At 71.5% G+C, this 111,277-nt stretch carries 110 protein-coding genes (1 of these 110 only partly in view); 66 read left to right on the forward strand and 44 right to left on the reverse strand.

Annotated features, from left to right (window positions below):
* The first annotated feature begins 29 nt into the window (after positions 1–29).
* Genes IEY87_RS20775 through IEY87_RS20800 form a run of 6 tightly spaced genes read left to right on the forward strand, consistent with a single transcriptional unit; the run spans position 30 to position 6,106 of the window.
* Entirely contained in the window at positions 30–1,496 is a 1,467-nt protein-coding gene (locus tag IEY87_RS20775) for an FAD/NAD(P)-dependent oxidoreductase (RefSeq protein WP_189140390.1), read from the forward strand.
* Positions 1,493–2,386 (forward strand): dihydrodipicolinate synthase family protein, encoded by an 894-nt coding sequence (locus IEY87_RS20780; protein ID WP_189140391.1) that lies wholly within the window; start codon positions 1,493–1,495, stop codon positions 2,384–2,386. Before IEY87_RS20775 ends, IEY87_RS20780 begins: the two co-directional genes overlap by 4 nt.
* The gene (locus IEY87_RS20785; RefSeq protein WP_189140392.1) at positions 2,383–3,384 is read left to right on the forward strand and encodes a proline racemase family protein; all 1,002 of its coding nucleotides are present in this window, start codon (positions 2,383–2,385) and stop codon (positions 3,382–3,384) included. The genes IEY87_RS20780 and IEY87_RS20785 overlap by 4 nt, the downstream gene beginning before the upstream one ends.
* On the forward strand, positions 3,381–4,355 hold the full coding sequence (locus IEY87_RS20790; protein WP_225277209.1) for a proline racemase family protein: 975 nt from the start codon (positions 3,381–3,383) through the stop codon (positions 4,353–4,355). Before IEY87_RS20785 ends, IEY87_RS20790 begins: the two co-directional genes overlap by 4 nt.
* On the forward strand, positions 4,352–5,419 hold the full coding sequence (locus tag IEY87_RS20795) for an ornithine cyclodeaminase family protein (protein WP_189140393.1): 1,068 nt from the start codon (positions 4,352–4,354) through the stop codon (positions 5,417–5,419). The genes IEY87_RS20790 and IEY87_RS20795 overlap by 4 nt, the downstream gene beginning before the upstream one ends.
* A gap of 15 nt (positions 5,420–5,434) precedes the next feature.
* Positions 5,435–6,106 (forward strand): GntR family transcriptional regulator, encoded by a 672-nt coding sequence (locus tag IEY87_RS20800; protein ID WP_189140394.1) that lies wholly within the window; start codon positions 5,435–5,437, stop codon positions 6,104–6,106.
* Here the strand turns inward: IEY87_RS20800 and IEY87_RS20805 are convergent.
* Positions 6,103–7,017 carry an EamA family transporter gene (locus tag IEY87_RS20805; protein WP_189140395.1) on the reverse strand — a complete coding sequence of 305 codons (915 nt, stop codon included), beginning with the start codon at positions 7,015–7,017 and terminating at the stop codon, positions 6,103–6,105. The two genes, IEY87_RS20800 and IEY87_RS20805, sit on opposite strands and share 4 nt — an antisense overlap.
* Positions 7,018–7,128: 111 nt before the next feature.
* On the opposite strand from IEY87_RS20805, the gene IEY87_RS20810 reads away from it, so the two are divergent.
* A complete protein-coding gene (locus IEY87_RS20810) occupies positions 7,129–8,325 on the forward strand; it encodes an MFS transporter (protein WP_189140396.1) in 1,197 nt (398 codons plus the stop codon).
* Here IEY87_RS20810 and IEY87_RS20815 read toward each other — a convergent pair.
* Together IEY87_RS20815 and IEY87_RS20820 are read right to left on the reverse strand one after the other, a co-directional pair.
* Complete coding sequence (locus IEY87_RS20815) at positions 8,287–9,057, reverse strand: ABC transporter permease (protein WP_189140397.1); 771 nt, start codon at positions 9,055–9,057, stop codon at positions 8,287–8,289. The two genes, IEY87_RS20810 and IEY87_RS20815, sit on opposite strands and share 39 nt — an antisense overlap.
* Entirely contained in the window at positions 9,054–9,986 is a 933-nt protein-coding gene (locus IEY87_RS20820) for an ABC transporter ATP-binding protein (RefSeq protein WP_189140398.1), read from the reverse strand. The genes IEY87_RS20815 and IEY87_RS20820 overlap by 4 nt, the downstream gene beginning before the upstream one ends.
* Before the next feature lie 165 nt (positions 9,987–10,151).
* On the opposite strand from IEY87_RS20820, the gene IEY87_RS20825 reads away from it, so the two are divergent.
* The 16 genes from IEY87_RS20825 to IEY87_RS20900 all read left to right on the forward strand — a co-directional run bounded on the left by IEY87_RS20825 (position 10,152) and on the right by IEY87_RS20900 (position 24,840).
* Positions 10,152–11,369, forward strand: a complete 1,218-nt coding sequence (locus IEY87_RS20825; protein ID WP_189140399.1) for a multidrug effflux MFS transporter — start codon at positions 10,152–10,154, stop codon at positions 11,367–11,369.
* A gap of 180 nt (positions 11,370–11,549) precedes the next feature.
* Positions 11,550–12,257 (forward strand): helix-turn-helix transcriptional regulator, encoded by a 708-nt coding sequence (locus IEY87_RS20830; RefSeq protein WP_189140400.1) that lies wholly within the window; start codon positions 11,550–11,552, stop codon positions 12,255–12,257.
* Positions 12,254–13,666, forward strand: a complete 1,413-nt coding sequence (gene sufB, locus IEY87_RS20835; RefSeq protein WP_189140401.1) for a Fe-S cluster assembly protein SufB — start codon at positions 12,254–12,256, stop codon at positions 13,664–13,666. The genes IEY87_RS20830 and sufB overlap by 4 nt, the downstream gene beginning before the upstream one ends.
* Positions 13,666–14,790: a Fe-S cluster assembly protein SufD gene (sufD, locus tag IEY87_RS20840; protein ID WP_189140402.1), complete on the forward strand. Its 1,125-nt coding sequence runs from the start codon at positions 13,666–13,668 to the stop codon at positions 14,788–14,790. The genes sufB and sufD overlap by 1 nt, the downstream gene beginning before the upstream one ends.
* Complete coding sequence (locus IEY87_RS20845; protein ID WP_189140403.1) at positions 14,787–15,107, forward strand: non-heme iron oxygenase ferredoxin subunit; 321 nt, start codon at positions 14,787–14,789, stop codon at positions 15,105–15,107. Before sufD ends, IEY87_RS20845 begins: the two co-directional genes overlap by 4 nt.
* Positions 15,108–15,112: 5 nt before the next feature.
* The gene (sufC, locus tag IEY87_RS20850; RefSeq protein WP_189140404.1) at positions 15,113–15,859 is read left to right on the forward strand and encodes a Fe-S cluster assembly ATPase SufC; all 747 of its coding nucleotides are present in this window, start codon (positions 15,113–15,115) and stop codon (positions 15,857–15,859) included.
* Entirely contained in the window at positions 15,856–17,118 is a 1,263-nt protein-coding gene (locus IEY87_RS20855; protein ID WP_308112949.1) for a cysteine desulfurase, read from the forward strand. The genes sufC and IEY87_RS20855 overlap by 4 nt, the downstream gene beginning before the upstream one ends.
* A gap of 2 nt (positions 17,119–17,120) precedes the next feature.
* Positions 17,121–17,561 (forward strand): Fe-S cluster assembly sulfur transfer protein SufU, encoded by a 441-nt coding sequence (sufU, locus tag IEY87_RS20860; protein ID WP_189140405.1) that lies wholly within the window; start codon positions 17,121–17,123, stop codon positions 17,559–17,561.
* Positions 17,558–17,917: a metal-sulfur cluster assembly factor gene (locus tag IEY87_RS20865; RefSeq protein ID WP_189140406.1), complete on the forward strand. Its 360-nt coding sequence runs from the start codon at positions 17,558–17,560 to the stop codon at positions 17,915–17,917. Before sufU ends, IEY87_RS20865 begins: the two co-directional genes overlap by 4 nt.
* Positions 17,918–18,236: 319 nt before the next feature.
* Positions 18,237–19,973, forward strand: coding sequence for a DEAD/DEAH box helicase (locus IEY87_RS20870; RefSeq protein WP_225277210.1), 1,737 nt, complete (start codon positions 18,237–18,239; stop codon positions 19,971–19,973).
* 199 nt (positions 19,974–20,172) lie between these two features.
* Positions 20,173–20,436, forward strand: a complete 264-nt coding sequence (locus tag IEY87_RS20875) for a phosphoribosyl-ATP diphosphatase (RefSeq protein WP_189140408.1) — start codon at positions 20,173–20,175, stop codon at positions 20,434–20,436.
* Positions 20,437–20,496: 60 nt separating this feature from the next.
* A complete protein-coding gene (gene hisG / locus IEY87_RS20880; RefSeq protein ID WP_189140409.1) occupies positions 20,497–21,342 on the forward strand; it encodes an ATP phosphoribosyltransferase in 846 nt (281 codons plus the stop codon).
* An 85-nt stretch (positions 21,343–21,427) separates the two neighbouring features.
* On the forward strand, positions 21,428–22,306 hold the full coding sequence (locus IEY87_RS20885) for an ABC transporter ATP-binding protein (RefSeq protein ID WP_189140410.1): 879 nt from the start codon (positions 21,428–21,430) through the stop codon (positions 22,304–22,306).
* The gene (locus IEY87_RS20890; protein ID WP_189140411.1) at positions 22,303–23,040 is read left to right on the forward strand and encodes an ABC transporter permease; all 738 of its coding nucleotides are present in this window, start codon (positions 22,303–22,305) and stop codon (positions 23,038–23,040) included. Before IEY87_RS20885 ends, IEY87_RS20890 begins: the two co-directional genes overlap by 4 nt.
* A gap of 46 nt (positions 23,041–23,086) precedes the next feature.
* Positions 23,087–24,190 carry a sensor histidine kinase gene (locus tag IEY87_RS20895; RefSeq protein ID WP_189140412.1) on the forward strand — a complete coding sequence of 368 codons (1,104 nt, stop codon included), beginning with the start codon at positions 23,087–23,089 and terminating at the stop codon, positions 24,188–24,190.
* Between the two features lie 5 nt (positions 24,191–24,195).
* Positions 24,196–24,840, forward strand: a complete 645-nt coding sequence (locus IEY87_RS20900) for a response regulator transcription factor (protein WP_189140724.1) — start codon at positions 24,196–24,198, stop codon at positions 24,838–24,840.
* Here the strand turns inward: IEY87_RS20900 and IEY87_RS20905 are convergent.
* Positions 24,833–26,128, reverse strand: a complete 1,296-nt coding sequence (locus IEY87_RS20905) for an aminotransferase class V-fold PLP-dependent enzyme (protein ID WP_225277211.1) — start codon at positions 26,126–26,128, stop codon at positions 24,833–24,835. The genes IEY87_RS20900 and IEY87_RS20905 overlap by 8 nt on opposite strands.
* Positions 26,129–26,228: 100 nt before the next feature.
* Positions 26,229–27,263: an EAL domain-containing protein gene (locus IEY87_RS20910; protein ID WP_225277212.1), complete on the reverse strand. Its 1,035-nt coding sequence runs from the start codon at positions 27,261–27,263 to the stop codon at positions 26,229–26,231.
* Between the two features lie 127 nt (positions 27,264–27,390).
* Between IEY87_RS20910 and IEY87_RS20915 the strand changes: the two genes are divergently transcribed.
* The 6 genes from IEY87_RS20915 (at position 27,391) to IEY87_RS20940 (ending at position 34,273) form a co-directional block, all read left to right on the forward strand.
* Positions 27,391–28,044, forward strand: a complete 654-nt coding sequence (locus IEY87_RS20915; RefSeq protein ID WP_189140414.1) for an acVLRF1 family peptidyl-tRNA hydrolase — start codon at positions 27,391–27,393, stop codon at positions 28,042–28,044.
* A gap of 58 nt (positions 28,045–28,102) precedes the next feature.
* The gene (locus tag IEY87_RS20920; protein WP_225277213.1) at positions 28,103–29,122 is read left to right on the forward strand and encodes a LacI family DNA-binding transcriptional regulator; all 1,020 of its coding nucleotides are present in this window, start codon (positions 28,103–28,105) and stop codon (positions 29,120–29,122) included.
* A 302-nt stretch (positions 29,123–29,424) separates the two neighbouring features.
* On the forward strand, positions 29,425–31,023 hold the full coding sequence (locus IEY87_RS20925) for an ABC-F family ATP-binding cassette domain-containing protein (protein ID WP_189140415.1): 1,599 nt from the start codon (positions 29,425–29,427) through the stop codon (positions 31,021–31,023).
* A gap of 113 nt (positions 31,024–31,136) precedes the next feature.
* On the forward strand, positions 31,137–31,352 hold the full coding sequence (locus IEY87_RS20930) for a helix-turn-helix domain-containing protein (protein WP_020547488.1): 216 nt from the start codon (positions 31,137–31,139) through the stop codon (positions 31,350–31,352).
* A gap of 118 nt (positions 31,353–31,470) precedes the next feature.
* Positions 31,471–32,304, forward strand: a complete 834-nt coding sequence (locus tag IEY87_RS20935) for an enoyl-CoA hydratase/isomerase family protein (protein WP_189140416.1) — start codon at positions 31,471–31,473, stop codon at positions 32,302–32,304.
* A 79-nt stretch (positions 32,305–32,383) separates the two neighbouring features.
* Entirely contained in the window at positions 32,384–34,273 is a 1,890-nt protein-coding gene (locus IEY87_RS20940; protein ID WP_189140417.1) for an ABC transporter ATP-binding protein, read from the forward strand.
* Here the strand turns inward: IEY87_RS20940 and IEY87_RS20945 are convergent.
* Positions 34,245–35,129 (reverse strand): sulfotransferase, encoded by an 885-nt coding sequence (locus IEY87_RS20945; RefSeq protein WP_189140418.1) that lies wholly within the window; start codon positions 35,127–35,129, stop codon positions 34,245–34,247. The genes IEY87_RS20940 and IEY87_RS20945 overlap by 29 nt on opposite strands.
* Before the next feature lie 179 nt (positions 35,130–35,308).
* On the opposite strand from IEY87_RS20945, the gene IEY87_RS20950 reads away from it, so the two are divergent.
* Together IEY87_RS20950 and IEY87_RS20955 are read left to right on the forward strand one after the other, a co-directional pair.
* Positions 35,309–36,202, forward strand: coding sequence for a S66 peptidase family protein (locus IEY87_RS20950; RefSeq protein ID WP_189140419.1), 894 nt, complete (start codon positions 35,309–35,311; stop codon positions 36,200–36,202).
* A 41-nt stretch (positions 36,203–36,243) separates the two neighbouring features.
* Positions 36,244–37,110, forward strand: a complete 867-nt coding sequence (locus IEY87_RS20955; RefSeq protein WP_189140420.1) for a hypothetical protein — start codon at positions 36,244–36,246, stop codon at positions 37,108–37,110.
* On the opposite strand, the gene IEY87_RS20960 is transcribed toward IEY87_RS20955, so the two are convergent.
* Positions 37,082–38,869, reverse strand: a complete 1,788-nt coding sequence (locus IEY87_RS20960; protein ID WP_189140421.1) for a glycoside hydrolase family 15 protein — start codon at positions 38,867–38,869, stop codon at positions 37,082–37,084. The two genes, IEY87_RS20955 and IEY87_RS20960, sit on opposite strands and share 29 nt — an antisense overlap.
* Positions 38,870–38,982: 113 nt before the next feature.
* Complete coding sequence (gene yczE, locus IEY87_RS20965) at positions 38,983–39,585, reverse strand: membrane protein YczE (RefSeq protein ID WP_189140422.1); 603 nt, start codon at positions 39,583–39,585, stop codon at positions 38,983–38,985.
* A 62-nt stretch (positions 39,586–39,647) separates the two neighbouring features.
* On the opposite strand from yczE, the gene yczR reads away from it, so the two are divergent.
* Positions 39,648–41,078 (forward strand): MocR-like transcription factor YczR, encoded by a 1,431-nt coding sequence (gene yczR / locus IEY87_RS20970; RefSeq protein ID WP_189140423.1) that lies wholly within the window; start codon positions 39,648–39,650, stop codon positions 41,076–41,078.
* Positions 41,079–41,130: 52 nt separating this feature from the next.
* On the opposite strand, the gene IEY87_RS20975 is transcribed toward yczR, so the two are convergent.
* Together IEY87_RS20975 and IEY87_RS20980 are read right to left on the reverse strand one after the other, a co-directional pair.
* Entirely contained in the window at positions 41,131–41,745 is a 615-nt protein-coding gene (locus IEY87_RS20975) for a trimeric intracellular cation channel family protein (protein WP_189140424.1), read from the reverse strand.
* An 11-nt stretch (positions 41,746–41,756) separates the two neighbouring features.
* Positions 41,757–43,247, reverse strand: coding sequence for a peptide MFS transporter (locus tag IEY87_RS20980; RefSeq protein ID WP_189140425.1), 1,491 nt, complete (start codon positions 43,245–43,247; stop codon positions 41,757–41,759).
* A 138-nt stretch (positions 43,248–43,385) separates the two neighbouring features.
* Here IEY87_RS20980 and IEY87_RS20985 point away from each other — a divergent pair, with 138 nt between their 5' ends.
* From IEY87_RS20985 to IEY87_RS20995, 3 genes are all read left to right on the forward strand, one after another.
* Positions 43,386–45,227 (forward strand): AMP-dependent synthetase/ligase, encoded by a 1,842-nt coding sequence (locus tag IEY87_RS20985; protein ID WP_189140426.1) that lies wholly within the window; start codon positions 43,386–43,388, stop codon positions 45,225–45,227.
* A gap of 146 nt (positions 45,228–45,373) precedes the next feature.
* Complete coding sequence (locus IEY87_RS20990) at positions 45,374–46,642, forward strand: hypothetical protein (RefSeq protein WP_189140427.1); 1,269 nt, start codon at positions 45,374–45,376, stop codon at positions 46,640–46,642.
* A 163-nt stretch (positions 46,643–46,805) separates the two neighbouring features.
* Positions 46,806–47,300, forward strand: coding sequence for a hypothetical protein (locus tag IEY87_RS20995; protein ID WP_189140428.1), 495 nt, complete (start codon positions 46,806–46,808; stop codon positions 47,298–47,300).
* Between the two features lie 147 nt (positions 47,301–47,447).
* Here IEY87_RS20995 and IEY87_RS21000 read toward each other — a convergent pair whose 3' ends face one another.
* Complete coding sequence (locus IEY87_RS21000; protein WP_189140429.1) at positions 47,448–48,587, reverse strand: DUF1648 domain-containing protein; 1,140 nt, start codon at positions 48,585–48,587, stop codon at positions 47,448–47,450.
* Positions 48,584–48,985: a GntR family transcriptional regulator gene (locus tag IEY87_RS21005; protein ID WP_189140430.1), complete on the reverse strand. Its 402-nt coding sequence runs from the start codon at positions 48,983–48,985 to the stop codon at positions 48,584–48,586. The genes IEY87_RS21000 and IEY87_RS21005 overlap by 4 nt, the downstream gene beginning before the upstream one ends.
* A gap of 156 nt (positions 48,986–49,141) precedes the next feature.
* Between IEY87_RS21005 and IEY87_RS21010 the strand changes: the two genes are divergently transcribed.
* Together IEY87_RS21010 and IEY87_RS21015 are read left to right on the forward strand one after the other, a co-directional pair.
* The gene (locus IEY87_RS21010) at positions 49,142–50,026 is read left to right on the forward strand and encodes an ABC transporter ATP-binding protein (RefSeq protein WP_189140431.1); all 885 of its coding nucleotides are present in this window, start codon (positions 49,142–49,144) and stop codon (positions 50,024–50,026) included.
* Positions 50,023–50,817 (forward strand): ABC transporter permease, encoded by a 795-nt coding sequence (locus tag IEY87_RS21015; RefSeq protein ID WP_189140432.1) that lies wholly within the window; start codon positions 50,023–50,025, stop codon positions 50,815–50,817. Before IEY87_RS21010 ends, IEY87_RS21015 begins: the two co-directional genes overlap by 4 nt.
* Here IEY87_RS21015 and IEY87_RS21020 read toward each other — a convergent pair.
* Complete coding sequence (locus tag IEY87_RS21020) at positions 50,810–52,375, reverse strand: OmpA family protein (RefSeq protein ID WP_189140433.1); 1,566 nt, start codon at positions 52,373–52,375, stop codon at positions 50,810–50,812. The genes IEY87_RS21015 and IEY87_RS21020 overlap by 8 nt on opposite strands.
* A 98-nt stretch (positions 52,376–52,473) precedes the next feature.
* Here IEY87_RS21020 and IEY87_RS21025 point away from each other — a divergent pair, with 98 nt between their 5' ends.
* The 4 genes from IEY87_RS21025 to IEY87_RS21040 all read left to right on the forward strand — a co-directional run bounded on the left by IEY87_RS21025 (position 52,474) and on the right by IEY87_RS21040 (position 55,954).
* On the forward strand, positions 52,474–53,499 hold the full coding sequence (locus tag IEY87_RS21025) for a LacI family DNA-binding transcriptional regulator (protein ID WP_189140434.1): 1,026 nt from the start codon (positions 52,474–52,476) through the stop codon (positions 53,497–53,499).
* 102 nt (positions 53,500–53,601) lie between these two features.
* Entirely contained in the window at positions 53,602–54,711 is a 1,110-nt protein-coding gene (locus IEY87_RS21030) for a pyridoxal phosphate-dependent aminotransferase (protein WP_189140435.1), read from the forward strand.
* Positions 54,712–54,799: 88 nt separating this feature from the next.
* A complete protein-coding gene (locus IEY87_RS21035; protein ID WP_189140436.1) occupies positions 54,800–55,543 on the forward strand; it encodes a hypothetical protein in 744 nt (247 codons plus the stop codon).
* A 75-nt stretch (positions 55,544–55,618) separates the two neighbouring features.
* Positions 55,619–55,954, forward strand: coding sequence for an Atu4866 domain-containing protein (locus IEY87_RS21040; RefSeq protein ID WP_189140437.1), 336 nt, complete (start codon positions 55,619–55,621; stop codon positions 55,952–55,954).
* Positions 55,955–56,130: 176 nt separating this feature from the next.
* Here the strand turns inward: IEY87_RS21040 and IEY87_RS21045 are convergent, their stop codons facing one another.
* The 3 genes from IEY87_RS21045 to xylA all read right to left on the reverse strand — a co-directional run bounded on the left by IEY87_RS21045 (position 56,131) and on the right by xylA (position 58,967).
* A complete protein-coding gene (locus IEY87_RS21045; protein ID WP_189140438.1) occupies positions 56,131–57,057 on the reverse strand; it encodes a CAP domain-containing protein in 927 nt (308 codons plus the stop codon).
* Positions 57,058–57,241: 184 nt separating this feature from the next.
* Positions 57,242–57,553 (reverse strand): STAS domain-containing protein, encoded by a 312-nt coding sequence (locus IEY87_RS21050; RefSeq protein ID WP_189140439.1) that lies wholly within the window; start codon positions 57,551–57,553, stop codon positions 57,242–57,244.
* Between the two features lie 238 nt (positions 57,554–57,791).
* Positions 57,792–58,967, reverse strand: coding sequence for a xylose isomerase (xylA, locus tag IEY87_RS21055; RefSeq protein WP_189140440.1), 1,176 nt, complete (start codon positions 58,965–58,967; stop codon positions 57,792–57,794).
* A gap of 89 nt (positions 58,968–59,056) precedes the next feature.
* Between xylA and xylB the strand changes: the two genes are divergently transcribed.
* Positions 59,057–60,469, forward strand: coding sequence for a xylulokinase (gene xylB, locus IEY87_RS21060; protein ID WP_189140441.1), 1,413 nt, complete (start codon positions 59,057–59,059; stop codon positions 60,467–60,469).
* A 290-nt stretch (positions 60,470–60,759) separates the two neighbouring features.
* Positions 60,760–62,064 (forward strand): ROK family transcriptional regulator, encoded by a 1,305-nt coding sequence (locus tag IEY87_RS21065; protein ID WP_189140442.1) that lies wholly within the window; start codon positions 60,760–60,762, stop codon positions 62,062–62,064.
* Between the two features lie 121 nt (positions 62,065–62,185).
* On the opposite strand, the gene IEY87_RS21070 is transcribed toward IEY87_RS21065, so the two are convergent.
* On the reverse strand, positions 62,186–63,157 hold the full coding sequence (locus tag IEY87_RS21070; RefSeq protein ID WP_225277214.1) for a lytic polysaccharide monooxygenase auxiliary activity family 9 protein: 972 nt from the start codon (positions 63,155–63,157) through the stop codon (positions 62,186–62,188).
* 241 nt (positions 63,158–63,398) lie between these two features.
* Between IEY87_RS21070 and IEY87_RS21075 the strand changes: the two genes are divergently transcribed.
* Positions 63,399–64,541 carry an acyltransferase family protein gene (locus IEY87_RS21075; RefSeq protein ID WP_189140443.1) on the forward strand — a complete coding sequence of 381 codons (1,143 nt, stop codon included), beginning with the start codon at positions 63,399–63,401 and terminating at the stop codon, positions 64,539–64,541.
* Here the strand turns inward: IEY87_RS21075 and IEY87_RS21080 are convergent.
* A complete protein-coding gene (locus IEY87_RS21080; RefSeq protein ID WP_189140444.1) occupies positions 64,447–66,507 on the reverse strand; it encodes an ATP-binding protein in 2,061 nt (686 codons plus the stop codon). The genes IEY87_RS21075 and IEY87_RS21080 overlap by 95 nt on opposite strands.
* Positions 66,508–66,830: 323 nt before the next feature.
* Here IEY87_RS21080 and IEY87_RS21085 point away from each other — a divergent pair, with 323 nt between their 5' ends.
* On the forward strand, positions 66,831–67,034 hold the full coding sequence (locus IEY87_RS21085; RefSeq protein ID WP_189140445.1) for a cold-shock protein: 204 nt from the start codon (positions 66,831–66,833) through the stop codon (positions 67,032–67,034).
* A gap of 61 nt (positions 67,035–67,095) precedes the next feature.
* Here IEY87_RS21085 and IEY87_RS21090 read toward each other — a convergent pair whose 3' ends face one another.
* Together IEY87_RS21090 and rfaE2 are read right to left on the reverse strand one after the other, a co-directional pair.
* A complete protein-coding gene (locus IEY87_RS21090; RefSeq protein ID WP_189140446.1) occupies positions 67,096–68,151 on the reverse strand; it encodes a glycosyltransferase family 9 protein in 1,056 nt (351 codons plus the stop codon).
* Between the two features lie 47 nt (positions 68,152–68,198).
* Positions 68,199–69,674 (reverse strand): D-glycero-beta-D-manno-heptose 1-phosphate adenylyltransferase, encoded by a 1,476-nt coding sequence (rfaE2, locus tag IEY87_RS21095; protein WP_225277215.1) that lies wholly within the window; start codon positions 69,672–69,674, stop codon positions 68,199–68,201.
* Between the two features lie 175 nt (positions 69,675–69,849).
* On the opposite strand from rfaE2, the gene IEY87_RS21100 reads away from it, so the two are divergent.
* Entirely contained in the window at positions 69,850–70,191 is a 342-nt protein-coding gene (locus tag IEY87_RS21100) for a YciI family protein (RefSeq protein WP_189140729.1), read from the forward strand.
* 87 nt (positions 70,192–70,278) lie between these two features.
* Here IEY87_RS21100 and IEY87_RS21105 read toward each other — a convergent pair whose 3' ends face one another.
* The 7 genes from IEY87_RS21105 to IEY87_RS21135 form a co-directional block, all read right to left on the reverse strand.
* Positions 70,279–71,859, reverse strand: coding sequence for a fused response regulator/phosphatase (locus IEY87_RS21105; RefSeq protein ID WP_189140447.1), 1,581 nt, complete (start codon positions 71,857–71,859; stop codon positions 70,279–70,281).
* Entirely contained in the window at positions 71,852–73,507 is a 1,656-nt protein-coding gene (locus IEY87_RS21110; protein ID WP_189140448.1) for an ATP-binding protein, read from the reverse strand. The genes IEY87_RS21105 and IEY87_RS21110 overlap by 8 nt, the downstream gene beginning before the upstream one ends.
* The gene (locus tag IEY87_RS21115; protein ID WP_189140449.1) at positions 73,504–74,505 is read right to left on the reverse strand and encodes an ATP-binding protein; all 1,002 of its coding nucleotides are present in this window, start codon (positions 74,503–74,505) and stop codon (positions 73,504–73,506) included. Before IEY87_RS21115 ends, IEY87_RS21110 begins: the two co-directional genes overlap by 4 nt.
* Positions 74,506–74,907 carry an anti-sigma regulatory factor gene (locus IEY87_RS21120; protein ID WP_189140450.1) on the reverse strand — a complete coding sequence of 134 codons (402 nt, stop codon included), beginning with the start codon at positions 74,905–74,907 and terminating at the stop codon, positions 74,506–74,508.
* Entirely contained in the window at positions 74,904–75,269 is a 366-nt protein-coding gene (locus tag IEY87_RS21125; RefSeq protein WP_225277272.1) for an STAS domain-containing protein, read from the reverse strand. Before IEY87_RS21125 ends, IEY87_RS21120 begins: the two co-directional genes overlap by 4 nt.
* Positions 75,269–76,102, reverse strand: coding sequence for an STAS domain-containing protein (locus tag IEY87_RS21130; RefSeq protein ID WP_225277216.1), 834 nt, complete (start codon positions 76,100–76,102; stop codon positions 75,269–75,271). Before IEY87_RS21130 ends, IEY87_RS21125 begins: the two co-directional genes overlap by 1 nt.
* A gap of 233 nt (positions 76,103–76,335) precedes the next feature.
* Positions 76,336–76,911: a TetR family transcriptional regulator gene (locus IEY87_RS21135; RefSeq protein WP_189140453.1), complete on the reverse strand. Its 576-nt coding sequence runs from the start codon at positions 76,909–76,911 to the stop codon at positions 76,336–76,338.
* A gap of 110 nt (positions 76,912–77,021) precedes the next feature.
* Here IEY87_RS21135 and IEY87_RS21140 point away from each other — a divergent pair, with 110 nt between their 5' ends.
* Entirely contained in the window at positions 77,022–78,593 is a 1,572-nt protein-coding gene (locus IEY87_RS21140; RefSeq protein WP_504822935.1) for an MFS transporter, read from the forward strand.
* Positions 78,594–78,601: 8 nt separating this feature from the next.
* Here IEY87_RS21140 and IEY87_RS21145 read toward each other — a convergent pair whose 3' ends face one another.
* Genes IEY87_RS21145 through IEY87_RS21170 form a run of 6 tightly spaced genes read right to left on the reverse strand, consistent with a single transcriptional unit; the run spans position 78,602 to position 84,664 of the window.
* Complete coding sequence (locus tag IEY87_RS21145) at positions 78,602–80,377, reverse strand: ABC transporter substrate-binding protein (RefSeq protein ID WP_189140454.1); 1,776 nt, start codon at positions 80,375–80,377, stop codon at positions 78,602–78,604.
* A gap of 14 nt (positions 80,378–80,391) precedes the next feature.
* A complete protein-coding gene (locus IEY87_RS21150) occupies positions 80,392–80,676 on the reverse strand; it encodes a DUF2160 domain-containing protein (protein WP_225277217.1) in 285 nt (94 codons plus the stop codon).
* Between the two features lie 2 nt (positions 80,677–80,678).
* Positions 80,679–81,491, reverse strand: a complete 813-nt coding sequence (locus IEY87_RS21155) for a carbohydrate ABC transporter permease (RefSeq protein WP_189140455.1) — start codon at positions 81,489–81,491, stop codon at positions 80,679–80,681.
* A 5-nt stretch (positions 81,492–81,496) separates the two neighbouring features.
* Positions 81,497–82,489 (reverse strand): carbohydrate ABC transporter permease, encoded by a 993-nt coding sequence (locus IEY87_RS46710; RefSeq protein WP_189140456.1) that lies wholly within the window; start codon positions 82,487–82,489, stop codon positions 81,497–81,499.
* Positions 82,486–83,580, reverse strand: a complete 1,095-nt coding sequence (locus tag IEY87_RS21165; protein ID WP_189140457.1) for an ABC transporter ATP-binding protein — start codon at positions 83,578–83,580, stop codon at positions 82,486–82,488. Before IEY87_RS21165 ends, IEY87_RS46710 begins: the two co-directional genes overlap by 4 nt.
* The gene (locus IEY87_RS21170) at positions 83,573–84,664 is read right to left on the reverse strand and encodes an ABC transporter ATP-binding protein (RefSeq protein ID WP_225277218.1); all 1,092 of its coding nucleotides are present in this window, start codon (positions 84,662–84,664) and stop codon (positions 83,573–83,575) included. Before IEY87_RS21170 ends, IEY87_RS21165 begins: the two co-directional genes overlap by 8 nt.
* Positions 84,665–84,894: 230 nt before the next feature.
* Between IEY87_RS21170 and IEY87_RS21175 the strand changes: the two genes are divergently transcribed.
* The 7 genes from IEY87_RS21175 to IEY87_RS21205 all read left to right on the forward strand — a co-directional run bounded on the left by IEY87_RS21175 (position 84,895) and on the right by IEY87_RS21205 (position 91,017).
* The gene (locus tag IEY87_RS21175; RefSeq protein WP_189140459.1) at positions 84,895–85,101 is read left to right on the forward strand and encodes a hypothetical protein; all 207 of its coding nucleotides are present in this window, start codon (positions 84,895–84,897) and stop codon (positions 85,099–85,101) included.
* 128 nt (positions 85,102–85,229) lie between these two features.
* Entirely contained in the window at positions 85,230–85,376 is a 147-nt protein-coding gene (locus IEY87_RS21180; RefSeq protein ID WP_189140460.1) for a hypothetical protein, read from the forward strand.
* Positions 85,377–85,394: 18 nt separating this feature from the next.
* Positions 85,395–85,994, forward strand: a complete 600-nt coding sequence (locus tag IEY87_RS21185) for a TIGR00645 family protein (protein ID WP_225277219.1) — start codon at positions 85,395–85,397, stop codon at positions 85,992–85,994.
* A gap of 101 nt (positions 85,995–86,095) precedes the next feature.
* Positions 86,096–86,374 carry a hypothetical protein gene (locus IEY87_RS21190; protein ID WP_189140462.1) on the forward strand — a complete coding sequence of 93 codons (279 nt, stop codon included), beginning with the start codon at positions 86,096–86,098 and terminating at the stop codon, positions 86,372–86,374.
* A gap of 265 nt (positions 86,375–86,639) precedes the next feature.
* Positions 86,640–88,340 carry an endo-1,4-beta-xylanase gene (locus IEY87_RS21195; protein WP_225277220.1) on the forward strand — a complete coding sequence of 567 codons (1,701 nt, stop codon included), beginning with the start codon at positions 86,640–86,642 and terminating at the stop codon, positions 88,338–88,340.
* A gap of 118 nt (positions 88,341–88,458) precedes the next feature.
* Complete coding sequence (locus IEY87_RS21200) at positions 88,459–89,676, forward strand: type III PLP-dependent enzyme domain-containing protein (protein ID WP_189140733.1); 1,218 nt, start codon at positions 88,459–88,461, stop codon at positions 89,674–89,676.
* Between the two features lie 63 nt (positions 89,677–89,739).
* Positions 89,740–91,017, forward strand: coding sequence for a ferric iron reductase (locus IEY87_RS21205; protein WP_189140463.1), 1,278 nt, complete (start codon positions 89,740–89,742; stop codon positions 91,015–91,017).
* On the opposite strand, the gene aroQ is transcribed toward IEY87_RS21205, so the two are convergent.
* Positions 91,004–91,459 (reverse strand): type II 3-dehydroquinate dehydratase, encoded by a 456-nt coding sequence (aroQ, locus tag IEY87_RS21210; protein WP_189140464.1) that lies wholly within the window; start codon positions 91,457–91,459, stop codon positions 91,004–91,006. The genes IEY87_RS21205 and aroQ overlap by 14 nt on opposite strands.
* A gap of 47 nt (positions 91,460–91,506) precedes the next feature.
* Positions 91,507–92,661: an RtcB family protein gene (locus tag IEY87_RS21215; RefSeq protein WP_189140465.1), complete on the reverse strand. Its 1,155-nt coding sequence runs from the start codon at positions 92,659–92,661 to the stop codon at positions 91,507–91,509.
* A 105-nt stretch (positions 92,662–92,766) separates the two neighbouring features.
* Between IEY87_RS21215 and IEY87_RS21220 the strand changes: the two genes are divergently transcribed.
* From IEY87_RS21220 to IEY87_RS21230, 3 genes are all read left to right on the forward strand, one after another.
* Entirely contained in the window at positions 92,767–93,561 is a 795-nt protein-coding gene (locus IEY87_RS21220; protein ID WP_189140466.1) for a phosphotransferase, read from the forward strand.
* Positions 93,562–93,648: 87 nt separating this feature from the next.
* Positions 93,649–94,638 carry a GTP 3',8-cyclase MoaA gene (gene moaA, locus IEY87_RS21225; RefSeq protein ID WP_189140467.1) on the forward strand — a complete coding sequence of 330 codons (990 nt, stop codon included), beginning with the start codon at positions 93,649–93,651 and terminating at the stop codon, positions 94,636–94,638.
* Between the two features lie 86 nt (positions 94,639–94,724).
* The gene (locus IEY87_RS21230; RefSeq protein ID WP_189140468.1) at positions 94,725–94,982 is read left to right on the forward strand and encodes a DUF6457 domain-containing protein; all 258 of its coding nucleotides are present in this window, start codon (positions 94,725–94,727) and stop codon (positions 94,980–94,982) included.
* Positions 94,983–95,295: 313 nt separating this feature from the next.
* Here the strand turns inward: IEY87_RS21230 and IEY87_RS21235 are convergent, their stop codons facing one another.
* Positions 95,296–95,610, reverse strand: coding sequence for a DUF3099 domain-containing protein (locus tag IEY87_RS21235; RefSeq protein WP_189140469.1), 315 nt, complete (start codon positions 95,608–95,610; stop codon positions 95,296–95,298).
* A 99-nt stretch (positions 95,611–95,709) separates the two neighbouring features.
* Between IEY87_RS21235 and IEY87_RS21240 the strand changes: the two genes are divergently transcribed.
* Both IEY87_RS21240 and IEY87_RS21245 read left to right on the forward strand, forming a co-directional pair.
* A complete protein-coding gene (locus IEY87_RS21240; RefSeq protein ID WP_189140470.1) occupies positions 95,710–95,922 on the forward strand; it encodes a dodecin in 213 nt (70 codons plus the stop codon).
* Positions 95,923–95,975: 53 nt separating this feature from the next.
* Complete coding sequence (locus IEY87_RS21245; protein ID WP_225277221.1) at positions 95,976–96,986, forward strand: linear amide C-N hydrolase; 1,011 nt, start codon at positions 95,976–95,978, stop codon at positions 96,984–96,986.
* A gap of 186 nt (positions 96,987–97,172) precedes the next feature.
* Here IEY87_RS21245 and IEY87_RS21250 read toward each other — a convergent pair whose 3' ends face one another.
* Positions 97,173–98,543, reverse strand: a complete 1,371-nt coding sequence (locus tag IEY87_RS21250) for a metallopeptidase TldD-related protein (RefSeq protein WP_189140471.1) — start codon at positions 98,541–98,543, stop codon at positions 97,173–97,175.
* Positions 98,543–100,036 carry a TldD/PmbA family protein gene (locus IEY87_RS21255; protein ID WP_189140472.1) on the reverse strand — a complete coding sequence of 498 codons (1,494 nt, stop codon included), beginning with the start codon at positions 100,034–100,036 and terminating at the stop codon, positions 98,543–98,545. The genes IEY87_RS21250 and IEY87_RS21255 overlap by 1 nt, the downstream gene beginning before the upstream one ends.
* A 77-nt stretch (positions 100,037–100,113) precedes the next feature.
* On the opposite strand from IEY87_RS21255, the gene fabG reads away from it, so the two are divergent.
* Complete coding sequence (fabG, locus tag IEY87_RS21260; protein WP_189140473.1) at positions 100,114–100,809, forward strand: 3-oxoacyl-ACP reductase FabG; 696 nt, start codon at positions 100,114–100,116, stop codon at positions 100,807–100,809.
* 1 nt (position 100,810) lies between these two features.
* A complete protein-coding gene (fabI, locus tag IEY87_RS21265) occupies positions 100,811–101,575 on the forward strand; it encodes an enoyl-ACP reductase FabI (RefSeq protein ID WP_189140474.1) in 765 nt (254 codons plus the stop codon).
* Between the two features lie 8 nt (positions 101,576–101,583).
* On the opposite strand, the gene IEY87_RS21270 is transcribed toward fabI, so the two are convergent.
* Both IEY87_RS21270 and IEY87_RS21275 read right to left on the reverse strand, forming a co-directional pair.
* Positions 101,584–102,444, reverse strand: coding sequence for a hypothetical protein (locus IEY87_RS21270; RefSeq protein ID WP_189140475.1), 861 nt, complete (start codon positions 102,442–102,444; stop codon positions 101,584–101,586).
* Positions 102,445–102,570: 126 nt separating this feature from the next.
* Positions 102,571–103,518 (reverse strand): aldo/keto reductase, encoded by a 948-nt coding sequence (locus IEY87_RS21275; protein WP_189140476.1) that lies wholly within the window; start codon positions 103,516–103,518, stop codon positions 102,571–102,573.
* Positions 103,519–103,582: 64 nt separating this feature from the next.
* Here IEY87_RS21275 and IEY87_RS21280 point away from each other — a divergent pair, with 64 nt between their 5' ends.
* Genes IEY87_RS21280 through mshC form a run of 5 tightly spaced genes read left to right on the forward strand, consistent with a single transcriptional unit; the run spans position 103,583 to position 107,496 of the window.
* Positions 103,583–104,269 (forward strand): MSMEG_4193 family putative phosphomutase, encoded by a 687-nt coding sequence (locus IEY87_RS21280; RefSeq protein WP_189140477.1) that lies wholly within the window; start codon positions 103,583–103,585, stop codon positions 104,267–104,269.
* A gap of 9 nt (positions 104,270–104,278) precedes the next feature.
* Complete coding sequence (locus IEY87_RS21285; RefSeq protein WP_189140478.1) at positions 104,279–104,827, forward strand: DUF3090 domain-containing protein; 549 nt, start codon at positions 104,279–104,281, stop codon at positions 104,825–104,827.
* Entirely contained in the window at positions 104,824–105,588 is a 765-nt protein-coding gene (locus tag IEY87_RS21290) for an SCO1664 family protein (protein WP_189140479.1), read from the forward strand. The genes IEY87_RS21285 and IEY87_RS21290 overlap by 4 nt, the downstream gene beginning before the upstream one ends.
* A gap of 23 nt (positions 105,589–105,611) precedes the next feature.
* On the forward strand, positions 105,612–106,262 hold the full coding sequence (locus IEY87_RS21295) for an NRDE family protein (RefSeq protein ID WP_189140480.1): 651 nt from the start codon (positions 105,612–105,614) through the stop codon (positions 106,260–106,262).
* 10 nt (positions 106,263–106,272) lie between these two features.
* Positions 106,273–107,496, forward strand: a complete 1,224-nt coding sequence (gene mshC, locus IEY87_RS21300) for a cysteine--1-D-myo-inosityl 2-amino-2-deoxy-alpha-D-glucopyranoside ligase (RefSeq protein WP_189140481.1) — start codon at positions 106,273–106,275, stop codon at positions 107,494–107,496.
* A gap of 206 nt (positions 107,497–107,702) precedes the next feature.
* On the opposite strand, the gene IEY87_RS21305 is transcribed toward mshC, so the two are convergent.
* The 4 genes in view from IEY87_RS21305 to IEY87_RS21320 are tightly spaced (each overlapping or abutting the next) and all read right to left on the reverse strand, a layout consistent with a single transcriptional unit that may run on beyond the window.
* Positions 107,703–108,665 carry a UDP-glucuronic acid decarboxylase family protein gene (locus IEY87_RS21305; protein ID WP_189140482.1) on the reverse strand — a complete coding sequence of 321 codons (963 nt, stop codon included), beginning with the start codon at positions 108,663–108,665 and terminating at the stop codon, positions 107,703–107,705.
* The gene (locus IEY87_RS21310; RefSeq protein WP_189140483.1) at positions 108,662–109,534 is read right to left on the reverse strand and encodes a glycosyltransferase family 9 protein; all 873 of its coding nucleotides are present in this window, start codon (positions 109,532–109,534) and stop codon (positions 108,662–108,664) included. Before IEY87_RS21310 ends, IEY87_RS21305 begins: the two co-directional genes overlap by 4 nt.
* A complete protein-coding gene (locus IEY87_RS21315) occupies positions 109,525–110,199 on the reverse strand; it encodes an SDR family oxidoreductase (RefSeq protein WP_189140484.1) in 675 nt (224 codons plus the stop codon). The genes IEY87_RS21310 and IEY87_RS21315 overlap by 10 nt, the downstream gene beginning before the upstream one ends.
* Positions 110,196–111,277, reverse strand: the 3' portion of a protein-coding gene (locus tag IEY87_RS21320; protein WP_308112950.1) for a PfkB family carbohydrate kinase. 316 nt of this gene lie beyond the right edge of the window; only the last 1,082 of its 1,398 coding nucleotides appear in the window; the start codon falls outside the window, past its right edge; the stop codon is at positions 110,196–110,198. The genes IEY87_RS21315 and IEY87_RS21320 overlap by 4 nt, the downstream gene beginning before the upstream one ends.

Here is a 111,277-nt window from a genome sequence, read left to right on the forward strand (position 1 = left end):
ACGCGGCTCATGGGTTCGGAGCGGGCCCGGTGCTTCTGGGTGACTGGGATCTGGTGGTGATCGGCGGGGGGCCCGCCGGGGTGGCGGGGGCGTTGACGGCGGCCCTTCACGGGCTGCGGGTCGCGGTGGTGGACGCGGGGGCGCGGCTCGGCGGGCAGTACTTCCGCCATCGTGCCGCGCCGCCGCACTCCTCGACGCCGGGGTTCGGCCGCTTCCTCGGCCAGGTGCGGGCGCTGCGGGAGCGGGCCGAGGTGCTGACCGAGCATCAGGTCTGGAGTGTGACCAGGCAGGTGGACGGCCGGCTCACCGTTCACTGTGCGGCGCGCGACGGCGGGCGGGAGCGTCCGGTGGCTCTCGGGTGCCGCCGGCTGCTGATCGCCACCGGCGCGCATGACCGGGTGCTGCCGTTCCCCGGCTGGGACCTGCCCGGCGTGCTCACCGCCGGCGGCGCGCAGGCGCTGCTCAAGGGGCACGGCGTCGTGGCCGGGAGCCGGGTCGTCGTGGCCGGGACCGGGCCGTTCCTGCTGCCCGTCGCCGTGGGGCTGGCCGAGGCCGGGGCACGGGTGGCGGGTGTGTACGAGGCCGGCGGAGGTCTGGGGCTGGCCCGGCACCCGCTGCGGGCCCTGGGCAAGGCGGGCGAGGCGGCCGGTTACGGGGTGGCGCTGGCTCGGCATGGAGTGCCGTACCGGACGAGACGGGCGGTGATCGCCGCGCACGGCGAGCACGAGCTGGAGGCTGTCACGGTGGCCCGCCTCGACCGGGACTGGCGCGTGCTCGGCACGCGCCGGGTCACCTGCGACACCCTGGCCACCGGCTACGGGTTCATCCCGCAGATCGAGCTCGGCGTCCAACTCGGCTGCGACACCCGCCACGACGCCGACGGCAGCCCGATCCTGGCGGTGGACCACGGCCAGCGCACCAGCGTGCCCGGCGTCTGGGCGGCGGGCGAGCCCACCGGCGTGGGCGGCTGGCGCCTGGCAGAACTCGAAGGCCGCCTCGCCGGCCTCTCCATCGCCGCCGCTGCCGCTGCTGTCGCCGCTACGGCCCCCGCTGTCGCCGCCGCCGCTGCCGTCCCCACCGCCGCGAACGCCCCCGTCCCCGTCCCCGTCCCCGTCCCCAGCGTGCTGCTCAGGCGGCGGCGGTCGGCGCGGGCGTTCGCGGCGGCGCTGCTGGAGGCGTACCCGGTCAGGTCCGGCTGGCAGGGGTGGCTGCGTGACGACACGCTGGTGTGCCGGTGCGAGGAGGTGCCGCTGGCGCGCGTACGGGAGGCGCAGGAGCTCGGCGCCACCGATGCCCGCTCGATCAAGCTGCTGGCCCGGGCGGGCATGGGCTGGTGCCAGGGCCGCATCTGTGGCTACCCCGTCGCCTGCCTGGCGGGCGAGCCGCCCGCGCCACCCAGAAGACCTGTCGCCCAGCCCATCTCCCTGGCCGCTCTCGCCGCGTTCGACGAGGACGGCACCCGAACGGAACCACACACAACGGAGGACCCGGCATGACCGATCGCAGCAAGCCCTGGCACGGAGTCATGGTCGCCACCGCGCTGCCCCTGCGCGAAGATCTGACGGTGGACTACGACGGCTACGCCGACCACTGCCGCTGGCTGGTGGACAACGGCTGTGACGGCGTGGTGCCCAACGGCTCGCTGGGCGAGTATCAGACGCTCACCGCCGACGAGCGGGCCCGGGTGATCCGGACCGCCGTCGAGGCGGTGGGCGGGGACCGGGTGATGGCGGGCGCGGGGGCGTACGGCGCGGCCGAGTCGCGGCGCTGGGCCGAGCAGGCGGCCGAGGCGGGCTGCGGCTCGGTGCTGCTGCTGCCGCCGAACACCTACCGGGCCGACGAGCGCGCGGTGTCCGGCCACTACCGCGAGGTCGCCGAGGCCGGTGTCCCGGTGGTCGCCTACAACAACCCGTACGACACCAAGGTGGACCTCGTCCCGGCCCTGCTGGCCAGGCTGCACGAGGAGGGCCTGATCGTGGCGGTCAAGGAGTTCACCGGCGATCCCCGCCGCGCCTACGAGCTCGCCGAGCTGGCCCCGGAGCTCGACCTGCTGATCGGCTCCGACGACGTGCTGCTGGAGCTGGCGCTGGCCGGGGCGGTGGGCTGGATCGCCGGCTACCCGAACGCGCTGCCCGTCGCCGGCGTCGCCCTCTACCGGGCGGCGCTCGCCGGGGACCTCGACACCGCGCTGCCCCTCTACCGGGCGCTGCACCCGCTGCTGCGCTGGGACTCCAAGACGGAGTTCGTCCAGGCCATCAAGCTGTCCATGGACCTGGCGGGCCGCCACGGCGGGCCGTGCAGGCCGCCGCGGCAGCCGCTGACGGACGAGCAGGCGGCGGTGGTCAGGTCCGCCACGGAGAAGGCGCTCGCGGAGGGGCTGCGATGAGGACCAAGCGCGTCTTCCACGCCGTCGACTCGCACACCGAGGGCATGCCCACCCGCGTCATCACCGGCGGTGTGGGCGTGATCCCCGGGGCGAGCATGGCCGAGCGCCGGGTCTACTTCCGCGACCATCTCGACCACATCCGCAGGCTGCTGATGAACGAGCCGCGCGGCCACGCCGCCATGAGCGGCGCCATCCTGCAGCCGCCGACCCGGCCGGACGCCGACTGGGGAGTGCTGTTCATCGAGGTGTCGGGCCTGCTGCCGATGTGCGGCCACGGCACCATCGGCGTGGCCACCGTGCTGGTCGAGACCGGCATGGTGGAGGTGGTCGAGCCGGTCACCACCGTGCGGCTGGAGGTGCCGGCCGGGCTGGTGGTGGTGGACGTGGCCGTACAGGACGGGATGGCCATGTCGGTGACGCTGCGCAACGTGCCCTCCTACGCCGACCGGCTGGACGCCCGCGTCGTCGTGCCCGGCCACGGCGAGATCCGCTACGACCTGGCCTACGGCGGCAACTTCTACGCCATCGTGGACCTCGACGCCTACGGGCTGCCGTTCGACCGCAAGGCCAAGAACGAGATCCTCGACGCGGGCCTGGCCACCATGCGGGCGATCAACGCCGCCGACGAGCCGGTGCACCCCGAGGACGACCGCATCCGCGGCTGCCACCACGTCTACTTCACCGCCGCCGGCTCCGACGCCCACCACTCGCGGCACGCGATGGCCATCCACCCGGGCTGGTTCGACCGCTCGCCGTGCGGCACCGGCACCAGCGCCCGGATGGCCCAGCTGCACGCCAGGGGCGAGCTGCCGCTGGGCCGGGACTTCGTCAACGGGTCCTTCATCGGCACCCGCTTCGTCGGCAGGCTCCTGGAGGAGACGGCCGTGGGCGGCAGGCGGGCGGTGGTGCCCTCGATCACCGGCCGCGCCTGGGTCACCGGCACCGCCCAGTACTTCCTGGACCCTCGCGACCCCTTCCCCGAAGGATTCGAGCTGTGACCGTCACCACCGTCGACTACCACACCGCCGGGGAGCCGTTCCGGATCGTGACCGGCGGCGTCCCCGCGATCCCCGGCGCCACCGTGCTCGAACGCCGCGCCAACGCCGCGCGGGCCGAGGACGCCGAACAGGTGCGGCGGCTGCTGTGCCACGAGCCGCGCGGCCACGCCGACATGTACGGCTGCTTCCTCGTCCCGCCCGACGACCCCGGCGCCCACCTCGGCGTGCTGTTCTGGCACAAGGACGGCTACTCCACCGCGTGCGGCCACGGCACCATCGCGCTCGGCGTGCACGCCGTACGGGAAGGGCTGGTCACGGCCGACCCCGACGGCGAGACCGACGTGGTCGTGGATGTGCCGTCCGGCCGCGTCACCGCCCGCGTCCGCTGCGCGGGCGGCCGCATCACGGCCGTGACCTTCGTCAACGTCCCCTCGTACGTCATCGCGCGCGACGTCCCGGCGGCCGGGGTGACGGTCGACGTCGCCTACGGCGGGGCCATCTACGCCTGCGTGCCCGCCAAGGCGCTCGGCCTGGCGGTCGAGCCGGCCCGGCTGAGCGAGCTCATCGCCCACGGCCGCCGGATCAAGGCCGCACTGGCTGGCCACCCCGCCTCCCGGCACCCTGCCGACGACCGGCTGTCCGGCGTGTACGGCGTCATCTTCTACGACGAGCTCGACGGCGGTCCGGAGCACGCCCGCCAGCGCAACGTCACGGTGTTCGCCGACGGCGAGGTGGACCGCTCGCCCTGCGGCTCCGGCACCGCCGCCAGGCTCGCCCTGCTGCACGAGGAGGGGCTGCGCGGCACGCTCGTGCACGAGAGCATCGTCGGCACCGAGTTCCGTGCCCGCGTCGCGAGCCTGGCCGGGGATGGGGTCGTCCCGGAGATCGAAGGCATGGCCTATCGCATCGGCAGGCACGCCTTCGAGCTCGATCCGGACGACCCGATCGGCACCGGGTTCACGCTGCGATGAACGGGCTGCCCTACCTCGACGCCGCCACCGTCGCACGACTGGTGCCCGTGGCGGATGCCGTACGGATTGTGGAGGACGCGCTGAAGGCCGGGCTCGATCCGGAGCGGACGCCGCAGCGGCCGGTGGTCGAGCTGCCCGCGGGGCAGCTCCTGCTCATGCCCGCCGCGGCCGGACGCTACGCCGGGGTGAAGGCGGCCACCGTCGCGCCCGCCAACCCCGGACGCGGGCTGCCCCGCATCCAGGGCACGTACCTGCTGCTCGACGGCGACACCCTCAGCCCGCTCGCCGTCATGGACGGTATCGCGCTGACGTCCCTGCGCACGCCCGCCGTCTCCGCGCTCGCCGTCCGCCACCTGGCCGAGCCCGACGCCCGCGAGCTGGTGGTGTTCGGGTCGGGACCGCAGGCGTGGGGGCATGTCCTGGCCCTGCGCGAGGTCCGGCCGCTGACCGGCGTCACGATCGTCGGCCGCGATCAGGGCCGCGCCGAGGCCCTCGCCACCCGCTGCCGCACCCACGGCCTACGAGCCCAGGCCCTGTACGACGAGCGGCCGGCTCCGGAGACACGAACCCAGGCCCTGTACGACGAGCGGCCGGCTCCGGAGACACGAACCCAGGCCGCGTACGGCGAGCGTCCGGCTCCGGGGGAACCTCAGGGCGTGCAGGGGCGGGAGGTCGCCGAGGCGGTGGCGCGGGCCGATCTCATCGCCTGCTGCACCACCGCCAGGCAGCCGCTCTTCCCCGGTGAGCTGGTCCGCGACGGCGTCACCGTCGTCGCGGTCGGCTCGCACGAGCCGGACGCCCGGGAGCTCGACGGCGGCCTGGTGGCCCGCGCCACGCTGGTCGTCGAGGCCCGGTCGGCGGCCCTGGCCGAGGCGGGGGACGTGATCCAGCCGATCCGTCACGGTACGATCACCACTCACCATCTCGCCGGAAACCTCGCGGATCTCGTCGCGGGCCGGGTGACGGTCGGCGCCGGGCCGCGGGTGTTCAAGGGGACCGGCATGGCGTGGGAGGACCTGGTGGTCGCGGCCGCCGCGTATGAGGCGTGGTCGCGGACGACATAGGGAGGGGATGGGTGGATGGCTGCCGAATACCGGCTCGACCTGCCGATGGTGGGGGAGCGGCAGAGCCTGCGTGAGCAGGTGGCGCACGCGCTCAGGGCCGCGCTGATCACCGGGGAGATGCGCTCGGGAGTGGTGTATTCGGCGCCCGTGCTGGCCGCGCAGTTCGGTGTCTCGGCCACGCCGGTGCGTGAGGCCATGCTCGACCTGGCCAAGGAGGGCCTGGTCGAGGCCGTGCGCAACAAGGGCTTCCGGGTGACCGAGCTGTCCGATCGTGACCTGGACGAGCTCACCGAGATCCGCAGGCTCATCGAGGTGCCCACCGTGGCGCGGCTCGCCGACTCCGGCCGGGCGGCCGACTTCGAGCGGCTCAGGCCGGTCGCCGAGGAGATCGTGGCCGCCGCCGAGGCCGGTGACCTGCTCGCCTACGTGGCCGCCGACCTGCGCTTCCACCTGGAGCTGCTCAGCCTGTCGGGCAACGCCCACCTGGTGGAGGTCGTCAGGGACCTGCGCACCAGGGCGCGCCTCTACGGCCTGTCACAGCTCTCGCGGCATGGCATGCTGGCCGACTCGGCCCGCGAGCATCTGGCGCTGCTCGACGCGCTCAAGGGCGGCGACGAAAGCGCGGCGGGCCTCATCATGGGCGAGCACATCGAGCATGTCCGGGGCATCTGGGCAAGCGACGCCTAGCCGCGGCGCATCCGGGTGGAGCCGAGGCTGGCGGCCACGATGCAGATGATGGCCGCCCACTGCTGCGCGTGCAGCAGCTCGCTCAGCACCAGCACGCCGATCAGCGCGGCCGCCGCCGGCTCCATGCTCATCAGGATGCCGAACACCTGCTTGGGCATCCGGCGCAGCGCCTGCAGCTCCAGCGAGTAGGGGATCACCGAGGACAGCAACCCCACGCCGAGACCGATCAGCAGCAGCTCCGGCTGCAGCAGGTCGACCCCGCCGGTGGTGATGCCCACGGGCGCGACCAGCACAGCCGACACGATCATCGCGAACGACAGCCCGGTGGCGCCGGGGAAGCGGCCGCCGACCGCCGCCGACAGCAGGATGTAGGCCGCCCAGCAGGCTCCGGCCACCATCGCGAAGCCGATGCCGATCCAGCTGACCGTCTCGGACTGACCCCACGGCGCGAGCAGCAGCACCCCGGCCCCGGCCAGGGCCACCCACAGCAGGTCCAGCCTGCGCCGGGAGGCCGCCACGGCCACGCCGAGCGGGCCCAGGAACTCGATGGCCACCGCGATGCCCAGCGGCAGCCGGGCCAGCGCCTCGTAGAAGGTCAGGTTCATCACCGCGAGCGTCACGCCGAAGCCGAGCGCGACCGCCCAGTCCCGCCGGGACAGCCCGCGCAGTCTGGGCCGGGCCACCACAGCCATGACCACCGCGCCCATGGCGATGCGCAGGAACACCACCGCGCTCGGCGGCAGCGCCGTGAACAGCTCCTTGGCGAAGCCCGCGCCCAGCTGCACCGAGAAGATCCCCAGCAGCACCAGCCCCGACGGCGGGATCGAGTCCGCGGCCGTGCGCAGCAGCCGGCCGGGCCGGGGCAGGCCGGGTCCTCGCTCCAGCGGGTCGTCGAGGGCGAACGCGGTCACGGGGAACTCCTCAGGTCAGGGCAACCCCGAGAGCTTACCGGCCCCCTCCGACATCGCTGTGGCCACGCTGGTATTTACTGTCAGATAACCGACGAATCTGGCATAGGACCTATGACGCAAACCGTCCCCCCGGCCACGCTCGCCAAGCCGCCGCTCGCGATGACCGTGTCCTGTTTCGTCAGCAGCTTCGACCGCTTCGCCGTGACCCCCATGCTGGTGCTCATCGCGGTGGAGCTCGACGTTCCGCTGGCCGCGGCGGTCGCCGTGGCGAGCGGCTACTACCTCGCCTACGGGCTGTCGCAGCCGCTGTGGGGCGTGCTGTCCGACCGGTTCGGCCGGCTGCGGGTGATGCGGGTGGCCCTGCTGGGCGCGGCGCTGGCGGGCCTGGTCTCGGCGCTGGTGCCGGAGCTCGGCACGCTGGTGGCGGCCAGGATCGTGGCGGGCGCCTGCTTCGGCGGCGTGGTCCCCACCTCGCTCACCTACGTGGGCGACACGGTCGGGGTCGCGCTGCGCCAGCGCGCCCTGTCCAGTCTGATGGGCGTGATGGCGGTGGGCACCGCCATGGCCACCGGCGTCGGCGGCCTGCTCGGCGACCTGGCGGGCTGGCGGCTGGTCTTCACCGTGCCCGCGCTCTGCGCGCTGGCGTGCGTGCTGGCGCTGCGCACGGTGCCGGAGCCGCCGCGCGCCGAGATCGCCGGCCTGGGCAGGCACATCCGCACGGTGCTGAGCAGGCCGTGGGCGCTGCTGGTGTTCTCGCTGGCGTTCGTGGAGGGCGCCGTCCTGCTCGGCACGATGGCGTTCCTGGCGACCGCGCTGCAGCACCAGGGGATCTCCACCACGGTGGCCGGTCTCGGCACCGCCGCCTACGGGATCGGCGTGGGGCTGTCCTCCCGGCTGGTCATGCGGCTGTCGCGGGGCCGGCCGGTGTGGCTGCTGATGGCCCTTGGCGGGGCACAGCTGTGCGTGGCGTACACGATCGTCGCCGTCAGCGTGAGCGTGGCCACGGTGACGGTCAGCTCGCTGGTGCTGGGCGGCGGCTGGTCGTTCATGCACTCCTCGCTGCAGACCTGGGCCACCTCCGTCGTCCCCGAGGCCAGGGGGACGACGGTGGCCTTCTTCGCGTCCTCGCTCTTCGTGGGCGGCGCCTTTTCGTCGTGGGCGGCGGGGCCGCTGGCCGAGAACGGCGCGTACCCGCTGCTGTTCGGGCTCACGGCGGCCGTCGCCGTCCCGCTGACCGTGGTGGCGACGCTCAGCAGGCGCCGCTACGGCCTACTCCCACCTGAAGGTGCGAGCGGCCAGCCCCAGTGACACGACCGCCCACCCGGCCAGCACCGCGACCGCGCCCAGAGGCAGCGCCGCGCCGCCGGTGAGCACCGCGCGCAGGCCCCCGGTCAGCGCCGAGATGGGCAGCAGCTCCAGGATCGGCCGCACCGAGTCCGGGAACTTCGACAGCGGGAAGACCACCCCGCCGGCCGCCAGCAGCAGCAGATAGACGAGGTTGGCGGCGGCCAGCGTCGCCTCGGCCCGCAGCAGCCCCGCCATGAGCAGGCCCAGCCCGCTGAACGCGGCCGTGCCGAGCAGGATGAGCAGGAGCGCGGCCGCCGCCGAGCCCTGCGGCCGCCAGCCGAGCGCCAGCGCCACCAGGACGAGCACCGCGACCTGCACGGCCTCCACCGCGATGACCGCGAGGGTCTTGGCCAGCATGAGCCCGGTCCTGGACAGCGGGGTCGCGCCGAGCCGCTTGAGCACGCCGTAGCGCCGCTCGAAGCCCGTCGCGATGGCCTGGCCGGTGAAGGCGGTGGACATGACGGCCAGCGCCAGCACGCCGGGGGTCAGGAAGCCGACCCGGCTGCCGCCGCCGACGTCGATCAGCGGCGCCACCGAGAAGCCGACCAGCAGCAGCACCGGGATGATCAGGGTGAGCAGGAGCTGCTCGCCGTTGCGCAGCATGGCCCGGACCTCGGCGCCCGTCTGCGCCAGCACCATCCGGGGCAGCGGCGCCGGCCCCGGGGCGGGGGTGAAGTCCAGCGCGGAGGTCATCGCAGCTCCCTGCCCGTCAGCTCCAGGAACACGTCTTCGAGCGTGCGGCGCTCGATGCTCAGGTCGTCGGCCATGACGCCCTCGGCCGCGCACCACGCCGTCGCGGTGGCCAGCAGCTCGGGCCCCACCTGGCCCTCGATGATGTAGTGGCCGGCGGGTGACTCCTTGGCGGCGCTGCCGGCGGGCAGCGCGTTGAGCAGCTCCTCCAGAGCCAGCCCCGGCCGGGCGCGGAAGCGGAGCTGCCGCTCGGCCCCGGTCAGCGCGGCGGGGCTGCCCTCGGCGACCACCCGGCCGCGATCGATGATCACCACCTGGTCGGCCAGCCGCTCGGCCTCGTCCATGTGGTGGGTGGTCAGCACCACCGAGACGCCGGCGCTTCTGAGCTCGCCGACGAGCTCCCAGCAGGCGTGCCTGGCCTGCGGGTCCAGGCCCGCCGTCGGCTCGTCGAGAAAGACCAGCTCCGGCCTGCCGATCACGGCCGCGGCCAGCGAGAGCCGCTGCTGCTGACCGCCCGACAGCCTGCGGTACGGGGTCCGTACGTGATCGGAGAGCCCCAGCCGCGTCAGCAGGGTGCCCGCGTCCAGCGGACGGGCGTAGAAGCGGGCGACGAGGCGCAGCCACTCGCCGCAGCGCATGGCGGGCGGCACGCCGCCGGACTGCAGCATGACGCCCACCTTGGGGCGCAGCGCCGGGGCGTCGGGGGGCAGCCCCAGCACCCGCACGGTGCCGGCGTCGGCCTTGCGGAACCCCTCGCAGATCTCCACCGTGGACGTCTTGCCCGCGCCGTTGGGGCCGAGCACGGCCGTGACCGCGCCACGGCCGGCGCGCAGGGTGAGGCCGTCGATCGCGGTGGCGCCGCCGTAGCGCTTGACCAGCTCGATGATCTCAACCGCCGGCTCGGCCGCCGGCTCGACGGCTGGGGATTCCATGGCCACGAGTCTAGGGACAGGCCGTGCCGGTCGGGGCCACAGGTCGGCCCGAAAGAAATATCCTCCTATGGAGGATTTGGGGCAAAATTGGGAATTTGGGGGACCGAATGCTGGTTTGTTCCCTCGGCCCTCATGGGTCACACCTATGAGGGAGAGGGGTTCCGCATGTCCGTGGCACAGGCCACGCTTCCGGTCGCCAAGGAGGACCGCCGAGGACTGCTGCTCCTGATCCTGGGGGCGCTGTCGGCGATCGGGCCGCTGGCCATCGACATGTACCTGCCCGCGCTGCCCGCCATCAGCGGCGAGATGGTCAGCGCGCCCGCCCAGGTCCAGCTCACCCTCACCGCCTGCCTCATCGGTGTCTCCGTCGGCCAGGTCGTCGCCGGGCCGGTGAGCGACGTGCGCGGCAGGAGGATGCCGCTCCTCGTGGGCGTGGCGGGATTCACCGTCACCTCGCTGCTGTGCGCGTTCGCGCCCTCCGTGCCCGTGCTCATCGTGCTGCGCCTGCTGCAGGGCGTGCTGGGCGGCGCGGCGCTGGTCATCGTCCGCGCCGTGGTCCGCGACCTCTACGACGGCGCGGCCATCGCCCGCATCTTCGCCACCCTCATGCTGGTCAGCGGCCTGGCACCGATCCTGGCCCCGATCGCCGGGGCCCAGTTGCTGGAGTTCACCTCCTGGCGCGGCGTGTTCGTCGCCCTCAGCCTGATGGGCCTGGTCCTGCTCGTGGCGGTGCTCTTCGGCGTACGCGAGACGCTGCCCGCGGGCGAGCGGGCGGGTGGCGGGCTCGGGCAGACCCTGCGCACGTTCTGGCACCTGCTGCGCGACCGCTCCTTCATGGGGTACGCGCTCACCGCCGGGCTCTCCTTCGCCGCGATGTTCACCTACATCTCCGGCTCGCCGTTCGTCCTGCAAGAGGTGTACGACGCCACGCCCGCGCAGTACTCGTTGATCTTCGGCGCGAACGCCCTCGGTCTGGTCCTGATGGCCCAGGTCGGCGGGCGGCTGTCGGGCCGCGTCCCGCCGGCCACGCTGGTCGTCGTCGGACTGTTCGTCGCGCTGGCCGGTGGCGGGCTGATGCTGGCCGGCGCCGCGACGGGCCTCGGACTGCCCGCGATCATCGCCGGCCTGTTCGTCATCATGTGCGGCCAGGGCCTGGTCCTGCCGGGTACCGGCGCGCTGTCCCTGGCCGAGCAGCCCCAGCAGATCGCCGGATCGGCCTCGGCGCTGCTCGGCGTGATGCAGTTCGCGATGGGCGCCGGCGCGGCCCCGCTGGTCGGCCTCTTCGGGTCGGACTCGGCCCTGCCGATGGCCGTCACCATGCTCGTCCTTCTGGCCCTCTCGGTCCTGACTTTCATGGTGCTGGGGCGGCAGAGGAAAAGTTAGGTAAGGCTACCCTGCGTGAGAAATTGCATTGAGCCGGTAACCGGATCCGTTTGAGAACGGGGAAGGAATTACGGCACACTGATGTTGTCAAAACAAGAAGCGAGTCCGATCCGCTGAGCAGAACGGGCGGCGCCGCAAGGCGATCTCCCCGCGCGACGAACCAGGAGTGGTGAGCGACCGATGAAGCCCGTGCCCACCATCGAGCCAGGCAGCGAGCGCAGCACCCGTGCGCGCGTGGCCCGGCTCATCCTGGAGCACGGACCCATCGCCGCCGTGGCGCTGGGCGAGCGGCTCGGGCTCACGCCCGCCGCCGTCCGCCGTCACCTCGACGCGCTGCTGACGGATGGAATGATAGAGCCTCGTACGGTGCGTCCGCGCGGTGAGCGCGGGCGGGGGCGACCGGCCAAGCTGTTCGCCATCACCGACGCGGGGCGCAGTGCTTTCGAGCACGCCTATGACGACCTCGCCGGGAGCGCGCTGCGTTTCCTGGCCGAGCGCATGGGTGCGGGAGCAGTGGCCGACTTCGCCCGCTCGCAGGTGTCCGGCCTGCTGACGCGGCTGGAGCCGGTCATGCGGACAGTGCCGGCTGACCAGCGTGTGCAAGTGCTGGCGCAGGCGCTGTCGGCGGAGGGCTACGCCGCCTCGGCCAGCAAGGCCAAGTCGGGTGGCGACCAACTCTGTCAGCATCACTGCCCGGTGGCCCACGTGGCGGCGGAGTTCCCGCAGCTGTGTGAGGCCGAGACGGAGGCGTTCGCGCAACTGCTCGGCACACCGGTGCAGCGCCTGGCCACCATCGCGCACGGCGACGGGGTCTGCACCACGCACGTGAGCCCGCAATCGCTGGGCGAGACCGCACATAGAGACAAGAGCAAGGAGACCGGAAGGTGACTGTCACCGACCGCCCGGAGCTTGAAGGCCTCGGGAATTACAAGTTCGGCTGGTCCGACTCGGATGCCGCGGGGGCGACGGCCAAGCGCGGCCTGTCCGAGGAGGTCGTCCGCAACATCTCCGCGCTGAAGAACGAGCCGGAGTGGATGCTCGACCTTCGCCTGAAGGGGCTCCGCCTGTTCCACAAGAAGCCGCTGCCGACGTGGGGCTCCGACCTCACGACCATCGACTTCGAGAACATCAAATACTTCGTGCGCTCGACCGAGAAGCAGGCCGCTTCCTGGGAGGAGCTGCCCGCCGACATCAAGAACACCTACGACAGGCTCGGCATCCCCGAGGCGGAGAAGCAGCGCCTGGTCGCCGGCGTCGCCGCCCAGTACGAGTCCGAGGTCGTCTATCACAAGATCCGTGAGGACCTCGAGGAGAAGGGTGTCATCTTCGTCGACACCGACACGGGCCTGAAGGAGCACGAGGAGCTCTTCAAGGAATACTTCGGCACCATCATCCCGGTGGGCGACAACAAGTTCGCCGCGCTCAACACCTCGGTGTGGTCCGGTGGCTCGTTCATCTACGTGCCGCCGAACGTCGAGGTCGAGATCCCGCTGCAGGCCTACTTCCGGATCAACACCGAGAACATGGGCCAGTTCGAGCGGACCCTGATCATCGTAGACGAGAACAGCTACGTCCACTACGTCGAGGGCTGCACCGCGCCGATCTACTCCTCCGACTCGCTGCACTCCGCGGTCGTCGAGATCGTCGTGAAGAAGAACGCCCGCTGCCGTTACACGACCATCCAGAACTGGTCGAACAACGTCTACAACCTGGTCACCAAGCGCGCCGTCGCCTACGAGGGCGCGACCATGGAGTGGATCGACGGCAACATCGGCTCCAAGGTCACGATGAAGTACCCGGCCGTCTACCTGATGGGCGAGCACGCCAGGGGCGAGACGCTGAGCGTCGCGTTCGCCGGCGAGGGCCAGCACCAGGACGCCGGCTCCAAGATGGTGCACCTGGCACCGCACACCAGCTCCAGCGTCATCTCCAAGTCGGTGGCGCGCGGTGGCGGCCGTACCTCCTACCGCGGTCTCGTGCAGATCGAGGAGGGCGCGCACGGCAGCGCCAGCACCGTCAAGTGCGACGCGCTGCTGGTCGACCAGATCAGCCGCTCCGACACCTACCCCTACGTCGACGTCCGCGAGGACGACGTCTCGATGGGGCATGAGGCCACGGTCTCCAAGGTCAGCGAGGACCAGCTGTTCTACCTCATGAGCCGCGGGCTCGAGGAGGACGAGGCGATGGCGATGATCGTGCGCGGCTTCGTCGAGCCGATCGCCCGTGAGCTGCCCATGGAATACGCGCTCGAGCTCAACCGGCTGATCGAGCTGCAGATGGAAGGAGCCGTCGGCTGATGGGCCTGAACGAGAAGCCCCTGTCGACCCTGCACGAGAAGGCGTCCTACGACCTGGACGACTTCGAGGTGCCGACGGGGCGTGAGGAGGCCTGGCGCTTCACGCCGCTGGCCCGCCTGCGCGGCCTGCACAACGGCACGGCCGAGGTCACCGGCCAGGTGCTCACCCAGGCCTACACCCCGGCCGGCGTGAGCTCCGAATGGGTGGGCCGCGACGACGCCCGCATCGGCCGCGCCTACGTGCCGGCCGACCGCATCAGCGCGCAGGCCTACAACGCCTTCGAGAAGGCGCTCGTGGTGACCGTGCCCAAGGAGGCCGTGCTCGCCGAGCCCATCCGCGTCGAGGTGCGGGGCGGCGGCGTCGACGGCGCGTCCTACGGCCACATCGTGGTCGTGGTCGAGCCGCTCGCCGAGGCCATCGTCGTCATCGAGCACCAGGGCAGCGCCGTCTACGCCAGCAACGTCGAGTTCGTCGTCGGCGACGGCGCCACGCTGCGGGTCGTCAGCCTGCAGGACTGGCAGGACGACGCCGTGCACGTCTCCCACCACCACGCCCAGCTCGCCAAGGACGCCACCTTCCGCAGCTTCGTGGTGACCCTGGGCGGCGACCTCGTACGCCTGTCGCCGAGCGTGTCCTACACCGGCCCCGGCGGCGACGCCGACCTGGCCGGCGTCTACTTCGTCGACGCGGGCCAGCACCTGGAGCACCGCCTCCTGGTCGACCACTCCCGGCCCGACTGCCGGAGCAACGTCGACTACCGAGGCGCGCTGCAGGGCGAGGGCGCGCACGCCGTCTGGATCGGCGACGTGATCATCAGGGTCGAGGCCGAGGGCACCGACACCTACGAGCTCAACCGCAACCTGATCCTCACCGACGGCGCTCGCGCCGACTCGGTCCCCAACCTGGAGATCCTCACCGGCGAGGTCGCCGGCGCGGGCCACGCCTCCACCTCGGGCCGGCTCGACGACGAGCACATCTTCTACCTCCAGGCCCGTGGCATCCCCTTCGACGAGGCTCGCCGCCTGGTCATCCGGGGCTTCCTCGGCCAGCTCATCGAGAAGATCCAGATCGATGAGATCCGCGACCGCGTGATGAGCGCGGTGGAGGCGGAGCTCGCCCGATGAGTGATTTCGCGAAGGTGTGCAAGGTGAGCGACATCCCCGACGAGGGGGTGATCGGCGTCGAGGTGGGGGAGACCCCCGTGGCGCTGGTGCGCAAGGGCGACGAGGTGTTCGCCCTGCACGACGTCTGCTCACACGCCGAGGTGAAGCTCAGTGAGGGCGACGTCTACGACGGCACGCTGGAGTGCTGGCTGCACGGCTCGTGCTTCGACATCCACTCGGGCAAGCCCACCGGCCCGCCCGCGACCAAGCCCGTGAACGTCTACACAGTCAAGATCGACGGCGATGACGTGCTCGTCTCGCTCTCGAAGGAGTCATAAAACACATGTCCACCCTTGAGATCCGTGACCTTCAGGTCGCCGTCGGGGACAAGCAGATCCTGAACGGCGTCAACCTCACCGTGAAGTCGGGCGAGACCCACGCCATCATGGGCCCCAACGGCTCCGGCAAGTCCACCCTGGCCTACGCCATCGCGGGCCACCCCAAGTACACGATCACCGGCGGCCAGGTGCTGCTCGACGGCGTCGACATGCTGGAGCTGTCGGTCGACGAGCGCGCCCGCGCCGGCCTGTTCCTCGCCATGCAGTACCCGGTCGAGGTCCCCGGCGTGTCGGTGTCCAACTTCCTGCGCTCGGCCGTCACCGCCGTCCACGGCGAGGCGCCCAAGCTGCGCCAGTTCGCCAAGGACCTCAAGGCCGGCATGGACGCCCTGCACATCGACGCGGCCTTCGCCCAGCGCAACCTGAACGAGGGCTTCTCCGGCGGCGAGAAGAAGCGCCACGAGATCCTCCAGCTGGAGCTGCTCAAGCCGAAGATCGCGATCCTCGACGAGACCGACTCCGGCCTCGACGTCGACGCGCTGCGCGTGGTGTCGGAAGGCGTCAACCGCTTCCGCGAGACCGGTGAGACGGGCGTGCTGCTGATCACGCACTACACCCGCATCCTGCGGTACGTGAAACCCGACTTCGTGCACGTCTTCGCGGCCGGCAAGGTCGTCGAGGAGGGCGGGCCGGAGCTGGCCGACAAGCTCGAGGCCGAGGGCTACGAGCAGTACACGAGGGCGTCTGCATGACTTCCACCAGCTTGGACGTGGAGAGGATCAGGAAGGACTTCCCGGTTCTCTCCCGCGAGCTGCCCGGCGGGCGTCCGCTCGTCTACCTCGACTCGGGCAACTCCTCACAGAAGCCCACCCAGGTCATCGAGACCATGCGTGAGCACCTGGCGATGCACTACAGCAACGTCGGGCGCGCCATGCACGTGCTGGGCTCGGAGTCGACCGAGGCGTACGAAAGCGCGCGCGACAAGCTCGCCGCGTTCGTCGGCGCCCCGTCGCGCGACGAGGTGATCTTCACCAAGAACGCCTCCGAGGCCCTCAACCTGGTCGCCTACTCCTTCGGCAACCGGGCCAACACCGATCCCCGCTTCACGCTCGGCCCCGGTGACGAGATCGTCATCTCCGAGATGGAGCACCACTCCAACATCGTGCCGTGGCAGATGCTCGTGCAGCGCACCGGCGCGACGCTCAAGTGGTTCGGCGTCACCGACGAGGGCCGCCTCGACCTGTCCGGGCTGCCGGAGCTGGTCACCGAGCGGACGAAGATCGTCTCGATCGCGCACCAGTCCAACGTGCTCGGCACCGTCAACCCGGTCGCCGAGGTGCTCGCGCGGGCTCGTGAGGTCGGCGCGCTGGTGATGCTCGACGCCTCCCAGTCGGTGCCGCACCACCCCGTGAACGTCGCCGAGCTGGACGTCGACTTCGTGGCCTTCACCGGTCACAAGATGGTCGGCCCTTCGGGCATCGGCGTGCTGTGGGGCCGGGGTGAGCTGCTGGAGGCGATGCCTCCGTTCCTCGGCGGCGGCGAGATGATCGAGGCGGTCTGGATGGACCACTCGACCTACGCGCCGGTGCCGCACAAGTTCGAGGCGGGCACGCCGCCCATTGTCGAGGCCATCGGCCTCGGCGCCGCGGTCGACTACCTGACCGGGATCGGCATGGACGCCGTGGAGGCGCACGAGCGGGAGCTGACGGCCTACGCGCTGGACGCCCTGCGCGAGGTGCCCTCACTGCACCTGATCGGCCCCGACTCGCTCGACCTGCGGGGCGGCACGCTGTCGTTCACGCTGGCGGGCATCCACCCGCACGACGTGGGGCAGATCCTCGACGACCGGTTCGGCATCGCGGTGCGCGTCGGGCACCACTGCGCGCGCCCGCTGCACCTGCGGTTCGGAATACCGGCGACCACCCGGGCGTCTTTCTACCTGTACAACACCACGGCGGAGATCGACGCCCTGGTGCGCGGCCTCCACCACGTTCAGAAGGTGTTCGCATAGCCATGATCGGCGAGTCGATGTACCAGGAACTCATCCTGGAGCACTACAAGCACCCGCAGGGGCGGGGGCTCCGCGAGCCGTACGACGCCGAGGTTCACCACGTGAACCCGACCTGCGGCGACGAGATCACCCTGCGCGTCAAGATGGGCGACGCGGGCAAGATCGAGGACGTCTCCTACGACGGGCAGGGCTGTTCGATCAGCCAGGCCGCCGCCTCGGTGCTGCACGAGCTCACCACCGGCTCGACGGTCGAGGAGTCGCTCTCCGTGGTCGCCGAGTTCACCCGTCTGATGCAGGGCAGGGGACAGGTGGAGGCCGACGAGGACGTGCTCGGCGACGCGGTCGCGTTCGCCGGGGTGGCCAAGTTCCCGGCGCGGGTCAAGTGCGCGCTGCTTTCCTGGATGGCCTACAAGGACGCTGTTGTGAGGAGTGCTGCAGGATGAGCAAACCGGTCGAGACCCCGATCGACCTCGACGGTGAGGCCACCGTCGAGGAGGTGATGGAGGCGCTCAAGGACGTCGTGGACCCCGAGCTCGGCATCAACGTCGTGGACCTGGGGCTCATCTACGGCCTCAACCTCGATCCCGCCGACGGCGCCAAGCCCGTCGCCACCATCGACATGACGCTGACCAGCGCCGCCTGTCCGCTCACCGACGTGATCGAGGACCAGGCGCACTCCGCGCTCGAAGGCATGGTCTCCGACGTCAAGATCAACTGGGTCTGGCTGCCGCCATGGGGCCCGGACAAGATCACCGATGAGGGGCGCGAGCAGCTTCGTATGCTAGGATTCAACGTCTGATCTTTTCAGGCTGTACGGCTGGCGCACTGCGTCAGCCGCTTCAGCGTGCCGGGGGCCTAGGATTTCCCAAGTCCCCACATGGGGAATACTCTTGATCTGCCCCGTGTTGGCACCTTAGGACACCTGACGCCTCATCGCGCGTCCCGCGCCGCCTGCGGCCGGCGCCCCAGGTGCGCCTTCCCCTCGCTCCGCCCCCGCGGCGGGCGCACTGCAATGTGTACGGCAAAGATCGCCGTACGACCCTGGCTCGTCCTTTCGCAGAAGTGACGTGCCACTTCGACTGAAAGGCACGAATTTCGTGACCATGCTTGACGCTGTCATGCCCGAAACGACCCCCGCTGCGGCATCTGGCCCTTCCGAGTTCGAGCTGCTTGGCCTGCCCAAGCCCCTCGTGACCGGCCTGGCCAAGCAGGGCATCGACAGCCCGTTCCCCATCCAGAGCGCGACGATCCCCGACGTGCTCGCCGGCGCCGACGTCCTCGGACGCGGCCAGACCGGCTCCGGTAAGACCCTCGCCTTCGGCCTGCCCACCATGGCGCGGCTGGCAGGCGTCCGGCCGACCCCCGGCCGCCCCCGTGCGATGATCCTCGTGCCCACCCGTGAGCTCGCGCTCCAGGTGCACGACGCCATCGAGCCGCTCGGCCGTGGCCTCGGCCTGCGGATGAAGGTCATCGTCGGCGGCATGTCCATGGGCAAGCAGATCGAGGCGCTGCGCCGCGGCGTCGACATCGTCATCGCCACGCCGGGCCGGCTCGGCGACCTCATCCGCCAGGGTGAGTGCTCCCTGGCCGACGTCCGGGTCAGCATCCTCGACGAGGCCGACCACATGTGCGACCTCGGCTTCTTCCCCGTCGTCACGGAGCTGCTCGCGCAGACCCCCACCGACGGGCAGCGGCTGCTGTTCTCCGCGACGCTCGACGGCGACGTGGACAAGCTCGTGCGGCGCTTCCTCAGAAACCCGATCACGCACTCCGTCGCCCCCGCGACCTCCCCGGTCGACACTATGGAGCACCACGTGGTGCAGGTCAGCCGCGACGACAAGTTCGACGTCACGGCCGAGATCGCCAACCGCGAAGGCCGTACGATCATCTTCGTCAAGACCCAGCACGGCGTGGACCGCCTGTGCAAGCAGCTCGCCCGGGTCGGCGTCAAGGCCGGCGGACTGCACGGCGGCAAGCGCCAGAACCAGCGCACCCGCATCCTGGCCGAGTTCCGTGAGGGCTCCGTCAACGTGCTCGTCTGCACCGACGTCGCCGCCCGCGGCATCCACGTCGACAACATCAGCCTCGTGCTGCACGTCGACCCGCCGCAGGACAGCAAGAGCTACCTGCACCGCGGCGGCCGTACGGCGCGGGCCGGCGAGAAGGGCACCGTCGTCACCCTGGTGCTGCCGAACGAGCGCCGTTCCACCGACGCGCTGACCAAGCGGGCGGGCATCCAGCCGTTCCGGCTCAAGGCCGCTCCCGGTCACCCGCGCCTGGCGGAGGTCGCCGGGGCACGCACGCCCAGTGGCGAGTCGATCCCCGTCTGGGAGCCCGACGCCCGCAAGCCGCTGCGCGGCGCCCGTCGCGAGGGTGGCGGCCACGGCGGTTCGGACCGTCGCAGCCGTCGTCCCCGCCGCGAGTTCGACGGTGGCGAGCGTCGCCCCCGTCGCCATGACGGTGGTGAGCGCCCTTTCGCGGGAGCGTCGGCTGACGACCGGCGCCCTCGACGTCACGACAACGGCGACCGTCCGGCTGGGGCCGCGCCTGGTGAGGACCGGGGCTTCCGCCGGGACGACCGTGGCGCCAGGGGCGGCTTCCGCTCCGACGACCGTGGCGGTGCCCGTGAGGCGGACCGTGGCGGTTCCCGTGAGGGTGGCTACCGGTCCGACGACCGCAGCCGCCCGGCCGGTGACCGTTCGCGGCCGTTCTCGGCCGACCACGGCGTCCGCTCCGACGACCGGCCGCGTGACGGTTACCGCTCCGGCGGACCCCGTCAGGACGACCGTGGCGCCAGGGGCGGCTTCCGCTCCGACGACCGCCGCGCCTCGGGTGGCCGCCGCTTCGAGCGCTGATCCGCTGCGTTGATCTGCGGCGTCGCCCGCCGTACCCCCTCCGGGGTGCGGCGGGCGGCGCCGTTTCGTCATGTCGGTATGGGGCGCGTCAAGATCGGCATATGAGTCTGCCCGGTCTCGTCAGGCGGACGCGCGGCATCGCCACGTGCCCGCGCAGACTAGGCTTGACTCGCACGTCAGCCGACCGACGAGAGAGATCATGAAGACCTTCGAAGAGCTGTTCGCCGAGCTGTCCGAGAAGGCGCTGACCCGGCCCGCGGGTTCGGGCACCGTGGCCGCGCTCGACGCCGGCGTCCATGCCATCGGCAAGAAGGTCGTGGAGGAGGCCGCCGAGAGCTGGATGGCGGCCGAGCACGAGTCCAACGACCGGGCCGCCGAGGAGATCTCGCAGCTTCTCTACCACGTGCAGGTGCTCATGGTCGCGAAAGGGATCGGGCTGGACGAGGTGTACAAGCATCTCTAGGGCGCCCCGCGCCCACCTCCGGCCCACACCCGCGAACAGTGAGAACACCGAGGAACAGACATGCTACGTCTGGCCGTACCGAACAAGGGCGCGCTCAGTGAGGCCGCCCAGATCATGCTCAAAGAGGCCGGCTACCGGTCGCGCAGGGACAGCAAGGAGCTCGTCGTCGTCGACGAGGACAACGGCTGCGAGCTGTTCTTCCTGCGCCCGCGCGACATCGCCGTCTACGTCGGCGAGGGCACCCTCGACGTCGGCATCACCGGCAGGGACATGCTCATCGACTCCGGCGCGCCCGTCGAGGAGATCATGTCGCTCGGCTTCGGCGGATCGACCTTCCGCCTGGCCTGCAACGCCGGCACGATGACCTCCGTCAAGGACCTGCAGGGCCTGCGCGTGGCCACCTCCTACGCCGGCCTGCTCGACAAATACCTCTCCGAGGAGGGTGTCGACGCGCGCGTCATCAAGCTCGACGGCGCCGTCGAGACCGCTATCAGGCTCGGCGTCGCCGACGCGGTGGCGGACGTGGTGGAGACCGGCACGACCCTGCGCAACGTCGGGCTCGAAGTGTTCGGCGAGCCGATCATGCGCTCGGAGGCCGTGCTCATCAAGCGCCACAGCGCGCCCGAGACGCAGGCGGCCGAGCAGCTCGTCCGCCGCTTCCAGGGGGTCGTGCACGCCCGCGACTTCGTCATGATGGACTACGACATCCGCGCCGAGCGGATCGAGGAGGCCATCGCGCTCACGCCCGGCATGGAGGGGCCGACGGTCTCGCCGCTGCACCGTGAGGGCTGGGTGGCGGTGCGCGCGATGGTCCGCCGCAAGGGCCACCAGCAGGTCATGGACCAGCTCTGGGACCTCGGCGGGCGGGCCATCCTGGTCACCGACATCTACGCCTGCCGCCTCTGACGCCTGCCGCCTCTGACAAATGTCACCGCCGATCCCGGACGGAGCTCACTGACCGGGCGGGATCGGCGAGCCTAGCGTTACCCGCATGAACGCCATCGTGTTCGACCACGTCAGCAAGCGCTTCGGGGACGTGCTCGCCGTCGACGAGCTGTCCCTGACCATCGCCGCCGGCGCCACCGTGGCCCTGCTGGGTCCCAACGGCGCCGGCAAGTCCACCTCCATCGGCATGCTGCTCGCCCTGTCCCGGCCCACCCGGGGCACGATCGCCGTGCACGGCCGCACCCCTGAGCGGGCCGTCCTGGCCGGCGAGGTGGGGGCCATGCTCCAGCAGGGCGAGCTCATCCCCGAGCTGTCCGTACGCGAGCTCGTCGAGCTGGTCCGCAGGCTCTATCCCGCGCCGCTCGGGCTGGCGGAGGTGCTGGAGCTCGCCGGCCTCACCGAGCTGGCCAGGCGGCGGGCGGGCGGGCTGTCGGGAGGCCAGGCGCAGCGGGTCAGATTCGCCCTCGCTCTGGCCGGAGCCCCCAGGCTGCTGCTGCTCGACGAGCCCACCGCCGCCATGGACGTGGAGTCCAGGCGGCGGTTCTGGGACAGCATGCGCGCCTACGCGGCGGGCGGCAGGACCGTGCTGTTCGCCAGCCACTACCTGGCCGAGGCCGAGGAGCACGCCGACCGGGTGATCGTCATCGCCGGCGGCAGGGTGGTGGCCGACGGCACGGCCGCCCAGATCAAGGCGGGCGCGGGCGGGCAGGTGGTGCGCTTCGCCCTCGGCGAGCAGCCCGCCGCCGGGCTCGACCGGCTGCCCGGCGTCACCGCCGTGGAGGTCGGCGCGGGGATCGCCACGCTGCGCACCCGCGACACCGACGCCACGCTCGCCGCCCTCTACCGCGACACCGCGCTCGACGTACGCGACCTCGAACTGTCCGGCCTCGACGAGGCCTTCCTCGCGCTCACCGGGAGGTCATGATGCTCTACTACGCCTGGACCGAGGCGCTGCGCACGCTGCGCAACCGGCGTTACACCATCTTCGTCGTGCTCTTCCCCGTGGCCCTCTACCTGATCAACGCCGGCATCTACGGCGACCAGCCCGGCGCGGCCGGCGTCCGGCAGTCCGTCTACCTGATGGTGCAGATGGCGGGCTACGGTGCGCTCGGCGCGTCGATGATGAGCTCGGCCGTGCCGTGGGCGCAGGAACGCCGCTCGGGCTGGCTGAGTCACCTGCGGATCACCCCGCTCCCCGGCTGGGCGATCGTGGTCACCAAGCTCGCCATCGCGATGCTGCTCGTGCTGCCGTCGCTGGTGCTGGTGTTCGCGGTGGCGGTGCTCCAGCAGGGCGTGAGCATGCCGCTGGGCAGGTGGGCGGCGCTGGCGGCGGTGATGTGGCTCGGCGCGATCCCGTTCGTCGCGCTCGGCCTGGCCATCGGCTCGCTGCTGTCACCGGAGGCGGCCCAGCCCGCCGCCGTCCTGCTCGTGTTCGCGCTGTCGCTGCTGGGCGGCCTGTGGTTTCCTGTGGAGGTGATGGGCGGCACGTTCCAGGCGATCGCCGAGCTGACCCCCTCCTATCACTATGCCGGTCTCGGCTGGAGCGTCGTCGCGAGCGGCGGCCTGGCCCTGGGCGACGTGCTCACCGTGACGGGCTGGGGGATCGCGCTGGGCGGGGCGGCGGCCTACCTCTACCGCAGGGCCACGGTCCGGGCATGAGCATGAGCGCGGCGGTCTGCCTCTACCGCAGGGCCACGGTCCGGGCATGAGCGCGGCGGCCTACGACGTGCCGTCCCGGGGCAGGCGGCTGGCGGGACTCGCGTTCGGGCTGATCTATCTGGTCCTGCCCGCCAGGGAGATCGTGACCGGGGGCATCCCCGGCGCCGGCGTCCCGTGGGCGTGGGCCATGCTGCTCGCCTTCGGCATCTCCTACGTCGCCACCGCGCTCAGCCCGCGCACCTTCGCCGAGCAGGTGCCGTGGACCTACCCCCTGCTCTGGCTCACCACGCTGCTGGGCGTCGTGCCGCCGCTGCTCTTCGGCGGCGCCTGGCTCGGCCTGCCCGTCTTCACCGTGGTGCTGCACGCGATGATCCTGCCGCCCCGGCCGGCCGCCGTGAGCCTCGGCGGCATGCTCGTCGTCGTCGCCGGGGGCGGGCTGCTCGTCGGCGCCGACCCGGCCGCCATCGCGATCTACGGGCTGCAGGCGGTCACGCTGGGCCTGCTGTTCATGGGCGTGCGCCGATCCAGGCTGCTGACCCAGCAACTGCGCGCGGCCGAGGGCGAGATGGCCAGGCTCGCTGCCACCGAGGAGCGGCTGCGCATCGCCCGCGACCTGCACGACCTGCTCGGCCACAGCATGTCGCTGATCGTGCTGAAGGCCGAGCTGGCCGGGCGGCTGGCGGAGCGGTCGCCGCAGGCTCAGCGCGAGATCAGGGACATCGAGGCCGTCGCGCGCAAGGCGCTGCGGGAGGTGCGTCAGGCCGTCACCGGCTACCGGCGGCTCAGCCTGCCCGAGGAGCTCGACAGCGCCACCGCCGTGCTGCGCGCCGCAGGCGTGGAGGTGCGCACCCGCCGGTCCGGCCTGCCGCTGCCCGCCCCGCTCGACGGGCTGCTCGCCTGGGCGGTGCGCGAGGGGACCACCAACGTCGTACGGCACGCGGCCGCACGTCGCTGCGACCTCGACGTGACGTACGACGGCGAGCAGGCCATGCTGGTCATCGTGGACGACGGGCGGGGTGCGGAGCCGTACGAGCCGGGAAGTGGACTGAAGGGCCTCGGCGAGCGGGTGCGCGCGGCAGGCGGCGAGCTGGCGGCGGGACCCGAGCCGGCGGGCGGCTTCGGGGTGCGCGCCCGCGTCCCCGCGCCGTGACCGGGCTGATCCGCGTGCTGCTCGCGGAGGACCAGGGCATGGTACGCGGCGCGCTCGCCTCGCTGCTGGGGCTGGAGCCGGACATCGAGGTCGTGGGCGAGGCGGGCGACGGCGAGGAGGCCGTCGCCGTGGCCGTCCGCGAACGACCGGACATCGCGCTGCTCGACATCGAGATGCCGGTCATGGACGGCATCGCCGCGGCGGCCGGGATCCGCGCCCGGGTGCCCGGCTGTCAGGTGATGATCCTCACCACCTTCGGCAGACCCGGCTACCTGCGGGCGGCCATGGAGGCGGGCGCGGTGGCGTTCCTGGTCAAGGACAGCCCGGCGCGTGAGCTGGCCGCCGCCGTCCGCCGGGTGCGCGCGGGGGAGCGGGTCATCGACCCCGGCCTGGCCGCCGCGGCACTCAGCGCGGGCCCCAACCCGCTGTCGCCCCGCGAGCGGGACGTCCTGGTCGCCGCCGCCGACGGCGCGTCGATCGGCGACATCGCCGGGCGGCTGCACCTGTCGGAGGGCACCGTGCGCAACTATCTGTCCTCGGCGATCCAGAAGACGCACGCGCGCAACCGCATCGAGGCCGTCCGCCGCGCCCAGGCGCACGGCTGGCTGCCCGGACGACTGCCCGGCCGGCCGGACGGCGGCGTCACCTGAGCTCCCGCACCGCCGCGATGGCCAGGTCCACCTTGCCGGGGTCGGTGACGATGCTGGTGCCGAAGCGCAGCAGCGGCGGGAAATAGGGGGTGGTGCTGGTGACCACCTTCTGATCGTGCAGCCGGCTCACCGCCTCCTCGGGCTGGAGACCGTCGATCGTGCAGCACACCAGGCCCGCCGACAGGTCGGGGGAGTCGGGGGTGGTCAGCCGGACGTGCGGGATGTCGCGCAGGCCCGCCTTGAGCCGGGTGGCCAGCTCCTGGGTGCGTCGCTGGATGCGGTCCTTGCCGATCGCCTGCTGGAAGTTGAACGCCTGCGTCATCGCCCACCGGTGCTCGAACGCCTTGTAGCCGCCCGGCGTCGCCAGCTGCGCCGTGGTGTCGAGCGGCCCCTCACGTCGCTGCCAGGCCACGAACGAGGCCCGGCCGAACCCCGGGATGACCGGCGCGACCGCGTCCCACGCGCGTCCCCACAGGAAACCGGTGCCGCGCGGCCCGAACAGCCACTTGTGCGTGCCGGTCGCCAGGAAGTCGCAGCCCAGGTCGTCGACCCCGTCGGCGATCGCGCCGAAGCCGTGCACCCCGTCCACGCACAGCAGCGCCCGGTCCTGCTCGTCGCGGCCCTGGTTGGCCTCGGCCAGCATGTCGGCGATGGCCCGGATCGGCAGCCGCACCCCGGTGCTGGAGTGCACCCAGGTGAGCGCCACCACCCGGGTGCGGGGCCGCAGGCCCTCCTTGATCGCGCTCACGATCCGGTCCGCCGACGCGCCCGCGGGATCGTCGTACAGCCTGATCCTGCGCACCTTCGCCCCCGTCCGGTCGGCGAGCAGCCGCACGCCCTCGTGGGTGGCGAGGAAGTCGTGCTCGGTGGTGAGCACGTCCTGGCCGGGCCGCAGCTTGAGGCCGGAGTAGAGCAGGCCCAGGCCCATCGTGGTGCTGTCGGTCAGGGCGATGTCGCGGGAGTCGGCGCCGATGAAGCGGGCGGCGGTCCCCAAGACGGAGCCGTCCGGGTCGGCGTTGCCGCCGGGCAGGTAGTGCGGGTCGGCGTCGAGGCCGTCACGGTGCCGCCTGATCGCCTCCCGGACGGTGGCGGGCGCGGGTGCCAGGACGAACGCCGCGAACTGCCCGTACGCCGGATCGAGCGCGAACTGCGCCCGGACCGACTCCCAGTCGTCCGGGTCGAAGGACGGCGATCCGTCGGGGAGGGGGGTGGGCGTGGCGGTGCACGCGGCCACCCCGGCCAGCATTCCCGCGCCGAGCAGGGCCCGTCTGTTCAGCTGCCGAGTCACGTCTCCTTTCCTACCCTGCCCCGGCTCCCCGTGCCCAGGGCGCGCGCACAGTCGTTACGCGCGCCCCGGCTCCCCGTCCCCAGGGCGCGCGCACAGCCGTTTACGCGCTCTGCGTCACCTGGCGGATCAGATCCGAGACCCGGACGATCCCCAGGCAGCGATTGAGCTCGTCGGTGACCACCAGATCGTCGTAGACGCGCCCCCCGTCGCGACCCGCCACCCGCATCGCCGCGACGGCCGGGGTGGTCTTCGGCACCGTGCGCGGCGCGTCGGCCAGCCGCCGGGCCGGCTTCGAGCCGTGCAGGGCGTGCCCGTAGCGGGAGGCGATCGACAGCAGGAACCGGCCGCGGTCCAGGCTGCCCTCCGGCCGCTGGTACTCGTCCACCAGGATCACGCTGGTGATCGTCGGCTCATGCCCGAACGCCGCCACCACTTCCTCGGCCTTCGCCGCGGCGGGCAGCGTCACCGCGGGCATCAGCAGCTCCTGCACCCGTGGGCCGAGCGCGACCATGGCGGGCGACTCGGCGGGCGACTCGGCGGGGGACGGCAGCGGCACCCGGATCCGCCCGTCCGGCCCCGGCGCCAGCAGCGGGCCGTGCGCCAGCCGGGCCCCCTGCGCGCGGGCCGCCGCGAGCTCCGCCTCGGTCGTGACGCCCGGCGCCAGCACGTGCGCGCCGACGCCCTGCGCCAGGGAGGCCACCGCGCGCAGCACCGCCGTCGCCCGATGGTCGAGCGGCGCCCGCGCGACCACGTCGGGCGCCAGCCCCACGAGGTACGGCGCGGCGTCGGCGATCAGGTCGAGCGGTGCGCTCTGGCCGCCGGCGCCGCCGAAGCCCACCAGGTAACCGTGGTTGCGCAGGGCGTCGAGCACCACCCGGAGCACCGGCCGGTCGCTCTCGGCGCACGGGCCGTGCAACAGCAGGATGGCCTCGCGGGGATGGCGTCCGGCGCGGCGCAGCGCGTCGTGCAGGGGCGCCATCGCGCCGGCGCCGGCCAGGGCGACGCGCATGGGCAGGTCCAGCAGCATGGGCAAGGGGGCCGCCCGGAGGCGACCGGAGGCGTCCAGCGCCGCTGGGTAAGCGATGACGGCCCCGGTGTCGAGATCCACGACGGGGCCCGTGAGCAGGGAGGACACGTAGTGATGATGGGGGTGGGTGGCCCCTGTCGGCACCCTGGCGCGATGAAGTTCACCGACATTTTCCGCATATTCCATACTTCGTTGGCGGAGATGCGGACGGGGCGGCATGGGCTAGCCTTCCGGCATGGGCGCGCGACCGGCTAAGGGCGGCGGCCGGTGGGTCTCGGTGCCGCCGGAGCGGGTGCACCCATGGATCGACGGGTTCGCCGGGCGGCACGGGGCGTTCGAGGCCTCCGGTGACGAGCGCATGGTGCGGCTGGTGGCCGCCGACGGCGGCGTGGCCGAGTTGCACGTGCCCTTCCCGCCCATGCGCCCCGGGCCGCCGCACGTCACCAGGCTGGTCGAGCACGCGCGGGCCGAGCGGCGGGTGGGCGTGGTGCTGGTCCGGCTCGGCGGCTACGCGGCGGGCGTCTTCCACGGCGGCACGCTGGTGGCCTCCAAGGTGGGCTCGCGCCTGGTCCAGGGGCGGACGGCGGCGGGCGGCTGGTCGCAGCAGCGCTTCGCCAGACGCAGGGACAACCAGGCGAGCAAGGTCTTCGAGGTGGCGGCGGAGACGGCGCTGCGGGTGCTGTCACCCCACCTGGGGGAGCTCGACGCGGTGGTGCTCGGCGGTGACCGCAAGGCGGTGGACGCGCTGCGCGCCGACCGCCGGCTGGCCCCGCTGCTGGCGCTGGAGGCCGAGCCGTTCCTGGTGGTGCCGGACCCGAGGCTGGCGGTCCTGCGGGACACCCCGCCGCTGTTCCGCGCGGTCAGGATCCGGGTGCTGGATCCGGCTTGAGACGATTCAACGCGGCTATGATGGGCGCGTTCACGCCGGCACGGCTCATGGGGATCACTTGGCGACCAGGAGCATCAAGGAGGTCGCGCGGCTCGCGCGCGTCTCGGTCGGCACGGTCAGCAACGTGCTCAACCGTCCCGAGGTCGTCTCGCCCGCCACCCGTGACCGGGTCCTCAAGGCGATCCACGAGCTGGGCTTCGTCCGCAACGAGGTGGCCCGCCACCTGCGGGCGGGACGCAGCCGCACGGTCGGGCTGGTCGTCCTCGACGTGTCCAACCCCTTCTTCGCCGATGTCGCGAAGGGCGCCGAGGCGCTCGCCGACGAGCACCGCACGATGCTGGTGCTCTGCAACAGCGCCGCCGACCCCGCCCGGGAGCGCCGCCACCTCGACCAGCTCGAACAGCAGCGGGTCCTCGGCATCCTGATCACCCCGGTCGACGCCGCCGGCCCGCACCTGGCCGAGCTCGCCGCCAGGGGCACGCCGCTGGTGCTGGTCGACAGCCCGGCGGCGGGCCCGCAGTGCTCGGTGGCGGTCGACGACCGGCTCGGCGGCCGCGCGGCCGGGGCGCACCTGATCGAGCGGGGGCACCGGCGGATCGCGTTCATCGGCGGGCCGCTGTCGATCAAGCAGGTGGCCGACCGCCACGCGGGCATCCGCGACGCCGTCCACGCGGCCGGCGACGGCGTCGAGCTGACCGACTGCCGCACGCCCACGCTGAGCGTCGCCGAGGGGCGGGCCGCCGGTGAGCGCCTGGCGGCGCTGCCGGACGGCGCGCGGCCCACGGCCGCCCTCTGCGCCAACGACCTGCTGGCCCTGGGGTTCCTGCAGGCCATGGCGGTGTGCGGGCTGCGGGTGCCCGAGGACATGGCCATCGTCGGCTACGACGACATCGACTTCGCCGCCGCCGCGGCGATCCCGCTGTCGTCGGTGCGCCAGCCGCGCGAGCTGCTCGGCCGCACCGCCATCGAGCTGCTGCTGGAAGAGGTGACCACCCCGGAGACGCACCGGCACCGGCAGGTCATCTTCCAGCCGGACCTGGTCGTACGCGCGTCGAGCGAAGCCCGCAGGAGCGGCTGAGACGGAGAGGCGGGAGGGCCGGGCCGAGCGGGTGAATCGTTACAAAACGCCGGGGCCGGACCTCCGGGCCCTCGCCGGGGAGTGCCGCAGGAAATCAGAAGCCCTCCGCGGGCGTTGTACCAGGAGCGCTGTCAGGGGCCTGACCAGCGAGGCCCGGTGACCTCCGCCGGGCCTCGGGGGACGTAGAAAGCAGAGGTGGGGCTCCCGATCAGGGGCCTACACTGAATGGTATGCACACTCCCGATTGACCGGCGCCGCGCGCCCAATCCCTCGTTTCCTACCTCGGGAGTGTTTCCTTCGCCATGATCATTGCCACTGATATCGAACTGCGTGCGGGCTCGCGGTTGCTCATCGAGAGCGCCTCCTTCCGCGTCAACCCCGGAGACAAGATAGGGCTCGTCGGCCGCAACGGCGCGGGCAAGACGACCCTGACCAAGGTGCTCGCGGGCGAGGCCCTGCCCGCCGCGGGCACGGTGACCACCGCCGGCGCCGTCGGCTACCTCCCCCAGGACCCGCGCACCGGCGACCTGGAGGTGCTCGCGCGCGACCGCATCCTGTCGGCGCGCGGTCTCGACGAGGTGCTGCGCAAGCTGCGCGCGGCCGAGCTCGGCATGTCCTCGGCCGACGAGCGCACCCAGGAGAAGGCCGTCAGGCGGTACGGCCGCCTCGAGGACCAGATGCACGTCCTGGGCGGCTACTCGGCGGAGTCGGAGGCCGCCTCCATCGCCTCCAGCCTGGGGCTCGCGGACCGGGTCCTGGGGCAGCCGCTGAAAACGCTTTCTGGCGGCCAGCGCAGGCGGGTCGAATTGGCGCGCATTCTTTTCAGCGGAGCGGAAACTCTCCTTCTGGACGAGCCGACAAACCACCTAGATGCTGACTCAATCGGGTGGCTTCGTGATTTTTTGCGCTCTCATCAGGGCGGCTTGGTGATCATCAGCCATGACGTCCAGCTTCTTGAAGCCACGGTCAACAAGGTCCTCCACCTCGACGCCAACCGGTCCTCCGTCGACCACTACAACGTCGGCTGGAAGACCTATCTGGCGCAGCGCGAGACCGACGAGAAGCGCCGCAAGCGCGAGCGGGCCAACGCCGAGAAGCAGGCGGGCGCGCTGCTCGCGCAGGCCGACAAGATGCGCGCCAAGGCCACCAAGGCCAAGGCGGCCCAGGACATGATGCGCCGCGCCAACCGGCTGCTGTCCGGCACGGAGGAGGTGCGCCAGGGCGACAAGGTCGCCAAGCTGCGCTTCCCCGACCCCCAGCCGTGCGGGCGCACCCCGCTGATGGCGGAGGGCCTGTCGAAGTCCTACGGCTCCCTGGAGGTCTTCACCGACGTCGACGTGGCCATCGATCGAGGTCACAGGGTCGTCATCCTCGGCCTCAACGGCGCCGGCAAGACCACGCTGCTGCGGTTGCTCGGCGGGGTCGAGCAGCCCGACACCGGCGCGATCAGGCCCGGCCACGGCCTGAAGGTCGGCTATTACGCCCAGGAGCACGAGACGCTGGACAGCGGCAGGACCCTGCTGGAGAACATGCGCTCGGCGGGCGGCACGTTCACTGACACCGAGTTGCGCAAGGTCCTCGGTTCCTTCCTGTTCACCGGCGACGACGTCGACAAGCCCGCCGGAGTGCTCTCCGGCGGCGAGAAAACCCGTCTGGCGCTGGCCATGCTGGTGCTCTCCAGCGCCAACGTGCTGCTGCTCGACGAGCCCACGAACAACCTCGATCCGGTCAGCCGGGAGCAGGTTCTCACCGCTCTGAGGTCATATTCAGGATCAATCGTCCTGGTTACCCACGACGAGGGTGCCGTTGACGCCCTTTCACCGGATAGGGTGATCTTGCTGCCAGACGGAACTGAAGACGCGTGGAGCGAGGAATTTTCCGATCTTGTGGCACTTGCCTGATCTTAATTTGGGTGGGTACGGATCTTTTCCCGTGGAGTAGGTAGCCGATCCCGCTGAAATGACTGATCATGGCGGAGTAACGCTGCGGAAGTCCGGCACTACAGGAGGTACTCGTGGCCGAGACACTGAAGAAGGGCACCCGGGTCACCGGGGCCGATCGAGAGAAGCTGGCCGGAGATCTTAAGAAGCGCTATGCCGCGGGTGAGAGCATCCGCGCCCTGGCCGCTTCAACCGGTCGGTCCTACGGGTTCATCCACCGCATCCTGAGCGAGTCCGGAGTGACTCTGCGCGGGCGCGGCGGGGCGACCCGAGGTAAGTCCAAGCGCTGACGGCCGTCTCGGAACGTGCGACCGCAGCCGCTCGTCCCTAGCCTGCCACCGTCGCGCCCGAGCCAGAATCATATTCTGTAAGCTCGGGCGCGACGGACAGTGGACGAGGGAGCGGGCGATGTCGGAAGCAAAGGCGCCACATCAGCGCGGGGGGTACACGGAGGACGTCTTCGCCGAAGAACTGGCGGAGATCGGACTGCGCTTCGAGGTGGACGGTGAGATCGCGACGATCACACTGGACCGGCCGGACAAGCGAAACGCTCAGACGTTCGCTACCTGGTCGGCCCTGGCCCGCATCGGCGACATTCTGCCGGAGCAGGTTCGCGTGGTCGTGGTGAACGGTGAGGGACCGTCCTTCTCGGCAGGGATCGACCTGCGCATGTTCACACCTGAGGGGGTGCCCGGCCAGGGCTCGTTCAGCTCCGCGGCGCGGCTCGACAACGCGTCGTTCGAGAAGCTGCTCGAGCAGGCTCAGCAGGGATTCCTGTGGCTACGCCGCCCAGAGATCGTTTCCATCGCGGCCGTGCGGGGACACGCGGTCGGCGCGGGATTTCAGCTCGCGCTCGCCTGTGACCTGCGCATCGTGGCCGACGATGTCAAGTTCTGTATGAAAGAGCCCGCACTGGGGCTGGTGCCCGATCTGACCGGCACAAAGCCGCTGGTCGACCTGGTCGGCCTGGCCAAGGCGATCGACATCTGCCTGACGGCCAGGGTCGTGGAGGCGGACGAGGCTTTCCGCATCGGCCTGGCCGAGCGCGTGGTCGCCGGGGGGGACCTGGCGAAGGCCGTACACGACAAGGCCGCGCAGCTGCTGTCGACCAACCGGGACGCGGCGGCGGCGACCAAGCGACTCCTCCAGGGGGCGCAGGGGCGCACCCTGGAGGAGCAGCGCGCCGCGGAGGGCGCCGAGCAGGCCCAGCGGCTGAGAGCCCTGTTCGCCGGCGGGTCGTGAGCCGGGTTTCGCCTTGAGCTGACGCGGGAATCGCCGGACGACACCGGGACGCTCTGCTGAGGGAGGAGGGACTCCCTATATGGCGATGATGGGCGGCGGCTTCGGTCCGTCGGTGTGGGCCTCGCTGCGACGCGACGGCTCGGTGACCAAACAACGGCTCTCGCCTGGCACGGTCAGGCGCATCGCCGGCTATGCCAGGCCCTATACCAAGCAGATCGTCGCCTTCCTGCTGCTGGTGGTGGCGGGAGCGGTGATCGTGGTCGCCAACCCGCTGCTGATGAAGGCGATCATCGACGACGGCATCCTGGCCAAGCGCAGCGAGGTCGTGATCGGCCTGGCCGTGGCGATCGCGGCGCTCGCGCTGGTCGACGCCGGTCTGACCCTGGTGCAGCGCTGGTTCTCCTCCCGGATCGGCGAAGGGCTGATCTTCGACCTGCGCACCGAGGTGTTCGACCACGTCCAGCGGATGCCGGTGGCGTTCTTCATGCGCGCGCAGACCGGCGCGCTGGTCTCCCGGCTCAACACCGACGTCATCGGCGCCCAGCGCGCGCTGACCAGCACGCTGTCGTCGGTGGTGTCCAACGTGGTCAGCCTGGTCCTGGTGCTCGGCGCCATGCTCGTGCTGTCGTGGCAGGTCACGGTGGTCGCGCTGGTGCTGCTGCCGATCTTCATCGTGCCCGCCAAGTGGGTCGGCCGGCGCATGTCGGCGCTGACCCGCGAGCAGATGCAGCTCGACGCCGAGATGAGCTCGGTCACCACCGAGCGCTTCAACGTGGCCGGCGCGATGGTGGCCAAGCTCTACGGCAGGCCCGAGGACGACGCGCGGATGTTCGGCGACCGGGCCGCCAGGGTCCGCGACGTGGGCGTCACCGTCGGCATGTACGCCACCGTCTTCCGGGTCGCGCTCGGCCTGGTCGCGGCGCTGGCGACCGCGCTCGTCTACGGCATCGGCGGCGTGATGGCCGTCGGCGACGTGTTCGAGCTCGGCACGCTGGTGGCGCTGGCGGCCCTGCTGATGCGCCTCTACGGGCCGCTGACCTCGCTGTCCAACGTGCACGTGGACGTGATGACCGCCCTGGTCAGCTTCGACCGGGTCTTCGAGATCCTCGACCTGGAGCCGATGGTCAAGGACAAGCCGGACGCCCGGCCGCTGCCCGCCGGGCCCGTCACGATCGAGTTCGACGACGTCCGCTTCGGCTACCCGTCGGCCGAGGAGGTGTCGCTGGCCTCGCTGGAGTCGGTCGCCAGGACGGAGACGGGCGGCCCGTCGCAGCAGGTGCTGGACGGCGTGTCGTTCACGGCCGCGCCAGGCTCGCTCATCGCCCTGGTCGGCCACTCGGGGGCGGGCAAGACCACGATCACCGCGCTGGTCTCCCGGCTCTACGACGTCAACGAGGGCGCGGTACGGATCAACGGGATGGACGTACGGGACGCCACCCTCGCCTCGCTGCGCGACACCGTGGGCGTGGTCATGCAGGACTCGCACCTCTTCCACGACACCATCGGCGTCAACCTCCGCTACGCCCGCCCGGAGGCGAGCGAGGAGGAGATGTGGGCGGCGCTGCGGGCCGCGCAGATCGGCGAACTGGTCGAGGCGCTGCCCGACCAGCTCGACACGGTCGTCGGCGACCGCGGCTACCGGCTGTCCGGCGGCGAGAAGCAGCGGCTGGCGCTGGCCCGGCTGCTGCTGAAGGCGCCGCGCGTGGTCGTGCTTGACGAGGCCACCGCGCACCTGGACTCGGAGTCGGAGGCGGCGGTGCAGAAGGCGCTCAAGACCGCCCTGCGGGGCCGCACCTCGCTGGTGATCGCGCACCGGCTGTCGACGATCAGGGAGGCCGACGAGATCCTGGTCGTGCACGACGGGCGCGTGGCCGAGCGGGGCCGGCACGAGGAGCTGCTGGCGCGCGGCGGCCTGTACGCCGAGCTCTACCGCACCCAGTTCAGCTCGTCAGATAGCCCAGCCGGGTGAGCTCCTGCTTGGCCACCTTCTCCACCAGCTCCAGGTCCTCGTGGCGCAGCCGGGTCCGCCATGAGCCCACCTCGGGGACGCGCGGGCCGTAGAGGGCGATCTTGGACACCCGGGTCTCCAGGAACTCCGTCAGCGTGGCCACCGACCGGGCGGGCTGCTGCACCAGGTCCTCATAGCGGAGGGTGAGGAGCTGGTCGGCGGGCAGCTCCTTACGCAGGCTCGCGCTCAGCCGCACCGCGCTGCGCCAGCGCAGCGCGCTCTTGCCCGCCACCGGCATGGTCTTCCACCGGTCGCGGTGCTCGTCGCGGTTGACGCCGAGGAAGGCGTTGGGGAACTCGGTGTCCTCCGGCAGCATCACCGGCTTGAACCAGGCCAGGCAGGCCGGGTCGTCCAGCATGTCGGCGGTCACGTCCCGGCCGTCGCGGATGAGCTGCACGAACCGGGCGTCGGGGAAGGCCTGCAGCAGCACCGGCGCACTGTAGATCAGATCGGGGCTGGCGTCGCCGAACCTGGTCACCTCGTCCGTCGACACGCACGGCCCGGTGGTGGTGACGCCGCCGGCCTCCCGGCACGGCTCCGAGCACAGGCCGCACGAGCCGCCCAGCACCTGCCACGACTCGGCGAGCGCGTCACGCAGCACGCGGACCGCGCCGGAGGTGCGGCCGATCGACGGCTTGCGGGCGAAGGCGTAGACCACATGGGCCACGCAGGCGCGGCCCATGGTCACGTGACAGCCGGGCGCGCGTTTCAGGGCACGGGCGAGCAGGTCCGCGCCGGAATGCGGAGCACCGAGCAGGAACACCGGCCTGCGGACCTTGATGCCGTTGACCACGAGGATGTGGGGCGGAAGTCGCATACGACAGGTAAGTGTGGCACCGTTTGGCAGGTGGGCGAGCCAGCGCCGGCCGGTGGTGAGCGAGCCGGCGCCGGGCCGGTCGTGGGCGCTGCCCGCGCAGGCCGTACGATGCCTTCGCCGGTGGGTCGCGCAGCTGGACCGGTCGGCGGCACCGCTCCCGCTCGTCATGGAGTTGATCGATGCAGCAAGGTGACACCGTCGCCGTCGTCGCCCCGTCAGGTCCGGTGGACGCCGTCCTGCTCGGACGCGGCACCCGGCGACTGGAGGGGATCGGGCTCAAGGTCGTCGTCGGCCCGCATGTGCTCGACCGTCAGGACCTGGGCTATCTGGCCGGTTCGGACGCCGCGCGCGCCGCCGACCTGGAGTCGGCCTGGTGCGATCCGGCGGTCGGCGCGGTCTTCTGCGCCAGGGGCGGCTACGGTGCGGCCAGGCTGCTCGGGCTGCTCGACTGGGATCGCATGCGGGCCGCCGGGCCGAAGACCCTGATCGGCTCCAGCGACATCACCGCGCTGCACCACGCCTTCGCCGCCGAGCTGGGGGTGCCCACGCTGCACGGCCCGATGCCCAGTGGCCTGCTCCTGGGCGGCGAGCAGGGGCCGGAGCCCGCGACGTGGGAGCACCTGCGGGCGGCCCTGTTCGGCACGCCCGCGCCGGTCACCGGTGACCTGGTGCTCGCGCCGGGCCGGGCCACCGGCGTGCTCAGCGGCGGCAACCTGTCGCTGCTGGCCTCCCTGTGCGGCACCGGCTACCAGCCGTCGTTCGCCGGCCGGATCGCGCTGCTGGAGGACATCGGCGAGCAGCCCTACCGCGTCGACCGCCTGCTCACCCAGCTCCTGCAGTCGGGGGCGTTCGCCGGCGTGCGGGGGATCGCGCTCGGTTCCTGGGTCGACTGCGGCGACCCCCTTCCGGTGCTGCGGGACCGGCTGCTGCCGCTCGGGGTGCCGATTCTGGCCGGGCTGCCCATCGGTCATGGGTCTCCACAAATGAGTGTGTGGCTTGGGGCTCTTGGGGTTATCGATACCGAATCGTGCTCGCTGTCTGGTCCGTTCTGGAACGAGGAGCAGGCAAGGTAGAACGCATATGCGGACGAAACCGACAGAGAAGGACACGGCACGTGAACCTCTTCAAACGTGACCGGGAGTCCGCGCGCCGCACCGAGGACGTCGACCTCGACTCTCTGCTCGCGCTCGTCGCGGACTCCCACGGCCACACCTGTACGTTCGCCGCGGACGGGGGTTCGCTGACCCTCGGCGGCGGCCGGGAGATCCTCGTCCGGCTGACCGGACTGCGCCGCGAGGTGGGCCGCCGGCCCAGGGAGGACTGGCCGATCCTCGTCTCCGAGCACCTGGCGCACGCCGTCGCCGCCGCCGACGATCTGCTCGATGTGTGCGACCTGGAGCAGGTCGCGGCGCTGCTGTCGACCCGGGTCGAGGCCGTGGACGAGGTGGCCGACCTCACCCGGGTGGTGGGCCGGCACCTCAACGGCGACCTGGTGGAGCTGCTCACCGTGGGGTCCCGGCCGGTCCGCCCCGAGGAGGCCGGCTGCTGGCCGCTGCCCACCGCGCAGGCGCTCGACCTGGCCGTCGCCAACGTCAGGCGGGCGGACAAGCTGTCGGTGGAGGCCATCGAGCTGTCCGGCACCCCGGTCACCCGGCTCACCGGGCACACCCCGGCCGCGGCCACGCACCTGCGCTGGCTGGAGGACTATCTGCCGGTCCCCGCCGACGGGGCCCTGGCCGTGCTGCCCGACCCGTACACCGTGCTGGTGCATCCGGTGGACGGGATCGGCGTGGTGCGCGCCATCGAGCGGCTGCGCGTGCACGCGGCCCGCACCGGCGGGCTCAGCGCCCAGGTCTACTGGTGGCACGACGGGCGGCTGACGCTCATCAAGGCCGACCTCGTGCTGCAGCGGGGCCAGACGCGGCTGGTCGTGGCCCCGCCGCCGGAGTTCGCTAGAGTGTTGGCCCGCCTGGCCGCGTGACGTCCTTGGCCAGCGCCCGCGCGGCGTGGATCAGCGGGACGTGCGAGAAGGCCTGCGGGAAGTTGCCGACCAGCCTGTCGTAGCGCGGGTCATACTCCTCGGCGAGCAGCCCGACGTCGTTGCGCAGCGCCAGCAGCCGCTCGAACAGCGCCTCGGCCTCGTCCTTGCGCCCCTGCATGGCCATCACCTCCACCAGCCAGAAGCTGCACGCCAGGAACGCGCCCTCGCCGCCCGGCAGGCCGTCGACGTCGTTGTCCTCCGCCACCGGATAGCGCAGCACGAACCCGTCCGACATCAGCTCCTTCTCGATGGCCGCCACGGTGCCGGTCACGCGCGGGTCGTCCGTCGGCAGGAAGCCCAGCATCGGCATCAGCAGCAGCGCCGCGTCCAGCTCGTGCGAGCCGTAGGACTGGGTGAAGGTGTTGCGCTCGGCGTCGAAGCCCCTCTCGCAGATCTCGGCGTGAATCGTGTCGCGCAGCGTCCTCCAGCGCTCGACGGGCCCCTTGCGGTCGAACCGCTCGACGTACTGGACCGCCCGGTCGAGCGCCACCCAGCACATCATCTTGGAGTGCACGAAGTGCCGGCGCGGGCCGCGCACCTCCCACAGGCCCTCGTCCGGCTCGTCCCAGTGCTCCTCCACGTAGTTGAGCAGCTCCCGCTGGATGGCCCAGGCGCGGTCGTCGGGCGCCAGGCCGGAGTTGCGCGCCAGGAACAGGCAGGCCATCACCTCGCCGTAGACGTCGAGCTGGAGCTGGTTGACCGCCTGGTTGCCGATCCGGACCGGGCGGGAGCGCTCGTAGCCCTCCAGCCAGTCGAGCTCCAGCTCGGGCAGACGGCGCTCGCCCGCGACGCCGTACATGATCTGCAGGTCCTGTGGCCGGCCGGCGATCGCCCGCAGCAGCCAGGTCCGCCAGGCTTCGGCCTCTTCCAGGTAGCCGTTGCCGATCAGCGCGTCGAGCGTCATCGTGGCGTCGCGCAGCCAGCAGAAGCGGTAGTCCCAGTTGCGCACCCCGCCCAGGTCCTCCGGGAGCGAGGTGGTGGGCGCGGCCACGATCCCGCCGGTGGGGGAGTAGGTGAGCGCCTTGAGCGTGATCAGCGAGCGGACCACGGCCTCGCGCCACGGGCCCTGGTGGGTGCACGCGCCGACCCAGTCCTTCCACATGTCCTCGGTCTCGGCGAGCTGGGTCTCGCCGTGGATCTGCCGGGGCATCGGCTCGTGCGACGGATGCCAGGTGAAGACGAACGACAGCCGCTGCCCCGCCTTCACCTCGAAGTCCGCCACGTGCGCGTAGTCGCCGCCCTTGAGCGGGACGGGGGAGTGCAGCCAGACCGAGTCCGGGCCGCCGACCGCCTGCAGGTGGCCCTCGAAGCGGCGCATCCAGGGCACGATCCGGCCGTAGTCGAAGCGGATCCGTAGCTGGGTGGACATCTGGACGGTCCCGGACACGCCCTCCACGATGCGGACCACGTCCGGGTTGACGTCGCGCGGCGGCATGAAGTCGATCACCCGCACGGTGCCCGTGGGGGTGTCCCACTCGCTCTCCAGGATGAGGGTGTCGGGCCGGTAGTGGCGTCGGGTGGCGGGCTTGCGGCCGACGGGGCCCAGCCACCAGTGACCGTTGTGATCACCGCCGAGCAGCGCGGCGAAACAGGCCGGTGAGTCGAACCGGGGCAGGCAGAGCCAGTCGATGGAGCCGTCCCTGGCCACCAGTGCCGCCGACTGCATGTCCCCGATGAGCGCGTAGTCCTCGATCCGCATGACCTGACGCTACTCGGAGAAGGGGTGATCACGCGGCCGAGTCCGGTCATGTCGCGTCATGCCGGTCCGGCCACGTGATCAGATCTGTGTCCTGCCCCGGCGGGGGCGGGTATTCACCTCAGCGGGAACCAGCGGGTGAACAGCTGGGTCAGCGGGCCCACGGCCAGCGCGAACACCAGGGTACCCAGGCCGACCGTGCCGCCGAGCAGCCAGCCGGCCGCCAGCACCGTGATCTCGATGAGGAAGCGGCTCAGCCGTACGGACAGGCCGGTCCTGACCAGGCCGGTCATGATCCCGTCGCGGGGTCCCGCGCCCAGGCCGGCGCTGATGTAGAGCACGGTGGCCAGCGCGATCGACGTCACGCCGAGCGCCACGTAGAGCCAGGCCAGGACGGGGTGACCGGCGGGCGGCAGCAGGTGGATGGCGGCGTCGGCGAACAGGCCGACGAAGATGACGTTGCTGACCGTGCCGAGGCCGGGCCGCTGCCGCAGCGGGATCCAGGCCAGCATGACCAGGGCGCCGACCACGATGATGACGGTCCCGATCGACAGGCCCGCCCGCAGACCGACACCCTGGTGGAAGACGTCCCAAGGGCCGTTGCCGAGTCCGGACTCGACCTGGAGGCCGATGCCGGTGCCGTAGAGGGCCAGACCTCCGTACAGGCGGGCCAGTCGGCCGGGCAGGCCGCTGACGGCAGGTATTGTCGCTTCGCTCATAATGACCTCAGCGTGACATGGCACAACTTGCCAAAACAGGGCCAATCATCAAAAGTGGCCCTATGAGGCATTTGTCCGCAGGTCAGGTGGCCCGGCTCGTCGACGTCAGCCCCGAGGCGCGGCCCTACTACCGCGCGCTCGCCGACGGCGTGCGCACCGCGGTCATGGACGGGCAGATCCCGGTGCGGGTGCGCATGCCCGCGGAGCGCCACCTCGCCGAGGCCCTCCAGGTCAGCCGCAACACCGTGACCGCCGCGTACGACCTGCTGCGCGAGCGCGGCTTCCTGGAGAGCAGGCAGGGCTCGGGCAGCTACACCGCGCTGCCCGATCCGGCCGTCAGCTCCGACAGCCCCTGGCTCGCCGCCTACGACGACGGCCTGATCCAGCTGCACGCCGCCGCCCCCGCCGCGCCCCGCGCGATGCGTGAGGCGATGCTGGAGGCCGTCGACGACGTGCCCCGCTACGGGATGGGCAACGGCTACCACCCGCTCGGCCTGCCCCTGCTGCGCGAGCGGATCGCCGCCTACTACACCGCGCGCGGCGTGGCCACCCGGCCGGAGCAGATCCTGGTCACCACCGGCTCCCAGAGCGCCATCAACATCGTGCTCGGGACGCTCGTCGGCGTCGGCGACGCGGTCGTCGTCGAGTCGCCCACCTACCCGCACGCCATCGACGCGGCCCGCCTGCGCGGCGCCAAGCTGGCGTCCGTCGGCGTCTCCGCCGAGGGATGGCGGCTCGATCTGGTGTCCGGCGCCATGCGGCAGTCCTCGGCCCGGCTGGCCTACCTGATGCCGGACTTCCAGAACCCCACCGGCGCCCTCATGGACGACCCCGCCCGCGCCGCCGTCACCGAGGCGGCCAAGGCGACCGGCACCCTGCTGCTCGTCGACGAGGCCTGGGCGGAGCTCGAACTGGAGGAGGTGCCGGGCACGACGCCGATGGCCGCCTTCGGCCACGACGGCCAGGTGATCACCATCGGGTCGGCGTCCAAACTCTGGTGGGGCGGGCTGCGCATCGGCTGGGTCCGCGCCACCGCCGCGCTGGCCCGCCGGATGGCCCTGCACCGGGCGTCCAAGGACATCGCCAGCCCCGTGCTGGAGCAACTCGTCGTGGCCCGGCTGTTCGACCGGCTCGAAGAGACCAGGGCCGAACGCCGCCGCAACCTGCGCGCCTCACGCGACGCGCTGGTGGCGGCTCTGCGCGAGCACCTGCCCGAGTGGGAGTTCGCGGTGCCGCGCGGCGGCGGCACGCTCTGGATCCGGCTCGACACCGGCTCCGCCGTCACCCTCGCCGAGGCCGCCGCCTGCCATGGGGTACGACTCGCGCCCGGCCCCTGGTTCGGCCTCGAAGGCACCCTGGAGGGTTACCTGCGCCTGCCGTACACGCAGCCGCCCCAGGTGCTGCGCGAGGCGGTCGCCCGGATCGCCGAGGCCCGCCACCGCGGCCGGGTCGGCTCCGTCCCCCTGCCGGACACGCTCAGCCCGACGGTCTGAGCCGACATCCGCGGCGACCGTCACGTCTGGTCGCCGACACCCGCGGCGGCGGTCACGTCTGGTCGCCGACGCCTCTGGCCAGGGGGGCGCGCCAGTTGTAACGCATGGCGGCGAGGCGGAGGCCGGTGGCGAGGACGGCGGCGGCCAGGGTGGCGGGCCAGCCGTACACGCCGGCGATCGACAGGCCGGCCAGCGCGGTGGAGCCCAGCAGAGCGGGCAGGGCGTAGAGCTGCCGGTCGTACAGCAGGGTGGGGATCTCGCCCGCCAGTATGTCCCGCAGCATGCCGCCGCCCACCGCCGTGGTGACGCCGAGCAGCGTCGCGTGCAGCGGGCTCAGGCCGTAGTCCAGGGCCTTGGCGGTGCCGACCGCGCAGAACAGGCCGAGGCCGGCGGCGTCGAACACCAGGATGGCGGGCATCACCCGGGCCACGTGCGGATGGAAGAAGAAGACCACCACCGCCGCCGCCAGGGGGACCACCACGTAGCCGACGCTCTGGAAGGCGGCGGGGCGCACGTTGAGCACCAGGTCGCGGACGATGCCGCCGCCCAGCGCGGTGATCTCGGCCAGCACCGCCATCCCGACCACGTCGAGTCGCTTGCGCACGCCCATGAGCGCGCCCGACAGGGCGAAGACGAAGATGCCCACGAGATCGAGAAGTTCGGCCACGGTGGCAATGTCTACCGGATCGGCGGCGGCTCGGGCACGTGGTGCTCCGACATCATCACCCGCAGCCTGCGGGTGAACATGAACAGCGCCAGGCCGGCGACGATCGCCATCGCGGCCAGCAGCAGGTAGTAGGCGGGCTCGGACAGCACGTCGCCGAGCCGTCCGGTCTGCCCGCCGACCGCGTCGCCGACCGACACCGCGATGAACCAGACGCCGAGCATCTGCCCCTTGAACGCCGTCGGCGCCAGCTTGGTGGTGACCGACAGCCCGACGGGGCTGAGCGACAGCTCACCGAAGACCTGGATCAGGTAGACCAGCACCAGCCACCAGACCGTCACCCGGCCCCCTTGGGCCAAGGACGCGGCCAGCGCCATGACCACGAAGCTCAGGCCCACCATGACCAGCGCGAAGGCGAACTTCTGCGGCGTGCTCACCCGCGTGCCCAGCTTGACCCAGAGCGCCGCGAACACCGGCACGAAGATCATGATGAACAGCGGGTTGAACGACTGCGTGGTCGCCGCCTGGATGGGGACGCCGAACAGCGACAGGTCGGTGTGGTTCTGGGCGAAGAAGAGCAGCTTGCTCGGCGCCAGGTCGTAGATCATCCAGAAGATCGAGGCCGCGACGAACAGCCAGATGTACGCCTTCATCCTCGACCGCTCGTCCTCGGTCAGGCCGTGGGCGCCGAGCATGATGTAGCCGAAGTAGAGGACCGGCACCACCAGGATGAGGACCGTCACCACCAGCGTGAACCGGCTGAGCGTGAAGGTGCCGCTCGCCGCCCACGCGCCCAGCGCGATCGCCGCCACCGCCACGGCGGCCGAGACGAGCAGGGCGAAGCGCCGCATCTCCCGGGGCGTGAGCGGCACGTCGGGCCGCCCGCCGACGCCCCGCAGGCTCCTGCGGCCGCCCCACGCGTACTGGACCAGGCCCAGCGCCATGCCGACCGCCGCCGCGCCGAAGCCAAGATGCCATCGGTCGTCGGCCGCCAGCCGGCCGACCACGATCGGCGCGAAGAAGGCGCCGAGGTTGATGCCCAGGTAGAACAGGGAGAAACCGGCGTCCCTGCGGGCGTCGTCCTCCTCCGGGTAGAGCTTGCCCACCATGACGGAGATGTTCGGCTTGAGCAGGCCGGTGCCGGCGATGATGAGCAGCAGGCCCAGCCAGACGAAGAACGGCGTCGGCACCGGGACGGCCATGCTGATGTGGCCGCACATGATGACGAACCCGCCCCAGAGCACCGACCTGCGCGGGCCGAGGATCCGGTCGGCGATCCATCCGCCGGGCAGCGCCACCAGGTAGATCAGCGCGCCGTAGACGCCGACGACCGCCTGCGCGGTCTCCTCCGTCATCCCCAGCCCCTGGTGGGCGGGGGAGGCCACCAGGAACGTGGCCAGGATGGCGCGCAGGCCGTACCAGCTGAACCGCTCCCACATCTCCGTGCCGAACAGCGTCGCCAGGCCCCAGGGGTGGCCGAAGAACGTCCTGCCGCCGTTGGTCATCCCAGCCCTCCTCCGGACACGAAAAGCGTGCGACCCATCACTCTAGGTAATGAGTGGATCAGACTCTTGCCGCTCCTCGCCCGGTGTGGTGCGATGCATGCCAACCGTGCAAGTGGTTACTGACTGGAGGCGGGTGCCATGGCCGATGTCCTCGGAGTCCGGGCGGAGATCGAGCGGCAGATAGCCGGTCGCACCGTCTGCGAACAGCTCAGGCAGGTGGCGGAGAGTCACCCCGACGCCCCCGCCTACTCCGACCCGGTCGAGGGCGGCGGCTGGGCCACCCTCACCTACGCCGAGGCGCGCGGGCGGGTGCTGGAGATCGCCGCCGGGTTCGCCGCGCTCGGGCTGGAGCCGGGCGAGTCGGTGGCGATGATGATGGTCAACAGGAGCGAGCACGTCCTGGCCGACCTCGGCGCGGTGCACGCGGGCGGGGTGGGCTGCACCGTCTACTCCACCTTCGCGCCCGACCAGATCGCGTTCGTCGCCGGCGACGTGGGCGCCAGGATCGCCGTGCTCGGCGGGCCCGCCGAACTCGCCCGCTGGGCGCCCGTCCTCGACCGGCTGCCCGGCCTCCGCAAGATCATCATGTTAGAAGGCGCGCCCGGCGACGACGAGCGGTTCATGCCCTGGCAGGACTTCCTCGACCTGGGCCGCGCCCGGCTCGCCGAGGACCCCGCCGGGGTCGAGGACAGATGGCGCGCGGTCGCGGCCGGCGACGTCGTCACCGTCCTCTACACCTCGGGCACCACCGGCATGCCCAAGGGCGTCCCGCTCAGCCACACCAACGTCTTCTACGAGGTCGAGTCCACCGACAGGCTGACCGCGCTGCCCGTCCAGGGCACCCAGATCTCCTACCTCACCTACGCGCACATCGCCGAGCGGGTGCTCAGCCTCTATCTGCCGCTGGTGAAGGTCTCGCACGTGCACTTCTGCACCGACCTGGCCAACCTCGGCGCCACGCTCGGGCAGGTCAAGCCGATGATGTTCTTCGGCGTGCCGCGCGTGTGGGAGAAGATGATGGCCCGTCTGCACGCCGTGCTCGCCACCCAGCCCGCCGAGCAGCAGGACGCCGTACGGCAGGCCATGGCGGCAGGCGTCGCCTACGTGGAGGCCGGGCAGTGGGGCGGCACCGTCACCCCCGAGATCCAGGCCGCCTACGACCAGGCCGACGGCTCGCTCCTGTCGATCATCCGCGGCATGATCGGCTTCGACCGGGCCCAGTGGACCGCCACCGGCGCCGCGCCGCTCTCCGACGAGGTGCGGCGCTTCTACGCCGGGCTCGGGCTGAAGGTCATCGACGTGTACGGGATGACGGAGACGACGGGCGCGTTCACCGGCAACAGCCCCGCCTGCTACCGGCTCGGCACCGTCGGCAGGGCCGAGCCGGGAGTCGAGGTGCGCATCGCCGAGGACGGCGAGATCCTCACCCGCAGCCCGCTCAACACCAGCGGCTACATCAACCGGCCCGAGGCCACCGCCGATCTCATCGACGCCGACGGCTGGGTGCACACCGGCGACATCGGCACCGTGGACGACGACGGGTTCTATCGGGTCGTGGACCGTAAGAAGGAGCTGATCATCACCGCCGGCGGCGAGAACATCTCTCCGGCCGAGATCGAGAACCACCTCAAGGAGCACCAGCTCATCGGTCAGGCCCTCGCCTACGGAGACAACCGGCCGCACCCGGTGGCGGTGCTCACCCTCGACGGGGAGGTCGCGCCCGGCTGGGCGCAGGCACGCGGCATCACCTTCACCGACCTCACCGACCTGGCCGCGCACCCGGACGTGCTCAAGGAGGTGGAGGCGGCCGTCGAGGCGGCCAACGCCAAGCTCGCCCGGGTGCAGCAGGTCAAGAAGTGGGTGCTGCTCGGCACCGAGTGGACGATCGAGACCGAGGAGCTGACCCCCAGCCTGAAGCTGAAGCGGCGCGTCGTGCACGCCAAGTACGCCGAGCTCATCGAGGGGCTCTACGCCGGCTGACCTGCAGTTGCCGGCTGACCTGTAGGTGCCGGTCGATCTGAGGGTGCCGGTCGATCTGGAGGTACGGTCCCGCCCGGCCGGTTTTTGCCATCCGGGGCGTGTGTCGTGGTCCTGGACATTACCGGGCAGTTCTTACCGTCTTGATCATGACCAGAAGCCTTCTCCTCGTCTCGCTCGCGGCGGGGGCGCTCACGGTTCCCCTGCCTGCGTCCTCCGCTGCGGCCGAGCCCGCCATCCGTCAGATCAACGTACGGCCCGCGGCCCCGGTGGTCGGGGCCGGGAACTCCGTCCGCCTGGTGATCGACGTGGTCGCCAAGGGGGTGAGAGGACAGGACGGGGTGAGCATCAAGGTCGAGCCGGGGGCGCCGCCCGGCCCCGACCAGCGGCCGTCCGCGCCGCCGCCCTCGGACGACTCCGATGACCAGCGGCCCTCGGACGACTCGGACGATCGGCGGCCCTCGGACGAATCCGACGAGCGGCGGCCCTCGGACACCGGCGACGACACGTGGTCCAGAACCGGCGAGCCGCCGGTCCAGGAAAGCTGGGACGAATGGTCCGACGAGCCATCTTCGGAGAACGCGGAAGGCTGGTCCGAATCGGACGACTCGCCCGCCGCCACGAACGACGAGTCGCGTAAGGAGCCGTCCAGCCGGCAGCGCGCCGAACCACCCGCCAAGATCCGGCCGAATGCCAAGTCCCCGGCCGGGGCCGGGACCCGCCCGGACGCTGAATCGCCGACCGGGGCCGAGATCCGCCCGGATGCCGAATCACCGGCCGAGGCCGAGATTCGCCCGGACGCTGAGTCACCGGCCGAGAGCGAGATCCGGCCGGACGCCGAGTCGCCGGTCGGGGAGCGTTCCGCCGAGGGGGAAATCCCGGCCGCCGAGTCGGCGAAGAAGGAAGCCTCGTCCGCTGAGGCCGCGCCGCCGGCCTGGAGCCTCGCCCCCGATTCCATGCGGATGCGTGGTGGCTGGCAGACCTGGCGCTTCCTGCCCGACAAGCCGCTGAATCGGTATTACCCCGCCGGCACCTGGACCATCACCGCGACCGCCAAGGGCCCGAATGGGACGAGCGTGACGTCGTACGCGTCGTTCCAGCTCAGGCGGGAGAGCAAGCTCAGCACGGTGCGGGTGGCCAGGGCAGGCGACGCCCAGGGTGTACGGCTGAGCGGCTCGCTCACCAGGCTGGACCCGCGCGGCACGACCGATTTCTCGCCGTTCGCCCGGCAGCGGGTGGAGATCCTCTGGCGCGAGGACGCGACGGGGGCGTGGCGGCGGGTCGCCGAGGCCACCACCACCGCCAGCGGCGCGTTCCATCGCACCGTCTCCGGCCGGCCCGGCGGCGACTGGCGCGTCCGCTACCTAGGAACCGGACACTACGCCCCAGACGACTCGAAAATCCGACAAATCAACTAATAACGCAATAAAACAACACCAATAGCGATAAATGCCGTACGTCGTGAGATGTCGTTGTTAAATCGTGATCCGGCTTCCGAGAACTTTTCTTTACCCAAACGCGTCAATCGCGTTGACGCACCCCGTTCGGTGTGCGTCCCACACGGGGAAGGAAGTCACCCTCATGATGCGACGTCTCGCCGCCGGAGTAGCGGCGGCCGCCTTGGGCGCCACGGTGCTCGCGGGGGCCGCAGCGCCGGCCATGGCCAGTTCTGCCAACGACGGCGGTCACACCAGCCTCTCGTTCGACGTCAACCCCGAGCCCGCCTGGCGCGGTCAGCCGGTGACGGTCTCGGGCAGGCTGTCGGTGCGCTGCGACGAGGACTACATCAAGGGCTTCGTCGTGGTGCACCACGCGAACCACTGCGCGGACGAGGGAAGCTGGGACCGCCTCAGCTGGAAGTCGATCGCCATCCTCTTCCAGCCGGCCGGCAGCGGCCAGTGGCACCACGTCAAGTCGGTGAAGACCGGGCGCGACGGCTCCTTCGAGACCAGGGTCCGGGCCTACGAGTCCGGCACCTGGCGCGCGGTCTTCGAGGGCTCGCGCCACCTGGAGTCCTCCACTGCCACCGACTGGGTGAAGGTCATCGGCCACCACCGCAACAGGCACCACCACTAGCCTCCAGCGGGCGGTCACGCCCCGGGAAGCGACTCGACGCCCGGCCACTCCATGGAGTGGCCGGGCGTTCGGCGTTCCCGGGGCGACAAGAGGCGCGCTGGAGCGCTGGGCGTTCGGCGTTCCCTGGGCGACCGGCGGTGCCCTTCATCAGAAGAGGCTCCCCTTCTGGGGCAGGTCCACGACGCCGGCGAGGGCCAGCGCGGTCACGGCGAGCGCGGTCGCCAGCACCAGCCAGGTGACCGGGTGGCCGATGTTGAGCGTCCAGGAGGAGCCGAGGCGGGCGGGCACGAGCAGCGCGGGGTCGGACCGGTTGGCGTAGACGGCGCCCGCCAGGAACCAGTGCCTGTCGTCGTCGCGCTGGACGACCCCGGACTCCTCCTCTTCCTCGCCGGGCAGCGCGGGCAGGCGGTGTCCCGCCCGGCCGACGCGTGCCTCCCATATCAGCCAGGGGACCAGAAGGGCGGCGATCGGCAGATAGGCGGTGACCCGCCAGAAGAGGGTGAACGGGACGATCTCCCACAGCGGCAGGGCCGACAGGAGCAGGCCCAGGTTGAGGCAGGCGGCCGACACCAGCGACAGCACGGCGACGCCGCGCAGGTAGACGCGGTAGCGGCGGGCCGAGCCCGTGGGCTTGGCCGCGTCGAGGTCGGGGCGAGCCCGCAGCACGACGTAGATCATCGCGAGGACGACCAGGCCGATGGCGAGCTGGTAGATCACCGGCTCCAGGACGGCGGTGGGGGTCGCCGGGACGCGGCGGGCGGGGTCGATCCCGAAGCCGCGCCACAGCGGCAGCGTGGCCGGCGGCTCGCGGAGACGTGACCAGCCGAGGCCCGCCGTGACGAGCAGGACGGCCAGCCCCGGCAGCCCCCAGAGCCACGGCAGCCGGACCGGGTCGGTGCGGAAGGTGGTGTCGACGGTGACGCCCTGGCGTCCCTCGGCCTGCCAGCCGCCGGCCCGTTTGGCCCGGCGGATCCTGCGGTGGGCGCGGTAGTAGAGCGCGAGCTGGACCAGGCCTAGGGCGGTGGCGGTGACGCCGATGGCGGGCGGCCGGTCCGTCGCGGTGATGAGGGCCGTCACGGGGATCGAGACGACGGTGGCCACCGTGGCCGCGAGGACGGTCAGTCGCGCGTAGGCGCTGCGCTCGGCGACGACGGCCGGGTCGGACGCCCTGCCGGCGGACACCCGCACGCCGAAGGCCAGCGTCGCCCCGGCCAGCGCGGGCAGCGCCAGCATGAGGCAGGTGACCAGCGCGATGGCCGCCAGGTCGGCGGCCAGGAACAGCGTCACGGCGTCATCCTCTCTTCCGACGCGAACCCGGCGAGGATCGCCGCACACCGTCGCATGACCTCCTCGCGGCCCAGGCCGTGGACGGTGGCCTCGGCCAAAAGCACCCGCATGCGCTCCTCCCAGTCTTCGGCGAATCCGGCCTCCGGCGGACCCGAGGAGTGATCTCGCCGGATGACCGCGCCGCTCTTGCGGTTGATCCGGATAACGCCCTGCTGCCGCAGGAGGTCGTACGCCTTGTTGACGGTGTGGAAGTTGATGCCGAAGTCCGCGGCTAGCTGCCGGGTGGACGGCAGCGGATCGCCCTCCCGCGCCTCTCCGCGAGCGACCGCTTCCACGACCCGGTCCCGGATCTGCAGGTAGATCGGGACCTCGCTGTCCAGATCAAGAGTCAATTGCACGGCCTGAGCCTACCTGATATACACCTAGTAGAACAGATAGAACATGACGCCAAAGTTCTGAGGGGGACACATGATCCAGAGGATCCGGCAAGGGACGCCGACCGAGCACATCGCTCCCCGGGCCAGGCTGTTCGGCAGGACGGGCGCGGTGGTCGCGTGACCGGCATTCAGGTGCGCGGCCTGACCAAGAGGTTCGGACCCGTCGCGGCCGTCACCGACCTCAGCTTCGACGTCACACCGGGGACGGTCACCGGCTTTCTGGGACCCAACGGCGCGGGCAAGACCACCACCATGCGGATGCTGCTCGGTCTGGTCACCCCGACCTCCGGCACCGCCACGATCGGCGGCAGGCGCTACGCCGACCTGCCCAGGCCCACGGCGACCGTCGGCGCGCTGCTCGACGGTTCGGGCTTCCATCCCGCCCACACCGCCCTGGACCATCTACGCGTCTACGCCCGGATGGGCGGCTACGACGCCGGGCGCGTCGAGCGGGTGGCCGAGGAGACAGGGGTGTCGGCGTTCGCCCGGCGCATCACGCGCGAGCTGTCCACCGGCATGCGGCAGCGGCTCAACCTCGCCACCGCCCTGCTCGGCGACCCCCGGGTGCTGCTGCTCGACGAGCCGGGCAACGGCCTCGACCCCGAGGGCATCGCCTGGCTGCGCGGATTCCTGCGGGAGCGGGCCGCGCGGGGCTGCGCGGTGCTGGTCTCCAGCCACCAGCTCGCCGAGGTCGAGCAGGTGGCCGACCGGGTCGTGGTGATCCAGCAGGGGCGGCTGGTCGCGACCGCCACCACCGCCGAGCTGGCCGGCGCGCGCAGCGTGCTGGTGCGGTCACCACGGACGGACCTGCTCCGGACGTGCCTGCCGGCCGAGGGCGGCGAGGTGGAGGAGGCCGGATCGGGCGCCCTGCGCGTCCACGGCCTGACCACCGAGCAGGTGGCCACCGCCGCGGCGGCCCACGGCGTCCCGCTGTACGAGATCACCCCCGAACGCCCCACGCTGGAGAAGGCGTTCCTGCACCTGACGAAGGAGTCCCGATGATCGCGCTCATCGCGGCGGAGTGGCGGCGCCTGACCACCACCAGGCTCTGGCTGTGGGGGCTGCTGGCCGCGCTCGGCAGCGGCGCTCTGACCGGCCTGCTCGCGCTCGTTGGCCCGGAGAACTTCACCCCTCCGATGCCGGGCCTGCACACCCCCGAGGGCGTCACCGCGCTGCTCGGCCTGCTCGGCTTCACCGCGTTCGTCCCCGCGCTGCTCGGCACGGCCGCCGTGGCCGGCGAATACCGGCACGGCACCGTCTCCACGACCGCGCTGTTCGCGCCCAGGCGCTGGACCTGGCTGGTCGCCAAGCTGGCGGCGTACACCGCGGGCGGGCTCGGCTACGGCGCGGTGGCCACGGCGGTGGCGGCGGTCGGCCTGTTCGGCGCCGCTGCCCTCAACGGCGTCGAGCTCGGCCTGCCCGCCGGCGTGGTGTCGGCGCTGCTCGCCCGCATCGCCGCGACCATGGCCGTCTACACCCTGCTCGGCGTGGCCATGGGCGCCCTGCTGCGCAATCAGGTGACCGCGCTCGTCGTGGTCGGCGCGTACCTCTACCTGGCCGAGACCCTGCTGATGCTCATCCCGGGCGTCAAGGAGCTCTATCCCTTCCTGCCGGGCGGCGCGACCTCGGCGCTGACCGGGTTCACCCAGCTGGCCGACGCGATCGCCGAGCAGACCGGCGGCGCCGCCGTCGCCCTGCTGTCCGCCCCGGCGGGCGGCCTGGTGCTGCTCGGCTATGCGCTGGTCGCCTCGGCGATCGCCGTCCTGGTGCCGCTGCGGCGGGACATCACCTGACGGGCACCTGAAGCTCCTTGAAGCCGGCGATCTTCACCGTACGGGCGGAGGCGTCCGCGGGCAGTTCGAACAGGCCCCAGAACCGCCGGGACTGGCCGGGCCCGAACTTCTCGGTGGCCAGGCGCACGCCGGACACGTCGGTGCAGGCGCAGTAGGAGTCGACGCCGTCGCCGGTGGGCACCTGGAGCCTGCCGGGCAGATAGGCGCGCCTGGCGGTCTCGTCGGTGAGCGTGATGTTGCTCGCCGCCTGGTATTTGAACGACATCCAGTCCTTGGCCAGGTGCAACTCGTTGAACCAGGCCTCGCCGTCGCCCTCGTTCGTGACGGTGTAGGTCAGCAGGCCCAGGCCGCCGGGCAGCCGGCGCAGGCCGTTCACCGCCAGGGAGATCGGCTGACCGTCCGCCGTGGCGGTGCCCGTCAGGCCGCTCTCGTCGGGGGTCTCGGGGGTCTCGGCGGGGGAGGCCGTGGCCGGTTCCGGCGCGGCGGGCCGGGGCTTGGCGAAGGTGACCGTGACCCGGCGGTTGCGCCGCTTGCCTTCCTCGGTGTCGTTGCCGTAGAGCGGGCTGCGGGAGCCGTACCCCTTGGCCTGGAACGTGATGCCCTGCCTGGTCACCAGCGGGGAGAGAGCCGCGCGCACGGCCTGGGCGCGGCGCCGCGACAGCGGGTCGTTGATGGCGTCGGTGCCGGAGGAGTCGGCGTGGCCCGCGACGCGCACGGCGGCGCCGGGCGAGGCGTCGATCAGCTTGGCGGTGCGTGCCAGGATCGTCCGGGCCCGGCCGGTGAGCGTGGCCTTGTTCACCGCGAACAGCACGTCGGAGGAGAGGCTGACGCTCAGGTCCGCGCCGTCGTCGGTGGTCTCCTCCGTTCTGTCGAGGGACTGCGAGGGGGTCACGAGGCGGCGCGTGACGGTGGTGACGGGCTCGGCGTCGGGGTCGGGGACGTTCATGCCGGGCGGGGTGACGGGCGGCTCGTCGCTGATCGGCACGTCCGGCATGGGCGGGCCGAGGGGCGTGACGACCGTGGCGGTGTCCGGGTCGCCGGAGGGGGCCGGCAGGACCGCGTACACGTCGATCGACCGGCCGGCGTCGATGAAGTAGCCGAGGTCGTCGCGGTCCTGGTCGCTGCAGAGGCAGGGGGAGCCGGCCGGCTTGTAGGGCAGGATCCAGGCGCGGGCGCGCTCGTCGAGCACGCCGATGCCCGAGGCCCACCGGATCTGGCCCAGCGGGCGGGTGCTGTCGCCCATCTCGCCGGTCCAGGGGATGTGCTCGCCGGTGCCCGTGTGGCTGAGCCTGAGCTGGGCGACCAGGTGCTTGCCCTTGACCCGGTTGAGCCCGACGACCTCGACCTTGAGGTCCGGGGTGAGGGTGCTGCGCGACTCGGCCAGGGCGGGCCGTCCGTCCAGGCCGCCGGGGCTCGGGCCGGGGGAGGAGGGCGGTACCGCCGGAGCCCTGGACGGAGGGGGCTCCGCAGGCGGTGCGGCCGTCGGGATGACACCACAGGCGGACAGCCCCGCCGCCATGAGGGGCGTGAGGAGCGCGACAGGGATCCGATAGTTCACTTGACAGATGATGTCGTAGTTCCCAAATGTCTGCTTACGTCCCCTGTGCTGGCTGAAATTTCAGTACGGTGAGATGAAGTTCAGTGATGGGGGGATCCATGGGACGGGTGCCTGGGCGGGCCACGCTCAAGGAGGTGGCCGATCGGGCGGGCGTCTCCATCGGCACCGCGTCCGCCGTCTTCTCCGGCAAGTCCTGGGTCTCGCCGGACACCGGCTCCGCCGTGCGGCGGGCGGCCGAGGACCTCGGCTATCGGCCGCGGGCCCGCCGGGCGGTCAGGGAGAGCGGGCTGATCGGGTTCGTCTCCTCGGTGAGCGACATGTTCTCGCCGTCGAACCCGTACTACGCCCCCGTCCTGTCCGGGGCGCAGCAGGCCTGCGCGGAGCTGGGGCTGTCGATGACGTACGAGGTGGTCCACCCCGGCGGCGACCGGCTGCCGCTGTGCGTGGAGCGTGAGCAGGTCAGCGGCCTGCTGGTGCTGAGCTTCGCGCCCGACCGCGACTACCTGCGCCGGATCCTCGACGCGGGGGTCACCTGCGTGCTGCTGGAGCACGCCGTCGAGGAGCTGCCCGTCGACCACATCCGGCACGACGACGAGACCGGCGGCTACCTCGCCACCCGCCACCTGCTGGAGCTCGGCCACACCGACCCGCCGCCCGCCGTCATCACCGCCGACGACCGGATCGTGCCCGCCGCCCGGCGGCTGGCCGGATACCGGCGGGCGCTGGCCGAGCACGGGCTGCGCGTGCCCTCCTCCTACGTCAGGCGCAGCGACTTCAGCTCCGCGCTCGGTTACGAGCAGATGGCGGCCCTGCTCGCGCTGCCGAAGCCGCCGACCGCCGTGTTCTGCGCCAACGACGAGTCGGCCCTGGGCGCGCTGGACGCGCTGCGCGACCGCGGGCTGAGCGTCCCTGGCGACGTCAGCGTCATCGGCTACGACGACGTCGCCATGTCCGCGCACGCCTCGCCGCCGCTCACCACCATCGCGGCCGACAAGGAGCTGCTGGGCGCGCAGGCGGTCTGGCATCTGGTGCAGCGCATCCAGCGGCCCGGCATGACCAGCCGCGACACCAAGCTGGCGGTTCGGTTGGTGCGGCGCCGCTCCACGGCTGAACCTGCCGCTTGATCAGTACGTACCTCCACACATCGGACAAAGTGTGCCCATGGAGGTGTGGTGGAGCTCAGCCTTTTGCGCGCACAGGCGCACAGCCCCTCGTACTTTTCGCTGATGAGGGGTTCGGTGGGACAGAGCGCCCCGGTGGACTTCTGCATCCCGTGCAACCCGTATTTCCCGACCCCGGACATCTTCGATCACCTGGGCCGGAACCTGGAGACGATCCTCAAGTTCTACCCCAGCGACGCCGACACCATCACCGCGGAGCTCAGCTCCACGCTCGGCCTGCACCCCAAGACGGTCGCCATGGGCAACGGCTCCACCGAGCTGATCACCTGGATCGACCACCTGCTGGTGCGGGAGAGCCTGGCGGTGCCCATCCCCACCTTCGGCCGCTGGACCGACCAGCCGATGGAGACCGGCAAGCGGGTCGACATGTTCCCGCTGCTGGAGAACCGCAACTTCGGCCTCGACGTCAACGAGTACGTCTCCTTCATCCGGATGCGCGGTTCGCGGGTGGCGGTGATCTGCAATCCGAACAACCCGGACGGCGGCTACCTGCCCAAGCATGAGGTGCTGCGGCTGCTGGACGAGCTCATCGACCTCGACCTGGTGATCGTGGACGAGTCGTTCGGCGACTTCGTCGACGCCGAGCCGTACCCCGGCGTGGCCGCCGAGGCGGCGGTGCGGCCGAACGTGATCGTGCTGCGCAGCCTGGGCAAGAACTTCGGCCTGCACGGCATCCGCTTCGGCTACATGGTGGCCAATCCGGCGCTGGCGGGCAAGGTGCGCGACGCGCTGCCCAAGTGGAACCTCAACTCCTTCGCCGAGGTCGTCGTGTTCATGATGAAGCAGTTCATGGGCGAGTACCAGGAGAGCCTCAGGCGGCTGGCCCAGGACCGGCGGGCGATGTTCCACCAGCTCAGCTGCATGCCGGAGCTGTCGGTCTACGCCTCGCAGGGCAACTTCCTGCTGGTGAAGCTGCCCGCGGGGTTCGACGGGGTGCCGCTGCGTGACCACCTGCTCACCGAGCATGGCGTGTACGTGCGCGAATGCGGCAACAAGCTGGGGACGACCAGCCAGTTCCTGCGCCTGGTGGTGCGGCCGCAGGAGGACGTGCGCCGGCTGCTGGTCGGCATGACGCAGTTCCTCTACTCCGGCAGCCTGCACGAGACACCGGTCGTCGGCATGCACCATCGGCACGTGAACCCGCTGTCCGCCTGACGGCGGTCACCCGCCGCCGGCGGGCGCTCGCGGCAGCCGTCCGGTGGGCATGATGGAAGGAGGCTGAATCCCCCGAAAGGGTCCGCGTATGCCACGCTTAGGCTTCGCCGTCTCCTGCTCCCTCCTGCCGTTCGGATTCGGGCTCTCCATCGTCCTGGTGCTACTGCTGGAGTGGCTGCGACCCGACCTCATCCCGTTCGAGCTCGGCACCTTCTGGTACGTCGAGCAACCGGTCTGGACCGCCTTCACCGACTCGCTGCTGCTGGCTTGGCCGCCGATGGCCGCCGGGTTGCTGCTGACGCTGATCAAACTGCCACCTCACCGTCAGCTCCAGCGGCAGCTCGCCTGGGGCGACGTCCCGCCGCCGGGACGGGTCATCACGCTGGGCCCGTTCCAGCTCATCTTCCACAGCGCCCTGGAAGAGGTCCTGTTCCGGTGGCTGCTGTTCTACGCGGCCATCGCCGGGGCGGTGATCGCGGACTTCGTGGTGCTGGGCTTCGCCGGTCTGCACCCGATCCCGTGGATCTTCAACGAGGTGCTCATCCCGGTGACGGACTTCGCCACGGCCGGGCGGCTGCACGAGGTGCTGACCACCGCCCCGTGGGCGGTCGCCGCCGCCATCCTGACCAGCAACGGCCGCTTCCGCAACAGCCACACCTACCAGGGGCTGATCGGCTGGATCTGGTCGTGGTACCTGGGCATGTTCCTGTTCCTGGTCCTGTTCGAGCACGGCCTGGTGGCGGCGATCGCCGTGCACATCGCCTACAACCTGGCCACCCTCCTCCTGCACGTGGCGATCACCGGCGTGCTGCCCCGCATCCTGATCGAGTGAGCCGAACGTGGGTGTGCCGCACCCCGGAGAGCGGCGGTCTGGTTGCGGCGTTGGCGCCGGGTCAGGGTGGGGAGCATGACCGGCTCACCTTGGAAGGCACTGACCATGATCAGGAGACTGCTGCTCCTTCTCGTCGCCATGGGCGCCCTGAACGCCTGTGACCGTCCGGCCACGCCGCATCCGTACGTGGGGATGTGGGTGACCGCCGACGGGCGGATCCGGCAGGAGCTGCTGCCCGACGGGCGTTACGAGGAGGCACGGGACGGGCGCGAGCGCGCCTACACCGGCGGCTACACGGTGACCGGCGACCACATCGACTACGTGGACGACACCGGCTTCACCGCCGACGGCACCTTCGTCAGCCCGGACGTCCTCCACCACGGCGGCATGGTCATGCACCGCGAACGCTGACCGTACAGGCCTTCAGGCGCCTTAAGGCGTACGGGGCCGGGCGTCCGGACTTATGGCCGTACGGCGGGTGCTGGGGCTCAAGGCGGGCCGGGGAGGGCGACGCCTCGCGGGTGGGGGCCGCGAGGCGTCGCCGGGGCTCCTCGCATCAGGCGACGGAGACCATCAGGTGGGGCCCGTCAGCGGCCGGCGAAGTTCTGGGTCCAGAGGATCTGGCCCGAGGAGTTCTTGACCGCGCCGACGCCGATCAGGTTGTACCTGCAGTTCATGATGTTGGCCTTGTGGCCGGAACTGTTCATCCAGGAGCTCATCACGGAGGCGGGGGTCTGCTGGCCCTTGGCGATGTTCTCCGCCCAGCCTGAGCCGCCGGTGAAGCCGGCCGCCCGGATGCGGTCCAGGAAGCTGCGGCCGTCCTGTGAGGTGTGGCTGAAGTAGTTCCTGGCGGCCATGTCCGCGGAGTGGTCGACGGCGGCCTTGCGGAGCTGCGCGTCGTGCTTGAGCGGCTGGCAACCACCCTTCGCGCGCTCGGCGTTGGTGAGCCGGACGACCTCGTTCTCCTCGGCCGAACCGACCGTGCCCGACGGCGGCGCGGTGCTCGTCCGCGTCGGGGCCGGCGTGGACGTCGGCCTTGTGGTCGGCCGTGTCGTCGGCCGTGTCGTCGGCTTGGAGGACGGGACCGGCGTGGGGGTGACCGTGGTGGTCGGCGTGACGGTCGGCGTGGGGGTGTCCGTGGGGAAGCAGGACAGCCGGACCGGCCGGGACTTGCTGCTGTGGCCGCGGTAGTCCGTCGCCACCGCGTAGTAGACGCCCGGAGCGCAGGGCAGGGCGATGGTGACGCGGGCGTTGCGGGACTTCCTGGCGCCGCTCTTGACGACCGGGTCCGCGCCGGGCTGGGCGCGCTTGATCCGGACCCGGACGACGGCGTTGAACAGGCAGCCACGCCGGGTGGCGGACGCCTGGATCCTGCCGAAGTCGTTGACCTGCGGCTTGGCCACGGAGACGCGGCACGCTGCCTGCGACTCCGTCGCGGCGTGCGCCGTGGCGACGGGGGTCGACAGGGCGGCGACGCTGACGAGGCACGCGAGCACCCCTAAGGGTTTACGCATATGGGAATCCCTCCAGTTGCGGTTGATGCTGGATGGAATCCGCATTCTGTCGAGTGGGTAACCGCTCTGTCCTGAAATTACGGATATTGGGGTAAACCAAAGTGACACAAGAGGCGTCTAAGGGACCGGCCTGACCGCGCCACGCACGGCGACCGGGGCCGGTCGAAACCGGGCGGGGCGGGGCTCAGGACAGGCCGAAGACGTCCAGCAGCCCGGCGATGCGCAGCTGGTCGTACACCCTCGGGGTGGGCTCCACCACGGCGAAGGAAGCACCGACCTCCCAGGCCGCCTTCATCGCGTCGACCAGCACTCCGACCCCGGAGGAGTCCAGGAACGCCACCTCGGACATGTCGACGCGCACCGCGGCGGGCCGTTCCCCGGCGATCGCGGCGGAGATCGTCTCCCGTATCCGGGCCGCGTTGGTGAACTCGACCTCGCCGCGCAGCACCACCGGCAGCGTGCCGTCCGTCAATGTGCCGACCGACACCACGTCCATGTCGATTCCTCCTTCACCGATCGGAGCGGGCGGGCACCGAATCCGTAGGTGCTCGCTTGGTCACGTACCGCTAAGACCGGTTGATTGTGGGAATCTTCGCCATAATCATCCATATAAGGGTTTCTATCACCTCTTCCCGGTTCGTTACCCTCAGCAATCCTTCTGTCGCTGTGCACGGTGATCGTGCGAGCTCCCGGACCCGCCTCGGCGCCAGAGGCGGGCCCGGGACCTGGTCCGCCTAGCGAGCACCCATGAGGTGGTCCATCGCCAGCTGGTCCAGCTGCTCGAAGGCCATGCCGCGGGCGCCCGCCGCCTCGGCGTCGAAGTCCTCGTAGGCGGTGCGGTCGGCGAGCAGGTCGGACAGCGACTCGCCGGCCGCCAGGGTGGGCCTGGCCAGGTCGTCGAGCCTGGAGGCCCGCAGCGCCTCCTGGACCTCGGGGTCGGCGCGGAAGGACTGCGCGCGCTCCTTGAGGATCAGGTAGTTGCGCATGTTGCCGGCGGCCGACGCCCAGACGCCGTCGGAGTCCTCGGTACGCGGCGGCTTGAAGTCGAAGTGCCGCGGTCCCGCGTAACCGGCCGTCTCCAGCAGGTCCACCAGCCAGAAGGCGTCACGCAGGTTGCCCGAGCCGAAGCGCAGGTCCTGGTCGTACTTGATGCCGGTCTGGCCGTTCAGGTCGATGTGGAACAGCTTGCCGTGCCACAGCGCCTGGGCGATGCCGTGGGTGAAGTTGAGCCCGGCCATCTGCTCGTGGCCGGTCTCCGGGTTGACGCCGACGAGCTCGGGGTGCGCCAGCTCCTCGATGAACGCCAGCGCGTGGCCGACGGTCGGCAGCAGGATGTCGCCGCGCGGTTCGTTGGGCTTGGGCTCGACGGCGAAGCGCAGGTCGTAGCCCTGGGTGAGCACGTACTCACCGAGCAGGTCGAAGGCCTCCTTCATGCGGTCGAGGGCGAGGCGCACGTCCTTCGCGCCGCCGGTCTCGGCGCCCTCACGGCCGCCCCACGCGACGTACACCTGAGCGCCCAGCTCGACGGCGAGGTCGATGTTGCGGATGGTCTTGCGCAGCGCGAAGCGGCGCACGTCGCGGTCGTTGGCGGTGAAGCCGCCGTCCTTGAAGACCGGGTGCGTGAAGAGGTTGGTGGTGGCCATCGGCACCTTCAGGCCCGCCGCGTCCAGGGCCTGGCGGAAGCGCTTGACGTGGCTCTCCCGCTCGGTGTCGGTGGACCCGAAGGGGATCAGGTCGTCGTCGTGGAAGGTCACGCCGTACGCGCCGAGCTCGGCGAGCTTGTTGACGCTCTCGACCGGGTCGAGAGCGGGGCGGGTGGCGTCGCCGAACGGGTCGCGGCCCTGCCAGCCGACCGTCCAGAGGCCGAAGGTGAACTTGTGCTCGGGGCGGGGCGTGAGACTGTCAGTCATCGGGACTCCTATTCGTAAGGGCAAAAAACAAATTAATATGCGAAGGGTGGCGGTGGGAAGACCGCCCCCATGATCGTGAGGAGTGAGGCATGTCGCCACAGCGCGTCGTCATAGGCATCGACAGCTCTACCCAATCGTCGAAGGCCCTCGCCGTGGACGTGGACACCGGCGCGATCCTGGGTGAGGGACGTGCCGCGCACGTCGTGAGCTCAGGGGCGGGCCGGCAGAGCGATCCCGAGCAGTGGTGGCAGGCGCTGTGCGTGGCCGTCGAGGGCACCGGGCACGCCGCGGCGGCCCAGGCGGTCTCCGTCGGCGGGCAGCAGCACGGGCTGGTGACGCTGGACGCCGACGGCGCGCCCGTGCGCCCCGCGCTGCTCTGGAACGACGTCCGCTCCGCGGGCCAGGCCGCGAGCCTGGCCGCCAAGTACGGTGCGGACGAGCTGGCCCGGCGGACCGGCAGTGTGCCGACGGCCGCGTTCACCATCGCGAAATGGATGTGGCTGCGCGAGCACGAGCCCGCCGCGGCCGCCCGGGTCGCCGCCGTCCGGCTGCCGCACGACTACCTGACCGAGCGGCTCACCGGCGAGGCCGTCACCGACCGGGGCGACGCCTCCGGCACCGGCTGGTGGACGCCCGAGGGCTACGACACCGAGCTGCTGCGCGGTGCCGAGCTGGACCCGGCGATGCTGCCGCGGGTGGTCTCCGGCCTCGCGGGCACCGTACGGGCGGGCGGCCCGCTGGCCGAGGGCACGAAGGTCGCCTCCGGGACCGGCGACAACATGGCCGCCGCCCTCGGCCTCGGCGTGCGGCCGGGGACGCCGGTGCTCAGCCTCGGCACCTCGGGCACCGTCTACGCCGTCTCCCGCGCGCGCCCGCAGGATCCGACGGGGATCGTGGCGGGCTTCGCCGACGCCCTCGGCAACTGGCTGCCGCTCGCCTGCACCCTCAACTGCACCCAGGCCGTCGACAAGATCGCCGAGCTGCTGGGGCGTGACCGGGAGGCCGTCGAGCCCGGCGGCGAGGCGGTCGTGCTGCCGTTCCTCGACGGCGAGCGGACGCCCAACCTGCCGCACGCCGCCGGACTGCTGTACGGCCTGCGCCACGACACCACCGCCGGGCAACTGCTCCAGGCGGCCTACGACGGCACCGCGGCCGCGCTGCTGGGCGCGCTGGACGACGTGCTGCGGGCGGGCGGCGAACAGCCGGACCCCGACGTGCCACTGCTGCTCATCGGCGGCGGCGCGAGGGGCACCGCCTGGCGTGAGACGATCCGCAGACTGTCCGGACGGCCCGTGCTGGTGCCCGCCGCGGCCGAACTCGTCGCCCTGGGGGCCGCGGCGCAGGCGGCGGCGCTGGTCACCGGGGAGGCGCCGGACGAGGTGTCCCGCCGCTGGGGGACGGCGCAAGGAGAGCTGCTGGACCCGCTGCCCAGGGACGTCGAGACGGTGGAACGGATCGCCGCCACCCTGCCCCGGGCCGAGCCACTCTTCACCGCACCTTGATCAGCGACAACCCGGAGAACACGAGACGCGACCACCGGATCGCCACCGGCGAAGCCCCGGCACCCCACGTCGAGCCGAGCGACGAGCCCAGCGGTGCCGTGGCGCCGCGCGTCGGGCCGGGTGGTGAGTCTGGTGGTGCCGTGGCCTCGCGTGTTGGGCCGGGTGGTGAGCCTGGTGGTGCTGTGGCGCCGCGTGTCGGGCCGGGTGGTGAGTCTGGTGGTGCTGTGGCCTCGCGTGTTGGGCTGGGTGGGGCTGCGGCGCCGCGTGGGCGGCCCGCGTCGCAGCAGGGTATGCGGCAGCACAATCTCGCCCTGGTGATGGGCACGGTCGCCGCCCATGGCCCGATCTCGCGGGCGGCGGTGGCCGGGCACACCGGCTTGACCAGGGCCGCCGTCTCCAGCCTGGTGGACGAACTGCTGGCCGGCGGGCTGCTGACCGAGCTCGGGCCCGCCGCCAACGGCAGGGTCGGGCGACCGGGCAGCGCGCTGGAGGTCAGCGAGCGCGGTCCCGCGGGGCTCGGGCTGGAGGTCGGCGTCGAGCACCTGGGCGCGTGCGTCACCGATCTGCGCGGTGCCGTCCGGGTCTGGATCCGGGTGGAGAGCGCCAACGCGGCGCTCACCCCCGCCGAGGCGCTGACCCGCCTGTCCGCCCTGGCCGACGACGCCACCCAGCAGGCCGCCGCCCTCGGGCTGCGGCCGGTGGCGGCGATCGTGGCGGTGCCCGGCCTGGTCGGTGACGTGCCCGGCACCGTGGACCACGCGCCCAACCTCGGCTGGCACGACGTCCCCGTCGCCGCGCTGTGGCCCGGCGAGCTGCCGCTCAGGGTGGAGAACGAGGCCAACCTGGGCGCGCTCGCCGAGCTGTGGGCACATCCGGTGGCCGCCGACTTCGTCCACGTCTCGGCGGAGAGCGGCATCGGCGCCGCCCTGGTCGTCGGCGGACGGCTGTTCAGCGGCGCGCGGGGACTCGCGGGCGAGCTCGGGCACATGCCCGTCCACCCGGAGGGCCATCCGTGCTCCTGCGGGGCCCGCGGCTGCCTGGAGCAGTACGCCGGCAAGTCAGCGGTCCTCCGCATGGCAGGCGTACCCGCCGAGAACGGCACCGGCAGCGCTGCCGCGGGTACACCCGCCGCAGGTGGCGCCAGCGGTGCGGTGGAGGCTGTGGCCGGCCGGGGTGGTGTTGAGGGGGTCAACGGACTGGGGGTCGCCTCCGGTGCCGGTGCGGCAGGGTTCGGGCAGCGGGGGGTCTCTGGGGGGCGGCGCGATGTGATCGAGATGCTCGCGGTCCGGGCGGGGGAGGGGGACGCTCGGGTGCTGGACGCGCTGGATCAGGCGGGCACGGCGCTGGGCACGGCGCTCGCCGGGGCGGTCAACCTGCTCGACCCGGCGGCCGTGGTGCTCGGCGGCGCTTACGCCGAGTTGGGCACGTGGCTGCTGCCGTCGATGCGGCGCGAGCTGGCCGAGCGGGTCACCGTACGGTCGTGGGACTCCGGCGCGCTGACCGTCTCCGAGCTGGGCAGGCGCGGGCCGCTGCTGGGCGCGGCGCTGGTCACGGTCCGCGCCATCGTGGAGGACCCGGCCGCCCTGTGGTCGTGATCGGGCCCGGCCGGGGTCGCGGCGTACAAAGGCTGTGACACCGGGCCGCCGTCGGCGGGCCAGGCGCCCGAGGGCTGTGACGCCCGCCGGGCCGCCGCTGGCGGGCCAGGCGTCCGAGGGGTCAGCGGCGGCGTAGGAGCACCACGATCGCGCCCGCCGTGGCGATGGCGAGCAGGCCCGCCGCGCCGAGCACCCAGACCAGGTCGCCGTCCTGTACGGCGGGCGCGTCGGTCCCGGCGTTCGCCACGGCCGGCGTGTCGTCGGGGGCCTCGGCGTCCCCCACGTCGGGGGCAGTGGCGTCCGCCGCGTCGGGCGTGGCCACGGAGGTGGGTTCGGCAACGGCCGCGTCGGGGGTCTCCACGGAGGCAGGCTCGGCGTCCGCCGCGTCGGAAGTCCGCGCGGAGGGGGACTCGGCATCGGCCGCGTCGCCGAAGACCACGTCGGAGCAGGAGTAGTACGTGTCCGGCGTGTCGGAGTTCTGCCAGATCGTGTAGATCAGGTGGCGGCCGTTCTTGCCGGCGGGCAGGCGGCCCTTCATGGTGTACGACCCGTCCGTCAGCAGCGGATCGGTGACCTTGAGAAAGGGCTTTCGCTCCAGGTCCGACCAGGTCAGCGGCCGGGACGGGTCGTAGCCGTCCGCCGTGACGTACATCCGGAAGGTCCCCTGATGCGGGATCGTGCCCCGATACCGGAAGGTGTAGTTCGCGCCTGGCGCCAGGTCGGTGGCGGGCCAGTCGGCGCGGGCCAGATCGAGGCCGCCGAACTGGTCGAGGCCGCCGCTGCACAACTTCCCGTCCGGGATCATCTCGCGGTCCCTGCCCGCGACGTCGGCCACCCGCAGGTCGTCCCATTCCTCGACCATCAGCCGGCCGCTCACCTTGGCGGCGGCCACGCAGGCGGGCCCGGCCTTCAGCGTGCTCTCCACCCCGCAGGCCGCCGCCCGGCTGACCGGGCTGGTCAGCCCCCCGTGCACCACCTGGACCCCATGCGCCGACGCCTCCTGCGCGACGGCCACCCCCGTGGCCGACAGGGCCGGCAGCAGCAGGCCCGCCCCGAGCACGGCGGTGCCCACGATCCGGTGAAGCACGGCCACGTCGAAGACCTCCTCAGCGAGACAGCAACCCGTCCTCGTACAGGTACGAGCCGCCCGCCGGACAAGTTCACGCAAGGGCGCCAAGCGCGGTTACCCGCCGGACGGACGGGATCATCATGCGGGCCTACGCCGAGGCGGTCGGGGGTGGGTGGCGCGCTCGGGTGGGGCTGAGCGGACTGAGCGGTGATTGGTAGCGAATCGGACTGGGAACTGAGCGCCGATCCGCCCCATCCTGGCATTCGTGATCAGGGGGAAAGAACAAGCACCGTACGTCAGCCGCAGGCGGCGCTCGGCCAGGCTGTACGAGCTGGACGGGTTACGCCTGGTGGCCGCCCTGTGCGTGGTGGTGTTCCACTACGCCTTCTCCGGGCCGGTGGGCGGACACAGCACGGTGGCGTTCCCCGAGCTCGAAGGCGTCGCGCGCTACGGCTATCTCGGCGTGGACCTGTTCTTCCTGATCAGCGGCTTCGTGGTGCTGATGAGCGCGTGGGGCAGGACCCCCCGCGCCTTCGCGGTGTCCAGGCTGGCCCGGCTCTACCCGGCCTACTGGGTCGGGATCGCGGCCACCACGCTGGTGACGGTGACGCTGGGCGCCGGCATGTTCGACGTCTCCCTCTATCAGGTGCTGGTCAACCTGACGATGTTCCAGGCCGTGCCGAACGTGGCCAACGTGGACGTCGTCTACTGGACGCTGTGGACCGAGATGAGGTTCTACTTCCTCATCGGCCTCCTGACCCTGGTCGGCATGACCAGGACGCGGGTCATGATCCTGATGTGGGGATGGCTGGGCCTGACCGCCCTGGTCCAGACCGGGCTGCTGCCGGGGGCGGCCGACCTGGTCGTGCAGTCGGAGTTCTCGCACTACTTCATCGCCGGGATGGCGCTGTTCCTGCTGTACGAGTACGGGCTCAACTGGCAGGTCGCCTTGATCGTCCCCCTCTGCCTGGGCAACGCCGCCTACCGGGCCATCGGGTACGCCGACTCGGTGGGCAAGCGTTACGGGGTGGCGTACGACTCCGTGGTCGTCGTCGCGGTGGTCGTGGTGATCTTCCTGATCATGACGCTGATCGCCCTGCGGGTGCTCCAGCGGCTGGCCCGGCCATGGCTGGCCACCGCCGGAGCGCTGACGTACCCGCTCTACCTGCTGCACGCCCACATCGGGTTCATCCTGATCAACCGGATCGGGGACTCGGTGAACCGGTACGTGCTGGTGACCGGGCTGATCGCGGTGATGCTCCTGGCCGCCTACGCCGTGTACCGCTGGGTGGAGCGGCCCGTCGGCCCGCTGATCAGGCGTCTGGCGGGGCCTCGGGCACCTCGTACACCTCCCGATGCCACAGTCTCTCCGCCACTCGCTCCAGCCCGCCCGCAAGGTGGCGCCTGAACGTGCTGATCGGCAGCCCGAGACGCTCGGCGGCGGCCTCCTGGGTGGGCACCCGGCTGAGGTAGGCGGAGACCACGGCCTGATGCTGGCGGACCGCCCGTGGATCCGCGCCCACCTGCTCGACCGCCTCCTCGAGCAGCTCGCGCAGCGCCTGGGCGGGGTCCGGCGAGGGATGGCCGGCCACCAGCCTGGTGCGGGTCAGCGGGTTGCCGACCAGCGCTCCCGGCCGCGACAGGCTGCGCATCGCCTCGCGTACGGCGGAGTCGAACTCGGGCCGCGACAGCACCCGCAGACCGGACGGCTCCGGCGGCGCGGTGGCCTGCGGGCCGGACTGCCCGCGCCGCCCCATGCGCTCCAGCCACGCCTCCGCGGTCGTGACGCGCCAGTCGTGGGCGAACAAGCCGTAGGTCTCCTCGCCGCGACGCAGCCGTACGGCGAGGTCGTGCAGGTCGTGGTGGCGCAGGTAGCGGCGCCAGGAGTCCGGGTCCCGCATCACCATGAACGCCCAGGCCAGGCGGTCGGCCCGCAGGCACTCGCCGATGGCGCGCCACTGGACCAGGTCCATCACCGGCGAGGGCCCCTGATGGGCGGGCACCACCCAGGCGCGGCAGAGGGCGACGTGCTCTCCGGGCCGCAGGGGGGCGGTGGCCCGGATGTGCTCCCAGGCCGGGCCCAGCATCACGTCGGCGGCCAGCTCCTCCTCGCTGGGCTCGGCCAGCACCAGCCACGCCATCAAGCCGACGGGCTCGCCCGTCTCGGTGTCGCGGTGCACCCAGAAGGACTCCGGCCGCCGGCTCGTCCAGAACGCGGCGTCGGCCGCCGACTCCGGGCCCTCCGCCTCGGCCACCATGCGCAGTACCTGGGCCCGGTCCTCGGGCCGGAAGGGCTCCTCGTGCACCTCGCCGTCGCCTTGCCAGCCCTGGAACTTCGAGGTCACCCCGTCGCCGCGGTGCAGGTAGAACAGCGAGCCCATGGCCGCCGGCGCGGCCTGGTCGCCGGCCACGCGCACCCGCGCGGCCAGGTGCGCGTGGATGCGGCGGTGCATGGTCGCGTACCCCTCGGGGTCGCGCCAGCGCAGATCGGCCTCCAGCGCGTCTCTGACCACCTCGTGCGGGAACAGGCCGTGCCGGTTCGACTCGATGAACGGCAGCCTGCGCAGCCACTCGAACAGCGGCCCGGCGTCCTGCGGCAGCACCGCGCGCAGCAGCTCCTCGGTGGTCGTCCTGGCGTGCGCGCACACCTCCAGCGCGCGGCGGTGCGCCGGCGACGGCACCTCGCCGACGAGCTGGTCCAGCAGCGTCTTCGCGACGTCCTTGCGCAGCGTCCAGCGGACCGAGGCCCGCTCGTCCTTGGCCGCGACCGCGGCGCCCAGGCAGAGCGCCAGCGGGTGCCCGCCGGCGAAGGCCAGCAGGGGCTCGCGCAGCTCGGACGCCACCCCGCGGGCGTCGATCAGCTCCATGGCCTCCTCCGGAGCCAGCGGGCGCAGCGGGATCACCCGCAGCACCTCCGCCCAGCCCGGGTCGGCCTGCCAGCGCAGGTCGGGCGGGTTCCGGCCGGCCACGACCACCAGCGCCCCCACCGGCACGCGCGGCAGAAACCGCTCTCTCAGCCAGCCCGCCAAGCCCTGGCAGAGCTCGAAGGTGTCCACCAGGAGCACCACCCGCTCGCCGGTCAGCACCTCGCCGGCCTGCGCCTCGAAGGCGGCGGGGGAGGGGTCCACGGTGTGCCCGTCAACGGTCACCACCCGCCGGCCGGCCGCTCTGGCCTCGGTGGCGAAGCGCCGTAACAGCGCCGACTTGCCGATGCCGCCGGGTCCGTGCACATACAGCACCCCGAACGACCCGTCCGCGCCGAGCGTCGCGCGGAAGAGAGCGAGCTCCTCGCCGCGCCCCACGAACGCGCGGTCGCGAGCGGCCTGTATGCGCTGCCCCAGCGATGAATATTCCCCGTCAAGACTGGACAACATGCAGCAACCCTAACTTTTCGCTTGTGGTCAGGATTGCGTAAAAGGGCACAGTGCTTGTGTATTTTTCAGCAATTGTTGGCTAGCGCGCCGTCTCGACGCCCTGAACTGGCCACATGCCGACGTGGTGTGGGGGACGGGGGGTCGTGGTAGGCTGATCCGTGTGTTCGCAGTTCTGGTACCCATGGATTTCGTGTGCGCCTGACGGGATGTAAGCCCTCGGGCGCATTTGTCTTTTCGCCGGTCATTTCCGGATGGGTCGATTGCGGCGACATGGAGTTCGTGACCTGCGGATTCCGTCTTTTGCGCCTATGAAGGAGATCGACATGGCGACTGGCACCGTTAAGTGGTTCAACAGCGAAAAGGGCTTCGGCTTCATCGAGCAGGACGGCGGCGGCGCCGACGTCTTCGCTCACTACTCCAACATCGCCTCTCAGGGCTACCGCGAGCTGCGGGAAGGCCAGAAGGTCAGCTTCGACGTCACCCAGGGCCAGAAGGGCCCGCAGGCGGAGAACATCGTTCCCGTCTAAGGACGACGCACCTGCACGACCTGGGGCCCGCACCTTCTCGAAGGTGCGGGCCTTCGTGCTGTCACGCTCCCCGCAGCAGCTCCCGGGCCTGCTCGACGACCGCGTCGACCGGGATGTCCGCCACCCACGACGGGTCGTGCGCGCAGCGCTCCGCCGCGGGGTCGAGCCCGCCGGCGCCGCACACCGGGCACGCCGCCGTCCAGGAGACCAGCGGCCGGTGCCGGGACCTGGTGAGCGGCCCGGCGTTGATCAGGTTGCCGCACCAGTAGATCCCCACCGTCGCCGTGCCGACGGCCGCGGCCAGGTGCCGGGGCCCGGTGTCGTTGGCGACCAGCAGATCGCACCGCGCGTACAGCGCGGCCAGCCCGCCGACGCCGAGCGCGCCCGCGAGCGGCACGGCCGGGCGCCGCATCGCCTCGGTGACCCGCTCCACCAGCTCACGCTCCGCCTCGCTGCCGGTCACCACGATCGGCCGGTCGAGCCGGTCACCGACCGCCGCGAAGAACTCCGCGGGCCAGCGCCGCCGCGGATCCATGGCGCCGGGATGCAGCGCCACCAGCCCGGCCGGCGGCTCACCGAGCGCCGCCGCCACCTCGGCGGCGTCGGCCCCGGTGCGGGCCACCCACGGTTCGAGCCGGCCCGCGACCCCGCCGACCAGCGCCGCCACCTCCAGGAAACGCAACGTCTCATGCTGGTACGGCACGTACGGCACCCACCGGTCGAGCGGCTCCGCGTCCGGGGTGCGCAGGCCCGCGGTCGTCCGGGCCCCCAGCCCTCGGACGAACGGGTTGGAATACCGCCCGCCGCCGTGAATCTGCACCGCCAGCCCGAACCGGCGCTCCCGCAGCCGCTCGAACAGCTCGGCCGGCGCCCGATGACCGGCCTCCATGGTGGACACCCCGGTGATCGGCGGCAGCACCACCACCTCGTCCACCGGCCCGGGACGCCCGTCCAGGAACGCGGCGTGCCACGCCGTCCCGAGCAGCGTCATCGAGGCGCCCGGATAGGCGGCCTTGAGCGCCTCCAGGGCCGGCAGCGCCAGCAGGAAGTCGCCCAGGGCGTTGGCGCGCAGCACCGCGATCCGCTCGATCCCGTCCAGCCGCGCGGTCCGGTCCACCGCCGCTCACCCGCCGCGATCGATCCGCGGACGGTGGCCAGCGCCGGTCACCGGGGTCCCGCCGAGTCCGGTGCGGGCAGGGAGCGCACGCGTTCGATGATGGCCGTCGTGGACCGGTCGGAGACGTACTCCAGCACCATGACCTCGCCCCCCATGGCCCTGACCAGCGGGGCCTCCGGCAGCATGTCCGGGGTGTAGTCGCCGCCCTTGACGTACAGGTCGGGCCGGACCATGCGCAGCAGCCGCTCGGGCGTGTCCTCGTCGAAGCCGGTCACGTAGTCGACGAAGGTGAGCGCGGCCAGCACGGACATGCGGTCCTCGCAGGAGTTGATCGGCCGTCCCGGGCCCTTCAGCCGCGCCGTGCTCGCGTCGCTGTTGACCGCCACGACCAGCACGTCCCCGAGCCGCGAGGCCTCCTCCAGGTAGCTCACGTGCCCCCGGTGCAGCACGTCGAAGCAGCCGTTGGTGAACACGATCCGCTGCCCGCGCCGCCGGTGCCCGTCCAGTCGGTGCGCCAGCCGGTCGGCGGCCTGCACCGGGCCGTCCGCGCGCCCGCCGGTCCGCCGCAGCTCCCGGAGCAGCTCCTGCCGGGTGCAGGTGGCGGTGCCCGGCCGCCGCACCACCACGCCGGCGGCGGCCTGCGCCGCCCGCGCGGCGTGCTCGGGCGTGGCGCCGCCCGCCAGCCACAGCGCGAAGGCGGCCGTGTAGGTGTCGCCCGCCCCCGTCGCCATGTGGTCGGGCGCGGGCTCGGCATAGGTGCGGTACGGCGGGTGTCCCGGCCGGTGCAGCAGCGTTCCCTCGCCGTCGAGGGTCGTCACCACCATGCCGGCGCCGGACTCGGCCAGCAGCCGCGCCGAGCGCTGGGTGAGAAAGCTCACCCGGTCGGCCACGTCGCCGTCCTCACGCAGGAGCTCCAGCACCTCTCCGTAGTTCGGCAGCACGACGGCGGGCCCGCACGCCCGCCAGGGGGTGATCGCGTGCGCGTCCACGACCAGCAGGGGCACCCCGGCCAGCGCCTCCCGGACGGCGGGCGTACAGACTCCGCCGCCGTAGTCGCAGGCGATCACCACGTCGGCGCCCGGAAGCGCCCGCTCGAGCTCGGCGAGGAGCCGTGCCTGCGCCGCGCCGGTGATCGGCTCGCGGTCCTCCTCGTCATAGCGGGCGACGAGCTGCTCGCCGACCATGAGCCGCCGCTTGTGGGGGGTACGGCGGCCCGGCACGGTCACCGTACGGGCATCGACGCCGAGCAGGGCGAGCGCCCGGCCGAGCCGGTCGGCACAGGCGTCGTCCCCCACCGCGCCGATGAGCCGGACGCGGGCGCCGAGCGCGACCAGGTTGGCGGCCGTGTTGCCGGCGCCGCCGGGCGCCTCCTCGGTGGCCTCGACGCTGACCACCGGTACGGGAGCCTCCTGCGCGATCCGCTTGACCGGCCCGCGCAGCCAGGAGTCGAGCATCACGTCACCCACGACCACGGCGTCGACGTCGCGGTCCGTGTGGTCGTCGTCCATGATGTCGCGTTCCATAGCCGGGCGACTACCTGGAGAGACGACTCTCAAACAATGCGTCGCCAAGATAGCCCGCCAACAGTCCGAAAATATGCATCTTTATGGTCTTATGTCGGATTCATCGGGTGAGGCGTTTCCCCGCCTGGGCAGGACGGGTGGCGGAGGGGCTTCGCCCTGTCGAGGAGGTGGCGTGATGAACCAGTACGCGGTGCTCATCTACGAGGCCGTGCCGCCTGCCGAGCTTCCGCCGGAGGTCCAGCACGCGCACGAGCGGCTCCCCGCCCGCATCGCCGAGCTCGGCGGCCGGGTCGTCGCCGAACTGGCGCTGGAACAGCCCGAGACGGCGACGACCGTGCGCGGCGGCCTGGTGACCGACGGCCCGTTCGTGGAGACGAAGGAGGCGGTGGCCGGCGTCTTCGTGCTCGAAGCCCGCAACCACGACCATGCCGTGAAACTCGCCGAGCTCACCCCGGTCGTGAGCGGCGGCGTGGAGGTCCGCCCCCTGTTCGGCTTCCAGACCGCCCCGACCGACTGAGCGACCCGGCTGACCTCGCTGAGCGACACGGTCGCGGCCGCCGACGACCGTGCCGGTCGGCACCGCCCGTCAGGTCTGCGCCGCCCGTCAGGTCTGCGCCGCGTCCCGGCGGAGCACGACGAAGGCCACGTCGTCCTCCCGTGAGCCGAAAGCGGCCAGGATCCGGTCGCAGAACGCCTCCAGGTCGTCCTCGACCGTCTCCGCCAGCTGCCTGGCCCGTTCCAAACTGTCGTCCAGCAGGATGTGGCGGTCCTCCACCAGCCCGTCGGTGAACAGCATGAGCGTGCCCCCCGGCGGCAGCACCAGGTGCTCCACCTTGTAGTCCTCGGCGGCCACGCCGAGCAGCAGGTTGCCCAGGCCGTGGTAGTGCCCCTGCGGCCCGGCCAGCAGCGGCGGGATGTGCCCGGCGTTGGCCAGCTCGATCTCGCCCGTCGCCGGGTTCAGCAGCAGCATGCACACGGTGGCCGTCATGCCGGGGTGGTAGCGGCGCAGGATCTTGTTCAGCAGGTCCATCGAGGCCGCCAGGTCCACCTGGTCGATCACCGAGGCGCGCAGTGCGTGGCGCAGCTCGGCCATGATGGTCGCCGCGTGCAGCGAATGGCCCATGACATCGCCGATCGCCACGAGCACCCGGTCGTCGATCATGAGCACTTCGTAGAAGTCGCCGCCGACCTCGATGTTGTCCACCGCGGGCTGGTAGCGCAGGCCCATCTGCAGGCCGGGCACGTCCGGCACCCGCGAGGGCAGCAGGCTGCGCTGCAGGGTCAGCGAGATGGTGTGCTCCTCGGTGTAGGCGCGCAGCGCGTCCACCGCGAGGGCCAGCTCCTGGGCGAGCTGCAGCAGCAGGTTGAGCTCGTCGGCGTCCAGCGCCGGGGCGGCCTCCAGCCCCAGGAAGACCGGCGGCCTGCCCTTCTTGGTCCGGCACAGCACGCCGGTGACCGGCCGGCTGAGCTCCACGTCGGGCATCAGCGTGACCCAGTCGCCGGCCTCGACGGTGAGCACCTCGGCTCCGGCGGCGTCGCCCAGGACGAGCCCGCACAGCCGGTCCAGCAGGTTGGGAGCGGCGCTCTTGCTGATGGGGGCCTCGCCGGGGCGGGCGCGGTAGTTGCGCAACCGGCCGTCGGGCGGCACCGCCAGCGCGCCGGAGCGGCGGCCCATGATGTCCACCGTGCCCTGGACGGCCACGCTCAGCAACCGCTCGAAGGAGTCGGCCCGGTTGATCCGCAAGGTCACCTCGGCCAGCATGGCCAGCCGTCCGGCCATCACCTCCGCCCGCCGGCGCGCCCGCGAGTAACGCAGCGTCGCCTCCACCGTGGCGGCGAACTCGCTCGGCTCGATCGGCTCCGCGAGGTAGGCGTCGGCGCCGCGCTCCAGCCCTTCGGTGCGATCGGCCACGGTGATGGCGTTGCCCGACACCTGGATGACCGGGATGGAGGCCGTCGCCGGATTGGCCTTGATCCGCTCGCACACCTCGAAGCCGTTGAGGCCGGGCAGGAGGACGTCCAGGATCACCAGGTCGGGGCGCTGCTCCCGTAGCACGGCCAGGGCCTCTTCGCCGCCGGCCGCCTCGATCACCCGATGGCCCGCCCGCCGCAGCCAGCTCGACAGGACGTAGCGCTTGGTGGGGGTGTCGTCCACGACCAGGACACAGGCCGACGACTCAGGCACGGTCGGCTCCGGTCGCCTCGAGCACGGACCGGAGCAGCTGCTCGCGGCTCAGGTCGAGCTTGGACAGCACGGGATGCTCCGCCGCGGCCTTGCCCGGCGCCACCGTCACCACCACCACCGCCACCTTCCTCAGCTCCTCGTCTTCCGCCATGCGCTGCAGCAGCGCGTTACCGTCGAGGCGCGGCATGAGCATGTCGAGCACGATGACGTCCGGGCGTCTGTCCCTCATCGCTGCCAATGCCTCGACCCCGTCAGCGGCCTCGTCCACCTGCGCGGCGAAGCCGTACAGCATCCTACGGGCCGTGGCGCGGAAGTCCTCGTCGTCGTCGGCGATCAGCACCCGCTCGATCCGGGGAGGTCCTCCGTAGTACGGCAGCCGCACGGTCGCGGTCGTGCCCTCCCCGAAGGTGCTGTCCAGCTCCAGCGAGCCGTCCAGCATCTCGGTGAGCTTGGCCGCGTACGTCAGCCCGATGCCCGTCCCCTTGCTCGCGGCCTGCGCGGGGACCGGGACCTGGACGAACTCCTCGAACACCTGGCCGAGGTACTCCGGGGGGATGCCGATGCCGGTGTCGGCGACGGTGATGACCACCTGCCCGGCCGGTTCGTCCAGGCTTGCGCTCAGCCGTACCTCGCCCTGCCGGGTGAACTTCAGCGCGTTCGACAGCAGGTTGCGCAGGACGCGGGTGAGCATCACCTCGTCGGTGTAGACCTCGGTGACCTCGCCGGCGACCTCGGTGCGCAAGGCGACGTCGCTGGTGGCCTGCATCGTCAGGTGGAGCTGGTGCACGAGCCTGTCCAGGTCCACGGTCGCCGGTTCGGGCCGCAGGCGTCCCGAGTCGGCCTTGGCCATGTCCAGGAGCTCACTGACCATGGAGAGCAGCGTCTCGGCCGAGCCGCCGATGAGTCCCACCTGGTGCGTCTGCTCCTCCGTCAGCGGGTCGCCGCCCGGCCCGACCAGGAGCCTGACCAGGCCGATGATGGAGTTGAGCGGAGTACGCAGCTCGTGGCTGACCGTGGTCCAGAACCGGTTGCGGGTCTCGGCCGCCTCGCGGAGCCGGCTGGACTTCTCGTCCAGCTCGGCGTACAGCGCGACCACGCCCCTGTTGGTCTCCTCCAGCTCGCTGGAGAGCTGGTTGTACAGGGCCATGACCCCCAGGTTGGTCTCCTGGAGCTCCGCGTTGAGCTGCCGCACCTCGTCGAGGGTCTCGGCCAGCTCCTTGTTCTGCTCGCGCAGCTCGTCGACGGCGGTGGTCGGCGTCAGCTGGGCCAGTCGTTCGCGGATGTGCCGGGGCGACGGGGCGGCGGGAAGGGCGGTCAGCCGCTTGGTGATCGTGATGTGCCCGCGCTCGGTGTCCGCGGTGACCGAATCCACCAGGCGGCTCGCCAGCGCCAGCGCCTCCCAGCCGGCAGGGTCGGTCGTGGCGGTGTGCTCGATGGTGATGCGCAGCTCGCCGCCGTCCAGCGTGAAGACGACCTCCGCGCCACCGGCGGCCACCTCCCTGCCGATCTCGCTGAGCGCGGTGGCGACCCGGATCTGGTCCTGCGCCTCCAGCCCGCTCAGCTCGGCGGCGGCCCGGCCGAGCCGGCGCAGCGCGAAGACGTCCTGCTCCCGGCCAAGGCGCATGCGGGCCAGCTCGATCGCGGTCATGACCGGGGCCTCACGATCACCACGCCCGCGTCGTCGCGGCGGCTGCCCGCCTCGCGCAGCAGGGTGGCGGCGACGACGGCGGGGGAGCGGGCGAACAGGCCCGGCATGCCGGCCGGGCTCCAGCGGTCGGTCAGGCCGTCGGAGTGCAGCACCACGGTCGCGTGCTCGTCCAGCTCGTAGACGTACTGCCGGGGCCGCCGCCCCTGGTGCCCGGCGATGCCGTGCGCCGAGATCATGCCCTGGCGCTGCCCGTCGTGGACGATCCAGCCGGAGATGTTGCCGATGCCGGTGTAGGCCACGGAGTCCGAGGTGACGCGGGCCACCGCCGCCGCGCCGCCCCGGGTGTGGCCCAGCCCGTGATGCAGCCGGCGCAAAATCGTCGCGGGGTCGTCGTCCGGCCCTGCCAGGAACAGCCGCACCGCCTCCTGGGAGGCGCGCGCGGCGAGCGACCCGTGGCCCAGCCCGTCGCACAGCATCACGGTGGTGGCCTCGTCGCCGGTGGCGATGGCGAAGGAGTCGCCCGACTCCACCTCTTCGCCGATGGGGCGGGTCAGGCCGCTGGCGGGCGGCAGCGCGGGCAGGTCACCGTCGGCGAACTGCATGGCCAGCGCCGTTCCCGCGCCGGGAACCGAGTGGACGTCGTAGCGGGAGGCGAATCGGGCGATCGCGCCCAGCCCGATGCCCAGCGTCCCGGAGGTGGAGTAGCCGTCGCGCAGCGCGCGCGCGACGTCGGGCATCCCCGGCCCGCGGTCGAGGGTGATCAGCTCGACCACTGCCGGGGCGCCGGGGCAGGGCCGGACCAGGGCCATGCCCTGGACGGCGTGCTTGACGAGGTTGGAGACGGCCTCGGTGACCGCCACCGCGATCTGCCCGATGCGTTCGGGGCCGATGCCCACGCTCTCGGCCAGGTGGGTGGCCGTTCTGCGCACGGCGCCGACCGCGCTGGACTCCTCGGCCCGCACCCATATGTCCGGTCGGGTCTGCCTGACCTGGTCCACCTACCTGGCCCACTTCGTCACGGTCACCGTCGTGCCCTTCCCCGGTACGGAGTCGAGGTCGAACTCGTCGACCAGCCGCCGCGACCCGCTCAGTCCGAGCCCGAGGCCGGAGCCGGTGGTCCAGCCGTCGGTGAGGGCCTGCTCCACATCGGGAATACCCGGTCCCTCGTCATGAAACTCGAGCCGCAGGCCCCGTCGCCGGGCGTTCTCGACGACTTCGATGCGCACCTGGCCGCCTCCGGCGTAGACCAGCGCGTTGCGGGCCAGCTCACTCGCCGCGGTCACCACCTTGGTCTGGTCGATGAGGGAGAACCCTGACTCCACGGCCGCGGTCCGCACCTGCTGCCGGACCGCGACGATGTCGGCGTTGCTGACGATGGGCAGCGGTCCGTCGCCGGTCATCGTGGCGTGCTCCTGACGTGGTCCAGCAGCGCTACGCCCTTCTCCAGATCGAGCGCGGTGCGCACCCCGCCCAGCGACAGGCCGAGCTCGACGAGGGTGATCGCCACGGCCGGGCGCATGCCGACGACCACGGTGTCGGCGTCGAGCATCCGCAGTATGTCAGCGATGGTGGCGAGCATCCTGCCGATGTAGGAGTCGACGATCTCGACGGCGGAGATGTCGATGATGACGCCCCGCGCGCCGGTCATGACGACCTTGTCGGCCAGGTCTTCCTGCAGCGCGAGCACGCCCTGGTCCTCCAGGTCGCCCTGGATGGAGACGATCAGCGTGTCGCCGAGCTTGAGGATGGGGATGCGCTCCATCATCGATGTTCCGTCCGCACCGCGATGCGGGGTCGCTCCGCCTGGCTGATCTCGATGCCGCGTCGCCGCAGCATGTAGGCCAGCGCGTCGGCCAGGGAGGCCTTGGTCACGATGTCGCCGAACTCGATGCCGAGAGTGACGATGGTGTGCGCGATCTGCGGGCGGATGCCGGAGATGACGCACTCGGCGCCCATCAACCGGGCCGCGAACACGGTCTTCAGCAGGTGCTGTGCCACCTGGGTGTCCACCGCGGGGACTCCGGTGATGTCGATCACCGCGTGCTCGGCGCCGTTGTCGACCAGCGTCTGCAGCAGCTTCTCCATCACGACCTGGGTCCTGGCGGAGTCCAGCGTGCCGACCAGGGGCACCGCCACGATGCCGTCCCACAGCTTGACGACCGGCGTGGACAGCTCCAGGAGCTGCTCGGCCTGGTCCAGGATGATCTTCTCGCGGGCGCTGGCGTAGCTCTCGAACGTGAACAGGCCCAGATCGTCGATCAGCCGGGAGAACCAGGTGAAGCCGAGCAGCGCCTCGGCCGTCCCGTCGCGCTCGACGGTCTCGTAGACGGCCTCCTTGAGACCGAACACCGCCCGGGCGGTGTCGGAGGGCGTGTGGCCCTGCCGGGCGCGGCTGCGGGACAGCTCGGCGAGCGCTCCCCGGACCTCCGTCAGGTCCTCGCCCTCCTGGAACCCGGAGAGCAGCGCCAGGTAGATCTCCCGGAGCTCGTCGGCGGGCGCCTTGGCGATCGCGTGCCATCGAGGCAGGATCAGCTCCTCCTCAGCGCGTAGCAGCTCTTCGATGCGTCGCCTCGCTGCATCGGCCTGGACAGTCAAGGGTGGCTCCTGGATGAAGGGGACGGTACTGACGGGCATGGTATTCGCGCCTGCGCTGAGCCCAGGTGCGGATGTGGCATTTCGCCCACTTTATGTCGGAGCGACCACGCCCCATGCACACGCCGACAGCGCACGCTCGTCTGCCGGGCCCTGAAGCCGTCGGTAGAAGGATTCCCCCGACGCGGCGAATAACTCCCGATACGGACGTCATCTGCGGATTCGCCGCGCACCGCTCAGCCGAACGAGCGCCCCATCTCCTCGAAGATCTCGTCGCAGACCTCCACCAGCGGGCGGGCCTGCTGCTCCTCGACCCACACGTTCGCGGCGACGCGCAGCGCGCTCAGGCAGGCCGCCGCCATCACCCGTGGCCGGATCGGGCTGGGGTGCTCGGAGATGGCCTGGGCCAGCTCGCGTTCGAGCGCCGCATGGTTGGCGAGCTGCCTGGCCAGCAGTGCGGGGTGCCGTTTGGCCAGGCGGGTGCGCGAGGCCCACTCGCCGGGCGGGCCCACGCGCTCGCAGAGGATATGGACGGCGGTGCGCAGCGCCTGCCAGCCGGAAACGGTCGGCGGCTGGGCGCGGACCTCGGCCACCAGCGTGTGGAAGCGCTGCTCCTCGCCCCACAGGACCGCGTCCTCCTTGCCGGCGAAGTAGTTGGAGAAGGTGCGCCGGGAGATGTTGGCGGCGTCGGCGATGGCCTCGACCGTGACGGCGTCGAAGCCGTACTCCTCCACCAGGCGCACGGCCGCCTCGTGGACGCTCTGCCGCGTCTCGGCCTTCTTGCGCTCGCGTAGTCCCAGCGTGCTGTCCATAGTGCGGACAACTCTACCGCTTGGGAATATATGCCCAATGCGCAAAGTTGCCGATCGGGCATGTAAAGTGTCCCTCTTGTAATGAAACTTTCCTTTATTGGAGGACGCGCGTGAGCGCACCCGCCGGCTTGGCCGCCGAGCCGATGACCCACAAGCAGATTCTCAAAGCGCTCAGCGGCCTGCTCCTCGTCCTGTTCGTCGCGATGATCAGCAGCACCGTCGTCTCCGTGGCGCTGCCGCAGATCATCGGTGCGCTGCACGGCAGTCAGTCCCAGTACACCTGGGTGGTCACCGCCTCACTGCTGGCCGCCACGGCCGCCACCCCGATCTGGGGCCGGCTCGCCGACCTGTTCAGCAAGAAACTGCTGCTTCAGATCTCCATCGGGATCTTCATGGTGAGCTCGCTGGCCTGCGGGTTCGCGCAGAACACCGAGCAGCTGATCGCCTTTCGCGCGATCCAGGGGCTCGGCATGGGCGCCTTGCAGGTGCTCGTGCAGGTGGTGATCGCCGCGATGATCAGCCCGAAGGAGCGCGGCCGCTACAACGGCTACCTCGGTGGCGTCATGGCCGTGGCCACTGTCGGCGGCCCGCTGCTCGGCGGGCTCATCGCCGACACCTCCTGGCTCGGCTGGCGCTGGTGCTTCTTCGTCGCGGTGCCGTTCACCATGGCCGCCTTCGTGCTGCTGCACCGGACGCTGAACGTCACGACCGTGCGCCGGACCGACGTGAAGATCGACTACCTGGGCGCGACCATGATCGCCGCCGGTGTCAGCGTGCTGCTCATCTGGGTCACCTTCGTGGGCAACTCCTTCGACTGGCTCTCCTGGCAGACGGCGGTCATGGCCGGTGGCGGCGTCGTCATCCTGGTGCTGGCCACCCTGGTCGAGGCGCGGGTTCCCCAGCCGGTCGTGCCGCTGAAGGTGATCAGCCGCCGCACGCCCGCGCTGGCGATCGTGGCCAGCCTCGCGGTCGGCATGGCGATGTTCGGCGGCGCCGTCTTCCTCGGCCAGTACTTCCAGATCGGCCGCGGCTACACCCCGACCGAGGCGGGCCTGCTCACCATCCCGATGATGGCCGGCGTGCTGCTCTCCTCGACGATCAGCGGCCGCATGATCTCCCGCAGCGGCAGGGTCAAGCCGTACATCGTCACCGGCTCACTCGTGCTCACCGCCGGATTCTTGGTGATGAGCACGATGGACCACGACACGTCGCTGCTCGTCATCGGCGCCGGCATGCTGATGGTCGGCACCGGGGTCGGCATGTCCATGCAGAACCTCGTCCTGGCCATCCAGAACACCGTTCCGCTGCACGAGCTCGGCGCCGCCAGCGGCGCGGTCACCTTCTTCCGCTCGCTGGGCGGCACCATCGGCGTCTCCGTCCTCGGCGCGATCCTGGCCAGCCACGTCGCCACCGGCATCGCGCAGGGCCTGACCAAGGCCGGCATCCCGGTCAGCGGCTCCGGCGGGAACAGCCTCGACATCCAGGCACTTCCCGCGCCGATCAAGGCGATCGTCCAGGTCGCCTACGGCGACGCCACCGGGCACATCTTCCTCGTCTCGGCCGGCATCGCCGCGGTGGGCGTCATCGCGGCGCTGCTTCTGCCGCCCATCCAGCTGCGCGACACCCTCGACCTGGAGCCGGCCGCACCGGCCGCCGACGGCGAGCCGGTGCGCTCGGCCTGACAGGCGGCTCAGCCGGCCTTCTTCCACTGGGCGATGAGCCGGTCATAGTCGAGCGTCTCCGGCTTGCCCCGCTCGTCGGCGAGCTTGGGAGCCGGGGCGCCCGGCTGGTCCAGCCAGTACTGGACGTCCCGCTCCGGGTTCAGCTTGGGCGCGCAGGCGCCGCCGTACCCCCGCCGCTCCAGCCGGGACAGGATGTCGTCCTGCTGCTTGGCCAGATTGTCCATGGACTGCTGCGGGGTGGTCTCGCCGGTGACGGCGGTGGCCACGTTCTGCCACCACAGCTGCGCCAGCCTGGGGTAGTCCGGCACGTTCGTCCCGGTCGGCGTCCACTGCTCGCGAGCGGGGCCCCGGTAGAACTCGATCAGCCCGCCGTACTTGTCGGCGTTCTGCTCGAAGTAGTCGCTCTTGATGTCGGAGTCGCGGATGAACGTCAGGCCGGCGATCGACTTCTTCAGCGACACCGTTTTCGACGTGACGAACTGCGCGTACAGCCAGGCCGCGGCCCGCCGCTCCTTCGGCGTGTTCTTCAGCAGCGTCCACGAGCCGGCGTCCTGGTAGCCGAGCTTGTTGCCGTCCTTCCAGTACGCGCCGTGCGGGCTCGGCGCGATGCGCCACTTGGGCGTGCCGTCGCCGTTGACGACCGGCAGCCCCTGCGCGGTCATATCGGCGGTGAACGAGGTGTACCAGAAGATCTGCTGGGCGATGTTGCCCTGGGCGGGCACCGGGCCGGACTCGCTGAAGTTCATCCCGGCCGCCTCCTTCGGCGCGAACCTCTTCAGCCAGTCCACGTACTTGGTCAGCGCGTACACCGAGGCCGGGCCGTTGGTGTCGCCGCCGCGCGTCACCGACGAGCCGACCGGGCGGCAGTTCTCCACCCTGATGCCCCAGTCGTCCACCGGCAGGCCGTTGGGCAGGCCCGGGTCGCCGTTGCCCGCCATCGACAGCCACGAGTCGGTGAAGCGCCAGCCCAGCGACGGGTCCTTACGGCCGTAGTCCATGTGGCCGTAGACCTTCTTGCCGTCCATCGTGCCGTTGCCGTTGACCTTGGTGGTGAAGAAGTCGGCGATGTCCTCGTAGGCCGCCCAGTTGACCGGCACGCCGAGCTCGTACCCGTAGGCGTCCTTGAACTGCTTCTTGACGTCCGGATCGGTGAACCAGTCGTAGCGGAACCAGTAGAGGTTGGCGAACTGCTGGTCGGGCAGCTGGTAGATCTTCTTGTCCGGGCCGGTGGTGAAGCTGATGCCGATGAAGTCGGCCAGGTCCAGTGTGGGCGAGGTGACCGCCTTGCCCTCCCCGGCGATGTAGTCCGACAGCGGCACCACATAGTCGCCGCGCGCGTGCGTGCCGATGAGGTCGGAGTCGTTGACGTAGGCGTCGTAGATGTTCTGGTCGCCCTGGATCTGCGTCTGCAGCTTCTCGATCACGTCGCCCTCCTGGATCAGGTCGTGCTTGAGCCTGATCCCGGTGATCTCGGTGAACGCCTTGGCGAGCTGCTTGGACTCGTACTCGTGCGTGGTGATCGTCTCCGACACCACGTTGATCTCCATGCCCCGGTACGGGGCGGCCGCCTTCATGAACCAGTCCATCTCGGCCAGCTGCTGCTGTTTGGACAGCGTGCTCGGGGTGAACTCGGTGGACACCCAGCGCTGGGCGGCCGCCTTGGCGTCGGCCTCCCGGAAGTCGCCGCCGCCACCGCCGCCGCCCTGCGAGCAGGCCGCGGCCAGCAGGACGAGCACCGCCGCGCAGGCCGTACTCCTGTAGGGGATCTTCCTGTCGAACGGCATAGCCGCCTCCTTCGTCAGCCCCACAACCCGATCGTCAGCGCCACCAAGAACGCGCAGGCCAGCGCCAGCCACATGGACAGGTCGGTGACCGCGATCCATCCGGCGAGTACGACGGCCGCGCTGATGAGGCCGATGTACAGCCGGTCCCCCCGATCGGTCTCGATGCGCAGGAACCCCCGCCGCGCCACCGGCGGAGAGATCTTCGCCCAGACCGCCATCCCGCACAGCAGCAGCCCGAGCCCGATGAAGACGGCCGCCGTGGGCCCGGTCCACACCATCCACTCCAGCCCAGGAAGCATGGCTAGACCCTCCCCAGGCTGAAGCCCTTGGCGATGTAGTTGCGGACGAACCAGATCACGATCGCGCCGGGGACGATCGTCAGGACCCCGGCCGCCGCCAGCAGCCCCCAGTCCACGCCCGCCGCGCTGACCGTGCGCGTCATGGTGGCGGCGATGGGCTTGGCGTCGACCGAGGTGATGGTCCGCGCGATGAGCAGCTCGACCCAGCTGAACATGAAGCAGAAGAACAGCGTGACGCCGATCGCGGAGCGGATCATCGGCAGGAAGATCGTGACGAAGAACCGCGGCAGCGAGTATCCGTCGATCGCCGCGGTCTCGTCGATCTCGCGGGGGATGCCCGACATGAACCCTTCGAGGATCCACACCGCCAGCGGCACGTTGAACAGCATGTGCGCGATGGCCACCCCCAGATGCGTGTCGAACAGGCCGACCGCCTGATAGATCTGGAAGAACGGCAGCAGGAACACCGCGGGCGGCGCCATCCGGTTCGTCAGCAGCCAGAAGAACAGGTGCTTGTCCCCGGCGAACCTGAACCGGGAGAAGGCGTAGGCGGCGGGCAGCGCCACCACCAGCGACATGACCGCGTTCATCGACGTGTAGATGATCGAGTTCAGGTAGCTCGAGTACCACACCGAGTTCGTGAAGAACGTGACGTAGTTGTCGAAGGTGACCCGCTGCGGGATGAGCGAGAAGCTGCCGAGGATGTCCTGGTTGGGGCGGATGGACATGCCGAACATCCACAGCAGCGGCAGCAGCAGCGTGATGCCGTAGAGCCAGAGCACGGTCCGCTTCCAGGGCAACCGCCTGTCGCCCATGGCGCTCACCTCCCGGTCCTGGTCAGCACGGTGAAGAAGACGTAGCAGACGATCTGTACGGCCAGGAAGTACAGCAGCGAGAACGCCCCGGCCGGCCCCAGGTCGAACTGCCCGACGGCGATCTTCGACAGCAGGATGCTGAGGAAGGAGGTGGCGTTGCCCGGCCCGCCGCCCGTCACCACGAACGGCTCGGTGTAGATCATGAAGCTGTCCATGAAACGCAGCAGGATCGCGATCGTCAGCACCCCCCGCAGCCGGGGGAGCTGGATGTGGCGGAAGGTGGCCCAGGCCGAGGCGCCGTCGATCTGCGCCGCCTGGAAGTACGGGTCCGGGATCGAGCGCAGCCCCGCGTAGGCCAGCAGCGCCACCAGCGGCGTCCAGTGCCACACGTCCATGGCCAGCACGGTGATCCAGGCGTCGGTGGCGTCCAGGGTGTAGTTGAACTCCAGGCCCAGCACGTTGTTGACGGCCCAGCCGCCGAGCCCGATGTCGGGGCGGGCGAAGATCTGCCAGATGGTGCCTACCACGTTCCACGGGATCAGCAGCGGCAGCGCGACCAGCACCAGCGTTACCGACACCCACACGCCCCGGCGCGGCATCGACACCGCGAGCAGCACGCCCAGGGGGATCTCCAGCAGCAGCACCTGCGCCGAGAACAGCAGCGTGCGCACGAACGCGGCCCGCACCTCCGGGTCCCGCGAGACCGACCGGAACCACTCCAGGCCGACGAAGAGCCGGTCGCCGGGGCTGAAGATGTCCTGCACGGAGAAGTTCACCACGGTCATCAGCGGGATCACGGCCGTGAAGGCGACCGACACGACGACCGGCAGCACCAGCAGCCAGGCCCGGTTGTTCCTGCGCCGGGGGTCGGCCCGCCGCTCGCCCTCTTCCGCCTGCCGTTCAGCCCGCCGTTCAGCCCGCCGATCCGCCCGCCGATCCGCCTGGTCGTCCGTCCGACCGTCCGCCTGGCCGGCAGGGGCCGCCGTCCGCTCGCTCATGCCCCGGCCCTCCCGTCCAGCGGCTCCAGCGCGCCGCACCGGACCGCGTCCCTGAACAGGAACGCGCGGCCCTCGGCGAAGCGCAGGACCCGCGTGGCTCCGGCGTCGAACGTGGTCGCGGCGTCGGTCCTGGCGATCACCGGATGCCCGTTCACCTCGGCGTGCACCAGGTTGTAGGCGCCCATCCGGTCCACGCCCGTCACCCGCGCCACCGGCCCCGACGCGGCGCCGGCGGGGCCGATCCGGACGAACTCCGGCCGTACCCCGACCCGTACCGGACCCGAGGGCAGCTCGACGGACGCCCGCCCGAGCGTGGCGTCGCCGACCCGCACCACACCGTCCAGCAGCTCGGCCGGGAGCACGTTCATGCCGGGCGAGCCGATGAAGTGGCCGACGAACTCGTGCGCGGGCGACAGGAACAGCTCGCTCGGCTCGCCCGCCTGTACGATCGCCCCGTCGTTCAGCACCACCACCTCCTCGGCGAAGGTCAGCGCCTCGGTCTGGTCGTGGGTGACGTAGATGAGCGTGTGCCCGGTGTCGCGGTGGATCTGCTTGAGCTCGCTGCGCAGCGTCCACTTCATGGCCGGGTCGACGACGGTGAGCGGCTCGTCCAGCAGCACCGCCGCCACGTCCGCGCGCACCAGGCCGCGGCCCAGGCTGACGAGCTGCTGCCGGCCCGGGTCCAGCCGCCGCGACCGGCGCCGCAGGTGCTCCTCCAAGCCCAGCAGCCGCGACACCTCGCGCACCCGCCGGTCCACCTCCGCCTTGGGACGGCGGCGGTTGCGCAGCGGGAACGCCAGATTGTCGTAGACGGACATCTCCTCGTACAGCACCGGAAACTGGAAGACCTGCGCGATGTCGCGCCCCGCGGTCGGCACGCCGGTCACCTCGCGGTCGCCGAACCAGATCCGCCCCACCGTGGGGGAGAGCAGGCCGGAGATGATGTTGAGCAGCGTGCTCTTCCCGCACCCGCTCGGGCCGAGCAGCGCGTACGCCCGGCCGTCACGCCACGTCCACGTCATCGGCCGCAGCGCCCACGTCCGGCCGCCGTCGTAGCTGTGGCCCACGCCCTCCAGCCGGATGTCAGCCATGCAGGTCGGCCCCGGCCGCGGAGGTGGCCGGCAGCCGGCCGCCGACCTCGTCGAAGACGAACAGGTGCGCCGGATCCACGTACGCGGTCGCCGGCTCGCCGGGGTCGAACAGCCGCGCCCCCTCCAGGTGCGCGACCAGGTGCCGGCCACCGGCCGGCATCAGATGCAGGTACGTCGAACTCCCGGTCACCTCCGCGAGCCGGATCTCGGCGGGGAACTCCAGCAGGTCCGGCCCGCCACGCTCGATGCTCACCTGGTGCGGGCGGACCGCCAGGACCACGCCCCGGCCGTCCCCGTGCGCTCCCGGCGCCGGGAAGGAGGCGCCGAGGCAGTCGATCCTGCCCTCGCGGACCACGCCGGGCAGCAGGTTCAGCGGCGGATCGCTGAGCGTCGCCGCGACCGCCAGCGTGGGCGGCTCGGCGTACATGTCCGCCACGTCACCGGTGTGCAGCACCCGTCCCTCGCCCAGCACCACCGTGGGCGCCGCGAACGACAGCGCCTCGTTCGGGTCGGCCGTCGAATACAGCACCACGCCGGGGGCCTCGGCGAACATGCTCTTCAGGTCGGCCCTGAGCTGCTCGCGCAGCTTGAAGTCGAGGTTGGCCAGCGGCTCGTCCAGCAGCAGCACGTCCACCTGCCGGGCCAGCGCCCGCGCGATGGCGGTGCGCTGCTGCTGGCCTCCCGACAACTCGGCGGGCCTGCGTTCGAGCAGGTCGCCGATGCCCATGAGCTCGGCCACCTCGCGTACCCGCCGATCCAGGTCACTTCTGGGGAAGGAGGCGTCCAGGCGCAGCGGGGAGGCGATGTTGTCGTAGACCGTCAGCGAGGGATAGTTGATGAACTGCTGGTAGACGAAGGCGACCGAGCGCTTGCGTACGGAGACGGAGGTGACGTCGCGCCCGTCGACCAGCACCCGCCCGCGGTCGGGGGGCGACAGCCCCGCGGCGACCCGCATCAAGGTCGTCTTCCCCGCCCCCATCGGGCCGAGAAGCGTCGTCATCCCACTCGGTAACTCGAGACGGATGTCGTCGAGCCAGATCTCCCCGCGCTGCCGTACGGAGACGCCATCGATGATCAGCGTCACTGTGCCCGGTCCTTCCCGGAGGCGTGTCGGATACCGCGACGATAGGCACCTTTGCTCATCCATCTAACATGATTCAAATAAGAGTGCAAAGGTCTTGAAGCGCGCCCCTCTGGTGTGGCGCAGGGGAACAGTAGGGGAACTCTGGGTTAAGGCATGGGCTCAATATTTACTCAGAGTGACTAAAGGATTACGCTGGGTATCCAACGTTGACACTCGATCCTGGAGGTCTCATGCACCGCACGCGCCGCCTCGCCGTGGCCACGCTGGTGGCCGGTGGGCTGCTCATGGCCGTCGCCCCCGCCGCCCACGCCGTCGTCGACCCCATCACGGTGATCGGCTGCCTGACCAGTAGCGCCGCTGACGTGGGCTCGATGGTCGACCCGTCCGCGCCCGGTCTGCCCGCCGAGATCCCCGGCACCACCTGCCTGGCGCCCTGACCTGCCGGCCTGCCGGCCGGCCGAGGGGTGGCGCGGCGCGGCGCGGTCGGTCGCCGTCGCGCCGCCCCGGGCCTCAGGCTCCCCTGGATCCTGACGGGGGCATCCGAACAGCAACCGAAGGAGTCGCATTGAGCATCCGAGCCCTTGCCGCCATCGCCGCCGCGGCCACGGTCGCCGTGGGCACGCTACCGCCCGTGCTGGCCGAGCTGACCGGGGAGAAGGCGATATTCGGCATGGATACCGTCATCCAGCATGTGAACGTGTTCACCTCGTAGATGCACCAGCTACAGTCCGTGACTGGTCCGCCGAACGGGTATCGCAGCCCGCTGCGGCGCCTCGGCTACATCATGTTCCTGAGCCGCTGGATCCAGGCTCCTCTCTATCTCGGGCTCATCGTCGCCCAGGTGGTCTACGTATGGCGGTTCATGGCGGAGTTGATCCACCTCGTCCAGCTCGGATTCGGCGGCAAGCCCGCTGAGACCACCGTCATGCTGATCGTCCTCGGTCTCGTGGACGTGGTGATGATCAGCAACCTGCTGATCATGGTGATCGTCGGCGGCTACGAGACGTTCGTCTCGCGGCTGCGTATCGAGGGGCATCCGGACCAGCCCCAGTGGCTGTCGCATGTCAACGCCAACGTGCTCAAGGTCAAGCTCGCCATGGCGATCATCGGGATCTCCTCCATCCACCTTCTCCAGATCTTCATCAACGCGGCGCGACCGGCCGTGACCGACAGGGAACTCCTATGGAAAACGCTTATCCACCTGACCTTCATCCTTTCGGCGGTGGCGCTCGCGATCATCGACAGGATCATGTTGGGCGGGCGTCCCGGGCGCTTCGGGCAGCAGGCGGGCGGACCGGCAAACGCGCCATCGCGGGTGTCGGTGGCATGATCGCCGGCCTTCTCACCCTGACCTCTCCCACCGCCGAAGCAACGACGCCCCCGCCTCCAGCCACGGTTACAGGGGTTGCGCCGCCCTCGGCCGTAGGAGTCGTGCCTCCGCCCGCCGCTGAGGCGGCTCAGCCCGCACCTGCCGCCGAAGCCGCCGCGCCCGTACCCGCCGCCGAGGCGGCGGAGCCGGCCGAACCGGCTGAGCCGGCCGCGCCTGCGGCCCGGCCCTCGGTCGTCGGCGATGTGATCATCTTCAACGATGAGATCGTCGAGCCCGTCTCCGCGCCGGTGAGCACCTGCGGCGCGCTGCTGCCGGTGCTCACCAAAGGTGGCTCCAGCGTCTGCCAGGACGCCTCGCGGGTGTCCGACGACGACGCCTGACCGCCACCCCATGCTCCCGGAAGGCCGGGACTCCGGGACCGTGCCCGCCCCTGCTCCCCCAGCGAGGCGGGCACGCGGCATTCTCTCACGAGTTTGAAAGTTTCACGAGAAAAATGATAATTTCACCTCCCCCGCCTGCCCTGACGCTGCCCGACCGCCTCCGGCATTGACCGCTCCAGAGCATGTCAATACCGTCCGGCATGCATCCCCAAGGGGTCGAAACTTTCGGGTTCGAGTCCTGGCACGCTTCTGGAGGTAGGTGCTCGTGCTTTCGTCATCGCTCGTCAGATCCGGGGTCCGCATCAGCAGGACCCTCGCCGCGGCCGCCCTGCTCGGGCTGCTCGTGGTGTTCCTGGTGCCGGTCACCCCCGCCGACGCCTCGGCGCCCCTGCGCCAGCACGCCGCGAGTCGCGGCAAGTTCATCGGCACCGCGCTGGCCACCGGCCCGCTGTCCAGCGAGACCTCGTACCGCAACATCGCGGCCACCGAGTTCAGCCAGGTCACCGCCGAGAACGCGATGAAGTGGGAATCCACCGAGCCCAACCAGGGGCAGTTCACGTTCTCCGGCGCCGACGCCATCGTCGACTTCGCCGCCCAGAACGGCCAGCAGGTGCACGGGCACACGCTCGTCTGGCACAACCAGACCCCCGGCTGGGTGCAGGGCCTCGGCGCCGGCGCCATGCGCACCGCCATGCAGAACCACATCGGCCAGGTCGTCGGCCGCTACGCCGACAATCCGACCGTGGTCTCCTGGGACGTGGTGAACGAGGTCTTCGACGACAACGGCGGCATGCGCGGCTCGTTCTGGTACAACACGCTCGGGCAGAGCTTCATCGCCGACGCCTTCCGCGCCGCCCGCGCCGCCGACCCCGACGCGCGGCTGTGCATCAACGACTACAACGTCGAAGGCATCAACGCCAAGAGCACCGCCATGTACAACCTGGTCCGGTCACTCAGGCAGCAGAACGTGCCGGTCGACTGCGTCGGCTTCCAGAGCCACTTGGCCATCCAGTACGGCTTCCCCAGCGACCTCCAGCAGAACCTGCAGCGCTTCGCCGACCTCGGCGTCCAGGTGTGGATCACCGAGGTGGACGTCCGCATGCAGATGCCCAGGGACTCCGCCAAGGACGCCACCCAGGCCACCTACTACCGCAACGTCGTCAACGCCTGCCTGGCGGTCACCGCCTGCGCCGGCGTCACCATCTGGGGCTTCACCGACAAGTACTCCTGGGTGCCCGACACCTTCAGCGGCGAGGGCGCCGCACTGATCTACAACGAGAACTACCAGCAGAAACCCGCCTATACCGCCGTGCACGACGCGCTGGCCGCCGGCGGCGGGGGAGGCGACACCACCGCGCCCACCACGCCGGGCACCCCTGCGGCCGCCAACGTCACCGGCAGCTCCGCCACGCTGACCTGGACGGCCGCCACCGACTCCGGCGGCAGCGGGCTGGCGGGCTACACCGTCTACCGCGAGCAGGGCAGCACCGACCAGCAACTCGGCCAGAGCGCAACCAACTCCATCACGCTGACCGGGCTGAGCCCGGCCACCCAGTATCAGGTCTACGTGCGAGCCCGTGACGGCGCCGGCAACCTGTCCACCCCGTCGGCCACCGCCACCTTCACCACCACCTCCGGCGGCGGCCAGCCCGGCGGCCCCTGCACCGCCACCGGCACCGTGCAGACCCAGTGGAACAACGGCTACGTCGTACAGCCCGTGACCGTCGCCAACACCGGAACCGCCACCCTCAACGGCTGGACCGTCACCTTCACCCTGCCCACCGGCCACTCCCTGACCGGCTCCTGGAACGCCACCCTCACCACCAGCGGGCAGACGGTCACCGCCAGGAGCGTCAACCACAACGCCACTCTCGCCGCAGGCGCCACCACCAGCTTCGGCTTCCAGGTGAGCCGCCCCAGCGGCAACACCCAGACCCCGTCCACCTACACCTGCGCCTCACCCTGACAGGCTCCGCGCGGGCCGAGGGAGGAGCGGCAGTCGGTTTCAGATAGCTCGTCGCCTTTCCCGTACGGGATGGAGTCCGTACCGTTTCGTACGGGATGGTCGATCTTGCGGGGGCGTGATGGTGGCGGAGTCGGTACGGGTGCGGGCGGTTCAGGTGGCGGCGGGGGGTGACCTGCCCGCGTACGTCTACGACCTGCCGGGGTTGCGCGCGCACGCCGGAGCCGTTCAGGCGGCGATGGCCGGGAGCGCGCAGGTGTTCTACGCGGTCAAGGCCAATCCCGCCGCCGAGATCCTGCGGACGCTGTGGCCCTTCGTGGACGGCTTCGAGGTGGCCTCAGGCGGCGAGCTGGCCCTCGTACGGGAGCTGCTGCCGGACGCGCCGGTGGCGTTCAGCGGACCGGGCAAGACCGATGCCGAGCTCGCGCTGACCCGGGAGCTGGGCGTGCACCGGCTCCATGTGGAGAGCCCCGGCGAGTTGGCCCGGCTGATCGCCACCGGCGCCCGGCAGGACATCCTGCTGCGCGCCAACCCCGACCTGCCCGGGGCGGACATCCGGCAGGCGGCGGACAGCCCGTTCGGCATGGACCCGGACGGGCTGGCCACCTGCGTGCGGCTGCTGCGGGACGCGCCCTGGATCACCCTCCACGGCATCCACGCCCACCTGACCTGGGACCGGCACGACGCCCCAGCGATGGCGGAGCTGGCCCGCCGGGTCGCCGCCTGGGCGCTGCCCTGGCTGCGCGAGCACCTGCCGGCGGTGACCGAGCCGGAGCTGGATCTCGGCGGCGGCATGGGCGTCGACTACGGCGCGCCGCACACCCGCTTCGACTGGCCGGCCTACAGCGCAGCGCTGTCGAGCCTGGGGTCAGAACTGGAGTCGGACCTGGAGTCGGACCTGGAGTCGGGTTTGGAGTCGGGCCCGGGGTCGGGACGGGACAGGCCGGTGCGGTTGCGGATCGAGCCGGGACGGTCGCTGACCGCCTACGACGGCTGGTACGTCACCGACGTCCTGGACGTCAAGCGGACCCACGGCCGCCACTACGCCGTGCTCCGCGGCGGCACCCACCACCTGCGCACCCCGGTCGCCAGGGGGCACGACCAGCCCTTCACCGTCATCCACCGGGCGAGCGCCGGCCCCGCCCTGACCGGGACGGTCACCCTCGTCGGGCAGCTCTGCACGCCCAGGGACGTGCTCCACCGCGACGCCGAGGTCACCGGCCTGCGGGTGGGCGACCTGGTCGCGTTCGGCCTGGCGGGCGCCTACGCCTGGAACCTGTCCCACCACGACTTCCTCCTGCATCCCAAGCCGTCTTTCCACTACGTGGACGGCCCGTAGGCGTCGAGCGGCGGACGGCGGGTAAATACCGGATTTCGACGTGACTCGGATGGAATCCACTGAATGATCCTCGACGACGCATCGGATCCGCTGCCGTCCTGGCAGTACGCGGAGCGCTACCTGGGCGTGGGGACCCGCGCCTACAGCAGGTTCTCCGGCGACCTGGAGATCTCCGAGTCCTACCATCCGCAGCGCGGCTCCGAGCGGTTCGTGGTGCCGACGTTCAGGGTGACGGCCGGGCAGGGGACGTTCCTGAGCAACGGGGTGGAGTCCACCCTCACCAAGCTCTACCGCGGCGGTGACACCTTCCTGCTGCCCGTCCACCCCGAGACGCTCGCCTTCCCCGGCCTGCCGGGCCGCGACGCCCTGCGGGAGCGCGGGCCGGACCTGGTGGCGGTGCCCTCCGCCAACGCCCGCACCGTCTTCGTCGAGCGCATCGACGGCGACCCCGTCGAGCCGCACTTCGTCAAGCTGCACTACCCGAAGCGGCTGTCCCGCTTCACCCGCCGCCTGCGCCGGCCGATCATCTCCTTGCAGCTCTGGGCGGCCGAGGAGCTGCTGGCCGCCGGACTGCCCGTCCTGCCCGAGGTGGCGGGCGGCGTGCTCGGCGACGTGCCGGAGGAGGCATGGGGCTTCCTGATCCGCGAGTCCCGGCCGCGCGCGGGCACGGTGACCGGTCCGGACGGCGATCCGCCGGAGGAGCCCGGTTTCGGGGCGGACCCGCCGCAGCACACCGTGCCGCTGTTCGCGCTGTACGGCGGTGACATCCGGCGCCCCGGCGACCCGACGCTGCTGGTGCAGCTCGTCGCCCGCAGCGGCGAGGACCCGGCGCTCTGGCTGGCGCGGCGCGTGGTCGCTCCCATGGTCCGGCTCTGGCTGCGGGCCGTCACCCGGACCGGCTGCGCGCTCGAACTGCACGGCCAGAACACCCTGTTCGCCTTCGACCCGGACGCGCGCCGTACCGCGATCCTCTACCGGGACTGCGGCGTCTACGTCGACCCGCGCGTGCGGCGGGAGCGGGGCCTGCACCGGGAGCTGCCGCCGGTCAACGTGATCTCGCGGGACATCCGGCAGCCGCGTGAGCGCGTCTTCAGCCTCACCTACGACAGTTTCATGGGCCACCACGCGCTCGAACGCCTCGCCCAGGTCGCCGCGGACACGCTCGACGTGCCGCCGGAACGGCTCAGGCAGGCCGCGCGCGAGGCGTTCGCCGCCCACGGCGGCGCGGCCGTCGCGCTCCCCGCCACCGCCTACTACTACGAGGACCGCCTGAACACGGACGGCCGCTGGAACCTGGTCGACACCGGCGAGCGGCCCGCCTGGCGCGTCAGCCCGCCGTGATCGCGTGCCGCAGCCCCCGAAGAGCGAGGACATAGCCGTACACGCCGAAGCCGACCACGATCCCGCGCGCCACCGGCGAGACGTAGGAGCGGTGCCGGAACGGCTCGCGCCGGTGCACGTTGGAGATGTGCACCTCCACCACCGGCAGCTGCACGCCCTCGATCGCGTCGTGCAGCGCCACCGACGTGTGGGTGAAGGCGCCCGGGTTGAACACCGCCCCGATCGCCCGGCCCGCCTGCACCTCGGCGCCGGCTTCCTGGATCCAGTCGATGAGCTGCCCCTCGTGGTTGGACTGCCCGAAGACCAGCTCCAGACCGGCTCCCTCACACTCCTCGCGGCACATCGTCTCCACGTCGGCCAGCGTCGTCGTCCCGTAGACCTCCGGCTCGCGGGTGCCGAGCAGGTTGAGATTAGGGCCGTTGAACACGTAGACGGATGTCACGCGGCTCGCTCCGTTCGCCAGGACCGGCCGACGACCTTACCGCCGGCTCAGCCCTTGTAATTGAACACCTGCCGCAGCGTGTGCTGAACCGTCACCAGGTCCTTCTGGTCCTCCATCACGCGGTCGATCGGCTTGTAGGCCTCCGGGTGCTCGTCCACCAGCGCCCCGGCGCGGTCGGCGTTCCAGGTACGGCCCCGCATCGCCGCCTTCAGCGACGTCGCCGACAGCTCCCGCTTGGCCCTGCTCCGCGACATCCGGCGGCCCGCCCCGTGCGCGCACGAGTTGTAGGACAGCGGGTTGCCCCGGCCGCTGACGATGTACGAGCGCGTCCCCATCGAGCCGGGGATGACGCCCTCGTCGCCACTGTCGGCCTTGATCGCCCCCTTACGGGTGATCCAGAGTTTCTTGTCGTTATGCGTCTCTATTTGGGTGAAATTGTGGTGACAGTTGATCGTGCGGACCCGCGCGCCGTGGCCGACCACCCCGAACAGGGCGTTGATCAGCACCTTGTCCATGCGGGCGCGCGAGGCCATCGCGTAGTGCTGCGACCACAGCATGTCGGTGATGTAGGCGTCGAACTCCGGTGTGCTCTGCACCAGATAGGCCAGGTCCGGGTCCTCCAAACCGATCGCCTGCCGCTTCATCAGCTTCTTGGCGTCCACGATGTGCCGAGTCGCGAGCTGGTTGCCGATGCCGCGCGAGCCGGAGTGCAGCACCGTCCAGACCCGCTCCCGCTCGTCCAGGCAGACCTCGACGAAATGGTTGCCGGAGCCGAGGGTGCCGAACTGCCGGGCGACCGTCGTCTCCTGCTTGCCGGTCAGGGCGGTGTGCGGGCGGCCGAGCTCGTCCAGCGCGCGATCGACGGACGGGTCCTCGTGCCCCTTGCCCACACCGGCCGGAATCCGGCGCTCCACCAGCCGCATCAGCGCCTCCAGCGTGTCGGGCAGGTCGGCGGCGGTGAGCGTGGTCTCGGTCGCGACCATGCCACAGCCGATGTCGACGCCGACGGCGGCCGGAATGATCGCTCCCTCCGTGGGGATCACCGAGCCGACGGTCGCGCCGATGCCCACGTGCGCGTCCGGCATGAGAGCGACATGACCGGACACGATCCGCATCCGGGCGGTGCGCGCGGCCTGCATGACCGCGTGCTCGTCGATCTCGCTGGCCCACGACAACAGGTTGGGTGCGGGCTGGTTCGGCATGGGAACTCCTCGTTCGTCCTTGATCCAAGTCTGCCGCCGCGCCGGGTAAATGCCCACTCATTTATCTCCGTCGCGCGCTTTACGCCCGCCTCGTACGATCGGTCCGTGACGCGACAGGAGGAGATTCTCACCGGCGGGGGAGTCAACGAGGTCGTACGGATCGGCGCCACCGTGCGGCGGCCGGTGGGGCCGTGGACGCCCGCCGTGCACGGCCTCCTCGGCCATCTCGCCGCCCGGGGCTTCACGGGCGCGCCGCGGGCGCACGGCGTGGACGAGAGCGGCCGCGAGATCCTCGACTTCGTGCCCGGCGTCGTGGGGCACTACCCGGCGCCCGGATACGTGTGGCACGACACCGCCCTGCGCGGGCTGGCCACGCTGCTGCGCGACTACCACGACGCCACCGCCGGGTTCCTGCCCGCCGACGGCGCCACCTGGTATTTTCCCGCCCGGGAGCCCGCCGAGGTGATCTGTCATGGCGATGTCGCGCCGTACAACTGCGTGTTTCGCGACGGACTGCCGGTCGCGTTCATCGACTTCGACACCGCGCACCCGGCCCCGCGCCTGTGGGACGTGGCCTACGCCGCCTACCGGTTCGTCCCGCTCAGCTCCGCCGTCGGTGGCGGGGAGCTCGACGGCAACGGTGAGGCGGCGTTGCCCGTGGCCGAGCAGGCGCGGCGGTTGCGGCTGCTGTGCGACGCCTACGGCCTGGCCGCCCAGGATCGGCGGGTGCTGCCGGAAGCGGTCGTCGAGCGGTTGCACGCGCTGGTGGCGTTCATGCGCGAGCGGGCGGCGGCGGGCAGTGCCGCCTTCGCCGGCCACCTCGCCGACGGCCACCATGAGCTCTACCTTCGCGACGCCCGGCACGTCGCCGCGCACGCCCGGCAGCTGCGCCCCGAGTGAGCAGTATCTGCGGTGTATACCCGTTTTGGGACAGGCGGGCTGGGAGACATAGGCTGGCCGTCTGAGAACGACAGGAGGTGACGCCCCATGTTGCGAGACTCGTTCGGACGGGTGGCGACGGATCTGCGGGTGTCCCTCACGGACAAGTGCAATCTGCGCTGCTCCTACTGCATGCCCCCCGAGGGACTCGAGTGGCTGCCCAACGCGCAGCTCCTCACCGCGGACGAGATCGTCAGGCTGGTGACGATCGGCGTCGAACGGCTCGGCATCCAGGAGGTGCGCTACACCGGTGGCGAGCCGCTGCTGCGCCGCGAGCTCGTCGACATCGTCGGCCGGACCACCGCGCTGCGGCCCCGGCCGCAGGTGTCCCTGACCACCAACGGCATCGGCCTGGCCCGCGTCGCCGCCCCGCTGGCCGCCGCCGGACTGGACCGGGTCAACGTCTCCCTCGACACCCTCGACCGCGACACCTTCAAGCGGCTCGCGCACCGTGACAGGTTCCCCGACGTGATCGCCGGCCTGGCCGCCGCCCACGACGCCGGTCTGCGCCCCGTCAAGGTCAACGCGGTGCTCATGCGCGAGGTCAACCAGCACGAGGCCGTACCGCTGCTCCGCTACTGCCTGGAGCAGGGCTACGAGCTGCGGTTCATCGAGCAGATGCCGCTCGACGCCCAGCACGGCTGGAGCCGCGACACCATGGTCACGGCCAACGAGATCCTCAAGCTGCTGTCGGCCTCGTTCGACCTGACGGCCGACGACCAGGAGGAGCGCGGCAGCGCCCCCGCCGAGCGGTTCCTGGTCGACGGAGGCCCCGGCAGGGTGGGCGTGATCGGCTCGGTCACCCGGCCGTTCTGCGCCGCCTGCGACCGCGTACGCCTCACCGCCGACGGGCAGATCCGCAACTGCCTGTTCGCCACCGAGGAGTCCGACCTCAAGGCCGCGATGCGCGCGGGCGCGAGCGACGACGAGCTGGCCGAGCGGTGGATCGCCGCCGTCACCCGCAAGAAGGCCGGCCACGGCATCGACGACCCCAGCTTCCTCCAGCCGTCCCGCCCGATGTCGGCGATCGGCGGCTAGCGGCCGGGGACGGGCCAGCGCGCGTCCGCCCTGAGGTAAACCTGGTTCGACACTGCGACACTGGGGACGATCTCGAGGAGGCTCGTATGAACGTATTGGCCGAGTGGACCGCGCTGGCCTGCAAGGAGCTGGGCGTGGACCCCGCCCGGGTGGACCGGGACCTGGTCCTGGAGCTGACCAAGGAGGTGGCGCACGGGGTGGCCAGGCCGGCCGCGCCGTTGACGGCCTATCTGCTCGGACTGGCCCAGGGAGCGGGCACCGCGCCTGACGACGCGGTGGCGCGGCTGACGACGCTGGCCGGCAACTGGAGCCAGGCCACGAAGGAGACACTGACCGACAGCTGACATTTGCACGAACTGTCGCTATCAAGCCCCGCCCGAACCTGAACGTTTCCTGTGAAATGTGGGGAAGGCGGGGTGTAAACGATTTCGGGAAAGCGGCCCTATCCGACTGCGCCCTGTAACGAGACAGATCATTTAGATCCACGTTTTGCCCAGAAAAGGGGCAACGCCGGGTGGTTACGGGGGCAAACCACCCGGCGTCGCTTCATCGGCGTTCCGACGGGGGCCCGGAACGCCGGCACCAGCGCTCCGACGGGGGACCGGAGCGCTTGTCTAAAGCGTACACCTACAACCCGTGGGATGCGTCAAGACTTAGTCACGACCCGATCTCGCGTCGGTGCATCGGTATCTCACTTTGGTCATCTCCAGGGCTGTGAAAGGTGGGAGGAGGGGCGTCCGCGCCTCTCTCATTGGCTCCGATTACGGCTATGTATGGCAAAAGAACTGCGCCCGCGATGAACAGCATGCGGTAGGGCCACGGCAGGGGCAGCACCACCGCCAGGATCAGGCAGATCGTGCGGATCCCCATCTTGATGAGGTAACTGATCTCGCGCCGGTGGATGTCCGCGGTCAGCGACGGCCTGGCATCCGTGACCTGGTGGACATCTTTGTTCCTGCGCCAACCTTTCATACTTCCCACGGTAGACCTCGGACGAACCGCCCATGACGGCGCTCCCGTACATCGGCGCAGGTCATGCGATCATGGCCGTGGAGTAAGGAGGATGTGGAGATGACGGATCGCACATACCGAGTGACCGAGATCGTCGGCACGTCGGCGGAGAGCGTGGAGCAGGCCATCCGCAACGGGGTCAGGCGGGCCTCCGAGACGCTGCGGCACCTCGACTGGTTCGAGGTGACCGAGGTGCGCGGCCACATCGAAGGGGGAGAGGTGGCGCACTTTCAGGTCGGCCTGAAGGTGGGGTTCCGGCTGGAGGACTCCTAGACATCTGGGGCCACCTGGGTGACAGATCAGGCGTCAGACGACAAACTGCGACTATGCGCAGCCGTACGGCGGGGGTGTTGTCGGCACTGCTCGTCCTCATCATGCCCGCGGTCATGGCCTGCTCGGGGCGGACACCCGCAGCTCAGCACCCGGCCCAGGAGTCCGCGGACGAGCAGGGGTCAGGGGTGTTACGCCAGAACTCCGACGAGATCGCGCGCACGGTGCGCAGCCTGCGGCAGGTGGACGACCTGCCGCTCTACGAGATGACCTACCACGGCGACTACGACGCCGAGGCGCCGCTCACCGACCCGGAGCTCGCCCGCCGCGACGACGACTGGGCCTGCTCGCTGTTCGTCCGGGGCACCGAGTTCGGCAGAAACTTCGACTGGGACCCGAACCCGGCCATGGTGGTGCGCGTCAGCCCGCCCGGTGGTTACGCCTCGCTGTCGCTGTCGGACGTCTCGTACGTGCTCGACGGTGGCGCGCCCGACCTGAAGGACGCCGCCGACCGGCGGCGGCTCGGGCACGCGGTGCTCCTGCCGTTCGACGGCATGAACGACCAGGGCCTCACCGTCGGCCTGGCCCAGGTGCCGGACGCCGAGCTGCCCGCCAGGACGCCGGGCCGCACCCTGGTGGGCACCACGCGCATCATCCGGCTGATGCTCGACCGCGCCGCCACCGTGGACGAGGCCGTCGCCCTCATGCGCCGCTACGACGTGGAGTTCACCGACGGGCCGCAGGTGCACTATCTGATCGCCGACCGGTCGGGCCGGTCCGTGGTCGTCGAGTACGGCGGCGGCAGGCTGCACGTCATCGACGACCGGATCCTCACCAACATCACCATGGCCGGCGCCGACCGCCGCACCCGGATGGCCGACTCGCGCTACGGCACCCTGGCCGAGGGCATCGGCACCGAGACCGACGCCCTCGACCTGTTGCGCCAGGTGGCCCAGCCGCACACCCGCTGGTCGATCGTCTACGACATGAAGGCGGGCACCGCCCGGCTCGTCACCGGCCAGCGGTGGAGCCGGGTGCACGAGCTCACCGTCGGCCCGCCCGGCTGACCGCCGGCAGGGGCCAGGCGGCCTGGCCGGCCGTCAGGCAGGTGCCAGGCGGCCTGCTCAGCTCGCCTGGCCGACCCTCGGCATGCGGTCGGCGACTCGCTCAGCTCGCCTGGCCGACCCTCGGCATGCGGTCGGCGACTCGCTCAGCTCGCCTGGCCGACCCTCGGCATGCGGTCGGCGACTCGCTCAGCTCGCCTGGCTGACCGTCGACATGTTGAAGTCGGGCACCCGTACGGCGGGCATGACGGTGCGGGTGAAGTAGTCGCCCCACTCGCGGGCCAGCGTCTGCTCGGCCGCGCCGATCTCCGTCACGCGGCCCAGCAGGTCGACCGGGCTCTCGTTGAACCGGAAGTTGTTCACCTCGCCCACCACCTCGCCGTGCTCGACCAGGTAGACGCCGTCCCGGGTCAGGCCGGTCAGCAGCAGCGTCTGCGGGTCGACCTCGCGGATGTACCACAGGCAGGTGAGCAGCAGGCCGTGCTCGGTGGAGGCGATCATCTCCTCCAGGGAGCGGCCGTCCTCCGGCCCCTTCATGATCAGATTGTCGACGGCGGGCGTCACCGGCAGGCCGCTCAGCTCGGCCGAGTAGCGCGTCTGCAGCAGCGCCTCCAGCCGGCCGTCCTTGATCCAGTCGGTCGCCGCCAGCGGCAGCCCGTTGTCGAACACCGAGCTCTCCCGGCTGGAGGAGTGCGCCATGACGAACGGCGCGCAGCCGATGCCGCTCGCCGCCGGGTCGCTGGCCAGCGTCACCGGCAAGGTGGCCAGCCGCTCGCCCACCCGGGTGCCGCCGCCCGGCTTGGCGAAGACCGAGCGGCCGTCCACGGCGTCCCTGGCCTGCGCCGACCAGAACAGGTAGACCATCAGGTCGGCCACCGCGCTCGGCGGGATCAGCGTCTCGTAGCGGCCCGCCGGCAGGTCCACCCGGTTCTTGGCCCAGTCGAGGCGCCGGGCCAGCGAGGCGTCGAGCACGGCCACGTCCACGTCGGTGAAGTCTCGGGTGGCCACCCCGGTCCACGCCGAGCGCTTGAGGTCGGCGGACTTGGCGTTGAGCTCCAGCCGCCCGGTCGGCTGGTCGTGGCGCAGCCGCAGGCCGGTGGAGCTGCCGAGGAAGGTCGAGGTCAGCGTGTGCTCGGCGAAACCGTACAGCTTCCTGCCGCCGGCCTTGGCGGCGGCGAAGGCCTCGCCGAGCGCGGGCGCGAAGCTCTGGAACACCTCGATGTCGGTGGGCGTCACCGGCGCGTCCCAGCCCGCGCTCGCCGGCCCGCCCTCGACCAGCGGCCGGGCGTCCTCGGCCGGCTGCGCGTCGCGGGCGGTGGCGTCGGCGGCGGCCACCACGTCGGCGAGCTGCTCGGGGCGCACGGCCGCGCGCGAGACGACGCCCACGCCCTGTCCCGCGATCGAGATCACGGTGAGCCGGCTGGAGCGGGCCACGCCGTTGGTCGTCAGAGTGTTGCCGGCGAAGCGCAGGTTGGCGGTGGACTCCTCGTCCACGAGCACCACGCATCCGTCGGTCGTGGAGAGCTCCAGGGCCCTTTCCACCATCTCCTGGGGAGTCATCACTTACCACCCTCCTGAACGGTGTTGAGGATCCGGACGCGCCTGAACAGCGCGGAGGGGCAGCCGTGGCTGACCGGCGCGACCTGGCCGGGCTGGCCCTTGCCGCAGTTGAAGGCGCCGCCCAGCACGTAGGTCCCGGGGCCGCCGACGGCCTCCATGGACTGCCAGAAGTCGGTCGTCGTCGCCTGGTACGCGAAGTCGCGGACCTGCCCGGCGAGCCGGCCGTGCGAGATCCGGTACGCCCGCTGACCCGTGAACTGGAAGTTGTAGCGCTGCATGTCGATCGACCAGCTCTTGTCGCCGACGATGTAGAGGCCCCGCTCGACGCCGGAGATGAGCTCCTCCGTGGCCGGCCCGTCCGGGTCGGGCGCCAGCGAGACGTTGGCCATCCGCTGGATCGGCATGTGCCCGGGGGAGTCGGCGAAGGCGCAGCCGTTGGACCTGCCGAGGCCCTTCATCAGCGCCATCCGGCGGTCGAGCTGGTAGCCGACCAGGACGCCGTCCTTGACGATGTCGAAGCTCTGCCCCTGGACGCCCTCGTCGTCGAAGCCGACCGTGGCCAGCCCGTGGGTGACGGTCCTGTCGCCGGTCACGTTCATCGACGAGGAGCCGTAGACCAGCTCACCGAGCTGGTCGAAGGTGGCGAAGCTGGTGCCGGCGTAGGCGGCCTCGTAGCCGAGCGCCCGGTCGAGCTCCGTGGCGTGCCCGATCGACTCGTGGATCGTCAGCCACAGGTTGGACGGGTCGACCACCAGGTCGTAGTCGCCCGCCTCCACCGACGGGGCGGCGAGCTTCTCCGCCAGCAGCTCCGGCAGCTTGGCCAGCTCGGCCGCCCAGTCCCAGCCGGTGCCGGTCAGGTATTCGTAGCCGCGGCCCACCGGGGGCGCGATCGTCGACATGTCGTCGAACCCCGACGCGGAGGCCTTCATCGCGTTGAGCTTCGGATGCACGCGTACGCGCTGCTGGGTGGTGACGGTGCCGGCCGTGTCGGCGTAGAACTTCTGCTCCTTGACCTGCAGCAGCCGGGCCGAGACGTGGTCGGCGCCCTTGAGCAGCCCGGCCGACCAGTCGGCCAGCAGCGCGACCTTGTCGGCCGAGGGCACCTCGAACGGGTCCACGTCGTAGTCCGACACCCAGGTGACGTCGGCGTGCACGGGCTCGGGCGCGAGCTCGATGGGCTCGGTGTTGATCGGCGCGCTCACCTCGGCGACCCGCACCGCCTGCTCGGCGACCCGCACGGCCGCCTCAGGAGTCAGCTGGATGCCGGAGGCGAACCCCCAGGTGCCGTTCTTGACGACTCGGACGGCGTAACCCAGGTCGTCGGCGTCGGAGGCACCCTCCAATCTGGTGTCGTAGAGGCTGAGCGTCTCGGCTCTGACACGCTCCAGCCGGAAGTCGGCGTGCTCGGCCCCCAGCTCACGGGCGCGTTGCAGGGCGGCGTCCGCGAGCCGCCTGAGCGGCAGCGCGAGGAAATCGGCATCGATCTGGCGCATGTCCACGATCCTAGTGCCGTGATCTTGTCTCCCCCGGACAAGCGGATACCGGCGGGTAGGAGATAGCGTCGTCTGTCATGGCACGCTCTGTACTCGTCACCGGAGGCAATCGCGGCATCGGCCTCGCGATCGCCCGCGAACTCGCCGCGACCGGCGACTCCGTCGCCGTCACCTATCGATCGGGAGAGCCGCCGGACGGCCTGTTCGGGGTGAGGTGCGACGTGACCAGCATGGCCGACGTCGAGGCCGCCTTCGACAAGGTCGAGGCCGAGCAGGGCCCGGTCGAGGTTCTGGTCTCCAACGCCGGCATCACCAAGGACACCCTGCTGGCGATGATGAAGGAGGACACCTTCACCGACGTCATCGACGCCAACCTGACCGGCGCCTACCGCGTCGCCAAGCGGGCCATCCGGCCCATGATGAAGCTCAAGCGCGGCCGGGTCATCCTCATCTCCTCGGTCGTCGGCCTGTCCGGCCAGGCCGGGCAGACCAACTACGCCGCCTCCAAGGCCGGCCTGGTCGGCTTCGCCCGCTCCATGGCCCGCGAGTACGGCTCGCGCAACATCACCGTCAACGTGGTCTCACCCGGGTTCGTGGCCACCGACATGACGGCCGACCTCGACACCGAGGCCATCGTCAAGAACATCCCGCTGGGGCGGCAGGCGACCCCCGGCGAGGTGGCGCGCGTCGTCCGCTTCCTGGCGAGCGACGACGCCTCCTACATCACCGGGGCCGTGATCCCCGTCGACGGCGGACTCGGAATGGGGCACTGACATGGGCATCCTCGAAGGTAAGCGGATCTTGGTGTCGGGTGTGCTGACCGACGCCTCCATCGCGTTCTCGGTCGCCAAGCTGGCCCAGGAGGAGGGCGCCACCGTGGTGCTCACCGGGTTCGGCAGGCTGAGCCTGGTCGAGCGGATCGCCAAACGGCTGCCGGAGAAGGCGCCGGTGCTGGAGCTCGACGTCCAGAACACCGAGCATCTCGACAGCCTGGCCACCCGCGTCGGCGAGCACGTCGACGGCCTCGACGGCGTGGTGCACTCGATCGGCTTCGCGCCGCAGACCGCCCTCGGCGGCAACTTCCTCAACACCACGTGGGAGGACGTCGCGACGGCCCTGCACGTGTCCACCTACTCCTACAAGTCGCTGGCGGTGGCCTGCCTGCCGCTGATGAAGCAGGGCGGCGCGGTCGTCGGCCTCGACTTCGACGCCAGCAGGGCCTGGCCCGTCTACGACTGGATGGGCGTGGCCAAGGCCGGCCTGGAGTCCTGCAACCGCTACCTCGCCCGCGACCTGGGCAAGCACGGCATCCGCGCCAACCTGGTGGCCGCCGGCCCGCTGCGCACGATGGCGGCCAAGTCGATCCCCGGCTTCAAGGAGTTCGAGGACAGCTGGCCGGAGAAGGCCCCGCTCGGCTGGGACCTGTCCGACACCCTGCCCGCCGCCAGGGCGTGCGTGGCGCTGATGTCCGACTGGTTCCCCGCCACCACGGGCGAGATCGTGCACGTGGACGGCGGCGTCCACGCGATCGGCGGCTAAGCCGCTGCTCAGGCCAGGCGGTGGCGGCTGTTGCCCTGCCTGGCCGGCTCGAACGGGATCGAGTCCGGCTGCTCGCTGCGCTGCTTGCGCTGCTGCACGATGCGGGTGGCCAGCACCGCCGTGGCCAGCAGGATGATGGTCAGCGCCGTGCCGACGACGTCCGAGGCGGGGGCGCTGGGCCGCAGGATGCGCTGCTTGTGCACCGGCAGCGCCAGCTCATCGGCGAACGGGTTGGGCCACAGCAGGTCGAAGCGCAGGTCCTCGGGGTCGGCTCGCCGCTCGGCGACCGGCTTGCGCTCCTGCAGCGTGTGCGGCTGGGTGTCGGGCGGCGTGCCGGCGTCGGTGGGCGCCACCTCGGCGTACTCACGGTCGTCGCGAGCCGTACGCTCGGCGTCCGGCGAGGGGGTGGTCGTGTCCGACTGGCGCGGCTCCGCCGTGGGGGCGGGGGTGGGGGTGCCGTCGGGCACCTCGTGATCCTCGCAGGCCAGCACCGGCAGGCAGATCTCGCTGAGCGTCTCCGGCAGCAGCTCTGTCCGCCTCGGCTTGGCCGAGGGGCTGGGCCGGGACGAGCGCAGGTCCGGCCCGGAGGAGGGCCGCGACGTCGGCACCGCCTCGCCGACCTTGCCGAGCACGGTGTCGGTGGTCTTGTCGAGCCCCTTGGTCACGGGCTCGGTGAGGCCGCCGGTCAGGTCGTCGACCGTGCCGGTGACCGCGTCGAGGGTGTCGCACAGGCCGTCGGTCACTCCCGAGAGCAGGCCGCCGCCGCGCTCGCAGTCCCCGGCCAGGGCCGTCGCGGGCGGCGCGGCCACCGCGACGGTCGCCATCGCTACCGCGAGAATCCCGGCCGAGATCGCGGTCCTGCTCCCCATCCGTCCCCTCCTGCGTAGCCTTCGGAGGAAATCCTGATGGACTGGGCCATATGATGCAGGCGATTTCCCGCTAAAGTTGCGATTCGGTATCGACTAGTGATACGCGAGTGCGACTCTCGTTGGCCGTCAGTCGGGCGACGACACATCATCCAGAGCCTCTCGGATCTCTATCGGCAACACTATGTCCTCGGCGAGGAGCGTGCCCTTGAGTTGGGCGAGTGTGCGGGCGCCGACGATGGCCGAGGACACGCCGGGCTGGTCGCGCACCCAGGACAGGGCCACCGCCAGCGGCGAGACGCCCAGCCCTTCGGCGGCGGTCATCACCGACTCCACCACCCGCCGGCTGCGCTCGTCGAGGTAGGGGCGGACGAACTCGGCGAAGTGCGGGGTGGCCGCGCGTGAGTCGGACGGGATGCCGGTGCGGTATTTCCCGGTCAGCACGCCCCTGCCGAGCGGTGACCAGGCCAGCACCCCCACGCCGGTGTGCTGGGCGGCCGGCAGCAGCTCACGCTCGGGATCGCGGGCCAGCAGGGAGTATTCGGCCTGGACGGCCGTGACCGGGATGCGGCCGGGGATCGCCCGCTGGGTCACCGCCGCGGCGGCGAGCTGCCAGCCGGTGTAGTCGCAGACGCCCGCGTAGATGGCCCGCCCCGAGGAGACGATCGCGTCCAGCGCGGCCATGGTCTCCTCCAGCGGCACCTCGGAGTCGTAGGTGTGCAGCTGCCACAGATCGACGTAGTCGAGGCCGAGCCGGTTGAGCGAGTCGTCGACGGCGGCGATCAGGTGCCGCCTGGAGGCGTCGCGCGGCCTGCGGCCCAGCGGCGTCACCACGGCCTTGGTGGAGATCACCAGCTCCGTGCGCGGCACCGAGTCGCGCATCAGGCGGCCGAGCAGCCGCTCGGCGTCGCCGCCGGTGTAGACGTCTGCGGTGTCCACCAGCGTGCCGCCCGCGTCCATGAACGTGCGCAGCTGCGCCGCCGCGTCGTCGGCGTCGGTGTCACGCCCCCACGTCATCGTGCCGAGGCCCATCCGGGACACCGACAGACCGCTGCGGCCGACATAGCGCTGCTCCATGATCCCGCCAGGTTACCGTCCAGGCGGGGGAAACGCCGTGATCCACGCCTGAGACACTTGTCGGGTGACCACCCTGCTTCTGGCCCGCCACGGGCTCACCGACCTCACCGGGCCGGTCCTGGCCGGCCGCACTCCCGGTGTCCATCTCAGCCAGGCGGGCCTGGCGCAGGCGGCCGCCCTGGCCGAGCGGATCGCGGCCGTCCGGCTCGACGCCATCGTCTCCAGCCCCCTGGAGCGCTGCCAGGAGACGGCCCAGGCCGTCGCCGCGGGGCGGGGCATGACGGTGACGACGGACGAACGGTTCCTGGAGTGCGACTACGGCTCATGGACCGGCCGCGAGCTGAAGGAGCTCGCCAAGGAGCCGCTGTGGGGGAAGGTGCAGGCGCATCCGAGCGCCGCGACCTTCCCCGAGGGCGAGTCGATGGCCGCGATGCAGCACCGGGCGGTCGCCGCGGTCCGGGAGTGGAATAGCCGCCTGGGGGAGAAGAGTGTCTACCTGGCGTGCAGTCACGGGGATGTGATCAAGGCGATCGTCGCCGACGCGCTGGGACTCCACCTCGATCATTTTCAGCGGATTACAGCTGATCCGGCAGCCCTCACCGTCATTCGCTATGCCCCCTTGCGCCCCTTTATTCTCAGGCTTAACGATATGGGGGAATTGGCGCTCCCCGAGGATTCGGAGGAGAAAGACGGGGGAGAAAACACCACCGGGAGCGATGCCGCCGTCGGCGGCGGGCCCGGAACCACGTAAGGTCAGGCTATGCCGGTCTTCGACTACGACCCACCAGAGAGGTTCGTGGCAGGCGCCCTCGGGCAGCCAGGTGCGCGCGCCTTCTTTCTGCAGGCCAGGGCCGAGGGCAGACTGACCACCGTGGCGCTGGAGAAGCTCCAGGTGGCCGCGCTCGCGAGCAGGCTGGACGAATTGCTGGACGAGGTGCTGCGGCGCAGCGGTGGCGCCGCCCATGTGCCCGCCATGGCGCCGGCCGATCTCTCCGACGACGCCCCCCTCGAAGCGCCCCTGGCGGAGGACTTCCGGGTCGGCACCATGGCGCTGGCCTGGGACCCCGACACCTCGCAGGTGGTCATCGAGGCGCAGGAGGTCATCGACGAGGAGGACCTCGAAGCGCCCGAGCCCGCGATGCTGCGGGTGCGGATCAGCGCCGGGGCCGCCCGCGCGTTCACGCAGCGGGCGCTCAAGGTCGTCGCGGCCGGGCGCCCGCCGTGCCCCTTGTGCGCGCAACCCCTGGACGCCGGGGGACACGTCTGTGTCCGCCTCAACGGCTACCGCGGAGGTGAGGCGGCTTCATGACCGCTCCCGAGAGCGAGCCTGTCACCAGGTCCGCGCCCCCGTCGGCCATGGATGAGGAAGAGACCCTCAAGCTGCTGCGCGACGGCACCTTGGAGGTGGCCGGCCGCCTGGTCGAGGCCACCAACATGACCCTCTACTGCTCGGTCAAGCTCGGGACGCGGAGCGCGGCCTGCGTCTACAAGCCGGTGCGCGGCGAGCGTCCGCTGTGGGACTTCCCCGACGGCACCCTGGCCGCCCGCGAGGTGGCCGCCTTCGAGGTGTCCCAGGCGACCGGCTGGCACATCGTGCCGCCCACGGTCTACCGCGAGGGTCCGTTCGGGCCCGGCATGTGCCAGCTCTGGATCGACACCGAGCGTGAGGTCGACCTGATGCGGCTGGTGCGCAGCCGCAACCCGGTGGTGCGCCGGATGGCGGTGTTCGACGCGGTGGTCAACAACGCCGACCGCAAGGGCGGCCACCTGCTGCCGCTGCCCACCGGCCACGTCTACGGCGTCGACCACGGCGTCTGCTTCGCCGCCGAGGACAAGCTGCGCACGGTGCTGTGGCAGTGGCGGGGCAAGCCGCTGGCCCGCGAGGCGGTGGCGGTGCTCGCCAAGCTGGAGCGCGACCTGGAGTCCGGCTCGCTCGGCCGCAGGCTGCGCGACCTGCTCACGCTGGCGGAGGTGGAGGCCACCTGGCAGCGGGTGCGCCGGCTGCTCGACACCGGCGTGCATCCGTCCCCCTCGGAGGGCTGGCCTGCCATCCCCTGGCCACCCATCTAAACCGGTTTTGTACGCTTTGCCCCATGTGCACGGTGATCGTGAAAACAGGGCAGCCGCTCACCCTGATGGGTGTGCGGGACGAGTTCACCGATCGGCCCTGGGAGGGCCCCGGGGAGCACTGGCCCGATCATCCGGGCGTGATCGGCGGCCTGGACCTCAAGGCGGGCGGCACCTGGCTCGCCGTGGACCCCGCCGCCCGCCGCGCGGCGGCGCTGCTCAACGGGCACGGCCGCGCCGCACCCGAGACGACGAAGATCTCCCGTGGCGGGCTGCCGCTGCTCGCCGTGACCGCGGGCGACCTTCCCGAGCTGGACCTCACCCGCTACGACCCCTTTCATCTGGTGCTCGCCGACCTGGCCCGGACGCGGCTGTTCAGCTGGGACGGGGAACGGCTAGCCGTCAGTGAGCTGCCCGAGGGCACCAGCATGATCGTCAACACCGGGCTGGACCCGGCGAACGACCGCATCGCCGCCTTCCAGCCGAGATTCGCCGGCGACACCGACTGGCGAGAGCTCATCACCGATCCGCCCTCCGCCGACCCCGCCGCGCTGATCGTCCGGCACGAGCTCTCCGACGGCCGCGTCTTCGCCACCCTCTGCGTCACCCTGCTCACCCTCACCCCAGACGGCGTGAACTACGACTTCACCGACATGACATCTGATCAGGACGGATAGGCTCAAAGACATGAGATCGTGGTCCGCCCCCAACGTCCCCCCACTGCCCGGCGTGAGCGTCCCGCTGCGGCTCTACGACACGGCGGCCCGCCAGGTGCGGCAGAGCGATCCCGGGCCGGTCGCGACGATGTACGTGTGCGGGATCACCCCCTACGACGCCACCCACCTGGGCCACGCCAACACCTACCTCGCCTTCGACCTGGTCGGCCGCCTGTGGCGGGACGCGGGCCACGAGGTCCACTACACGCAGAACGCCACCGACGTCGACGATCCGCTGCTGGAGCGGGCCGAGCAGACCGGCGTCGCCTGGCAGAGCCTGGCCGAGCGGGAGATCGAGCTGTTCCGCACGGACATGGAGGCGCTGCGCATCCTGCCGCCCCGCGAGTACGTCGGCGTCACCGAGGTCATCGACCGGGTGGCCGGGCTCATCACCGAGCTGGCGGCCAAGGGCGTCACCTACACCCTCGACGGCGACGTCTACTTCAGCGTCGCCGACGCCCCCAAGTACGGGCAGGTGTCCGGCTACGACGAGCAGACGATGCTGGCCCTGTTCGGCGAGCGCGGCGGCGACCCCGACAAGCCCGGCAAGCGGCACCCGCTCGACTGGCTGCTCTGGCGGGCCGAGCGGCCCGGCGAGCCCGCGTGGGACTCCCCGCTCGGCAAGGGCCGGCCCGGCTGGCACGTCGAGTGCACCGCGATCGCCCTGGACAACCTGGGCGCCGGCTTCGACGTGGCCGGCGGCGGCACCGACCTGATCTTCCCGCACCACGAGTGCGGCGCGTCCGAGGGGCACGCCGCCACGGGGGAGTGGCCGTTCGCCAAGTTCTACACGCACGCGGGCATGGTGGCGCTCGACGGCGAGAAGATGTCGAAGTCCAAGGGCAACCTGGTGTTCGTCTCCAAACTGCGGGCCGAGCACGACCCGATGGCCGTCCGGCTCGTCCTGCTCGCCCACCACTACCGCGAGGACTGGGCCTACACCCCCGACCAGCTCACCGCGGCCGAGGCCCGGCTGGAGCGCTGGCGGGCGGCGACGGCGCTCGCCGCCGCCCCGCCCGCCGACGAGCTGCTGGCCGAGGTCCGCGAGCGGCTGGCCGACGACCTGGACGCGCCCGGCGCGCTGGCCGCGATCGACGCCTGGGCGGCGCGGGCGACGGCCGGCCAGGGCACGGACGCCTCGGCGCCCGGCCTGGTCCGCGACCTGGCCGACGCGCTCCTCGGCCTGCAGCTCTGACCGGCCGGCGCCCCAACCTGGCCAGCGCGTTTCTCGGCCTGGAGCTCTGACCGGCCGGCCCGAAGAGGCGCGCCCTCACCCGACGGCCGGACCTCGGTCCAGCCGGCGGTGCGGGCGGGGTGTCGGGCCGGGGCCGCGGCCCGCCGGCGGTGTGGGCACGGGTGTCAGGCGGGTGCTGCGGCCGGCCGGTGGTGAGAGTGCGGGTGTCAGGCGGGTGACGCAGTCAGCCGGCGGTAGCCCTTCAGCTCCGTCGCGAACCACTCGATGGTCCTGCGCAGCCCCTCCCGCGCGGGCACCCGCGCCTGCCAGCCCAGCCGCTCGGCGGCCAGCGTGGTGTCGGGCCTGCGCACCCGGGGATCGTCGGTCGGCCGGTCGATGAACGCGATCGGCGACGACGACCCGCTCAACTCCTTGATCATCATGGCCAGTTCCAGCATGGTGAGCTCACCCGGGTTGCCGATGTTCACCGGGCCGTCGAAGCCGCTCCCGGCCATGGCCATGATCCCCTGCACGGTGTCGTCGACGTAGCAGATCGAGCGGGTCTGCGAGCCGTCGCCGGTGACGGTGATCGGCTCGCCGAGCAGGGCCTGCCGGATGAAGGTCGGGATGGCCCGGCCGTCGAAGGGCCGCATCCGGGGCCCGTAGGTGTTGAAGATCCGCACGATGCCGGTGTCGGTGCGGCGCGAGTGGCGGTAGGCCGTGGTCAGCGACTCGGCGAAGCGCTTGGCCTCGTCGTAGACGCTGCGCGGGCCGACCGGGTTGACGTTGCCCCAGTACGTCTCGCGCTGCGGATGCTCCAGCGGGTCGCCGTACACCTCGCTGGTCGAGGCGAGGACGAACCTGGCGCCCTTCTCCCTGGCCAGGCCGAGCGCGTGCAGCGTGCCGACGCTGCCGACGCGCAGCGTCTCGATCGGGTAGCGCAGGTAGTCGGCCGGCGAGGCGGCCGAGGCGAAGTGCAGCACGAGATCCAGCCGGTCGGGCACGTGGACATACCCCGTCAGGTCGCACTCGATGATGCGGAACGACGGCCGGTCGATCAGATGCTCCACATTGCGCGGGCCACCGGTGAGGAAGCTGTCCATGCAGACCACGTCCGCCCCCTCTGCCAGCAGCCGCTCGCACAGGTGGGAGCCGAGGAACCCGGCTCCGCCGGTGACAAGCGCCTTCATGACGTTACCTCCATAGCGGCATCGACGACTTCGGAAACTTCGATCTTCAGCAGGCCCGGATCGATCCGGGCCCCGTGCGGGTCCCCCTTGCGGCCCGCCCACAGGGCCACGTGCCGCCAGCCAGGTGGCGGCCCCCACAGCGCCGGTGACACCGGCCCGAACAGCACCACCGACGGCACGCAGAACGCGGTGGCCAGGTGCGCGACGCCGGTGTCGCCGCAGACGACCAGCCGGGCCCGGCTGACCAGCTCGATCAGCCGGGCGAGGTCGGTGCGACCGGCCAGCATCCGCTCGTCCGGCAGCCCGGCCAGCTCGGCCACCCGCCGGGCCAGCCCCACCTCCTCGGCGTTGCCGGTGACGACCACGTCGTCCAGTACCGAGGCGACCGCGGCGAAGCGCTCCGGCGGCCAGCGGCGGGCCGGGAAGGCGGCGCCGGGATGCACGATCACCGGTCCTGTCCTGTCCGAGATGCCCAGGGTCAGGTCTTCCGGGTCGGTGGCGATGCCGTACCACTCCAGCAGGTCGCACCAGCGCCGCACCTCGTGCACGCCGTCCCGCCACGGCGGCCCCACGCCGTGGCTGATCAGCGTGCCGGGTCCGGTACGGCGCAGCGCGTCGATGCTCTGCGGGCCCTTGCCGTGCAGGTTGACCGCGAGGTCGGGCCGCTCGAACGGCACCGGACCCGGCCCCGACACGTCGAGGCGGTCGTCCACCGCGCCGATCAACGGCAGCAGCGCGTCCAGGCCGGCCGGGCAGGCGAGCGTGACCCGGTGCTCGGGAAAGGCCTGGCGCAGCGCGCGCAGCGCCGGAACGGCCGTGAGCAGGTCGCCCAGCCCCAGCCCGCGCAGCGCCAGCAGCTCTAGGGCCATGACGTCTCCGTGTCCGGGCAGATGACGAGCTCCCTGATCTCGCAGCCGACGGGCCGGCCGAGCGCGAACACCACGGTCGCGGCGACGTCGGCGGGGTCGTTCAGGCCCGCTTCCGGGCCCGGCCTGTACTGTTCGGCCCGGCCGTCGAAGAAGGCGGTGCGCATGCCGCCGGGCACCAGCAGGGTCACCCCCACCTCACCGCGCAGCTCCACCGCCAGCGCCCTGGTGAACCCGACGACGCCGAACTTGGACGCGCTGTAGGCAGAGGCGTCGCTCAGCGGGCGCAGGCCCAGCGTGGACGCGCAGGTGACGACCCGGCCGCGGGTCCGTTTCAGGTACGGCAGCGCCGCCCGTACGACCGCGGCCGTGCCCAGCAGGTTCACCTGGATCACCCGTTCCCAGTCGTCGGCGGGCACGTCCTCCAGCCGGCCGCACGCGTCGATGCCCGCCGCGGTGACCACGGCGTCGAGGCCGCCGGCCCGCTCGGCCAGCTCCCGCACCGCCCGCTCGGCCTGGCCCCGGTCGGCCAGATCGGCGGTGACGTGCTCGAAGCGCTGGTCGCCGGCGCGCACGTCGACGACCAGCGGCCGCCAGCCCTCCTTCTCGACGGCCTCGGCGGTGGCCAGGCCGAGCCCGGAGGCGCCGCCGGTGATGAGAACGTTCATCGGATCTCCCTGATCACATTGGTGGTCGAACGTCCCGGCAGCAGGCTCAGCACGACCGTGTGCGCGCCCAGCCGGTCCAGGACCTCGGTTTCGGGCAGGATTCCGCCCGCGTAGTCGCCGCCCTTCACCCACACGTCGGGGCGGAGCAGCTCGATCGCGCGGGCGGGGGTGTCCTCGTCGAACACCAGTACCGCGTCCACGCAGCTCAGCGCGCGCAGCACCTCGGCCCGGTCGAGGGCGTCCACGACCGGTCTGCTGCGGCCCTTGAGCCTGCGGACCGAGTCGTCGGAGTTGACGCAGACGACCAGTGCGTCGCCCAGCGCCCGGGCCCGCCGTAGCAGGCTGACGTGCCCGGCATGCAGCAGGTCGAAACAGCCCCCGGTGGCGATCAGCCGGCCGCCGGAGGCCCGGGTCAGCTCGGCCACCTCGACCGCGCTGCGCGGCCGGTCGCCGAGCCGCTGCTCCTGGACGCGGACCGCGGCGGCGCCGCCGCGCTGGACGAAGCGGGAGGCCTCGCCCACCCCGAGGGTGACCGCCTCCCGCACGGTCGCCCCGGCGCGCAGCGCCAGCGCCGCGGCGCTCGCCAGCCGGTCGCCGGCTCCGCACACGTCCTGGCCGCCGGCCCGTACGGGGGCGGGGATCTGGGTGAGCGAGCCGTCGGCCAGCGCCAGCGCCGCGCCGCGGGTGCCCAGCGTGACGGCCACCGCCCCGGCCCGCAGCTCCCGCACCAGGCGGCGGGCCGCCCGGTCGGGGCCGGCGTAGGGGGCGGGGCAGAGCAGCTCGGCCTCCGCCTCGCTCGGCGTCAGCAGCGTGCACCCGGCCACGGGCCGGTCGCCTCGGGGGTGCGGGTCCCAGACGATCGGCACGCCGCGGCCGGGCAGCAGCGCGCGCGCCAGCCGGGCGACGCCTCTGCCGTAGTCGGCGACCAGCACCGCACCGGCCCTGGCCACCGCCTCGGCCGCCTTGGCGTGCTCGGGGGCCTGGCCGACGGTGCCGTCGCCGGTGTCCAGGCGCAGCAGCGTCTGCCCCCTGGCCCTGATCCTGGTCTTGTGCACGGTGCCGCCGCGCAGCGGGAGCC

It is taken from the genome of Nonomuraea glycinis (assembly GCF_014646515.1).
Lineage (GTDB): Bacteria > Actinomycetota > Actinomycetes > Streptosporangiales > Streptosporangiaceae > Nonomuraea > Nonomuraea glycinis.

Bases quoted from the DNA above. Each gene is read 5' to 3' on its own strand.
- IEY87_RS20950 (WP_189140419.1), top strand. From the start codon at position 35,309: ATGCAGCAAGGTGACACCGTCGCCGTCGTCGCCCCGTCAGGTCCGGTG.
- IEY87_RS20895 (WP_189140412.1), top strand. From the start codon at position 23,087: ATGAGCGCGGCGGCCTACGACGTGCCGTCCCGGGGCAGGCGGCTGGCG.
- IEY87_RS20845 (WP_189140403.1), top strand. From the start codon at position 14,787: ATGAGTGATTTCGCGAAGGTGTGCAAGGTGAGCGACATCCCCGACGAG.
- moaA (WP_189140467.1), top strand. From the start codon at position 93,649: ATGTTGCGAGACTCGTTCGGACGGGTGGCGACGGATCTGCGGGTGTCC.
- IEY87_RS21030 (WP_189140435.1), top strand. From the start codon at position 53,602: ATGAGGGGTTCGGTGGGACAGAGCGCCCCGGTGGACTTCTGCATCCCG.
- IEY87_RS20980 (WP_189140425.1), bottom strand. From the start codon at position 43,247: ATGACCAACGGCGGCAGGACGTTCTTCGGCCACCCCTGGGGCCTGGCG.
- yczR (WP_189140423.1), top strand. From the start codon at position 39,648: ATGAGGCATTTGTCCGCAGGTCAGGTGGCCCGGCTCGTCGACGTCAGC.
- IEY87_RS21310 (WP_189140483.1), bottom strand. From the start codon at position 109,534: ATGGCCCTAGAGCTGCTGGCGCTGCGCGGGCTGGGGCTGGGCGACCTG.
- IEY87_RS21295 (WP_189140480.1), top strand. From the start codon at position 105,612: ATGTGCACGGTGATCGTGAAAACAGGGCAGCCGCTCACCCTGATGGGT.
- hisG (WP_189140409.1), top strand. From the start codon at position 20,497: ATGCTACGTCTGGCCGTACCGAACAAGGGCGCGCTCAGTGAGGCCGCC.
- IEY87_RS21250 (WP_189140471.1), bottom strand. From the start codon at position 98,543: ATGACTCCCCAGGAGATGGTGGAAAGGGCCCTGGAGCTCTCCACGACC.
- IEY87_RS21125 (WP_225277272.1), bottom strand. From the start codon at position 75,269: ATGGAGCGCATCCCCATCCTCAAGCTCGGCGACACGCTGATCGTCTCC.
- IEY87_RS21045 (WP_189140438.1), bottom strand. From the start codon at position 57,057: ATGCGTAAACCCTTAGGGGTGCTCGCGTGCCTCGTCAGCGTCGCCGCC.
- IEY87_RS21200 (WP_189140733.1), top strand. From the start codon at position 88,459: ATGGTGGCGGAGTCGGTACGGGTGCGGGCGGTTCAGGTGGCGGCGGGG.
- IEY87_RS20800 (WP_189140394.1), top strand. From the start codon at position 5,435: ATGGCTGCCGAATACCGGCTCGACCTGCCGATGGTGGGGGAGCGGCAG.
- IEY87_RS21205 (WP_189140463.1), top strand. From the start codon at position 89,740: ATGATCCTCGACGACGCATCGGATCCGCTGCCGTCCTGGCAGTACGCG.
- IEY87_RS21040 (WP_189140437.1), top strand. From the start codon at position 55,619: ATGACCGGCTCACCTTGGAAGGCACTGACCATGATCAGGAGACTGCTG.
- IEY87_RS20795 (WP_189140393.1), top strand. From the start codon at position 4,352: ATGAACGGGCTGCCCTACCTCGACGCCGCCACCGTCGCACGACTGGTG.
- sufC (WP_189140404.1), top strand. From the start codon at position 15,113: ATGTCCACCCTTGAGATCCGTGACCTTCAGGTCGCCGTCGGGGACAAG.
- IEY87_RS20825 (WP_189140399.1), top strand. From the start codon at position 10,152: ATGTCCGTGGCACAGGCCACGCTTCCGGTCGCCAAGGAGGACCGCCGA.
- IEY87_RS21015 (WP_189140432.1), top strand. From the start codon at position 50,023: ATGATCGCGCTCATCGCGGCGGAGTGGCGGCGCCTGACCACCACCAGG.
- IEY87_RS20855 (WP_308112949.1), top strand. From the start codon at position 15,856: ATGACTTCCACCAGCTTGGACGTGGAGAGGATCAGGAAGGACTTCCCG.
- IEY87_RS20925 (WP_189140415.1), top strand. From the start codon at position 29,425: ATGATCATTGCCACTGATATCGAACTGCGTGCGGGCTCGCGGTTGCTC.
- IEY87_RS21315 (WP_189140484.1), bottom strand. From the start codon at position 110,199: ATGAACGTTCTCATCACCGGCGGCGCCTCCGGGCTCGGCCTGGCCACC.
- IEY87_RS21135 (WP_189140453.1), bottom strand. From the start codon at position 76,911: ATGGACAGCACGCTGGGACTACGCGAGCGCAAGAAGGCCGAGACGCGG.
- sufD (WP_189140402.1), top strand. From the start codon at position 13,666: ATGGGCCTGAACGAGAAGCCCCTGTCGACCCTGCACGAGAAGGCGTCC.
- IEY87_RS20940 (WP_189140417.1), top strand. From the start codon at position 32,384: ATGGCGATGATGGGCGGCGGCTTCGGTCCGTCGGTGTGGGCCTCGCTG.
- IEY87_RS20875 (WP_189140408.1), top strand. From the start codon at position 20,173: ATGAAGACCTTCGAAGAGCTGTTCGCCGAGCTGTCCGAGAAGGCGCTG.
- IEY87_RS20990 (WP_189140427.1), top strand. From the start codon at position 45,374: ATGACCAGAAGCCTTCTCCTCGTCTCGCTCGCGGCGGGGGCGCTCACG.
- IEY87_RS21110 (WP_189140448.1), bottom strand. From the start codon at position 73,507: ATGACCGCGATCGAGCTGGCCCGCATGCGCCTTGGCCGGGAGCAGGAC.
- fabI (WP_189140474.1), top strand. From the start codon at position 100,811: ATGGGCATCCTCGAAGGTAAGCGGATCTTGGTGTCGGGTGTGCTGACC.
- IEY87_RS20810 (WP_189140396.1), top strand. From the start codon at position 7,129: ATGACGCAAACCGTCCCCCCGGCCACGCTCGCCAAGCCGCCGCTCGCG.
- IEY87_RS21255 (WP_189140472.1), bottom strand. From the start codon at position 100,036: ATGCGCCAGATCGATGCCGATTTCCTCGCGCTGCCGCTCAGGCGGCTC.
- IEY87_RS21080 (WP_189140444.1), bottom strand. From the start codon at position 66,507: ATGTTGTCCAGTCTTGACGGGGAATATTCATCGCTGGGGCAGCGCATA.
- IEY87_RS21155 (WP_189140455.1), bottom strand. From the start codon at position 81,491: ATGGGCGACAGGCGGTTGCCCTGGAAGCGGACCGTGCTCTGGCTCTAC.
- IEY87_RS20870 (WP_225277210.1), top strand. From the start codon at position 18,237: ATGCCCGAAACGACCCCCGCTGCGGCATCTGGCCCTTCCGAGTTCGAG.
- IEY87_RS20815 (WP_189140397.1), bottom strand. From the start codon at position 9,057: ATGACCTCCGCGCTGGACTTCACCCCCGCCCCGGGGCCGGCGCCGCTG.
- rfaE2 (WP_225277215.1), bottom strand. From the start codon at position 69,674: ATGGAACGCGACATCATGGACGACGACCACACGGACCGCGACGTCGAC.
- xylB (WP_189140441.1), top strand. From the start codon at position 59,057: ATGTCGCCACAGCGCGTCGTCATAGGCATCGACAGCTCTACCCAATCG.
- IEY87_RS20865 (WP_189140406.1), top strand. From the start codon at position 17,558: ATGAGCAAACCGGTCGAGACCCCGATCGACCTCGACGGTGAGGCCACC.
- IEY87_RS21230 (WP_189140468.1), top strand. From the start codon at position 94,725: ATGAACGTATTGGCCGAGTGGACCGCGCTGGCCTGCAAGGAGCTGGGC.
- IEY87_RS20935 (WP_189140416.1), top strand. From the start codon at position 31,471: ATGTCGGAAGCAAAGGCGCCACATCAGCGCGGGGGGTACACGGAGGAC.
- IEY87_RS21165 (WP_189140457.1), bottom strand. From the start codon at position 83,580: ATGGCTGACATCCGGCTGGAGGGCGTGGGCCACAGCTACGACGGCGGC.
- IEY87_RS21275 (WP_189140476.1), bottom strand. From the start codon at position 103,518: ATGGAGCAGCGCTATGTCGGCCGCAGCGGTCTGTCGGTGTCCCGGATG.
- IEY87_RS20890 (WP_189140411.1), top strand. From the start codon at position 22,303: ATGATGCTCTACTACGCCTGGACCGAGGCGCTGCGCACGCTGCGCAAC.
- IEY87_RS21215 (WP_189140465.1), bottom strand. From the start codon at position 92,661: ATGCCGAACCAGCCCGCACCCAACCTGTTGTCGTGGGCCAGCGAGATC.
- IEY87_RS21290 (WP_189140479.1), top strand. From the start codon at position 104,824: ATGACCGCTCCCGAGAGCGAGCCTGTCACCAGGTCCGCGCCCCCGTCG.
- IEY87_RS20780 (WP_189140391.1), top strand. From the start codon at position 1,493: ATGACCGATCGCAGCAAGCCCTGGCACGGAGTCATGGTCGCCACCGCG.
- IEY87_RS21085 (WP_189140445.1), top strand. From the start codon at position 66,831: ATGGCGACTGGCACCGTTAAGTGGTTCAACAGCGAAAAGGGCTTCGGC.
- IEY87_RS21245 (WP_225277221.1), top strand. From the start codon at position 95,976: ATGCGCAGCCGTACGGCGGGGGTGTTGTCGGCACTGCTCGTCCTCATC.
- IEY87_RS21065 (WP_189140442.1), top strand. From the start codon at position 60,760: ATGCGGCAGCACAATCTCGCCCTGGTGATGGGCACGGTCGCCGCCCAT.
- IEY87_RS21100 (WP_189140729.1), top strand. From the start codon at position 69,850: ATGAACCAGTACGCGGTGCTCATCTACGAGGCCGTGCCGCCTGCCGAG.
- IEY87_RS21270 (WP_189140475.1), bottom strand. From the start codon at position 102,444: ATGGGGAGCAGGACCGCGATCTCGGCCGGGATTCTCGCGGTAGCGATG.
- IEY87_RS21235 (WP_189140469.1), bottom strand. From the start codon at position 95,610: ATGAAAGGTTGGCGCAGGAACAAAGATGTCCACCAGGTCACGGATGCC.
- IEY87_RS20945 (WP_189140418.1), bottom strand. From the start codon at position 35,129: ATGCGACTTCCGCCCCACATCCTCGTGGTCAACGGCATCAAGGTCCGC.
- xylA (WP_189140440.1), bottom strand. From the start codon at position 58,967: ATGACTGACAGTCTCACGCCCCGCCCCGAGCACAAGTTCACCTTCGGC.
- IEY87_RS21145 (WP_189140454.1), bottom strand. From the start codon at position 80,377: ATGCCGTTCGACAGGAAGATCCCCTACAGGAGTACGGCCTGCGCGGCG.
- IEY87_RS20830 (WP_189140400.1), top strand. From the start codon at position 11,550: ATGAAGCCCGTGCCCACCATCGAGCCAGGCAGCGAGCGCAGCACCCGT.
- IEY87_RS20820 (WP_189140398.1), bottom strand. From the start codon at position 9,986: ATGGAATCCCCAGCCGTCGAGCCGGCGGCCGAGCCGGCGGTTGAGATC.
- fabG (WP_189140473.1), top strand. From the start codon at position 100,114: ATGGCACGCTCTGTACTCGTCACCGGAGGCAATCGCGGCATCGGCCTC.
- IEY87_RS21050 (WP_189140439.1), bottom strand. From the start codon at position 57,553: ATGGACGTGGTGTCGGTCGGCACATTGACGGACGGCACGCTGCCGGTG.
- IEY87_RS21035 (WP_189140436.1), top strand. From the start codon at position 54,800: ATGCCACGCTTAGGCTTCGCCGTCTCCTGCTCCCTCCTGCCGTTCGGA.
- IEY87_RS21305 (WP_189140482.1), bottom strand. From the start codon at position 108,665: ATGAAGGCGCTTGTCACCGGCGGAGCCGGGTTCCTCGGCTCCCACCTG.
- IEY87_RS20915 (WP_189140414.1), top strand. From the start codon at position 27,391: ATGGGCGCGCGACCGGCTAAGGGCGGCGGCCGGTGGGTCTCGGTGCCG.
- IEY87_RS21285 (WP_189140478.1), top strand. From the start codon at position 104,279: ATGCCGGTCTTCGACTACGACCCACCAGAGAGGTTCGTGGCAGGCGCC.
- mshC (WP_189140481.1), top strand. From the start codon at position 106,273: ATGAGATCGTGGTCCGCCCCCAACGTCCCCCCACTGCCCGGCGTGAGC.
- yczE (WP_189140422.1), bottom strand. From the start codon at position 39,585: ATGAGCGAAGCGACAATACCTGCCGTCAGCGGCCTGCCCGGCCGACTG.
- IEY87_RS21120 (WP_189140450.1), bottom strand. From the start codon at position 74,907: ATGACCGGCGACGGACCGCTGCCCATCGTCAGCAACGCCGACATCGTC.
- IEY87_RS21150 (WP_225277217.1), bottom strand. From the start codon at position 80,676: ATGCTTCCTGGGCTGGAGTGGATGGTGTGGACCGGGCCCACGGCGGCC.
- IEY87_RS46710 (WP_189140456.1), bottom strand. From the start codon at position 82,489: ATGAGCGAGCGGACGGCGGCCCCTGCCGGCCAGGCGGACGGTCGGACG.
- sufU (WP_189140405.1), top strand. From the start codon at position 17,121: ATGATCGGCGAGTCGATGTACCAGGAACTCATCCTGGAGCACTACAAG.
- IEY87_RS20995 (WP_189140428.1), top strand. From the start codon at position 46,806: ATGATGCGACGTCTCGCCGCCGGAGTAGCGGCGGCCGCCTTGGGCGCC.
- IEY87_RS21175 (WP_189140459.1), top strand. From the start codon at position 84,895: ATGCACCGCACGCGCCGCCTCGCCGTGGCCACGCTGGTGGCCGGTGGG.
- IEY87_RS20985 (WP_189140426.1), top strand. From the start codon at position 43,386: ATGGCCGATGTCCTCGGAGTCCGGGCGGAGATCGAGCGGCAGATAGCC.
- IEY87_RS21240 (WP_189140470.1), top strand. From the start codon at position 95,710: ATGACGGATCGCACATACCGAGTGACCGAGATCGTCGGCACGTCGGCG.
- IEY87_RS20885 (WP_189140410.1), top strand. From the start codon at position 21,428: ATGAACGCCATCGTGTTCGACCACGTCAGCAAGCGCTTCGGGGACGTG.
- IEY87_RS20785 (WP_189140392.1), top strand. From the start codon at position 2,383: ATGAGGACCAAGCGCGTCTTCCACGCCGTCGACTCGCACACCGAGGGC.
- IEY87_RS20960 (WP_189140421.1), bottom strand. From the start codon at position 38,869: ATGCGGATCGAGGACTACGCGCTCATCGGGGACATGCAGTCGGCGGCA.
- IEY87_RS21025 (WP_189140434.1), top strand. From the start codon at position 52,474: ATGGGACGGGTGCCTGGGCGGGCCACGCTCAAGGAGGTGGCCGATCGG.